This window comes from Variovorax sp. GW458-11-26-14-LB1 (assembly GCF_059423965.1).
Genome location: NZ_JBWKYW010000007.1, coordinates 1 through 115,343, shown reverse-complemented (window position 1 = coordinate 115,343; position 115,343 = coordinate 1). Strand labels below are relative to the sequence as shown.

Genomic DNA, 115,343 nt, shown 5'->3' with positions numbered 1-115,343 from the left:
CGCGAACTGCGCTTCGTCCTGAACGATTTGCTCGGCATTGACGGAGAACTGAAGGCGCTTCGTCCCGCCGACGTCCCGCTCCACCTCGCGAGGGCGAAGGGAGACCCGACGCGAGGCGTTCGCCCCGCGCCATGACCACCATCTACATCGACGAAAGCGGCCACAGTGGCGACATGGTCGACAGCGGCACGGGCTACGACTTCAAGCGGCAACCCTACTTTGCATTGGCGGGCGTCGGGCTTCAGGACGAAGAGGAGTGGGATGCGCGCCTCCAGGCGTTGCGCGATCGCCACCGCATTCCCTCGGGCGAACGCGATGCCCGATCGCTGGCATCCAGGCCGGAGTTCTCCGCTGCCGTGATCCACGCCTTGCTCGACCGGCGGGCCCCGCTTTTCGTCGAGCTGGTCGACAAGCGCTACTTCATCTGCAGCTGCATCACGTCGTTCCAGCTGCTGCCGTCCTGCCTGGGCTACCCCGAGTCGATGCGGCTCGACTTCCTCAGGAACGCCGTCGCGGATTTCCTGCACGCGCATGCCGATGCGCAGGTGCTGGACAGCTTCGTCGCGTCCTGCCTGACGCCGGAGGCCGAAACACTTCACGCATCGTTTGCCAGCCTGCGCGACCTGGCCGTGCAAACCGCCGAGGAGGAAGAGGCCGCGGCGCAGGTCGCCAAGGGGTTCGGCCGCATCGTCGAAGCGGCGAACACCGAGTACCACGCGCTGAGTGGGGCCCAGCACCAGCCCTGGCTGGAGTTTCTTCCGCCTCCCGAGCTCAACACGTCGTCGACGCAGGCCTGGACGCTGCCGAACCTGACGTCGTTCATGCGCATCTACGCCCGGATCCACCTCTACTACCGGCACTGCCTGGCCGATGTCCGGTTGGTGCATGACCAGAATTTCGAAGTGCAGCGCATCCTGGGTCAGGGAAAGTCCGCCGCCGAAGGACCGGACCGTGCGATGGAACTGCTGTGCACGCCTCCGTCCGACCACCGCTTCGAGGAAGTGGCCGCGCTCGATTTCAGGCAATCGCACGAAGCGGCGGGTGTGCAGATGGCCGAGGTGGTGGCGGGCGCCACGATGCGGTTCTTTCGTGACCTGCACGCAGGCACAGGCGTGTGCCCCGCGCTGCGCGAGGCCATGGTGCGGCTGATCTCCGAAGGCGACGAGCGCACGGGGTACGGCCTCAAGCAGGTGGTGCCGACCCGCCAGGTTCGCATCGGTGCCGAAGAGGCGTGGGCCTGACCGGACGATCGCGTTTCGTCGACCGCCGACGCGGAACCTTCGGGCGAGCAGGGCCTCTTATCTGGCTTCTCCGCTTCTTTCCCCACCCCGTTTCGCCCGATGAATGAAATCCGCAATGCCGCCGCCGAGCTCGCTCTTTTTCGCCGCCGCGTGGTGGTGGTCGGTTGCGCGGTGCTGTTCGGATTCGGACTGATCGGCGCGCGGCTGGTCTACCTGCAGGTGGTGCGCCATGAAACGCTGGCGGACCGGGCCGAGAGCAATCGCACGGCGATCGTTCCCGTGGTGCCCAACCGCGGCCAGATCCTGGACCGCAACGGCGTGGTGCTGGCGTCCAACTATGCCGCCTACACACTGGAGATCACGCCGTCGAAGGTGGGCGACATCGCCACCGTCATCGACGAGCTGGGCGAGCTGCTCGAAGTGACGCCCAGGGACCGCCGCCGCTTCCAGCGCCTGCGCGAGGATTCGCGCAGCTTCGACTCCCTGCCCATCCGCACCCGCCTGAGCGACGAAGAGGTGGCGCGCTTCGCGGCGCAGCGCTATCGCTTTCCCGGCGTGGAAATCAGGGCGCGGCTGTTTCGCACCTACCCGCACGGCGAGGTGGGCGCGCACGTGATCGGCTACATCGGTCGCATCAACCAGCGCGAGAAGACCGCGATGGACGACTGGGAAGAAGACGAGCGCGCCAACTACCGGGGCACCGACTACATCGGCAAGGTCGGCATCGAGCAGAGCTACGAAAAGGCGCTGCACGGCCAGACCGGCGTGGAACAGATGGAAACCTCGGCCGGCGGGCACGCGGTGCGCCGCCTGTCGCGCCACCCTGCCAAGCCGGGTCAGACGGTGATGCTGTCGCTCGACATCAAGCTGCAGAAGCTGGTGGAAGACATGTTCGGCGAGCGCCGGGGCGCGCTCGTGGCCATCGACCCGAAGACCGGCGAGGTGCTGGCCTTCGTGAGCAAGCCCACGTTCGATCCCAACCTGTTCGTCGAGGGCATCGACACCGAGAACTGGAAGGCGCTGACCGAGTCGCCCGACAACCCGCTGCTGAACCGCGCGCTGCGCGGCACCTACCCGCCGGGCTCCACCTACAAGCCCTTCATGGCGATGGCGGCGCTGCAGACCGGCAAGCGCAGCGCCGAGAAGGTGGAGAACGACCCGGGCTTCTACAACTTCGGCGGGCGCACCTTCCGCAGCCACCGGGGCGGGCTGGGCGGCGTCGACATGCACCGCGCCATCCAGTTCTCGAGCAACACGTATTTCTATTCGCTGGCCGCCGAGATGGGCGTGGACCTGATCCACGACTTCATGGCGCCCCTGGGCTTCGGGCAGTTCACCGGCATCGACCTGCAGGGCGAGTCGCGCGGCGTGCTGCCCAGCCGGGCGTGGAAGCGCGCGGCCTACCGGCGTGCCGACATGAAGACCTGGCACCCGGGCGAGACGATTTCGCTGGGCATCGGCCAGGGCTACAACAGCTTCACGATGCTGCAGCTGGCTTCGGCCAATGCCACGCTGGCCAACGGCGGCGTGCGCTACCAGCCGCACCTGGTGCGGGCCATCCGCGATACGGCGACCGGCGAGGTGGTACGGCAGGTCCAGCCGCCGGCCCAGGACCTGGGCTATGCGCGCAAGCACGTCGAGGTGGTGCGCGACGCGATGGTGGCGGTCACCAAGGGCGGCACCGGCACGCGCGTGTTTGCGGGCGCTGCATACACCTCGGCCGGCAAGACCGGCACCTCGCAGGCCGTGGGCCTGAGCCCGAAGGCGCGCGCGAGCGGCAAGGCACTTGATGCGCGCCAGCGCGACCACGCGCTGTACATGGCGTTCGCCCCGGCCGAAGACCCGACCATCGCAGTGGCCGCGATCGTCGAGAACGCGGGCTTCGGCGCAGCGCACGCGGCGCCGATCGTTCGGCGGGTGTTCGACTACTGGATTGCGGGGCAGTACCCCAACGACGCCGACATGGCGGCGGTGCAGGTGGGGAAAGCCGGCGCGCCCATCGGCAAGCCGCTGGTGGCCAGCGAGGTGCCGGTGCTGGACGATGGTGTGCAGGGGGATGAGGCTGGGGTGCTCTGAGGGGGCGGGGCGGATGCGCCCCCTTGCGGATGGCAAGCCACCACGCCGGCTGCAGCTCGCACGCGGCCGGGCGAGAATCTCCTGATCCCAAGTCCGCCTTCTCCCTCGACCCGATCTTCGAACGCCCGTGACCTCCACCGACCTCCAGGGCTTCATCCTCACGCGCCACTGGCGTGATGCACCGACCGGCACCGAGATCGAGTACTGGCTGGCCACCGAGGCAGGGCCGAGGAAAGTGGTGCTGACTTCCCGCAGCAGCGTCGCGTTCGTCGCCGCCCGGCACAGGGCGGCGGTGGAAGTCCACCTCGCGGCCATGCCGGGCGTGCAGCTGCGTGAGCTGGAACTCCAGAATTTCCAGCAGGAAGCCGTGCTCGGCGTCTATGCGACGCACTTTCGCCAGATCGGCCGGTTGGCGCGCGCCCTGCAGGCGCAGGGCATTCCCTTGCTCGAAGCCGACGTGCGCCCGCACGACCGCTACCTGATGGAGCGCTTCATCACCGCCGGTGTGCGGGTGGAAGGCGGGCGCGCTGAGCGCGCCACGCTCGTCGACTGCAAGCTCAGCCCCGCGCCTGAGTTCCGGCCGGTACTCAAGGTCGTGTCGCTGGACATCGAGACGAGCCAGCATGAAGGCCTCTACTCCATCGCGCTGGACGGCATGCCGGAGCGCGTCGTCTTCATGCTCGGCGAGCCGCCGCCCGAGCCGGGCGACCCCATGGACTTCTCGCTCGTCTACTGCCCGAGTCGCAAGGCGATGATCGAGCAGCTCAACGACTGGTTCGAGCGCAACGATCCCGACGTCCTCATCGGCTGGAACGTGGTCCAGTTCGACCTGCGCGTGCTGCAGAAGGCCGCCAACGACTGCGGCGTGCCGCTGCTGCTGGGGCGGGAGCGCCGGCCCATCGAGTGGCGCACGCACCCGGGCAAGCAGGGCTACCTGTTCGCGCCCACGCCGGGGCGGATCGTCCTCGATGGCATCGAGGCGCTCAGGGCCGCGGTGTGGAGCTTTCCGTCGTTCAGCCTCGAGAACGTCTCGCAGACGCTGCTGGGCGAAGGCAAGGCCATCGGCGACGAGTACGACAAGATGGTGGAGATCGAGCGGCGCTACCAGCACGATAAGCCCGCGCTCGCGCTGTACAACATCCGCGACTGCGAGCTGGTCCTGCGCATCTTCGAGAAGGCGAAGCTGCTGCAGTTCATGATGGAGCGTGCCCAGGTCACCGGCCTGCAGGCCGACCACTTCGGCGGCTCCATTGCCGCATTCAGCCACCACTACCTGCCGCGGATGCATCGCCTGGGCTACGTGGCGCCGAACGTGGGCGAGATCGCGAGCAAGGCCTATCCGGGCGGCTACGTGATGGACTCGAAGCCGGGCTTCTACGACTCCGTCGTGGTGCTGGACTACAAGAGCCTCTACCCCTCGATCATCCGCACCTTCCTGGTCGATCCGGTGGGCCTCGTCGAGGGCTCGAACGCCGCCGATCCGACCGGGCTCATCCACGGACCGCAGGAGACCGTCTTCTCGCGCGACAGGCACTGCCTGCCGCAGATCGTGACCACGCTGTGGCACGCGCGGGACGAGGCCAAGCGGGCGAGGAACGAGCCGCTGTCGCAGGCGCTGAAGCTGCTCATGAACTCATTCGCCGGCGTGCTGGGCGCGTCCGAGTGCCGGTTCTTCAACCCGAAGCTGGTGTCCGCCGTGACGCTGCGCGGGCACGAGATGATGAAGCTCACGCGCGAGTTCGTGGAGCAGCGGGGCTACGAGGCGATCTATGGCGACACAGACTCGATCTTCATCTGGCTCCGGCGCACCCACACCAACGAAGAGGCGCACGCCGTCGCGGCCCGCTTGGCGGGCGACATCAACGACTGGTGGGCGCGCACGCTGCGCGATGAGCAGGGCCTGCAGAGCTTTCTCGAGATCGAGGTCGACACGCACTACAAGAAGTTCTTCATGCCCACCATCCGCGGCTCGGAGGTGGGCAGCAAGAAGCGCTACGCGGGTCTCAGCGTGGATGCCGCGGGCAAGGAGGAGATGGTGTATCGCGGCCTCGAGATGGCGCGCAGCGACTGGACCCCGCTGGCGCGCCAGTTCCAGGAGGGCCTGCTGTCACGCATCTTCCAGGGCGAGCCGTACAAGGCCTTCGTGACCGACTATGCGAAGGCGACGCTGGCGGGCGCCAAGGACGACCTGCTCATCTACCGCAAGCGCCTGCGCCATCGGCTCGACGACTACCTGGTGAACGTGCCGCCGCAGGTGCGGGCCGCGCGCATCGCCGACGAGCACAACGCCCGGGTCGGCCGGACCCAGCAGTATCAGAAGGGCGGCTGGATCCAGTACGTCATGACCCGCAACGGGCCGGAGCCGCTGGAAACCCGCCACTCGCGCATCGACTACGAGCACTACCTCACCCGGCAGCTGCAGCCGATCGCCGACGCCATTCTTCAGCCCATGGGAGACAGCTTCGCGGCCTTGACGACGTCGCAGCGCGAGCTCTTCGAGCCAGGATCGCCGTGAAGCGACCGCAGGATCAGGTGCCGGGCCGCGGGTCCTTGTCCGTGATGGACAGGTCGACCGGCACCCGCGTCTCGTGCCGGAGGTTCCCGGGCATTTCGAACACCACCGTGAGGTGCCCCTTGACGCGCTCGAAGGGCTTGTCCAGCTTCACGTAGAAGCCCCGCTGGCTGCTCAGGGCGTTGTCGTAGGTCCAGAGCGAAAAGTCCTGCAGCGACGGCGCACCGCCGTCGTCCTTCAGGCGCAGCTTCTCGTTCTTCTCGTTCGTCAGCGCGTAGTCCTTGATCTGGTAGGTGGCGACGTCGGCGATGTCGTCGTTCGTGTTGACGATGTGGCCGCTGCGCTTGTATTCGTCGACCTTGGCCTTGGGCAGCGGGTAGTAGGTCAGCACGTCGAACGTGCTCGCCGGTTTTTTCCGGATCAGGGTCTGGTCGGAATTGATGACCATCACGTGGGCACCGAGCTGCGTGAGCAGCGCCCGCGCCTGGTCCGGGGTGTACGGCTGGCGCGGTGCGGCGTGGGCCTGGGAGGCGGGCAGGGCGAACAGGGTGGACAGGACCAGCGGCAGCAGTTTCTTCATCGGGGAGCCCGTGCGGGATGAATGGCGGATGCCGGCCATTAGGCCATGGCAGCGTCATGCCCCCGGTGCACTCCTAGTCGTCGTCGCGCACCCGGTACTGCCCCATCAGCGTGCGCTGCACGGTCGGCGGCACGGCCTCGTAGTGCGACAGCGCGATGGTGTAGCGCCCCTGGCCGCTGGTCATCGCGTTGAGGCGCGACTGGTAGTTGGCCAGCTCGACCTCGGGCACCTGTCCACCGATGGCCACCGTGCCGGCCCCCAGGCCCGACGTGCCGGTGACCAGGCCGCGCCGCGACGACAGGTCGCTCGTGACGTCGCCCACGGCATGCTCGGGCACGGCGATCTCGATCTGGACGATCGGCTCGAGCACGGCCGGTTGCGCCTCGCGGATCGCGGCCATGAAGGCCTTGCGGCCGGCGGTCGCGAAGGCGATGTCCTTGCTGTCCACGCTGTGGTGCTTGCCGTCGTACACCACCACGCGCACGTCGACCACGGGGTAGCCGGCGATCGCGCCGTAGGCCAGCACTTCGCGCACGCCTTTCTCGACCGCGGGGATGAACTGGTTCGGAATGGCGCCGCCCCGGACCTCGTCGGCGAACTCGAAACCCGCGCCGCGCGCCAGCGGTTCGATGCGCAGGAAGACTTCGGCGAACTGGCCGGCGCCGCCGGTCTGCTTCTTGTGGCGGTGATGGCCCTCGGCCGGCGCGGTCACGGTCTCGCGGTAGGCGATGCGCGGCGGCCGCGTCTGGACTTCGAAGCGGTACACCTCGCGCAGGCGTTCGAGCACGAGGCGCAGGTGCAGCTCGCCGAGGCCGTAGAGCACCGTCTCGTTGGTCGCGGCCACATGCTCGATGCGCAGGCACGGGTCTTCGGCCGCGAGCTTGCCCAGGATTTCCCAGGCGCGCTGCTCGTCGCCATGGCGCTTGGGCTCCACGGCCAGGCCGTACACCGGCACCGGGAACGGCAGCGGCGCGAGGTGCACATGGCTGTCTTCGGCCGCGTCGTGCAGCACGGCATCGAAATGGATCTCGTCGACCTTGGCCACCGCCACGATGTCGCCCGGCACCGCGTGCGACACCTCGACATGGTCCTTGCCCTGGAGCATGAACAGGTGCCCGACCTTGAACGGCTTGCGGCCGTCGCCGATGTAGAGAAGGCTGTCGCGCGTGACCGTGCCCTGGTGCACGCGGAAGATGCCCATCTTGCCGACATAGGGGTCGATCGTGACCTTGAAAACATGCGCCAGCACGTGCAGCGACGGGTCGGGCCGGGCCTGCATGGGCTGGGCCTGCGCGCCTTCGCCGACGAGGAACTCCGGCGGGTTGGCCTCGGTCGGGTCGGGCAGGAGCTTGACGATCACGTCCAGCAGCTCGGCCACGCCGGCGCCGCTGCGCGACGAGGTGAAGCACACCGGGATCAGGTGGCCTTCGCGCAGCGCCTGCTCGAGCGGCGCGTGTAGCTCGGACGGGTCCACGTCGCCTTCTTCGAGGTAGCGGTCGACGAAGGCCGCGTCGACCTCGACCACCTGTTCCACCAGCGCGCGGTGGGCCGCTTCGACGGGGCCGAAGTCGGAGCGCCCGAAGCGGTTGAAGAAGCAGTCGATCACCTGCCGGTTAACCCCGTCGGGCACGTTCAGCGGCAGGCATTCGCGGCCGAAGGTGGCCTGGATGTCGGCCAGCAGGCCCGCCAGCGAGATGCCCTGCGAATCGATCTTGTTGACGATGATCATGCGGGCCAGGTGGCGCGAGGCCGCGTACTCCATCATGCGCACTGCCATCGGCTCGATGCCGGTGGCGGCATTGATGACCACCGCCACCGTTTCGACCGCCTCCAGCGCCGGCAGGCTCTGGCCGAGAAAGTCGGGACCGCCAGGCGTGTCGATGAGGTGGATGCGCGTGGCGGCATGGGTGAGGTGCATCACCGAGGCGTTGAGCGAGTGCAGCATGCGGCGCTCGAGTGGGTCGTGGTCGCTGACGGTGCTGCCGCGCTCGACGCTGCCGCACGCGCCGACGGCGCCCGCCTTGAACAACAGGGCCTCGGCCAGGGAGGTTTTGCCGGCGGCCGCCGCGCCCACCAGCGCCAGTGTTCGCACTGCTTCCATTTCGGCCGCGAGGCCGTTCGATCGGCTTGGCATGGCGGGACTCCTTTGCGCGTCCGCAAGGCCGGCCCGGCGGCCCGCAAGGGCTCGGGTGCTGCGCATCGACGCCGGGCCAGCGTACGGGATTGACCGTGCCGATGCAAGCCGGGGAGGGTGCGCCGGTCGGCCGCTCAGGGCTCCTGCGGCGCGGTGCCTTCGGATGGCGGCCGGTCGGCGGGCAACCTGCCCAGCCGCGACGAGGTCGCGCGCTCCGTGCGGATCTTGCGCAACGTGTTCGTCAACGCCTGCGGGCTCGTGTTGAGCTGCCTCGCCGCCTTGGCCGGACGCATGCCCTCGACCAGCACCAGCCGCGCGGCGGCGAGGGAGGGGGTGGCCTGCAGGTGCAGCAGCTCGGCCACCTGCCAGAACTCGGCCGAGGTGAAGGTGCCGAGGTCCGGCGGCAACGAGCGCGAAGGGACGGCCTGGCGTTTCTCGAAAACGCAGTGGGGCGCCGGGTCCATCTGCCCGACCCGCGCGACCAAGGCCTCGAGGTAGGCCTGCGTGGCGGGGGTGTTGGAAACCCAGTTCGAATGGATGACCAGCTTCGTCCCGTCGTCGGGGAACGTGTGCTCCCAGCTGACCCTCAACTCCGTCATGGCTGGCTGCGGAACGAGCGCATCGTGGGGCGGCTCGTTTCCATGTGATTTTTTTGCATTCGTGCAGTATGTCGCGATAACTCGCGCATTCTTTTGTAGATGTCGCCAGTGTGACCGATGAAGGTGGGTTTTATCCCGGACTTTCGGTGTAGGCGAATGGAAAGACGGGCTGCCTCGCGGCGATGTGGCACGCGATGCCAGGCGGCCGCCGGAGGCGGGTCAAGAAGGGCGCACGACCACGCGCCGCGCGCGGCCGGCGCGGCGGGGGCTGTCTTCCTTGCGGTCTGTCCGCCCTAGGCCGATGCGGCCGATGGCTGGGCGGGTGCGGCCTGCGGTTGTTCCTGCGAGGTGCGAACCGGTGCGGGGGGACCGCAGTCGTCCGGCATCTTGCGCGAGGTGCCTCTCACGAGGTGGCGGGGCACGTGGTGTGTCTTGATGAAAAGCGCCAGCGCCTCGCTGCGCGCGGGCTCGGAGACCGGTAGAAACATGTGCAAAGCGCTCATGGTGTCGTTCCGTCGATGCCAGGCAGGAAGGCGGCGCACCCGCTTGTGCCGGGTGGATGGCGACCCCTGGCATGGCCGCCCGGCAGGCATTATGGGCGCTTGAATCAACCCCGTTAACACCGATGTTTTCGGGCGCCCGCGGTGCCGATGCCCAGACGCCCCGGCCTGCTAGAACGCGTGGCGGATGCCGAAGTCGTAGCCCGTGGAGGTCTTCGGCGTGAGCCCCGCGCTCTGCACGAAGGCCGGACCGCCCGTGGTGAGCGCCGCGCCGTTCTTGTTGCGCACGTGGCCCACGGTCGCGTACAGCGCGGTGCGCTTGGACAGGTTGTGCACGTAGCCCAGTGCCAGCTTGCCGGCCTTCGGGTTCTTTGCTGCGCCGAACGGTGCGCCGGTGTTGTCCTGGTCGTAGGTGACGTGCGAGTACGCCGCCCGGATCAGCCCGGCGCCGACCGGCACGGTGACGCCGACGACGTAGCCCTTGAGGTCCACCTCGCGCAGGCCGCCGCCGAGCGCGGGCTGCGCCAGGTCGCGCGCGTGCCGCGAGCGCGACCACTCGCCGAAGAGCTTGACGCTGCCGAAGCGGTACGAGGCGCCGAGGTTCATCGTCTTCACCGAATCGGTGCTGCCTGCGTAGTAGTTGTCGGCGACGGTGCTGTCACCGTAGGCCACGGCCAGCTGCAGCGGTCCGCTCGCGTAGCCCAGGCGCCCGCCGATGTAGCGGCCTGTACGAGAAGGCGCGACCGTACCGGGGTTGCGCGCGCCGGTGACGGGGTTCACGCCCGGTGGCGTCGCGGTGCCGGGAGCGTAGCTGTCGCGCTCGTGCAGCGCGTACTGCAGCTGCCCGTGAAAGCCACCGAGGTTCGGCGGCAGGAAGTAGCCGATGGAATTGCTCGCCCGCACGTAGTTCGCGTTGCCCGCGAAGGCGGTATTGGCCGCGAGGATCAGATTGCCGCCGGCACCGTTGGTGTTGATCGGGTCGAACAGCGTGTCGTTCCAGAAGGTCGGCGTGAAGTCGCGGCCCAGGCGGATCTCGCCGAAGCCGCCCGAGAGGCTCACGGTCGAGCGGCGCGAGAAGTTCGCGATGCCCATGGCACCGTCGTCGTTGGTGATCGGGGCTTCGAGCCAGAAGCTGGCGGCCAGGCCGCCGCCGAGGTCTTCGGTGCCGCGAAAGCCAAGGCGGCTGGTGCTGTAGCCGGAGTGGCCGAGGGCGGTGCGGCGCACGGTCACGGCAGGCGTGAGGCCGCGCGGGTCTTCGGAGCGGTTCGAATAGCTGCTGACCATCGCATCGATCACGCCGAAGACGGTGACCGAGGATTGGGCGGATGCGGCACCGGCCAGGGAGACGGTGGCCAGGGCGATCAGGGATTTGTTCATCGCATGAATTCCAGAAAGTGGGAAGGCGCAGGACGAGCGGCGCTACGACAGCCCGGGAGCGGGCTGCACGGAGGTGTTCAGTGAGCAGAGGTGAAGAGGGCGCGCGCGACGAGAACGTCACGCGGCGCCCGCAGGCCGGGGTGGCCTGCGCGGCGCGCTAGGTCGTGAAGGTGATGCTGGCCTGCTGCGGCCCGATGCGCTGCTGCGCGGCCACCTGCTGCGCCTTGAGCTTCGCCCAGTCGACGCCGAGCATCTTTCCGTGCCGCTTGCGCGCGGTGCCGGCGACCCACACGCTGTCGATGTCGGTCTGCGATGCGAAGTTCATCACCCGGTCGGCCAGGCTGCCCAGCATGGCGAAGCCGATGCGGTCGGTGCGCAGCAGCACCAGGTCGGCGCGCTTGCCGACCGTGAGGCTGCCCGTGACGTCGCCCAGCCGCACGGCCCTGGCGCCGAGCGCGGTGGCGAAGTCGAGCGTGTCTTCCGATTTGTAGTCGCGCACGATCTCGCGGCCTTCGGGCTCGAGGAAGAGGCTGAGGAACGCGCAGCGCACGTGCTCGAAGTAGTCCTGCTGCAGCACCGAGTTCACGTCGATGCCGATGCCGGTGGCCACGCCGGCATGGCGCGCGCGGCCGTGCGCGGAGGCCATGAGGTGCGGCGTCATCATGTAGGGGAACTCGCCGACCACCGTGGCGCAGAGCATGCCGCCGGTATCGCGCAGCATCTTGAGCTCTTCATCGGTGAGGCGGTTGCCGTGCGACGCGTGGTAGTCGGGCCCGAGCAGGCCGGCCTCGTGCAGGTCGACGATGCCGGAGCCGCGGTGCCCGATGGTGCCGGCCGGCTGGGGCTGCGCCGTCTTGTGCACGTGCGCGGCAAGCATCTTCACGCCGGTGGCGCGGGCGCGTTCCCATTCCCTGCGCACCTCGGCCAAGGGGCGGCCGGTGGCGTTCGAGGGCGCCAGGCCCAGCTGCAGCAGGCCGTTGCTGTCGGAGAACAGCTCCTTCTGCAGCCGCTCGACGGTCTTCCAGTTGGTTTCGGTTGTCGTGTTGAGGTCGGCATGCACGCGGGCCGTCGGGATCGTCGAGCCCGGCCCGAAGGCGGTTGCGCGCCCGAGTTGGAAGGTGAACCAGCCGGCCACGCCCGAGTCCTTGACGCCGCGTGCCGCGGCCAGCGCTTTTTCTTCGGTGGGCTGGCCGTGGGCGTAGTCGAGCACGGTCGTCACGCCCGCGTCGATGGCCTGCAGGCCGCCGATCAGTTCCGCAAGGTAGTTGTCCTCGGGCGTCATGCAGGCCATGGTGCGCCGCTGCCAGCCGATGTAGCCCTTGGCGTAGGCATTGGGTTCGGCCTTGACGATGCGCCCTGCATCCAGGCCATGCCACATGTGGCGGTGGCCGTCGATCATGCCGGGCATCAGGATCATGCCGCGCGCCTCGATCACCTCGGCATCGCCGGCGGGCAGGCGCTTGCCGATGGCGGCGATCTTGCCGTTCTCGACCAGCACGTCGGTCGCCTGCAGCTCCTTGTTCAGCGGGTCCATCGTGAGCAGGTCGGCGCCGCGGATCAGCGTACGTCGCGCGGGGCCGCGTGGCGACGCAGCGGGCTTCGGCGTTTGCGCCATCGCCTGCGGCGCAAAGGCCGCTGCGGCGGCAGCGCCGGCCGACAGTCCGAGGAAAGCCTTGCGGGTCAATCCGGCCGGTGGCGCCGAGCCCGGGGGCGGGGCGATCTTGGGTGGGGTCATGTCTCGTTCCGTGGTTGTAAGAGTCCGAGGATGTTGACATTTTCATTTTTGACAATAAACATCGCTCGAAGAAAAAACTGTTTTCCTGAGAGGAAAGAATATGGACCGCCTCACGGCCATGTGTGTGTTCCGCAAGGTGGTTGAGCGCGGCAGTTTCACGGTCGCCGCCGAGCAGATGCGCATGTCCAACGCGTCGGTGAGCAAGTACGTGGCGGCGCTCGAAAACCACATCGGCACGCCGCTCCTGGCGCGCACCACGCGGCGCATCAATCTCACCGATGCCGGGCGCAGCTACTACGACAAGTGCGTGCGCATCCTCGACGACGTGGAAGAGGCCGAGAAGTCCGCCGGCCAGCTGCAGACCACGCCGCGCGGGCTGCTGAAGGTGCGCGCGCCGGTGTCGCTCGGCACGGCGCACCTGGGCCGCACGGTGGCGGATTTCCTGGCCGGCTTTCCCGAGGTGACGATCGACATGACGCTCAACGACCGCTTCGTCGATCCGGCGGAAGAGGGCGTCGATGTGGCGCTGTTCATCGCCGACCACGTGAAGGACGCGACCGGTGCCACCCGCGCCATCGCGAAGATGCCGCGCATGCTGGTCGCTGCGCCGGCCTACCTGGAGGCACGCGGCGCGCCCGATACGTTGGCGGACCTCGTGCGTCACAACTGCCTGGTCTACACGCGCGGCCAGACGCCCGACGAGTGGCGCTTCACCGAGGCCGGCAGCGAACGCATGGTGCGCGTGGGCGGCAACTGCCGCTGCAACAACAGCCTGGTGCTGCGCGAGGCGCTGCTGGCCGGCGCGGGCATCGGCCTGTTGCCCGCGTTCCTCGTGACGGGCCACCTCGCCGACGGCAACCTGCACACCGTGCTGCCCGGCGTGGTGCCCGAACCGCGCACGCTGTTCGCTGTGTTCCCGCAGCCGCGCCGGCCCTCGCCGAAGGTGCGCGAGTTCGTGAACTTCGTGGCGCGCAGCTTTGCGGCCGACAGCCAGTGGCAGCTCGAAGCCGACGACGCGGCCGTGGCATAGATTTTTTCCTACCAAGAAATCATTTCTTTCTTTGGACGCCGTTTATTGATCGAAACGAAAACGTCAACATCCTCGGACCCTTTGAAACACCGAGTGAGACATGACGCATACCCTGATCAAGAACGCCAGCATCCTGACGCGAGACCCGAAGCTCGGAGACCTGCACGGCAGTGACCTGCTGATCGAAGGCGACCGCATCGCCGCCGTCGGCCCGAACCTGCAGGCGCCACCCGACGCCGAGGTCATCGATGCGAAAGGCATGGTGCTCATGCCGGGCCTGATCGACGGCCACCGCCACGTCTGGGAGATCATCGACATGGGCCGCCTGGTGAAAACGCGCCCGGCCGAGTACGCGCCCTACTACCAGCAGTGGAAGATGCGCACCATCGTCTCGATGACGCCCGAGGACAACTACCTCGCCGAACTGATCGGCGGCCTGCAGGCCATCGACTCCGGTGTGACCACCGTGCTCGACTACGCGCACGGCCAGCCCAGCGAAGACCGCGCCATGGCTGCCGCGCAGGGTCTGCGCGACTCCGGCATTGCCGGCTGGTTCGCGTTCCAGCTCGGCGTGTCGTCTTCGTACAAGCCGGGCGATACCGTGTCGCTGGCCAAGGCCGACGGCGAGCGCATCGCCATGACCAACGAGTCGCACTGGAAGACCGCCGAACGGCTGCAGAAGGAACTGTTCTCCGACAGCACGGCCCTGCTGCAGCTCGGCCTGGCCCCCAGCGGCAACAACGGCAGCCGCATCGACGACATCCGCAAGGAATGGACGCGTGCGCGCGGCATGGGCGTGAAGATGCTCGCGGCCCACATCCACAAGCCGGAGCAACCGCACGCACCGGGCGTGATGGGCCACCGCGACTCGGGCATGCCCGATCTGCACGAAGCCGGCCTGCTCGGCCCCGACTACCAGGCCACCCACGCCAACCGGCTCACGTCGGACGAGCTGAAGATGCTGCGCGACACCGGCGGCATGATCTGCGCGACCGCGATGGGCGAGTTCCCGTACGTGATGTCGCCGAGCAAGGGCCCGTCGGTGCACGGGCGTGCGCGCGCGGCCGGCGTGCCCACGGGCATGGGCATCGACATCTCGCTGGCGCTCACGGGCGATTACTTCGAGCACATCCGCGCCACGTTCTGGAGCCTGTACCTCGACCCCGAGTGCCGCGGGTACGTCGGCCGGTACACGTCGGAAGACATTCTGGACTTCGCCACCTCGATGGGCGCGCAGGCCGTGCGACTGGGCGGCGTGACGGGCACCATCACCGTCGGCAAGCGCGCCGACCTCGTGCTGCTGAGCACCGACCGCATCGGCTTCGGCATGGCCGGCAGCCTGGCGGACCGCGTCGTCACCTTCGCGGGCACGCCCGATGTCGACAGCGTGTGGATCGCCGGCAAGGCGCGCAAGCGGCACGGCAAGATGCTCGGTGTCGATTGGGCGAACCTCAAGGCCCGGCTGGTGGAAGCGCAAGAGCGCGTGGGGGCCCAGGCCGCCAGCATCAGGTTCGTCTGAGGCATTGCCGCACGCCCGCCTTCGAAGACCCCATCATGAAAAAAATACTGAGACTCTTCGCGTTCGCCGCGCTGCAACTTGGCGCCGTGGCTTCGCATGCGCAGGCCACCGACACCTGGCCAACCCGGCCGGTGCGCATCGTGCACGGCTTCGCACCCGGCGGCCCCATCGACCACCTGGCGCGCCTGCTGGCTGCGCAGTTCCACGAGCACTTCAAGCACTCGGCCATCGTCGAGGCGAAGCCGGGCGCGGGGGGCACCATGGCCGCGCGCTACGTGGCGCGCAGCGCACCCGACGGCTACACGCTCTTTCTCATGGCCTCCGGCCATGCGGCGGCGCCCAGCCTGTACGGCGCGTTGCCCTACGACGCGGTGAACGACTTCACCATGATCTCGATGGTGGCGCAGAGCCCGTTCGCGATCATCGCGAACCCCAACGCCAAGTTCGCGACGGTGCAGGAACTGATGAAGAAGGCCAAGGCCGCGCCCGGCACCATCGACTACGGCTCGGGTGGCAACGGCAGCGGCATGCACCTGGCCGCGGCGCTGCTGCAGTCGCGGGCTGGCGTTCGCTTCAACCACGTGCCCTACCGCGGCGGCAGCGCCACCGCGCTGGCGGTCGTGAGCGGCGAGGTGCCGATCATCGTCACGTCGATGGCCGGCATGAGCGCCTACATCGACAGCGGCAAGGTCAAGCCACTGGCCGTGACCTCGCGCCAGCGCTTCGCGCTGTACCCCGACGTGCCGACCATTGCAGAAACCGTGCTGCCCGACTTCGATGTGACCGCCTGGTACGCACTGGGCGCGCCGAAGAACCTGCCGCCAGCCATCGTCGCGAAGCTCGCCGAGATGGTGCGCGTCACGCTCAAGCGCCCCGAGGTCGCCGAAGGCCTGCGGCTGCAGGCGGCCGATGCGTGGTCCACCACGCCGGCCGAGGCGCAGGCTTTCGTCGCGAAGGAAGTGACGCGCTGGACCCAGGTGGTCCGCGACGAGAAGATCTCGGCGCAGAACTGAGACGCGGCCGGCCATGCGCTCCGAGGGCAACCGATCAATGGCGAGCTGGCACGCCTTCGGCTTCGTCGCCGTGGTCGTGCAGGTGGCCGATGGCCTTCAGCACGCGCGCATCGGTGTGCGGCGGCAAGGCGGCACCATGGCGCGGCGCCACGTGCACGGGCTTGCCGTCGACGAAGGTCAGCACGGAGCGGATCTTGTGGATGTCGTCGGGCGCCACGGTGAGGAAGGGCGCGTCGAGCACCGCGAAGTCCGCGAGCTTGCCGGCCGTCAGCGAACCGCGATGCGGCTCGCTGAAGGTGAGCCACGCGGCGTTGGCCGTGTACAGGCGCAAGGCTTCCTCGCGCGTGAGCAGGAGGTCGGCGCGGCGCTGCACGGCGCCTCCGACGGCGCGGCCCGTCACGTGGTACCCGATGGCGCGCCACACGTTGATCACACCGACGCGCGTGGAATCGGTGCCGCCGGCCACCCTCAGGCCCTTTTGCAGCGCCAGCCGGGTGGGCGGCGAGGCCTGCGCAGCCTCGGCGCCGTGCGCCTCCTGGATCGCCGGAGCCTCGAAGTACGGGCCCATCTGCACCGTGTACGCCATGCCCAGCTTGCGCATGCGTTCGAAGGTCTGTTCGGAGCCCGTGTTGATGTGCGTGATGGCCCAGCGCAAATCTTTGAAGGGACGCGTCTGCGCGACCTTCTCGAGCACATCGAGGATGGCCTTCGCGCCGTCTTCGGTGTAGGCGTGGATCTCCAGCGGATAGCGGCGCTCGGCCGCGAACAGCGCGGCCCGGGCCAGCTCGTCGCGCGCCGACTGCGGCGGGTTGAAGCCGGCGCTCATGCGCACGCCGTCGTTCATGCCGAAGGCCAGCACTTCGCCCACGCCGAGAAAGCGCAGCATGTCGTCGCCGAACAGCGGCGGCAGGTAGGCCAGGCTGGTCTGGAACCAGGCGGTCTCGTTGCCGGGCGCGAGGGCCGATGCGCGGTAGGCGACGCGCACAGTCAGCGCCTTGTCGCGCCACAGCGAGAACAGCGGGCTGTAGATCGCGTGGTCGCCCGCGGCCGGGTCGACGACGCCGGTCACGCCCAGGCGGTTGAGCTCGCGGAAGAAGGCCTGCAGGCTGGCGCGGTTTTCGGCTTCGGGGCGCGCACTGATGCGTGCGAACAGCGCAGAGAAAGGCCCGATGCCGCCGAACAGCTTGCCGGTGGCACGGCCTTGCGCGTCGCGTTCGACCGTGATGCCGGGAGGCAGCGCAGCGCCAGTGTTCAGCCCCAGCATGTCGATCGCCTGGTTGTTGACGACGGCGTAGTCGTACAGGTACTGCACGTAGGCCGGGTTGTGCGGCAGGGCGGTGCTCAGGTCCTGCGGCGTCGGCGCGCGCTGCTCGGCGAACTGCGCCGGATGCCAGGCGCCCATCACCGCGACCCATCGGCCGGGCCCGCGCTTTGCGGCGTCTTGGGTGAGCTGGTCGAGTGCGCCGGACAGCGTGGTCTGTTCGTACCAGTAGCTCTCGAAGGTGAACCCCTGGCCGCCGCGGATGGCATGGATGTGCGCATCGATGAGCCCAGGCACCACCGTCTTGCCACCCAGGTCGATGACGCGGGTGTGCGCGGTGCGCAGCTTGCGGATCGTGGCGTTCGAGCCCACCGCGACGATGCGGTTGCCGCGCACCGCGAGCGCTTGCGCGCGGGGCTTCGCCGGGTCCATCGTGAGGAGCTCGCCGTTGAGCAACAGCGTGTCGGCCGCCAGCGCCGTGGGCAGCCACAGCAGCGCGAGCGCCGCCGCGGCGGCCGCGACGAGCCGTGGTCGTATCGGTCGTTTCATGGGCTGCGTTCAGAAGGCGTGGTTCACGCCGAGCTGAATGCCCGACGAGCGCTGGCCCGGCACACCGGCCGGCGACGAATCGGCCACCACATAGGCAGCATTGCCGCGGTTGCTGATGCGCGAGTAGGCGCTGTACAGCGTGGTGCGCTTGCTCAGGTGGTGCGCGTAGCCGATGGCGAACTGGCGCGCGGTGCCGTCGGTCTCGAGGCCGGGGCCGGAGCGCTCGGAGCGCGCGAACGACACGCGGATCTGCCCCGCGCAGACGGGAACCGACGCGCCGATCAGCGCGTTCGTCTGCCGCTCGCGTCCCAGCCGATGGCGCAGGTAGTTGGCATAGGCCTTGACGACGCCGAAGTCGTAGCTGCCGCCGACGGTCGCCGTGCGGTAGTCGTCGACGCCGATGGCGGTCTGGCCGTAAGCGGCGGCCACGTTGAGCGGGCCCGACTCGTAGCCCAGCCGCCCGCCGCGGTAGCCGGCGCCCTGCGTGCCTTCAGCCGCTGCGAACATGAACTGCCCGTACAGGCCGCCGAGGCCGCGCGGCAGAAAGTAGCCGGCCGAGTTGCTGGCGCGAGCCTGCGTGCGGGCGCGGCCCAGGCCGAGCGGCCAGCCTTCGACGATGTTGCTGCTGCCGCCCACGCCGACCGTGCCGAAGGGCGAGAAGCTCGACACGTTCCAGAACGTGGGCGTGTAGTCGCGGCCCAGGCGCAGCTCGCCGAGGTCCTTGCTCATCAGGCTCACGGTGGAGCGCCGGCCGAATCCGCCTTGCGTCTCGCCGGTGTCGGGCAGCACGGCGGTCTCGAGCCAGAAGCCGGCCGCGAGCCCGCCGCCCAGGTCTTCCACGCCGCGAAAGCCCAGGCGGCTGGGCAGCAGGTAGCCGCCCTGGTCCATGGCCTTGGTCGAGGCGTTGCCTGCCTTCGAGTAGGTGAAGTTCAGGTCGATGCTGCCGAACACCGTGACGGACGATTGGCCGTGCGCGACGCCGAGCGCGCCCGTGGCCGCGAGGGCAAGCAGAAGTTTGTGTGGTCGTCTCATGTTTTTCTTTCGAAGCGCAGCGGTCGAGGGGTGATCAGCTGTCGATGCGGATGCCGGCGCGGCGGATGAGCGCGGTGGTCGCCACGATCTCTTCGCGCACCTGCTGCGCGAAGGCCTGCTGCGGCATCGGTGCGGCGTCGGCACCGAGCTTGTCCAGGCGCGCGCGCACCTCGCTGGTCTTCAGGGCGCGCACGGTCTCGGCATGCAGGTGCGCCACGGTGCGCTCCGGCGTCCTGGCGGCCACGAACATGCCGACCCAGAACAGGTGGTCCGCATCACCGAAGCCGCTTTCGGCGGTGGTCGGCACCTGCGGCAGCAGCGGTGAACGCTTCGGTGCGCCGATGGCCAGCGCGGCGAGCTTGCCGCCTTGCACCAACGGGGCGGCCAGCGCCAGCGGGGCCAGGAACCAGTCGAGCCGCCCGCCCATGAGATCGGTGAGCGCCTGCGGCGTGCCGCGGTACGGGATGTGCGCGACCTCGATGCCGGTCGCGATGCGGAACTTCTCGCCCGCGATGTGCGAGGCGCTGCCGCTGCCTGAAGAGCCGTACACGAACTTCTGCGGGCCGGCCTTCACCTTGCGCACGAGGTCCTGCAGCGAGGTGAAGCCGCGGTCGGGCGGCACCACCAGCACATTGGGCATCGACGCCAGCATGGTGACCGGCGTGAAGTCGTTCAGCGTGTCGTACTTGAGTCCGGGGTAGAGCGCGGCGTTCGCCACGTGGCCGGTCGAGTGGATGAGCACCGTGTGGCCGTCGGCCGCGGCATTGACCACCGCGCTGGCGCCGAGCGTGCCGCCCGCACCGGGGCGGTTGTCGACCACGCAAGGCTGGCCGAGGGACTGCTGCAGCCGTTCGCCGACGATGCGGCCCACCACGTCGGTGGTCGATCCGGCGGTGAAGGGAATGACCAGCTTCACGGGCTGGCTCGGGTAGGCGGGCTGCGCAAAGAGCGTGGCGGGAAGGGTGGCGATGCCGCCTGCGGCTGCCGTGAGGCGAAGCAATGTCCTGCGATGGGTGTCCATCGTTGTCTCCTTGTTGTTCGTGGGGAAGGGCCTGCCTGCGGGCAGGCCCCGAAGTGATGCGTGGGACGCTCAGGGCGCCAGCACCAGCCGCTCCATCGAGCCTTCGAGCACCTGCAGGTAGGCCTGGCGCGCGCGGTCCAGCGGCAGCACCGAGCCGTCGTTCACGTCGAAGCCCTGCAGGCTGCCGTCCTCGAAGCCGGGCAGCAGCGTGCGAAACACATCCGCGCACTGGCTGGCCGTGAGCTTCAGGCTGTCCACGCCGAGCATGTGCAGGTCGCGGCGGTAGAAGGCCATGATGTCGAAGGGCACATTGCGGTCGGGCGTGGAGATCAGGATCTGCGTGCCGCCCACCTTGAGTGCGCCGAGCGCCGCCGCGAAGTAGGGCGAGCCGACGGTGTTGTAGGCAATGTCCACGCCTTTGCCATCGGTCATCGACAGCACGGTCTGCGCGATGTCGTCGCGCGTGCCGTCGATCACCTCGACCTGCGCGCTCGCATGGCCTGTGTATTGGGTGGCGCCGCGTTCGACGCCGATCACGCGCGCGCCGGCCCGCGTGGCCAACTGCACGGTGGCCTGCCCGACCTTGCCGTTCGAGCCCAGCACCAGCACGGTCTGGCCGGGGCCTGCGAGGTGGGCCCGGCGCAGCCCTTCGTAGGCCGTCACGAAGGGCACGCCCACCGTGGCCGCCGAAGCCATGGCGATGCGCTCGGGCTTGGCGACGAGCGCGGCCACGGGCAGAGCGAGGTAGCGCGCATGCGTGCCGTCGCGCGTGATGCCGAGGTCGCCGCCGGTGCCCCAGACGGCGCGGCCGATCCACTCCGACGGGCCGGCGACCACGCGCCCGGCGTAGTCGCGGCCCGGCGTGCGGGGCCAGATGGCGTAGGGCATCAGGCCCAGCGCCGCCTTGACGTCGCTCGGGTTGATCGCCGCAGCGAGGACTTCGACGATGGCGCAGCCGGCCGGTGTCTCGGGCTGTGCGATGTCGACCAGGTCGGGATTCAGTGCTTCGGGGCTCGGGGCCTTGGCGCTGAGGCGAAGGGCGCGCGGTGGTGTGCTCATGGTGCGATGTCTCGTGGTGCGAAGTGAAGGGAAGGAAATGCGTGTGTGTGCGTTCAGGGCAGCGGGGGCGTGGGCAGGCGCGTTTCGCCGGGCTCCAGCCGCAGCTCGAAGTCGAGGTGGAAGTGGCCCGCGCTGTCGGGCTCGAAATCGCGCAGCAGCGAGCCCACCGCGCCGAAGGCCGCGTCGCTGTAGGCGTACGGATCGCGTGCATCGAAGATCTGCGTCGTCAGCACCTTGTGGCCCGGCGCGATGGCGATGAAGTGCAGGTGCGCCGGTCGCATGTGGCTGCGGTTCTGCAGTGCGAGCAGTTCGCCGCAGGGGCCGTCGGTGGGCACGCCGTAGCCCGAGGGCTGCACGCTCTCGAACCAGAAGCGGCCGTCGGCGTCGGTCTCGAAGACGGCGCGCAGGTTCATGTCTTCCTGCTCGGGGTCCTGGTTCTCATACAAGCCACTGGGCGCCGCCTGCCAGGTCTCGATGCGGGCGCCGGCAATGGGCGTGCCGTCCAGCGACAGCACGCGGCCTTTCACGTGCAGCGTCGCGCCGGCCGTGTCGTCGGTCGCAATGCGCACGCCGTTGGGCCGCACCGGCTGGTTTGCGCGCCAGAAGGGGCCGATGAGCGCCGGCTCGGTGCCGCCCGCGGCGAGCACGGCCTTGGCGTCCATCAGCAGCACCAGCGTGGCCATGCCGAGGATGTCGGCGAGCAGGATGCCTTCGTGCTTGCGCGGGCCCGTGGCCTGGCCGATGCGCACCATGAAGTCCAGGCCCTTGAAGAGCTCTTCATAGGTCAGCGTCACTTCCGAGGCGAAGGCGTGCAGGTGGCGGATCATCGCGTCGAGCACGGTGCGGGTGCGCGCGTCGCGCGTGCCCTGGTTGGCGTCCAGCACGGCCTGCAGCAGCGCCTGGGCATTGGCGGGGATTGAGCGGGGAGCGGGCGGTGCCTCGGTGTCCGTGGGGGTCTCGGCGACAGAAATCATGGAAGTCCTGGAGAGTGAAGAAAACGAAATCGGCACGGCGCGGCCCGGCACGCATCGGCGCACCGCTGTGGATGAAGGGGCGTGGCGCCGGTTAGTCGGCGCGGATGCGCGCGCGGGTGGCGACGGCGGTCCAGCGCGGCACGTCTTCGGCGACGCGCGCGGCGAGGTCGGCGGGCAGGCTCGCGACCGTCTCGAAGCCGAGGTCGCGCGTCTGGCGCTGCACCTCATCGAGCGCCAGGATGCGCCGCACCTCGGTGTGCAGCCGCTCGATGGCGGCCGTGGGTGTGCCCGCCGGCGCGAACAGCGCCTGCATGGTCTCGGAGCGGTAGCCGGCGAAGCCCGACTCCGCCACCGTCGGTACCTGCGGCAGCTCGGCCCAGCGCGCGCGACTGCCGACGGCCAGCACGCGCAGCGTGCCCGCCGCGATGTGGGCCTTGGCCGCCGGCAGTGCGGTCAATGCGCAATCGACCTGTCCGCCGAGCACGGCCTGCACGGCGGGGGCCGCGCCGTTGTAAGGCACGTGCAGCAGCTCGATGCCGGCGCGCTGCCACAGCAACTCACCGCCCAGGTGCACGCTGTTGCCCTTGCCGGGCGTCGAGTAGGTGAGCGCGCCCGGCCGGCGCTTGGCGGCGTCGATCAGGGCCGACAGGCTGGTGAGCGGGCTCGCGGCCGGCACCACGATCACGTCGGGTGAGCTGACGGCGAGCGACACCGGTGCGAACTGGCGCAGCGGGTCATACGGGGGCTTGTCGGCGAACAGGGCCGGGTTGGTCACGAAGGCGGACGACACCAGCAGCAGCGTCTGGCCGTCGGGCGCGGCGCGCGCCACCGAGGCGATGCCGATGTTGCCGCCGGCGCCCACGCGGTTGTCGACGAGCACGGGCTGGCCCAGCGCTTGTGCGAGCCGCACGCCCACGATGCGCGCGATGATGTCCGAGGTGCCGCCGGCGGCGAAGGGAACGACGATGCGCACGGGGCCCTTGGGGCTCCAGGCCGGCTGGGCGCGGACAAGGCCGGCGCCCAGCGCCGCGAGCGTCGCGGCGAGGGCGTGTCGCCGGTTCATGCCGTGCGCCACGCCGCATGTCGGTATGCGGCGTGACGCCTGGATGTCGTGGGGGATTGTCATTTTTTTGTCTCCTCGGGTGGTGCCTATGAGCCTTGCCCAGTTCGCGCGGTCGGCGCGGCGACTACTTGCTTTCTGGCGCCCTCTCCTTGATGTAGCCGTCGGTTCCGTAGACCAGGCCGGTGGCCTCTGCAGCCCTGACGACATCCTCGTGCCAGGCGATGCGCCCGCATTCTTCGTCGGTTCCACCGACGACCGAATACACCACCAGCGCGTGATCGTTCGGATTGCGGAAACCGCGCATCACGCCGATGGGGCACGAGATCACGTCCCACTGGTTGAGCATCACGGAGTACTGGCCCTTCTCGCCCCAGATGACCTCCATCTGCCCGTTCAGCGGACAGAAGACTTCCTCGGTCTTGTGTGCGTGAAGGCTGGCACCCTGGCCAACCGGGATTTCGATGAAGGTCACGCCGAAGCGGTGGTTGCCTGGAATTGCCGGCTGGACGCCTTTGTTCTCCAGGACGCCGCGGTTCATGATCTTGTAGATGTTTTTCTTCATCCCCGGCAGCCGGCTCTCGATGAAGGTCTCGCCGTAGGGCGCGACCTTGCCCCAGCGGGCGATGCGGGTGGATTCCATTTCCTGGAGGGTGGGGTCCATGTCTATTCCTTGATGCGATGAGGTTCGGATTCGTCGAAAAAGCAGCGGTTTACGTTCTGCGAGGCCCACTGTAGGCAACGGTCTTTCATGCGTCCATTACCATTTTTCGAGCGATTCGATAACATTTCGGTATGAGGTGTCCGGTGACCCTCGGCCGCTCTTGTGGCAACGACCTGGAATCCCCGCATGGACCTCAGACAGCTTCGGTATTTCGTGGTGCTCGCCACGCAGCAGCACTACGGCCGCGCCTCCGCCGTGCTGCATGTGGCGCAGCCGGCGCTGAGCCGGCAGATCCGCCTGCTCGAGGAAGAACTGGGCGTGCGCCTGTTCGAGCGCCACGCGCGCGGCGCGACGCCGACCGAGGAGGCCGTGTTCCTCATGGAGCGCGCGTCGTTCCTGCTGCGCTATGCCGAGCAGATGAAGCAGGACATGACGGCCCGCCAGCGCGACCCGCGCGGGCCAGTGGCCATCGGCCTGTCGCCCGCGCTCGCGCTGCTGCTTGCGGTGCCGCTGGCGCGCGCGGTGCGCGAGCAGTTCCCCGATGTGCGGCTGCGCATCGTCGAAGGCTTCTCGCAGTCGCTGCTGGGCATGCTGGAGCAGGGGGCGGTCGATGTCGCGATCCTCAACGGCCCGATGCAGCTGGCCAACGTGCTGGCCACGCCGCTCATGACCGAATCGCTGTGCCTCATCGGCCGCACCGACGACACGCGGCTGATGCGCATGACGAAGATCAAGCTGCCCCGGCTGGCCGGCCTGCCGCTGGTGATGACGGGCGTGTCCAAGTCGGGCGTGCGGCTCGAGCTCGAAGCGGCGGCGGCGCGCGCGGGGGTGGTGCTGAACCCGGTGGTCGAGGTCGAGACCTTGAGCGTGGCGGCCCGCCTGGTGGAAGAGGGCCTGGGCCTCACGGTCCACTTCGCGGCGGTGGTGCAGGACGAGATCGAGGCCGGCCGGCTGGTCGCGATTCCCATCGAGGGGCTGCGGCTGCGCCGCGTGCTGGCCCGCGCCTCCGACCGGCCGCCGTCGCGCGCGACGGAAGTGCTCATCGACATCCTGCGCGCCGTGGTGCAGGAGCGCGTGGATGCGGGGCGTTGGCCGCACGCGGTGCTCGATCGCTGAGCGCGCCAGAATGCTTCATCGCCAACAGGAGCACACCCATGGGCCACACCGCAACGATCGTCTCCACCGACGTCAATTTCAACCATCGCATCCAGGTCGGCAAGTTCCAGCTCGTGGCGGACGAGCCGGCATCGCTGGGCGGGCAGGGCGCGGGGCCGGCGCCCTATGACTACTACCTGGCCGCGCTGTCCGCCTGCACCGCGATCACGCTGCGGATGTACGCCCAACGCAAGGGCTGGGAGCTGGGCGAGTTCAAGGCCGAGCTGAGCTTTTCGAAAGACGCGGACGGCAAGGCGCACATCCACCGCGTGCTGCACGCCAGCGCACCGCTGACCGATGCGCAGTGGAGCCGGCTGCTCGAGGTGGTGGCCAACACGCCTGTCACGAAGACGATGCGCGAAGGCGCCGAGATCACGAGCGAGCGTGGGGTGGCGGCGGCCTGATTCGGGCCGCAGGCGCGGCGCCGCTCAGCGCCGAGAGATCACGCGAACCACCGGTTCGCTGTGCACGCGAAAACCCATGCGCTCGTAAATCCTCCGCGCGCTCGCGTTGCCCTGCATCACATGCAGCACCGGCACTTCGCCGCGCTGCATCTGCTGCGCCACCAGGCGCGTGACGAGGCGCTTCGCGTAGCCCTTGCCCTGCGCATCGGGGTGCGTGCAGACGCCGCTGATCTCGCGCAGCGTGCCGGCGGCCATGCGCTCGCCGGCCATTGCGACGAGACGGCCGTTGTCGTCGAAGCAGCCGAAGTACTCGCCGAGTTCGATGGTCCGCGTAGAGAAGGGCCCGGGGCGGGTGAGGGCGGCCAGAGCGAGCACCTGTTCGACATCGGCAGTGCCCAGTCGGACCACATCGGGAAGCGTGTCGGCCACGGGCACAGGCGCGTCCCAGATCATCTTCACGATGACCGATTCCATGTCGACCTGCCAGGTGGACGGCGCGGGGCCCGACCAGCCGATGGCATAGAAGTGTTCGTCCGGCGTGCAGAAGGGCAGCAGCGCGTCGAGGTCGGGGTGCAGTGCGTCGGCAAAGCCGACGATGGGGGAGAAGCCTGTGGCGTAGCGGCGTGCGGTCGATGTGCCGGCGGCAAAAGACGCATGCGGGCCCGAGAGGGCGTGCCAGGTGAGGTTGGTGAGGAGGTCTGTCATGGGAAGGATTCTTGCGGTCTGACAGGGACCGTTTTGCGCCGACCGTTGTTGTGGGGGCGGCGCCTCCTCGTCGAGGACGAGGAGGTGTGTGTCGCATTGCACGGCGAGGGCAACCTCGCCGGCGTCAGCGACTCAGTGCATCAGCACTTCATGGCCGTGGCTTGTGCGGCGAAGGCGTCGGAAGCGGCTTTGCAGGCGGCGCCGAGTTGGGCGGCGTTGGCGCCGTAGCTGGCCCAGGTGGCCTTGGTCTGCTCGAGGCTGCCCTTGAGCGCGTCGGCGGCTGCGCCGCTTTGCTTGCCCACGCAGGCGCTCACCTTGTCCAGGTACTCCTGGCATTCCTTGGGCACGTCGGCCGATGCCGTCGTGGTGGCTGCGGGCGCAGCAGCAGCCGGTGCGCTGGCGGCCGGTGCGGGTGCCGGCGTGGCCGGTGCGGTGGCAGCAGGTGCTGCGGGAGCGGCCGGCGCTGCGGGCGTGGACTCTTGCTTCGAGCAAGCGGTGATGGCGGCAGCCACGAAGATGAGTGCGAGCAGTTTGTTCATTTTTTCTTACATGAGCGAGTTGGATGATGTGCCACGCCTCGTGTCCTCCGGCGCGCAGTGCGCACACCAGGAACGCAAGATTCGGGGCCGGAACAGTATCACCGCGCCCTGTGCAACAGACCCCCGCGAAGGCAGGAATCGGGGGGCTGCAGATGCTCCAAAAACGTAACAATTATCTTTAATCGTTAAATATTGCCGGGTTAAGCATTCGAAGGTGCGCAGGCGTACGCAGGGGGCGCGATGGCCCGTCGAACCGGGTGCTTGACCGGTCTCGCATCTGCAAGCGGATGTTGTTGATTCTTTCGAATTACATCGAAGCTACGAGGCCGCGTGAAGTTTCCCGGGGGCGCGGCGCAGTCCATTTCCGGAGTCGACCGAGCGGCCTGCCGTGCCTCTTCGGCGGTCACGCACATGGTTACAACCCCGTGCCGCAGACCCGCTTGTCGCGGTGCGCGGCAGCCGGCAGGACATGGCCGGACGGGGCCCGGTTCCCGGTCGATCGAATTGCCGCCGGACCCTTGGGTTGTGCATTGCATCAATTAATTCTTATGGCAAAGGTTCTCATTGCCGGATGGCATGCACATCCTCTTTCAGTTGTGAATCGGCTGCGATGAATTGAGGCGTTGGCGCGCCATTCATGACGACCGAGTTCTTTGCCATCAAGGAATAGGGAATTCCCGCCCCGATTTTCTACGGAATCCCGTAGTTGAAAATTGGAAATAGATCGGGTAATTCAATCGGACGGAATTCATCAAAGGCTTCGATCGCCTGGCTGTCGAGGGAAGATCGCCTTGCACGGAGAGGAATACAGCGATGGATATGCCTTCCATATGAGCAAGTGAATGGATCGCGATGTGTTGGTAACAATTAATTTCAAATTGATGAGAAAAGCAAAGGAGGACGTTGTTTTTGCGATTTTTTGACGGTATTGGCTCGAAAAGATAGAACGTTAATAGTGGACACATTTGCATATTTGTCGTCACACTTTGAGCCATGCCAAGGTCTCAATCGCCCCAATTCCTTCGCCCACGCGCTCATCGATTTGCGCTGGAAAGCCGGCAGCTATTTGATGGCGCCGCTTTTGTGGAGGCCGCCGCGGCGGCACCGGCGGACGCGCCGCAGGGCCCGCACGGGGATGCGCCGCATGCCGCCGACGCGGCGGCGCCCGTTGCCGTGCCGCATGGGCGCGAAAGCACGCCCGAAGCGGACGCGCGAACCGCGCCTGGCCCGGCCCCGACCCCGGCCAGCGAGGTCTACGTCATCGACAAGAATGTTGCCAATTGGCAGCAGCTCGCCGCCTCGGTGCCGCAGGGCGCCGGCCTGATCCTGCTGGACACCGGCTCGTCCGGCGTCGAACAGCTGCGCCAGGCGCTCGAAGGGCGCAGCGGCCTCACGGCGCTGCACATCCTCAGCCACGGCAGCGCGGGCGAGATCACGCTGGGCAACGAAACCCTCGACGTCGCCGGCCTGGCGCGCTCGGCCGGCGCCTGGCAGGCGATCGGCGCGAGCCTGGGCGCGGACGGCGACATCCTGCTCTACGGGTGCGACGTGGGCGCCGACGGGCAACGCTTCGTGCAGGCCCTGGGCCGCGCCACGGGCGCCGACGTGGCGGCGTCGCTCGACGCGACCGGCGCCGCCTCGCGCCAGGGCGACTGGTCGCTCGAGGTCGCAACGGGATTCATCGAGTCGCGCGCCTTCGCCGCCGCCGACTACGACGGTCTGCTGGCCGCGCCCACCGTGTCGACGACCACGCCGCGCCTCACGGTCAGCGAACCCAGCTCGCTCAACGCGCCGGGCGCCGACCGCGCCACGCTCAGTGGCTGGACGCTCACCGACGACGGCGCGGGCAACGTCACGGTCGACGTGACCGTCGAGAACCCCGCGCTGGGCGCGCTGTCCAGCGCCAGCATGAGCGGCGTCACCACCGTGCCCGGTGGCTACCGCTTCGTCGGCAGCGTGGCCGACGCCAATGCCTGGATCAACCAGCTGGTGTTCACCGCCGCCGACACCGAGCTGGGCAACGCCACGGCCACCACGCGCATCCTGGTGTCGATCACCGATTCGGAAACGCCGGCGCTCACCGCCAACCGCGCGCTCGACGTGACGATCACGCCGTCGAACGACCCGACCACGGTGGCCGACGCGGCGCAGACGGTCTCCGAGGGTGGCACCACGCTGCTGACCGGCACCACGCTCGACGCCGTCGACCCCGAGGTCACGATCGGCTCGCAGAACACCGGCCAGATCGTCTACGGCATCGCGACCAACACCACGCACGGCTACCTCACGCTCAACGGCGAACGCATCGGCGTGGGCTCGGTCTTCACGCAGGCCGACGTGCTCGCGGGCCGCGTCGCCTACGTGCACACGGCCACCGGCGCGGACCAGAACCTGGCCGACAGCTTCGTCATCGTGGTCAACGACGGCGCCACGCCGCTGGCCGGCTCCGACCACGCCACCATCACGCTGAACGTCACGCCGCTGAACCAGCCGCCCGTGGTCTCGGGCGGGGGCAGCGTGTTCGAAGGGCAGCCGCCCAACGCCATCGACCCCGGCGGCAACCCGGCCTCGGTGGTGGGCAACTTCATCGTCGCCGACGGCGGCGGCGACGATGCCAGCGGCGACCTCACGGTGCGGCTGACCAGCCTGCCCACCGACGGCACGCTGTACTTCACCGGCACGGTGCTGATCGGCGGCGTGCCCCAGAACGTCACCAACCGCGCGATCACGCAGGCCGACATCGACGCCGGCTTCGTGTTCGGCTATGACGACCGCGGCGGCCTCACCTACGGCAACAACGGCCAGCGCGACAACAACGGGCAGAGCTACCCGTTCACCGACGGCTTCGGCGTCACGGTGAGCGATGCCGGCGGCGGCACGGGCACGCCGTCGTCCACCTCGGGCACCATCGCCATCAACGTGCGCCCGGCCAACGACGACCCGGTGCTCGACCCCGGCAGCACGCTCGAGGCGACCGTGGACCCGGCGGGCGGCGGCTACACCGTGACGCTCACGCCCGGCATGCTCGGCGCGACCGACGTCGATTCGAGCGACGACAACCTGACCTTTGCCGTCACCTCGATGAACGGCCTGAACCAGGGCTACCTGCTGCTCGACGGCAAGATCCTGCCGCCGGGCGGCACCTTCACCATGGAAGACGTGCGCTCGGGCCGCGTGCAGTACGTGCAGACGCAGGGCGCGGCGGCGGGCGACACCGACACCTTCAGCTTCCAGGTGGTCGACAACACGCTTGGGCCCACCTGGGACGCGAACGGCAACACCGTGATCCGCGAAGGCGCCGACCGCAACCCCGACGGCACGCTGAAGACCTACGAGTTCACGATCAACCTCGTCGAAACCCCGGCGGGCAACGGCGATCCGCTGCAGACCATCGACGGCACCGTCACCACCTCGGGCTCCAACCACGCGGGCACCGACCAGAACGGCGCCACGCGCGGCACGCTCAGCGAAGGCGGCTCGGTGGTGCTGGGCGGCACCGGCTCCGACTTCAACACCGTGCCGGGCCTGAGCTACGTGGTCGAAGGCGTGCCGCCGTCGCAGGTGATCTACACGGTCACCGACTACACCGGCACCACCGGGCCCGTGCGCAACGGCGTGCTGCAGCGCTTCGACGGTGCGGCCTGGGTCGACATCGACACCTACGAGACCTTCACGCAGGAAGACCTGAACGCCGGGCGCATCCGCTTCCAGCACGACGGCGACGTGGAAGACTTCGAGTCGGCCGTGTCGCTCTCGGTGACGGCCGGTGTCGCCGTCGGCGGCGTGCGCAACGTCTGGAACACCAGCTTCTCGTTCTTCATCACGCCGGTCAACGACGTGCCCGTGGCCACCGGTTCGTCGAACACGGTCATCCGCGAAGGCGAGACCGCCTACCTCACGACCGGCCAGATCCGCGTCGTCGATGCCGACGACGCCGCGAGCGAAAGCTACCTCGAAGGCTCGGCCACGCTGCTGAACGGCGACCCGAACTACGCCTTCAACAACGCCGGCAGCGGGCCGGGCGCGATGCAGTTCGAGTTCGACAGCCTGCCCACCGGCGGCCAGCTGCAGTACTGGAACGGCGCCGCCTGGGTGGCCGTGGCCGTGGGGCAGCGCATCGACGCCTCGCTCATCACCGGCAGCGCCGGCACCACGGGCCTGCGCTTCGTGAGCGACGGTTCCGAAGTGCGCACCACCCAGTTCAACGTGCATGCCGTGGACCGCTGGGGCGCCGCGTCGAACCCCGTCACCGTCGGCATCCAGATCACCAACGTCAACGACGCGCCGGTGATCGCGCCCGACCCGACGCAGCCCGACCCGCCCGGCACCGCCAACCAGCCGCTGACCGTGGCCGAGGGCGGGCGCGGCCAGATCACGCCGGGCATGCTCAGGGCCTTCGACCCCGACAGCACGCTCACGCAGCTGCAGTACACGATCACCTCCGTCACCACGCACGGGCGCATCATGTACTCGACCGACGGCGTCAACTTCGTGGCGCTGGGCGTGGGCTCCTCGTTCACGCAGGCCGACGTGAACGCCGGGCGCATCTACTATTTCAATTCGGGCGACGAATCCGACGGCCACACCGAAGCCAACGGCGATCCGCCGAGCGACCGCTTCACCTTCACGCTGAGCGACGGCGACAAGGAACAGACCGGCGGCCAGTTCTGGATCTACGTCACGCCGCTGAACGACGCGCCCACGGTGACCGCGCCGGCCGGCCCGATCGACATCGACAGCAGCAACCCGGCGCACAACCCCGTGCCCGGCTTCCATGTGGGCGACACCGACCTGGACGCGGTGATCCAGGGCGAGACCGACTTCGTCCAGGTGACGGTGCGGCTGCTGGACGCCAACGGCAACCCGCTGAATGCCGCGGCCTACGCGGGCGCCACCATCGGCTCGACCTCGATGGGCGGCGTGACCGTCGACGCCGACAAGAACGGCAGCGGCGACTTCCTCACGCTGCGCGGCACGCGCGCCCAGGTGAACGCCGCGCTCGCCGGCCTGACGCTCACCTTCGACACCGACCGCGACCAGGCCTACCGGCTGCAGGTGATCGTCGACGACCGCCTGCGCGACACCGCCACCGGCGTGCTGCAGCCCGGCGCCAACGGCGGTCCGCAGAACGAGCCGAGCGTGCCGGGCGGGCCGAACATCGCGATCCCGACCACCGAGTACGACTGGTACGCCGACACGGTGCCCACCACCGGCGACATCACGGGCAACCTCGCGGCCGCCTCGGTGCTGGTGCGCGCGTCGAGCGAGAACGACCCGGGCGTGCTGGTCGTGCCGCCCGTGCACACGGTCTATGAAGACCAGCCGACCTACATCGGCACGGGCTTCGTGGTGTCCGACCCCGAATCGGCCGCCTTCGGCACGCCCATCACGCTGCGGCTGACCGTGCCCAACGGCACGCTGGGCATCGGCGGCACCGGCGGGCAGACGAGCTTCACGCTGCCCAGCGGGCGCGTCGTGACCATCGCCGGCGACAACACCGGCGCGCTCACGCTCACCGGGCGCGCCAGCGACATCCAGGAGCTGATCACCAGCGGCGCCGCCACGGGCCTGACCTACCGCAGCGCCACCCACGTCAACCACGACCTCAACGGCGCCGACGCCGGCGACGTGACGCTCACCGTGTCCTTCGACGACACCGGCTCGCAGATCGGCGGCGACACCGGCGGCGGCAGCGTGTCGAACAACCCGCCCGACATGACGATGGCGCTGACCATCGTGGCGGTCAACGACGCGCCGACGGCCGGGCTCACACCGGGCACCAACCCGAACACGCCGCTGTACCTGACGGGCGGCAACGCGCCGTCGGCCGTGCCGGGCTTCGTCGTGCGCGACCTGGACATCGACGGCGACGGCGGCGGCATCGCGCCCGGCGAAGCCGATTTCCTGCAGGTCACCGTGCGCATCACCAACGGCACGGGCGCGCCGCTGGGCGCGGTGCAGTACACGGACGGCGGCAGCGACGCCATCACCATCACCTCGAGCAATGCAGCCGGCTCGGGCGTGACCATCGACAGCACCTACGACGGCACCGGCAGCGCGCTCGTCATCCGCGGCACGCGCGCGCAGGTGCAGGCCTACCTCGACGGCCTGCAGGTGGCGCTGGGCGGCAGCCTGGCCAACACCGACCAGACCTACCGCGTGCAGGTCATCGCGGACGACCGCCTGCGCGAGAACAGCAGCGGCGCGCTGGCGGGCGGCGCCAACGGCGGCGAGAACAACAACGCGAGCGGCGGCACGGTGGCGGTGCCCACCACCAACGTCAACCCCTACGCGCTGATCCCCGCGGGGCTGACGGCCAACGTGGCCTCGGCCTACCGCACGCTGTTCCCGTCGTCGATCAACGACCCGGCCCACATCGCGGCCGGCAACCCGACGGTGGACGAGGGCAACGGCAGCGTCATGCTGACCGGCCTCACGGTCACCGACCAGGACGCGGCCGCCACCGACGTGCTGACGGCCACGGTGTCGGTGCCCCCCGGCTTCGTCATCAACGGCGTGGGCGGCAGCGGCGGCACGGTCGGCCCGTTGGGCGGCGCCAGCATCACCATCACCGGCACGCTGGCGCAGATCAACAGCCGCATCAACGCCATCTCGATCGCGCTGCCCGACGCCCCCGGCGCCGCGCTGCCGGCCGACTGGAACGGCGCCTTCACCGTGACCGTGGTGGTCAACGACGAGGGCCACACCGGCGGGCGTCCGGGCAGCCTGGCGCCCGGCGACAACAGCACGACCGGCACCTTCGCCTACGCGGACGGGGTCAGCAACCACCTCGTCACCACGCGCACCTTCGTCTTCACGGTCGCGCCGGTCAACGATGCGCCGGTGGTGGTGGGCGGCACCACCCAGACGCTGCCGAACGTCACCGAAGACGTGGGCAACAACGCGGCCGGCACCCCCGTGGGCACCCTGTTCGGCTCGCACTTCGACGACGGCGCCGACCTGATCGACAACAGCGGCAACGGTGGCACCGGCGGCAGTTCGTCCGACACCTTCTTCGGCGTCGCGATCACGGGCCACGTCCCGGACCCCGCGCAGGGGGCCTGGCAGTACTCGCTGGACAACGGCACCACCTGGATTCCCGTCGGCGCACGCACCGACGGCACCGCCCTGGTGCTGGCCGCCGACGCGCAGCTGCGCTTCGTGCCGGCCGCCAACTTCCACGGCACGCCCACCACGCTGACCGTGCGGCTGGTCGAGACCGACACCAACAACGACAGCGCCACGGCCGATCCCATCTCGGGCTCGACGGTCAACGTGGCGGGTGCCAACAATGGCGGCACCACCGTCTACAGCGCCGGCACCATCGTGCTCAGCACCACGGTGATCAACGTGAACGACCGGCCGACGGCGACCGATGCGACCGTGCCCGCCGGCGTCGAGGACGTGACGGGTGCCGGCGTGCGCGTCGACACGCTGCTGGGCGGCGGCTACGGCGACGCGACCGACAACCAGACGGCCATCAGCGGCGGCGGCGATGCATCGACCTCGTTCGGCGGCATCGCCATCGTGGGCAACAACGCCAATGCCGTGCAGGGCGCGTGGGAGTACAGCCTGAACGGCACCGACTGGCTCGCCGTGCCGACGGGCGCCTCCGACACCAGCGCCTTGCTGCTGCCCACCAGCGCGCAGCTGCGCTTCGTGCCGGCGGCCGACTTCAACGGCACGCCCGGCGGGCTGGTCGTGCGCGTGTCCGATGCGCCGGTGGCGGCGGGCAGCGGCGACATCAGCGCCACCGTCAACGACGCCACCAGCCAGTGGTCGGTGCTGCGCGACGTGTCGACCACCATCGCGCCGCGCAACGACGCGCCCGTGATCGGCGGCACCACCGGCGCGACCGCGGTGGAGAACAACCAGACCGGCACCGGCGTCAGCATTCCGCCCGTGGCGCTGGTCAGCGGCGGCACGGTCGGCGACCTCGACCTGGCGACCACGCCCGGCCTGGCCGCGGGCGTGTTCGGCGCGGGCTCGCTCACCGTGAGCCTGGACGGCTACCAGCCGGGCGACCAGCTGTTCGTCAACGGCGCGCTGCCCGCGGGCGTCAGCGTCTCGGGCGGCAACGGCGCGCCGCTGGTGGTGCAGTTCGACGCCGACACCACCGTGGCCGAGGTGCAGGCGGTGCTCGACCAGCTGTCCTACCGCAGCAGCAGCGATAACCCGACGGCGTTCGGCACCGACAACGAGCGCGTCTACACCATCGTGCTCAACGACGGCAACAACGTGCAGCCTGGCGGCAACGCGGGCGGCCCGCAGCCGCTGAACAGCAACGTGCTCACCGGCACACTGAACATCACGGCCGTGAACGACCCGCCGAAGGCGGTCGACGACACGCACAGCATCGACGAAGACACGCCCTCGGTGGGCAGCAACGTCATCAGCGGCCGCATTCCCGGCGAGGCCGACCACGACCCCGACAGCACCACGCTCACGGTCACCAGCATCCGCACCGGCCCCGAGGCCGGCGCCGGCACGGCCGGCACGCTGGGCAGCGCGCTCACCGGCACCCACGGCAGCATCGTGCTGAACGCCGATGGCAGCTACACCTACACGCTGGACAACAGCGACCCGCGCGTGCAGGCGCTGATCGCCGGCGAGACGCTCACCGACCTGTTCACCTACGCCATCTCCGACGGCGCGGGCGGCACCGACATCGCGCAGATCACCATCACGATCCGCGGCGCCAGCAACGACGTGCCGGGCATCACGGTGACCGACGCCAACGGCAACGCGACCGGCCAGGTGACGGTGCACGAGTCGGGCCTGACGAGCGTGGGCGACACCAGCGAGACAGCGGGCGCCGGCTTCAACATCGCGGCGGCCGACGGCGTGGCGAGCATCAACGTCGGCGGCACGATGGTGACGCTGGCGCAGCTGCAGGCACTCACGCCGGGCGCACCGATCACGATCAACACGCCCGACGGCCAGATCCGCCTCACGGGCTTCAGCGGCACCACGCTGCCCAACGGCGTCGTGACCGGCGGTACGGTCAGCTACACCTACACGCTGACCTCGGCGCAGAACCACAGCGCGGGCGAAGTGACCGAGGCGGTGGCGCTGAGCGTGACCGACCGCGACGGCGACGTGGCCAGCGGCACGCTCACGGTGCTGATCGTGAACGACGTGCCCACCGCGAATCCCGACACGAACAGCGTCACCGAAGACGCCGCGCCGAACACCACGACCGGCAACGTGAAGACCAACGACCGCGAGGGCGCGGACACGGCCGTGCCGGTGACGGGCGTGAGCTTCGGCGGCACGGCAGGCACGGTCGGCAGCGCGCTGGACACGGAATACGGTGCCATCGTGCTGAACGCCGACGGCAGCTACAGCTACACGCTGGACAACAGCGACCCGCGCGTCAACGCGCTGAAGGACGGCGAGACGCTCACGGACACGGTGAGCTACACCCTCACCGACGCGGACGGCGACACCTCGACCACCACGCTGACGATCACCATCCACGGCCACTCCGACGCCAGCCCCGAGATCGTGCCGGTGGACGGCAACGGCGCGGCCACGGGCCAGACCGAGGTCTACGAGCGTGGGCTGGTCGACGGCCCGGCCGGCCCCGATGCACGCGAGAACGGCAGCGGCGTCGTCACGGTGTCGGCGGCCGACGGCCTGCAGACCGTCACCGTGGGCGGTCGCACGCTGACGCTGGCCGAGCTGGCCAACCTGGGCACCACGCCGGTCGTCATCACAACGCCGCTGGGCACGCTCACGCTGACGGGCTTCACGGCCACCACCTCGGTGGGTGGCGTGCCCACGGCGGGCAACCTGGCCTACACCTACACGCTGCGCGCGCAGGTGGCGCAGCCGGGCGCGACCGAGAGCACCGAAGCCATCGCCCTGCAGGTGACCGACGCCGGCGGCGCCACGGCCACGGGCACGCTCACCGTGCGCATCGTGGACGACGTGCCGCAGGCCACCGACGACGCGGCCGCCATCACCGAAGACGCCGCGCCGAACACGGTGTCGGGCAACGTGGCGACCAACGACACCATCGGCGCGGACGACCGCAACGTCGCGCCGGTGACGGGCGTGAGCTTCGGCGGCGCGGCCGGCACGGTGGGCGCGTCGATCACGACCACGTATGGCGCCATCGTGCTGAACGCCGACGGCAGCTACACCTACACGCTGAACAACGCCGACCCGCGCGTGCAGGCGCTGTCGGTGGGCGAGATGCTGACCGAGCAGGTGCGCTACACGATCACCGATGCCGACGGCGACACCAGCACCGCCACGCTCACGATCACCATCCGCGGCGCCAACGACCTGCCGGGCATCGCCGTCACCGACGCCAACGGCGCGGCGACCGGGCAGGTCACGGTGTTCGAGTCGGGCCTGGTGAGCATCACCGACACGGGCGAGCGCGCCGCCAGCAGCTTCAACATCACCGCGGCGGACGGCGTGGCGAGCATCAACGTCGGCGGCACGGTGGTGACGCTGGCGCAGCTGCAGGCGCTCACGCCGGGCGCACCGATCACGATCACCACGCCCGACGGCCAGATTCAGCTGACGGGCTTCAGCGGCACCACGCTGTCCAACGGCATCGTGACCGGCGGCGCGGTCAGCTACACCTACGTGCTGGGCGCGCCGCAGAGCCACCGCTCCGGCGGTGTGCTGACCGAAGTGACCGAGCAGATCGCGCTGTCGGTGACCGACCGCGACGGCGACGTGGCCAACGGCACGCTCACCGTGCTCATCGTCAACGACACGCCGCAGGCCACCGACGACGCGGCCGCCATCACCGAGGACGCGGTGCCCGACACGGTGAGCGGCAACGTGAAGGCCAACGACCGCGACGGCGCGGACAACGGCAACGGCGTGCCGGTGACGGGCGTGAGCTTCGGCGGCGCGGCCGGCACGGTGGGCGTGTCGCTCACGACCACGTACGGCGCCATCGTGCTGAACGCCGACGGCAGCTACACCTACACGCTGGACAACGACAACGCCGCCGTCAACGCGCTCAAGACCAACGAGCAGCTGACCGAGACGGTGCGCTACACGATCACCGATGCCGACGGCGACACCAGCACCGCCACGCTGACGATCACCATCCACGGCCGCCTGGACGGTGACCCGGCCATCGGCGCCGTGGACGGCAACGGCGCGGCCACGGGGCAGGCCGAGGTGCACGAGCGCGGGCTGGTCGACGGCATCGGCGGCCCCGACACCCGCGAGATCACCACCGGCACCATCGTGGTCTCGGCGAGCGACGGCATGCGCAGCGTCACCGTGGGCAACCGCACGCTGACGCTGGCCGAGCTGGCGAACCTGGGCACGACGCCGGTCACCATCGACACGCCGCGTGGCACGCTGGTGCTCACCGGCTTCACACCCACCAGTTCGGTGGGCGGCGTGCCGACGACGGGCGAGCTGGCCTACACCTACACGCTGGACGGGCAGGTGGCGCAGCCGAACGCCACCGAGAGCACGGAAGACATCGCGCTGCTCGTGACCGACGCCGGCGGCGACACGGCCACGGGCACGCTCACCGTGCGCATCGTGGACGACGTGCCCGAGGCCGTGAACGACACCAACGCCATCACCGAGGACGGCGCGCCGAACACGGTGGGCGGCGACGTGAAGGCCAACGACACCATCGGCGCCGACGACGCCAACGGCGTGCCGGTGACGGGCGTGAGCTTCGGCGGCGTGGCCGGCACGGTGGGCGTGCCGATCACCACCACCTACGGCCGCATCGTGCTGAACGCCGACGGCAGCTACACCTACACGCTGAACAACGCCGACCCGCGCGTGCAGGCGCTGGTCGTGGGCGACACGCTGACCGAGGTGGTGAGCTACACGCTCACCGACAACGACGGCGACACCAGCACCGCCACGCTGACCCTCACCATCCACGGCGCCAACGACGGCGTGACGCTGGTGATCGGCGACAACAACGGCCCCGACACGGCCGGGCAGGCCACCGTGTACGAGCGCGGCCTGGTCGAGCCGGGCGACGCGAGCGAGACCGTCTCGGGCAGCTTTTTCGTCACGGCGCCCGACGGCCTGGGCAGCATCGCGGTGCACGGCGTCACGCTCACGCCGGCGCAGCTGGCCGCGCTCGGCACGAGCCCGGTCACCGTCGCCACCGACCGCGGGCGCATCACGCTCACCGGCTTCGATGCGGCCACGGGCACCGTGCGCTACACCTACGTGCTGGGCGCCGCGCAGAGCCATGCGGGCGGGCAGGTCACCGACGACATCGCGCTGCAGGTGACCGACCGCGACGGCGACACCACGCAAGGCACGTTGCGTGTACTGGTGATCGACGACGTGCCCACGGCACGCAACGACGCCACCGCCATCGGCACCACGCGCCCCGGCGCCACGGCGACCGGCAACGTGTTCGGCGGCGACGGCATGGGCGCGAACGACGTGGCCGACCGCCTCGGCGCCGACCGCACGCCGACGCCGGTCACGGGTGTTTCTTTCGAGGGCGTGGCCGGCACCATCGGCGGATCGACGGCGGGTCGCTACGGCAACCTGCGCCTGAACGCCGACGGCAGCTACAGCTATTCGGTGAACGCCAGCAATGTGCGCGTGGCCTCGCTGGGCGACGGCCAGACGCTGACCGAGGTGTTCGACTACGTCATCACCGACGCCGACGGCAGCACCAGCACGGCGAAGCTGGTCGTCACCATCAACGGCACCTCGCAGCACCGGCCGCTCACGGGCGACCAGGTGTTCCCGGCGGACTTCGGCGACACCAGCCGCCGCATCGACCAGTCGATGACGCCGGCGCTGTTCGTGCAGATCGCGGTGCAGGAGTCGCAGCGCCTGAGCCAGACGCTGTCGGGCGCGATCGCCGCGCGCGCGCTGGGCGGCGACCGCATCTTCGGCGAGGACCGTCCCACCGACCTGTGGGGCGAGCCGCAAGGCGTGGACTATGCCGACCACGTGAGCCGCGACGGCGTGTCGTTCTCGCTGCGCATGATCCGCGACGTGGAGCAGACGCTGGCGCTGCGCGGTGTCACGGCCGGCAAGCTGGTCGACGGCGCGAGCCCGCTGTTCGGCGATTTCGACAGCTTCTCGGCGCCGCAACAGCCGCCGCCCCCCGAAGCGCCCGAAGCACCCGCGCGCGACGGCGGGCGCATCGTGGTGCCGCGCGCCGATGCGGCACCGGCAGCCGGTGCCGCCGCGCCGGTGGCCACCGACACGGCGCGCTCGTTCTCCAGCCGCGTGGCCGCGGCCGCCGCGGAGCGCGACGCGGTGCGCGACCTGCTGCGGCATCCGCAGCGCGCCACGCCCACCGTGCGCGTGCCCACGAGTTGATCGACGCAGAGAAAAACGCCGGAGCCATCGAACCATGTCCTATCCATCGAGCACCATGACCGACATTCACAAGCAACCCGCGTCGACCTTCCGTTTCCCCTTGTCGTGGACCGCTGCCGCGGCCGTGCTGATGCTGGCCGGCTGCAGCATGACGCCGGTGCAGCTCACGCGCGACGAGATCGTGGTGCGCGTGCGCCACGACCAGAAGCAGCTGTACAAGGACCAGGCCGCGGTCGCCACGCCCATGACGTATTCCGAGGTGCTGGCGCGCGCGCTCAAGTACAACGCCGACTACCGCCTCAAGCTCATGGAGTCGGCCCTGGCGCGCGGCCTGCTCGACGTGTCGGCCGCCGACATGCTGCCCAAGCTGGTGGCCGACGCCGGCTACAACGACCGCAGCAACGACTCGGGCGGCACCAGCATCGGCATCGAGGACCGCGTGGTGAGCCTGCGGCCCTCGACCTCGGAGCAGCGCTCGCACTACTACGGCCGTGCCACGCTGTCGTGGAACGCGCTCGACTTCGGCATCAGTTACTTCCGCGCCAAACAGGCGGCCGACGAGGTCAACATCGCCGAGGAGCGCCGCCGCAAGATCCTGCAGAACATCGCGCAGGACGTGCGCAGCGCCTACTGGCGCGCCATCGGCGCGCAGCAGCTCATCGGTGACGCCGACCGGCTGGCCGTGCGCATCGAGGACGCATTGAAGAAATCGCGCGAGGCCGAGCGCGCCGGCGTGCTGCCGCCCGCGCAAGGGCTGGCCTACCAGCGTGCGTTGCTCGATGCGATGTCGCTGGTCAACGCCAAGCGCCAGGAAATGCAGTTCGCCAAGCGCGAGCTGGCCGCGCTCATGAGCCTGCCGCCGGGCGTCGACTTCACGCTGGTCGAAGGGCCACAGGACGGGCGCGCACCGGTCACGCTGGACATCGACAAGCTCGAGGTCGCCGCGCTGGAAAACCGCGCCGAGCTGCGCGAGGAAGACTACAAGGCGCGCATCGGCATCGCCGAGACCAAGAAGCAGATCGCCTCGCTGTTTCCCAGCCTGAACCTGTACGCCGGGGCGCGCTACGACTCCAACTCTTTTCTCTACAACAGCAACTGGAGCGACGCGGGCGTGAGCCTGTCGATGGACCTGTTCCGGCTGGCGGCCATCCCGGCCATCAACCGCACCAACGACGCGCGCAAGAAGACCGACGAGGCCCGCCGCCTGGCGCTGACCATGGCAGTGGTCACGCAGGTGCGCGTGTCGGCCGAGCGCTACAAGCTGGCGGTGGTCGACCAGGAGTTGGCGGCCGAATCCAGCCGCGTCGACCAGCGCATGGCCAGCGTGGCACGCGCCGGTGCCAGCAACCAGCTCGAGAGCGAGCTCGAGGCGCTGCGCGTCGATGCGCGCGCGCTGGTGTCGCGCTTCCAGCTGGCCACGGCCTATGCGGCCACGCAGACCTCGTACGGCCGGGTGCTCAACTCGGTCGGCATCGACCTGATGCCGGCCACCGTGGCCAGCACCGACATCAAGACCGTCGCCAGGGCCATCGAGCAGAGCATGGCCGAAGGCGAGAAGGCGGTGTTCCTCGAAGCGGCGCTGATCCCGGTGCGCAACCGGCCGGTGACCGTGCGCGTGCGCGACCTGCCGTCGGGCGTGAGCGAAGCGGCGGTGCGCGGCGCGGTCGAGCGCATCGTCACGCGCAACGAGCTGGTGGCCTCGGGGTCGGCCGATGCGCTCGTGCTCACGCTGGCCTTCCAGCGCAACGTGCCGCAGCAGCGCGGCACCACGCGCGCCCAGTGGCGGCTCACGCTGGCCGAGCCGGGCGGGCGCGAGCTGCTGTCGCAGAACTACGCGAGCTACGTGCCGGCCGTGACGACCGAAAGCGCCGTGAGCGCTTTTGCCGAGGCGGCGACGCTGTCGGTGATCACGGACGTGCGGCGCCTCGCGCGCACGGGCGCCACGGTGACGCAGAAGTGAAAGCGAGCCCGCCCTTGAAACCGTCGTCCTTCTCCGCGCTTCGCATCGGCGTGCTCCTGGCCTGCGCCCTGGGTGGCGCCTTGCAGGCCGGCGCCCAGCCGGCACCCGCGCCGCGCGCCGCCCCGGCGGGTGCGCCGGGCAACCTGGCGCCGGTGCGTTTTCTCGTGGTGGCCGCGCAGGAAAGCGTACTCTCGGCTTCGGCGCCGGGCCGCTTCGCGAAGGTGCCGGTGAGCCTGGGCGACACGGTGCGCGCGGGCCAGGTGCTGGCCGCCTACGAATGCGACGAGATCCAGGCGCGCCGCGCCGCCGCGCGGGCCGAGCACGAGGCGGCCAAGGTGCAGTACGTGGGCAAGCTGAAGCTGCAGGGCCTGCAGTCGGCGGCCGAGATCGAGGTCGAGCTGGCGGCGGCCAACGTGAACAAGGCGCAGAGCCAGGTCCGCATCTTCGACGCGCAGATCGCGCAGTGCAATTTCGTGGCGCCCTTCGCCGGCAAGGTGGCGCGCGTGCATGTGAAGGTGGGGCAGGGCGTGAACCCCGGCGCGCCGGTGGTCGAGCTGGTCGGCAACGGCCCGCTGAAGGCGCGCATGAACGTGCCCTCGCAATGGCTCGCGTGGCTGAAGACCGGCCAGCGCCTGGACGCCACGGTCGACGAGACCGGCGCCGCCGTGGTGTTGAAGGTCACGCGCGTGTCGGGCCGCGTGGACGCGGTGAGCCAGACCATCGAGATCGAGGCCGAACTCGCGGGCGACGCGGCCGGCCAGGTGCTGCCGGGCATGAGCGGGCAGGTGCGCGCGCCGGTCGGCAGGGGATGAGCGCCGCGCGCGGCAAGGGCGGAGCGTCGTGACCGATCTCGCGTTCCATGCGCTGGCCGCCAAGGTGCGCGCGGCGCAGCGCCCGGCCGACCTGGCCTTCCTGATCTGCAACGAGACCCATGCGATCGCGCCGTACCGGCAGGCCGCGCTGGTCGGTTTTTTCGGCGCGCGCCGCACGCGGCTGGTGGCGCATTCGGGGCTGGCCGATGTCGAGTCCGATTCGCCCTATGCGCTGTGGCTGGCCTCGGTGGCCGACCACCTGAAGGCGCGGCTGGACGAACTGCCGGCCGCCGCGCGCGTGCTGGCGCTGTCGCCCGGCATGCTGCCGCCCGCGCTCGCCGCCTCCTGGGCCGACTGGCTGCCCGACCAGGTGTGGGTGCTGCCCATGGCTGACCCCGACGGGCGCGCGCGCGCCGCGCTGTTCCTGGCGCGCGAGGCGCCGTGGCCCACCGAGTTCGACGCCAAGGCGCCCGAGTTCCTGCTGCTGCAAGCGAGCGCGATGTACGGCCATGCGTGGTGGGCGCTGACCGGGCGCCGCCGCTCCATCGGCACGCTGCTGCAGGAAGCCTGGGCGCGCAAGCCGCTGCGCTGGGCGCTGGCGCTGCTGCCGCTCGCGCTGCTGGTGCCGGTGCGCGAGTACGCGCTGCTGCAGGCCGAGGTGATCTCCACGCGCAGCCAGGTGATCGCCTCGCCGCGCGACGGCGTGATCCGTCGCATGACCGTGCCGCCCAACACGCCGGTGGTGGCCGACCAGACCATCGCCGAGCTCGACGACACCACGCTGGACAACCGCCTGGCCGTGGCGCGCGCGGCGCTGTCGACCGCGCGGCTGGAGCTGCACCAGGCCTCGCAGCGGGCCATCGAGTCGCAATCGGCCAAGGCCGAGCTGAGCCTGGCCGAAGGCAAGCTGCGCGAACGCGAGGTGGAGGTGAGTGCGCTGCAGCGCGAAGTGGCGCAGCTGCAGATCAAGGCGCCGGCCGCGGGCGTGTTCGTGTACTCCGACCCCGACGACTGGGCCGGCCGTCCGGTGCAGACCGGCGAGCGCGTCGGTCTGCTGGCCGACCCGGCCGTGCTCGGCGTGCAGGCCTGGGCGCCGGTGAGCGAGGCGGTCAACCTGGCGCCGGGCGCGCCCATGACGCTGTTCCTGCGCGTGGCGCCGCTGGACCCGGTGTCGGCCCGGCTCGACCACGCCGGCTACCAGGCGGTCGAGGCGCCCAACGGCGTGGCGAGCTACCAGCTGCGCGGCCACCTGAGCGAGCCCTCGGGCGTGGCGCGCATCGGCCTGCGCGGCACGGCGCGCGTGTCGGGCGAGTGGACCGTGCTCGGCTACCTGCTGCTGCGCCGGCCGTTCGCGGCGGCGCGGGAGTGGTGCGGATGTTGAGCGGCACGGCGCCCGCAGGCCGTGGCGCCCCCGCGGGCGCTGCAGCGCCGCCGCCGTGGCCGGCGCTGCGCGAGGAACTGCAGATCCATCCGGCCGGCGCCAACGGCGACGGCTCGCCGGCCTGGCACGTGTGCGACCCGGTGCGCAACCTGTTCTTTCGCATCGGCTGGCTGGAGTTCGAGATCCTGCAGCGCTGGCCGATGGCCGACGCCGCGCGCATCGCGCAGGCGATCGAACGGGACACCCCGCTGGCGCCCGACGCCGACGACGTGGCGCGCTTCCAGGGCTTTCTCGAACAGCACCAGCTGCTGCGCACCGTGCGCCGCAAGCCGCCGATGCCGGCCTGGCGCTGGCTGCTCAACAACTACCTGTTCGTGCGCATTCCGCTGGTGCGGCCGGCGCGGCTGCTCGAGAAGATGCTGCCCTGGGTCGAGTGGCTCTACAGCCGCTGGTTCGTGGCGCTCAGCGTGCTCGCCGCCGGCGTCGGCGTGCTGCTGGCCGCGCGGCAGTGGGACACGGTGGCGGCCCAGCTGCGCGGCGCCATCAGCTGGGAGGGCGTGCTGGGTTTTGCCGGCGCGCTCGTGGTGTCGAAGCTGCTGCACGAGATGGGGCACGCGCTCATGTCCACGCGCCACGGCGTGCGCGTGGGGCACATGGGCGTCGCGCTGCTCGTGATGTGGCCGATGGCCTACACCGACACCGGCGAGAGCTGGAAGCTGGCGCGCTCGCGGCACCGCCTGGCCATCGCGTCGGCCGGCATCTGCGCCGAGCTGGTGCTGGCCGCGTGGTCGACGCTGCTGTGGGCCTTCATGCCCGACGGCGACCTGCGCAACGCGCTGTTCTTTCTGGCGACGACGGCCTGGGTGCTGACGCTCGCGGTGAACGCCAGCCCCTTCATGCGCTTCGACGGCTACTACATGCTGACCGACGCGCTGGATTTTCCCGGCCTGCACGAGCGCGCCGGGCAGCAGGCCAAGCGCGCGCTGCGGCGCTGGCTGCTGGGCTTCGACGACCCGTCGCCCGAGACGCTGACGCCGGGCTTTCGCCGCTTTCTCATCGCCTTCGCGTTCGCCACCTGGGTCTACCGGCTGGTGCTCTTCATCGGCATCGCGGTCGTCGTCTACCACGCGTTTTTCAAGGCGCTGGGCGTGTTCCTGTTCGTGGTCGAGATGGGCGTGTTCGTCGTGCGGCCGGTGATGGCCGAGCTGCGCGTGTGGCACGCGCGGCGCGGCGAGATCAAGCCGCGGCGGCGCATCGTGGCGGTGCTGCTGTTCGCACTCGTGGCGGCCGTGCTGCTGGTGCCGTGGCACGGCGGCATCTCGGCGCCGGGCGTGATCCGGGCCGGCGTCGAACAGCCTGTGTTCTCACCGTATGCGGCGCGGCTAGCGGCGATGGAAGCGAACGACGGCGCGACCGTGGCGGCGGGACAGTCGCTGGTCACGCTCGAGGCGCCCGGCCAGACCGAGGAGCGCGAGAAGGCGCGCGTGATGTCCAGCGCCTACGCGCGCGCGGCACGCGGCGCCATGGGCCTGGAAGAACGCCCGGCGGCGCAGCAGGTGCTGGCCGAGCAGCAGGCCAGCCGCTGGGACACCGAACGCCGCGCGCGCGACGCCGAGCTGCTGCGCCTGCGGCTCGTGGCGGCGCACGGCGGCACGCTGCGCGACGTCGATCCGCTGCTGCAGTCCGGCACGTGGGTGGCGCCGTCGCAACTGATGGCGATGGTGGTCGACGGCCGGCGCTGGCGCGTGGAAGCGCTGGTGCCCGAGCACGACCGCCAGCGCCTGGCGGCCGGCAGCCGCGCGGTGATCCTCGTGAAGGGCCGCACACGCAAGCTCGAAGGGCAGGTGCGCGCCATCGACAACAGCCCGGTGCGCCGGCTGCCGCACCTGCTGCTGGCGCAGGACCACGGTGGCCCGATCGCGCTCAACCCGACCGCGCAGAAGAAAGACCTGCGTCCGGCCGAGGCCTGGTTCCGCGTGACGGTGGAGGGAGAAGACGACGCGCCGGTCGACGGCGTGCGCGAGGTGCGCGCGCATTTCGAAGGCACCCGCGAGAGCCTGGCCCGCCGCTGGGTCCATGCGGCGACCTCGGTGCTGATCGAGCAGTCGGGGTTCTGAACAAGCGCGCCCGCTTGCGCCGGCCGGCCACGTGCCGGCAGGCGATGCCCGCGGTCTGCCTTACAGCCGGGTGTGCTCGGAGCGCGGCAGGCGGTCCTGGTCGGAACGCAGGACTGCCAGCATGCTCATGAGCGTCACGCCCGCGGCAAGACCGACCAGGAAAGCAAGCACAACGAGGGTAGGGTCGGTTGTCATGCGGTTCTAACGCCGACCCATCCCGCAAGGTTTACGAGTGTTTACACTTATTTGTCATGTCTGCAGGTCCGGGGTAAACAGGCGTCTGCAAAAGGGTCCCTGTGCTTCGGCACCCACCTGCCACACGGCGTGGCTATAGTCGTTCGACCATGCAGAAACGGATCGAGGTTGTCTTTGTCTCGCGGCGCAATTCGCTGCGCAGCGTGCTGGCCGAGGCCTGTCTTGCCCACCTCGATGCGAAGCGCTTTTCGGTGCGCTCGTGCGGGCAGCCGGGGCGGCTGGCGGCGGACGTGCACCCCGCGGCCGTCGAGGCACTGGGCAGCGCCGGCATGGCCTTGCCGACCTCGCCGCCGCGCAGCTGGGACCTGCTGGCGCGCGCGGGATCGCACAACGCCGATGTCGTCATCACGCTAGACCCCTCGCTCGAACCGCTGCAGCCGCGCTGGCCCGGCCAGCCCGATGCGGCGCTGTGGCCTTACCCCGACGTGGCCGGCGCCAACACCGGCCCGGACGACGCGGCGCATGGCGCGCTGCAGGTGCTGTATTCGCTGCGCCGCCGGCTCGAATTGCTGGTCAACCTGCCGCTCGTGGGCGCCGACCGCAGCGCGCTGCGCTCCGACATCCGGGACATGGCGCACATGCGCTGACGCGCGCTAGGGCGCGGCGAGCCGCAGCACGAAGGTCTTGGTGTGCGGGTCGGTGAGAAACACCTGCGCCACCTGCCAGGCCTGCGCATGCGCGTCGCGCCAGGCGGTGGCGTACTTGATGTCCAGGCGGGTCATGGGCGGTTCGTCGAGCCGCTCGAGCCGGCGCCAGAGCCGGTAGCAGTGCGCGACCTGCCGGGGCGAGCCGAGCAGTTCCTCGAGTTTGATGCGGTAGGTGAATGCCGCCACCATCACGTCGCGCACCGTGACGTTGCGCCCCTCGACTTCGATGGTGTAGAGGTGTTCGGCGGAGTGGATCTCGTCCTTCATGCGGCGGCGCGGAAATCGGGGCGGACGGTGTCGACCTGCGGGGCAGGCCGGTCGGGAGGATGCGCAGAAAGAGGGAGACGGATCACGGCCGCTCCATCCTAGATGGCACGCTGTTTCGGCGCGAGTGCCGAAAGTCATGCGGATGTTCACACATGGTGTCCCTTTGCGCGAAGCGCGTGAAATTGTTATTAAACGAAATTAAATGCTAATACCTAGGAACTATGTCCTAGGGCGGCGCCGGCAGTAGCCCTAAGCTCCTCACTGACATGAGCGCCACACAGCAACATCTTTTCGTCGAACTTTCCGACGGTTGGTCCAGCGAGATCGACATCCGCCAGACCACCGGCGGCCGCTATGCCGGCGTGGCCGAACTTCGCCTGCGCGGGCTCAAGCGCGGCGTGCTCGTCTTCATGCAGCAGCCCTCGCTGGACGCCGCGGTCGCGCGCGTGCGACTGCGGGCCAGCCAGTTCGCCCGCGAGCGCCTGTCGCTCGCCGAAGCCCGGACCGGCGCACGGGCGAGCTGACCGGGTTCATCCGCACCCCGCGGTTGAAGTTTTTCTATCCCGGCCATCGGGATTGCCAAACCCGCTGCGCCCGCAAGCGGCGCACCATCGAGGCTCACGGATCTCACCGATGGAGCACACGACATGTTGAAGACCTTCAGGAAAGCCATGGGCGTCGCCATTTCGCTGGCCGGGTTCGTGGTGCTGGTGACCCAGCAACTCTGAACGCCCGGCCTTTTTTCCCGCATGCCGCCGCTCAGGGCCGGGGCGGCAGCAGCGGCGAGGTGTACACCGCCGGCGGCGGACGCTGCGGATACACCGAGGTGCCGAAGGTGTTGCCCATGCGGTGCCCGGTCGCCGCACGGTTGAACAAGCCCAGCTGATTGCCCGGCCGCTGCGTGATCGCTTCCGAGGCCAGCCCGGGCGCCGCGTCGTCCGGCCCGCGCGCGGGCATCGTGGGCGCGAGCTTGCGGGTCAGGCAGTCGTAGGCGGGCGTGCGCTCGCCGTTCACCACCACTTCGACGCAGCTGCCGTCGGCCTCGCCGCCACCGGAAGGCGGTGTCTGCGCCGCCGCGCCAGTGCCGATCACCGAGAGCATCACGCCGAACAGCCACACACCGACGCGCATCGTTGCACCCCAGGAAAAAAAGAAGAAGGAACGCCGTGCCGCGATCACGGCCAACCGGGCAGTCTGGACCGCGTGCAAGTCAGGAAGAAGACGGAATCTCGCGAGGTCGGAAGTGTGAACGAAACGTCACATGTCGGTCATGCGCGGTCGCTAGTCTCGCCCGCACGCTCACCCGGGCCGCACGGCGGACGGCCACTTTCCAGACCCTTCGTTGCTGCTGTTGATCCTCCGTCACATGACACGTACTTCCGCATCGGGCGGTGGCCTGACACTGTCCTGGTGCCTCGTCATGGCGCTGGTGATGTGCGCCGCCCACGCCGCGGCAGCCGACGACATGGTGAGCGACGCGCCGGCGCTGCATTTCGACCTGCCGGCGCAGCCGCTGGCACGCTCCCTCGCCGTCTTCGGCCACCTCACCGGTCACTCGGTGCTCGTCACCAGCCGCCTCACCGACGGCCGCGAGGCGTCGCCGGTGCAGGGCGACTTCGCGCCGCGCGACGCGCTGCAGCGGATGCTCGTGGGCACCGGGCTGGTGGCGCGCTACACCGGCGCCAGCGCGTTCACGCTCGTGCCGACACAGCCGGCGACCGCCGTCCCGGACGAACGCGCGCCGGCGGGCGCCGCCCCGGCCGGCAATGCCCCGGCCTTGCAGGCTTACGCGGCCGTGCTGCAGGGCGCGGTCACGCGCGTGCTGTGCATCGCGCAGCCCGACGCCTTCGGCCGCTACCGGCTCGCGGTCCAGTTGTGGATCGACCCGGCGGGCGCCGTCACCGAGGCACGCCTGCTCGAGGGCAGCGGCGTGCCGGCGCGCGATGCCACGGTGCTCGCCAGCCTGCGCACGCTCGGCCTGGACACGCCGCCGCCGGCCGCGCTGCCGCAGCCCGTCACGCTGCTGCTGACCCCGCGCCCCGACCCGGCGCGCGACTGCCGGCCGTACCTGCGCGCGCGCGCAGGCTGAGGCACATGTCCGAATCGATCAAGGCCTCGCTGCGTGCGCTGTTCCTCGCGCGCTATGCGCAGTTCCGCAAGCACCTGCACCACCGTCTCGGTTCGGAAGACCTCGCCAACGACGCGCTGCAGGAGGCCTACCTGCGCGTGGAGAACTCGACCGTGCGCAGCGCCGTGCGCTACCCCTCGGCCTACCTGTTCCGCATTGCGCTCAACGTGGCGGAAGACCAGCGCAAGAGCAACGCGCGGCTGCTGAGCGTGGGCGAGGTCGAGGCGCTGTACGACATGGCCGACGAGGCCGCCGACCCCGCGCGCGGCGCCGAGGCGCGCAACGAACTCGAGGCCCTCGAGCGCGCGCTGGCCGAGCTGCCGCGCCGCCGCCGCGCCATCGTGCTGGCCGCGCGTGTCGACGAGATGCCGCACAAGGACATCGCGGCGCGCTACGGCGTGTCGGCGCGCACCGTCGAGAAGGAATTGCGCGCCGGCCTGGAACATTGCTGCGAGCGGCTCGGGCGGGATTTCATCCAGCGCTTCGGTCCTGGCGCCGGAAAACAGTCTCCCCATGATGACCGCTGAAGAATCCCAGGCGACCGAGGCCATGAAGCAGACCCTGCAACGCGAAGCGCAAGCCTGGGTGGTGCGGCTCGGCTCGCAACAGGCCACCGAAGACGACGCCCAGGCCTTCCGGCGCTGGTGCGCGCGCAGCCGTGACCACGCGCAGGCCTTCGTGCATGCACGCCAGGTGTGGCAGGCCATGGCGCCGGCCGCGCAGCGCGTGCGCCAGCAGGAAGCGCGCGAGGCGGCCCACCGCCGCCTGCCGGTGCCCGGACGCCGTGCCTTCCTGGGCGGCGCGGTTGCGGCGTCGGTCGCCTACCTCGCGGTGTCGCCGCCGCTGGCGCTGTGGCCCTCGGTCGCCGAATGGGGCGACGACTACCGCACCGCCACCGGCGAGCAGCGCGAGGTCGCCATGGGCGACGGCGTGGTGCTGCAGATGAACACGCAGACGCGCATCAACCTGCGGCGCGGCGCGACGCCGGAGCTTGCAGGCGAGGCCATCGAGCTGGTGTCCGGCGAGGCCGAGGTGCTGGCCGGCGGTCCGGCCTCGGCGCGCGTCACGGTCGCGGCGGGCGGCGGCACGGTGTCGGCGACGCGCGCGCGCTTCAACATCCGCCACCTGGACGGCGAGGTTTGCGTGACCTGCCTGGCGGGCCAGGTCGACGTGGCGCAAGGCACGCAGCAGGCGCGGCTCGACGAAGGCCGGCAGCTGCGCTACGGCCCCGCGGGGCTCGGCGTCGTCACGGGCGTGGACACCGGCCCGGTCGTCGCCTGGCGCCGCCGCCAGCTCGTGTTCGACCAGGTGCCGCTGTCGCAGGTGGTGGCCGAGGTCAACCGCTACCGCCACGGCCGGCTCATCCTCACGAACGAGGCGCTGGGCCGCAGCCGCGTGCAGGCCAGCTTCTCCATCGACCGGCTGGACGACGTGGCCTTCCTCGTGCGCGACGTGTACGGCGCCGAACTCACGCAGCTGCCCGGCGGCATCGTGCTGCTGGGCGCCGCGAGCGCCTGAAGTGCGTTCGTGAAGATTTCGTGACATGGTGCAGTCGCGCCGGACCTTCGCTGTCATAGCTCGGTAGTCCACGGGCCCTTGCGCTTCGTGGCCCCGATCGAGCAACGAAACACGAACCCATGGAAGTCCGCATGCAACGCAGCAGCCGCCGCACGGTGTCCCGGCGCAATCCGCCGAACGCGTCCTCTTCTTCTTATTCGTCTGCCGCATCCGCGCAGGTCCGGCTCACGCCGCTGGTGCGCGCCATCGCGCTGCTGCTGGCCGGCGGCGCCGCGTTCGACGGCGCGCAGGCGCAGCAGGCGTTCAGCGGCGCCTGGATGGCGCAGAAGAACATGGCGCAGAGCACCGCGCTCGCCACCGGCCGCCTGCCCAACGGCCTGCCCGCCGCGATGCTCGCGGGGCCGCAGGCGCAGCAGCAGCGTGCCAACGAACAGCTGCAGCAGTCCCTCGGCAACCTGAACCTGGCGGCGCGCGCCATCGCCGCGCAGCAGTCGGCGCAGGCCGCGGCGCGCGCCGCCGCGCAGCTCGACCCCTCGGTGCCCGATGGCCTGGCCGAAGGCGGCTTGAAGGTCGACACGAATTCGCTCACCGCCGGCTGGCACAACGCGCGCCCGCTCACCACTGATTCGCAGCGCCAGGCCGCGGGCCGCACCGTGGTCACGGTCGAGCAGACCGCCGACAAGGCGATCCTCAACTGGGAGACCTTCAACGTCGGGCGCAACACCACCGTGAAGTTCGACCAGCAGGCCAGCTGGTCGGTGCTCAACCGCGTGAACGACCCGAAGGCGCGGCCTTCGCAGATCCAGGGGCAGATCCAGGCCGACGGCACGGTGATGGTCGTGAACCGCAACGGCATCGTGTTCAGCGGCAGCAGCCAGGTCGACACGCGCAACCTCGTGGCCGCGGCCGTGGGCATGAGCGACGCGCAGTTCAAGCGCGGCCTGTACAGCGAAACGCGCGGCAGCACCCAGGTGCCGGTGCTGGCCAACGACCTGGTGCTCCACGCCACCGGCGCCACGCACGGCGCGGCCACCGCCGACGTGGTGGTGGAGCCCGGTGCGCGCATCGCCACGCGCCGGCCCACCAGCGTGACCGAGGGCGGCGGCTATGTGCTGCTGGCCGGGCGCGAGGCCCACAACCACGGCAGCATCACGACCGCCAACGGCCAGACCGTGCTGGCCGCCGGCGACGCCTTCGTGATCCGCAAGGGCATGGGCACCGACGGCAACAGCGACTCGAGCACGCGCGGCAACGAGGTCGATCCGCTGCGCCTGGCCGGCAGCGCCGCCGGCCGCGTGCGCAACACCGGCCTGATCGCCGCGCCGACCGGCGACGTGACCCTGGTCGGCAAGACCGTGGAGCAGCAGGGCGTGCTGCTGTCCAGCAGCTCGGTCAACACGCGCGGCACGCTGCACCTGCGGGCGGTGGGCGAGGCCGGCGAGGCGCGCGTCACGCTGGCGCCGCAGAGCACCAGCGCGATCGTGCTGGAGAACGACGGCGCCACCGCGCTCGACGTGCAGCGCGACACCCTGCTGAAGGACTCGATGCGCCTGAGCGACGGCGGCTACAACCGCCGCGACCAGTCGCTGGTGAAGATCGACTCGGCCGGCGACATCGACTTCGACGGCGGCTCGCTCACCCTGGCCACCGGCGGCCAGGTGCAGGCGCGCGCCGAGCGCCGCACGCGCGTGGCCAGCGGCGCCGCCATCGACGTGGCCGGCGCGGTCGGCGTCGGCGTGGCCATGGCGTCGAACAACGTGAAGATCAACGTGCAGGGCAACGAGCAGCGCGACGCGCCGCTCAACCGCGACGGCAAGCGCCTGAACAACCTGGACATGTGGATCGACCGCCGCGATCTCGTGCGCGTGGCGGCCGGCGTCAACGGCTACGCCGGAGAGCGCTGGTACACCGGCGGCGGCCTGCTGGAGGTCGGCGGCTACCTCAACACCGACGGCCACACGGTCGGCGAATGGGCCGCGTCGGGCGGCACGGTGGCCTTCGCCGGCGGCGAGCTGGTCACGCAGCGTGGCTCGCGCATCAACGTGGCCGGCGGCACGCTCGACGTGCAGACCGGCCGGCTGCAGCAGAGCTGGCTCAAGGGCCCCGACGGGCGCCTGTACAACCTGTCGACCGCGCCGGCCGACATCGTCTACACCGGCCTGTACCGCGGCTTCGAGGACGAACACGCGCGCTGGGGCAAGACCACCACCGGCTACTTCTACAACCCGCTGATCGCGCCGCGCGAACGGCTGGAAAACGGCTACACCGTGGGCCGCGACGCCGGCCAGGTGCAGGTCGGCACGCGCGCCGCGGTGCTCGAGGGCGACATCGACGCCACCGTGTTCCAGGGCGAGCGCCAGCAGCGCAAGCGCGATGCGGGGCTGGACAGCTACCGCCAGCTGCAGACCGCGGCCCCGCTGGCCGGGCGCCTGGTCATCGGCGGCGTGGCGCCGGTGTACGACGCCGCCACCGGCCTGCTGCGCGACAACCCGTCCGCGCGGGTCGACCGCGTCACCTTCGCCGAGGTGCCGATCTCGCCCGCCTCGCTGGCCGATGCGCTGGCCGATGCGCTGGCCGCCGGCGAGGCACTGCCGAAGGAGCTCGCGGGCCATGTGCGCATCGACAGCCAGTGGCTGCAGCGCCAGCGCCTGGGCGGCGTCGTCGCCTATGCGAACGACACGGTGGCGGTGACGTCCGCGCTCGCGGTCGCGCCCGGCGGCAGCATCGCGCTGCACGCACCCACGGTGGCGGTGGACGCCGACCTGGTCGCGCGCGGCGGCAGCATCGCGCTGGGCGACCTGGTCAGCCGCTTCGCCAGCGCCAACGGCGGCAGCTGGGTCGACATCTCCATCGCCGACGTGCTGCCGGTCGGCTACGCGCCGCGTGTGGCGGTGGGCGAGGGCGTGCGGCTGGATGCGCGCGGCCTGTGGAGCCACATCGCGCAGTCGCCCGACCGCATCGAGGGCCTGCCTTACGTGGACGGCGGGCAGGTCACGTTGCGCAGCACCGGCGACGTGGTGCTCGGCGCGCGCAGCCTGGTCGACGTGTCGGGCGGCGCGGCCCTGCTGGCCGGCAACGAACTGCGCGGCGGCCGTGGCGGTGACGTGACGCTGATGGCGGCCCAGCCCGGCAACGAAGGCGCGGGCCCGGGCACGCTGCGCATGGACGGCGAGGTGCGCGGCCACGGCGTGAAGGGCGGCGGCAAGCTGACGCTGGCCAACGGCGCGGCCATCGGCATCGGCGAGCTGCCCGCGGGCGGCGACGGACAGCTCGCGGCGGGGCGCAGCAGCACCGTGCACCTGCGGCTGGCCGGCGACTACGTCATCGCCGCCGGCAGCGAGATCCCGATGGACTTCGCCGTCACGGTGTCGCGCGCGCTGCCGGGCGAGGCGCTCAAGGAGAGCGTGCAACCCGGCGTCAGCAACGCGCGCACCGTCATCACCGGCGCCGACTGGGTGGTGCCGCCGGGCACGCAGGCGTTCCTGCTCGATGGCAAGGGCTACGAGCCGGGCCAGACGGTGCCGGCCGGCAGCGTGCTGGCGGCCATCACCCTGCTGGCCCAGGGCTACGTGCTGCCCAAGGACGTGTTCCCCTCGGGCCTGCCGATCCCGCCCAAGACCACGTCGTACAAGGCCGGCACGGTGGCCGCCGCCGACACCGTGATGCCCGCGGGCACGCCGATCGTCGCCGGCACCGCGCTGCCGCGCGCGGTCGCGGTGCAGCCGCTGCTGCGCCTGGACACCGACCTGTTCCGCAGCGGCTTCGCGCAATACACGGTGCGCGGCCAGGACGGCGTGGCCGTGGCCGACGGCGCGCGCGTGGACGTGCGCATGCCGGTGCAGCGCTTCGACCCCGTCGCCGGCGCGCTCGCGCCCACCGGCGCCGACCCGTCCACCGCGCTGCCGCTGTGGATGCCGCCGGTGTACCAGGACGATCCGGTGAAGCAGAAGCTCACCCAGCGCGCCGGCGCCGACCTGACGCTGGAGGCCGGCACGCTCTACCAGCGCGCGCCGCTGGTGGTGGGCGAGGGCGCCCACATCGCGCTCGATCCCGGCCGCACGCTCACGCTGCGCGGCAACGACCAGATCACGGTCGATGGCACGCTCTCGGCCTGGGGCGGGCGCGTCGCGCTGCTGCCGGGCGAGCACGGCATGAGCAACGCGCGCAACCTGGCCGACGGCATGCCCAACGCGCGCTCGTACTGGATCGGCGAGCACGCGCTGATCGACGTCGCCGCGCGCCCGGTGGTGGCCACCGACGCGCGCGGCCACCGCTACGGCCAGGTGGCCAACGGCGGCACCATCGAGATCGGCGGGCGCCACGTGCTCGATGCCACGCAGGTGGACGCGGCCGATGCCTTCGTGGTGCTGCGCCCCGGCGCGCGGCTGGAGGCCTCGGGCACCTCGGCAACGCTCGACCTGGCGGGCCGTGGCGCGACCGAGGTCGCCAGTCACGGCGGCACCATCGCGCTGAGTTCCTTCCGCGGCCTGTTCCTGGACGGCGACATGCGCGCCGCGGCGGGTGGCGCGGGCGCGGCCGGCGGCATGCTGGCGCTGAACCTGGACACGCCCATCTACGGCACGGTGGCGCGCTACAACCTGAAGGGCGAGAACGTCGACGACGCGGTGCGCGTGCCGCGCGAGATGCTGCTGGCGCAGGTGCAGGGCCGCAGCGCGGTGGCCGACGCCGCCGGCCTGCGTCCGGGCCAGGCGCACGGCGCGCTGGCCTACGGCACGGCGCGCATCGGCGTCGACCGCATCCACGACGGTGGCTTCGACAACCTGTCGCTGCTCAGCCACGGCATGCTGTCCTTCGACGGCAGCGTCGATCTCTCGCTGGGCCAGAGCCTGCGCCTGACCACCACCGCGCTGGCCCTGGCCGATGCGTCCGCGCCCGATGCGCGCGTGGCACTGGCGGCGCCCTACATCCGCCTGGCCGCCAGCGGGCGCACCCAGCCCGACGACTACATCCTGCCCAACCCGGTGCTCGGCTCGCGCAACGCCGGCGGAGGGGCCGGCACGCTGGGCGTGCCGCTGGTGTCGGCCGGCAGTTCGCTGCGGCTGGACGCGCAGCTCATCGACCTGGCGGGCATGGTGCAGCAGGGCGTGCGCGGCACCATCGTGCGCAACGTGCCCGAGGACCTGGTCGTGGAGCGCAACGCCTTCGACCGCACGCTGCTGCGCAGCAGCGGCGACCTGCGCTTCTCGAACAACGCCAGGTTCTACGTGCCGGGCGACCTCACGCTGGCGGCGGCGCAGATCTATCCGGCCACCGGCGACAGCGGGCTGGTGCAGGTCGGCCAGCGCAACGTCATCGACAAGTGGGGCACCCGCCAGGCCGAGATGGACATGAACCGCCGGCTGGTGATCGAGCGCGTGGGCGACACGCCGGCCATGCCGCAGTCGGCCTTCGGTTCGCTCACCTTCCACGCCGCCCACATCGAGCAGCGCGGCGTGCTGCGCGCGCCGCTGGGCGGCATCGCGCTGGGCAGCGTCTTCGGCGACACCGCCACCAGCACCGTGCAACTGCATGCGGGCAGCCTGACCTCGGTCAGCGCCGACGGGCTGCTGATGCCCTACGGCGGCACGCAGGACGGGCTGACCTATCTCTTCAACGGCAAGGACGTGGCCTACCGCGTGCCCGGCGTCGGCCCGGCCATCACGCTGTCCGGCCACGCGGTGGACGTGCGCGAGGGCGCGGTGCTCGACATGTCGGGCGGCGGCACGCTCACCGGCACCGCCTTCCTGGCCGGTCGCGGCGGCTCCACCGACGCGCGCATGCATCCGCTGGTGCAGGTGGGCGCGCAGCGCAAGGGCTTCGTGCTGCCCGGCCTGGCCACCAACCCGGTCTATGCCATCGTGCCGGGCGTGCAGCCGCTGCAGGCGCCGCTCGGCGCCGAGAAGGGCGCGAGCGATCCGGCGCTGGGCCGGCAGATCACCATTGGCGCCGGCGTGCCCGGCCTGCCGCCGGGCCGCTACACGCTGATGCCCTCTACCTACGCGCTGCTGCCCGGCGCCTTCCGCGTCGAGCTCAACGGGCTGGCCGCGCAGGTCGGCGCGCCGGGCAGCGCGACGGCGATGCGCAACGGCTCCTACACCGCGCCCGCGCAATTGGGCGTGGCCGGCACCGGCATCCACGACGCGCTGCCGCTGCAGGCGGTGTTCACGCCGGGCGACGTGCTGCGCACCTACGCGCAGTACAACGAGACCGGCTATGCCGACTTCGCCGTGGCGCAGGCGCTGCGCGACGGCGTGCCGCGTCCGCTGCTGGAGCGCGACGCCAAGGCGCTGCGCTTCCAGTTCGGCCTGAAGGGCTCGGCGGGCGAGATGCCCGGCGAACCCGCGCTGCGCTTCGCCGGCACCGCACGCTACGCCACGGTGGGCGACGGCATGGGCGGCACGGCGCTGGTGCTCGGCGGAACGGCGCGCTCCTTCGAGGTGCTGGGCGACGGCGCCGCGCCCACGCCGGACTTCAAGGGCACCTCGCTGCATGCGCGCGACCTCAACGCCATCGGCGCCGCGCAGCTGGCCATCGGCGGCGCGCCGGCGGGCACCTTCGTGCAGGACCCCACCGCGGCCGACCGGCTGAAGGACGCCAACCGCCTGGGCTTCAGCAGCGCCGCCGAGGGCATCGTGCTGCGCGAGGGCGCGGTGCTGCGCGCGGGCGAGGTGTTCCTGGTCACCGACCGCCGCGACTCGGGCATCACCGTCGAGTCCGGTGCCGGCATCGACACGCTGGGCCGCGGGCCGGCGGCGGGGGACTCGCGCCGCGGCTACATCTACGAGCCGGGCTTGCGCAGCGTGCTGGCGGTGTCCAACGGCTGGATCGACATCCAGCCGCCGTCTGCGTCGAGCGGCGGCCAAACGGGCCCAGGCCGCATCGACATCGGCGTGTGCGCCTCCAGCGGCAGCTGCAGCGCCGGCGCGCGGCTGTATTCCGAAGGCACCATCACCGCCGCCACCGATCAGGCCTTCACGCTGGGCGAAAGCACGCGCTACGGCACGCGCAACCTGGTGCTGGCACTGGGCGGCATCAACGTGGGCGGTGAACGCGCGCTGGGCGACGCCGCCGCGCGCGGCGCGCTGCCGCCGGGCCTGACGCTGAACCAGTCCGTGCTCGACCGCCTGCTGCGCGGCGACACCAGCACCGGCGCACCCGCGCTGGAGAACCTGGTGTTCACCGTGCGCGACGCGGTCAACTTCTTCGGTTCGACGCAGCTGTCGACCATCGACCCCGCCACCGGCCAGTCGACGATCGCGCGCCTGATGCTGACCACGCCCGCCATCTACGGCTGGGGCGATGCCGACAGCGTGGCGCGCATCCACACCGACGTGCTGGTGTGGAACGGCACCCGCACGCCGCCCGGCCTGGTGGCCACCGGCGGCGCGGGCACCGGCAGCGGCCGGCTGCAGATCGACGCGCGGCGCATCGAACTGGGCGCCGCGCGCGACATGCGCGTGGACACCGTGCACGACATGGACCGGCTGGTGCTGGGCTTCGGCGAGGTGCAACTCAACGCGAGCGAGCAGGTCACGGCGCGGCAGAAGGGTTCGCTCTCGGTCTACCAGTCACAGGGCGCGTGGGACGAGGCCGCCAAGGGCTACGTGCGCACGGGCGGCGCGCTGCGCATCGACACGCCGCTGTTGACCGGCGAGGCCGGCTCGGTGATGCGCTACACCGCCGGCGGCGACGTGCGCGTGGCCGCGCCGCAAGGCATGCAGCCGGCCACGATGACCGACGCTGAAGCGTCGCGCGCGCTCGGTGCCGAGATCGCCATCGACGGGCGCAGCGTGGCGCTCGACACCGCCGTGGTGCTGCCCAGCGGCAAGCTGGTGCTGCGCGCCGACGGCGACGTGCAGCTGCACGACGGCGCACGGCTGGACCTGGCCGGCCGGCGCCTGCGCTTCTTCGACGTCGACAAGTACAGCTGGGGCGGCGACGTGGAGATCGAGAGCCGCACGGGCAACGTGCGCCAGGCCGCGGGCGCGCAGATCGACCTGTCGGCGCAGAACAACCGCGCCGGCCGGCTGGCCGTCACCGCGCTCGGCGCGGGCGCCGGGCAGGTCGAGTTGCTGGGCCGTATCGTGGGCGGCAGCAGCGGCGAGTACGACGCGGGCGGCACGGCGGTGCCCTACGCGGCGGGGCGCATCGACGTGCGCGCACAGCGCCTGGCCGACTTCGCGGGCCTGAACCGCCGCCTGACCGACGGCGGCGTGGTCGGCGAGCGCAGCTTCCAGCTCAAGCAGGGCGACCTGGTGGTGGGCGACGAGCTGAGGGCGCGCGAGATCAACCTGTCGGTCGACGGCGGCCACCTCACCGTGGCCGGCACCGTGGACGCCGGCGGCGTGCAGGTCGGCAGCATCCGGCTGGCGGCGCGCGACGGCGTCACCATTGCCGGCAACGCGCTGCTCGACGCGCACGGCACGCGGCTGCGCGTGGACAGCTACGGCCAGGCCATCGAGGCGCCCAACCGCGCCACCATCGAGATCGACAGCGGCAAGGGCCGCCTCGTGCTGGAGAACGGCGCGCGCATGGACCTGCGCGCCGGCACCGACGGCACGCCGCGCGCCTTCGGCACGGTGGAGCTCAACGCGCCGCGCCTGGGCGGCGCGCGCGGCAACGACATCGACATCGACGCCGGCGGCACGCAGCGCATCGAGGGCGCGCGCACGATCACCGTCAACGGCTTCTTCCGCTACGACGACGCGCCCACGGGCACCGACCCGGACATCAGCGGGCGGCCCTACCAGCGCATCGACCAGGCCTACCTGCAGGCCAAGCACGAGGACAGCACCGCCTTCATGCGCAACGTGCTGGCCAACGGCGCGCTGGTCGACGGCCGGCTGGCCGGACTGCGCGCGTACGGCGATGCCTTCCACCTGCGCCCCGGCGTGCAGGTCGTGAGCCGGACGCCCGATGGCGACCTGCAGATCGACGGCGACCTCGACCTTTCGGCCTTCCGCTACGACAGCCTCAACGCGCGCACGCAGCGCACCGGCGTCTACGGCTCGGGCGAGGCCGGCGCGCTGGTGATCCGCGCGGGCGGCAACCTGAAGATCCACGGCAGCATCAACGACGGCTTCGACACCTCGGCGCTGCCGGCCACGCGCGACGACGACGGCTGGGTGCTGCTGAAAGGGCGCGTGCCCTTCGGCGGCGACGTGGTGGTGCCGCGCGGCGGCGTGGTCACGCTGGCCGAGAACACCTTCCTGCAGCCCGGGCGCGCGCTCAACTTCCAGGCGCCGCTCAAGGCCATGAGCCTGGCCGCCGGCACCGTGCTGCCGGTGCGCGCGGTGCTCACCGAGAGCTACACGCTGCCCGCGGGCACCGTGCTCGGCGGTGCGGTGCGCGATGCGTCCGGCCAGGTCCTTCATGCGGCCGGCACCGTGCTGGCGCAGCCGCTCGTGCTGGGCGCGAACATGCAGCTGGACCCCGGCGTGCGGCTGGCGGGCGCGGCCAAGGTCGGCCCGATGCTGTGGCCGGTCGGCGTGCCGCTGCCGTTCCCCGACGGCGCCGTGCTGGACGTCAACCAGCCGCCGTTCTACCGCTACAACGGCCCGGTGCTGGCGCGCGAGGTGCCGCTGCAGCGCGGCGCCGTCATCCCGGCCGAGACGGTGGTCGTGCTGCCCGGCGGCGCGGCGTCGGTCCGGCTGCGCCTGGCCGATGGCGACGGCAACCAGGGCCGCAACTTCGCCATCGCGCCGATGCTGGCCGAGGGCTCGCAGTCGTGGTCGATGCGCCTGGTGGCCGGCGCCGACACGCAGGCCGCCGACAGCCGCGCGCTGCAGCCGCGCGGGCCGCAGCGCGATCTGCTGCTGGCCGACACGCACTACGGCAACGCCTTCACGAAGCAGCTGGTCTCCGGCGGCAAGGTGTGGTCCTGGAACCAGCAAGCGGAGGACGAAGGCCTGGGCGGAAAGGGCGTGATCCTCACGCCGGAGGAGGTGTCCTGGGGCATGTGCGACATCGGCTATTGCGACCTGGTCTCCGAAACCCCCGAGGTCTGGGACTTCAAGTCCTACCCCGTGCGCCAGCCGCTGTTCAGCGTGGTGCGCACCGGCATCGGCGACCTGGACCTGCTGGCCGGCAACGACTTCACGCAGCGCTCGCCCTACGGCATCTACACCGCCGGCACCCGCGCCGCGGCGCGCGCGGACGACGCCGACTTCCACCTGCCGCGCGCCAAGGGCCCGCAAGGCACGGTGCTCAACGGCGGCTACGACATCTTCGAGCAGTTCGTCGACAGCCAGAGCCTGTACCGCGCCTGGTACCCCGACCACGGCGGCAACCTGCGCATGCGCGTGCAGGGCGATGCGCGCGGCGACACCATCGGCGTGCGCGGCAACATGCGCCGCACGACCGACGAACTGGGCGTCTTCCGCAAGCAGATGCCCAGCGCCATGCTCGGCAACTGGCTGTGGCGCCAGGGCACCGGCAGCGTGGTGCCGGGCGCCGAGGGCGTGCCCACCGCGTGGTGGATCAACTTCGGCAGCTACGTCGCGGGCCACGAAGGCACGACCTACGACCTCGGCGGCCTCTGGCCCTACCTGGTGGGCTTCACCGGCATCGGCACGCTGGGCGGCGGCAACCTGGTGTTCGAGACCGGCGGCAACGCCGGGATGATGGAGCAGATGGGCGACCACAGCGCCACCTACGTGGCACGCAGCCAGGGCCTGCATCTCGCCGTGGGCAGCACCGGCCGGGTGACGCGCGCGGGCGAGCTGCTGCTGACCGGCGGCGGCGACCTGGACGTGCGCATCGGCGGCACGCTGAACCCGGCGCCCGAGGTGCGCGCCGTGCCCGCCAGCACCACCTGGCAGGCCGGCAGCCTCCAGCGCTACGACCGCATGCGGCTGGACCTGAACGGGGTCTTCGCCAACCTGCGCGGCGCGCTGCGGCTGGAAAGCGGCGCGGTGGGCGGCATCGAGCTGGACTTCGGCACGCCCGGCCCGAAGGACTCGCGCGCGCTCAGCCCTTACGTCGCCGGCTCGTCGATCGCCTCGGGCGGCCCGGTGCTGATTCCCGGCGATGCCGGCGTGCGGCTCGAGGCGCGCGGCGACCTGGTGCTGGGCGGCGTGGCCGATCCGGGGCGCGTGCCCACGCTCACGCACGGCACGCCCTTCAGCGCCAACGGCACGCAGCACCCGGGCGAAGGCTGGACCTGGTTCTCGCTATGGACGCCGTCGACCGCGATCGACCTGTTCAGCGCCGGTGGCAACCTCACGCCGACGCTGGGCTGGACCGACCTGGGCGATCGCACCAACCACCAGGCGACCGACGGCCGCTTCGTCTACCCGGCGGTGCTGCGCGCGCTGGCGGCCAGCGGCAGCCTGTACTACGGCAGCGCGAGCTCGGGCGTGCGCGACGAATCGAGCAACGGGCCGGTGCTGTCGCCCTGGAGCCTCACGCTGGCGCCGTCGCCGGTCGGCCCGCAGTACGCGGTGAAGCGCACCGCGCAGCTGGAGCTGCTGGCGCGCGACTCCATTCACGCGGCGGGCTACACCGTCACGCCCTCGGGCGCCGATCCGTCGCGGCTGGTGGACCCGTTCCAGCCGGGCTTCGCCGCGCTGGGCGGCGAACTCTGGTACGGCCGCGAGCTGATCCACAACACGGCCGCCGACGCGCTGCTGCCCTCCATTGCACTGGACGGCCAGAATTCGTGGCTGCGCTTTCCGCTGTTCACGCTCACCTCGCCCAGCGTGGCCGACGTGGCGCCGGCGGGCCAGCCGCCGTCGCGCTTCTATGCGCTGGAGGGCGACATCGTGGGCCTGCGCACCGGCTCGATCGTCTACCGCGGCTCCAACACCGGCGTGGCGACGCCGAACGGGCTCTGGTACGAAGGGGCGGGCCCGGTGGCGATCCGCGCCGGGCGCGACATCGTCGGCGCCGGCACCGCGCTGGGCGAGGTCGATCTCGTGCCGTCGGAGGGCGCGGGCTGGCGCGGGCGCGACTTCCCCGGCCGGCCGGAACTGCCGCCGCAGCCGCAGACGCTGAACGCCGCCTCGGCGCGCGGCAACCTGATCGTGCACCGCCACGCCGACGACGTGTCGGTGGTGGAGGCCGGGCGCGACATCCGCAACAGCAGCTTCCACATCGCCGGCCCCGGCGAGCTGGTACTGAGCGCCGGGCGCGAGCTGTACATGGCCGACAAGGGCGAGCTCAAGAGCCTGGGCGCCATCGTCAACGTGAAGCCGGGCGACCGCAGCAGCGGCGCCGGCATCTCGGTGGCGGTGGGCGTGGGCCGCGACGGGCCGGACTGGGCCGGCTTCGCCGCGCGCTACCTCGATCCCAGGCGCCGCGCCGCGAGCGGCCAGCCCTTCGCCGACCAGCCCGGCACCGCGCTGTACAGCTACGGCGGCGAGCTCACGCTGGCCGGCTGGCTGTCGCAGCAGTTCGGCTACGGCGGCGACGAGGCCGGCGCCGACGCCTACCTGAAGCGAAAGCAGGCCGAGATCGACGACCAGCGCAGCGAAGGCGGCGGCAGCACGCGCCGCGACCTGGTGCGCGAGTTCGGCCTGGCCGAAGGCCTGCACCTGGTGAACTGGCTGCGCGATCGCTTCGGCGGGAACAACAGCCAGGGCCGCCACTTCGATGCCGCCAGCATGGACGCACAGGCCTTCTTCGCCGCGCTGCCGCCCGAGCAGCAGCAGGTGTACCTGCGCAACGTGTACTTCGCCGAGCTGCGCGCCGGCGGGCGCGAGTACAACGAGGAGGGCGGTCCGCGCCGGGGCAGCTACCTGCGCGGGCGCGAGGCCATCGCCACGCTGTTCCCCGCGCAGGGCGCCGACGGCGGCGCGCGCCGCTACCAGGGCGACCTGACCATGTTCAGCAGCGCCAACTACTACGCGAGCAGCTCGGACCCGTTCACCAAGCGCCCGCAGGCCGGCAAGAGCTACCTGCGGCGCGACGCCTGGACGGCCGCCGGCCGGCCCAGCGACATCGGCGTGTACGACGCGCTCGATGCCGGCATCCACACCAACTTCGGCGGCAACGTGAACATCCTCGTGCCAGGCGGGCGCACGCTGGTGGGGGTGGACGGCGGCTTCGTGCCGGGCGAGGGCTCGGGCGTGCTGACGCAGGGCGCGGGCGAGGTGCAGATCTACTCGCTGGACAGCATCCTGCTGGGCCAGAGCCGCATCTTCACCACCTTCGGCGGCGGCATCCTGGCCTGGTCGGCGCAGGGCGACATCAACGCCGGGCGCGGTTCGAAGTCGACCGTGGTCTACACGCCGCAGCGGCGCCTGTACGACGACGCCGGCAACGTCAGCCTGTCGCCGACCACGCCCAACACCGGCGCCGGCATCGCCACGCTGAACCCGATCCCCGAGGTGCCGCCGGGCGACATCGACCTGATCGCGCCGCTGGGCACCATCGACGCCGGCGAGGCGGGCATCCGCGTGTCGGGCAACGTGAACCTGGCGGCGCTGCGCGTGGCCAATGCCGAGAACATCCAGGTGCAGGGCAAGTCCACCGGCGTCCCGGTGGTGGCGGCGGTGAACGTGGGCGCGCTCACCAACGCCAGCGCCGCCGCCTCGCAGGCCGCCACCGCGGCGCAGGACGCCGTGCAGCGCGACCGCGCGGCCCAGCGCCAGGCGCTGCCCTCGGTGTTCACCGTGCGCGTGCTCGGCTTCGGCAACGAACCCGCGGGCGGCGAGGGCGGTGGCGGCGGTGCCGGCCGCGAGCGCAGCGGCGCGGCCTACGACCCCAAGGGCGTGGTGCAGGTGCTCGGCGCGGGCGCGCTCACGACCGCGCAGATGCAGTCGCTCACGCCGGGCGAGCAGCGGGGGCTGAAACGCTGAGGCGCTGAACCTTTGCGCTACCCGCGCAGGCGGAAAAAACAGAAGGGTCTCCCATGCGGAGGCCCTTCTTCTTATGTGCGCGAAACCCGCCGCGCCGGACCTCGTGCCGATTTCTTGATGAAGTTTTCGTGACAAACGACAGTCGCCGCGCACGCCGTGCGTCTAGGTATCGGTACGCAGCAGCGACATGAAGGCTCTCCACCATGAGCCGCTGCCACGCGAGCTTCATCCTTGAGAACCGAGCTGTAAATGCATGACATGAAGAAGAACGCCCCACCGACCTGCTGGAGAGCGGTGTGGCTGGCGGTGATGGCGATCGGTGCCCCGGCGGCAGCGTTCGCACAAGCACCTGCCGCTGTCTCCACGCCGGCCGCGACCTCGGCCACCCCACCGGCCGCGGGCGCGCCCGCAGCCACCGAACCGGCCCGCAAGGTCGACATCGCCGAGTACATCGTGCGCGGCAACACCGTGCTCGACGCCCGCGCCATCGAGAAGGCGGTCACGCCCTTTCTCGGTCCCGAGCGCACGCTCAAGGACGTGGAGGGCGCGCGCGACGCGCTGCTCGCGGCCTACCAGGCGGCGGGCTACCAGTCGGTGTACGTCGACCTGCCCGAACAGCAGGTCACGCAGGGCGTGGTGTTCCTGCAGGTCAACGAGACCCGCGTGGGCCGCGTGCGCGTGGTGGGCGCCGAGTACAACTCGCCGCTCGACGTGCGCGACCAGGTGCCGGCGCTGAAGGAGGGCGGCGTGCCCGACTTCAACAAGGCCCAGGCCGAGCTCACCGCGCTCAACCGCAGCCCCAAGCGCCAGGTGATGCCGCTGGTGCGCCCCGGCTCCATGCCGGGCACGATGGACGTCGACCTGAAGGTCGAGGACCAGAGCCCGTGGCGCGCCAGCGTGGGCCTGAACAACGACTACAGCGCCGACACGCGCAAGCTGCGCGCCAGCGCCTCGCTGGGCCACGACAACCTCTGGCAGATGGGCCACAGCGCCTCCATCAGCTTCTTCGGCGCGCCGCAGGACCTGAACCAGACGCAGGTGTTCTCGGCCTCGTACAACGCGCCGCTCAAGGGCACGAACTGGAGCCTCGAAGCCAACGCCTTCGTGTCCGACAGCAACGTGGCCACCGTGGGCGGCACCACCGTGCTGGGCAAGGGCCACTCGATCGGCCTGAAGGCCACCTACACCGTGCCCAACACCGGCAACTGGTGGCATGCCTTCAGCGTGGGCGTCGACTTCAAGAACAACAAGGAAGCGCTGACGCTCAAGGGCAGCGGCGACACCGTGCCGCTCAAGTACGCGCCGATCACGCTGTCGTACTCGGGCTTCCGCCAGACCGACAAGAGCCAGTACGGCGTGGGCGTGTCGCTGGTGGCGGGCACCAGCAGCTCGTTCAAGTACGGCAGCGACTGGGCGGCCTTCGACTACAAGCGCTACAAGGCCTCGCCCAGCTTCATGGTGCTGAAGACCGACCTCAACGGCGCGCACAGCTTCGAGGGCGGCACGCAGGTGGCCTTCCGCGTCAACGCGCAGATGACCGATTCGCCGCTCGTCTCGAGCGAGCAGATCGCCGCGGGCGGCATGAACTCGGTGCGCGGCTATCTCTCGGCCGAGGCCACCGGCGACTACGGCGTGGTCGGCTCGGTCGAGCTGCGCAGCAAGCCGCTCGCCTTCCTGGGCAGCACCGTCGAGAACTGGCGCGTGTACGCCTTTGCCGATGCCGCACGGCTGCGCCTGAAGAGCCCGCTGCCCGAGCAGGCCGAGCGCTTCTCGCTGTATTCGGTGGGCGTGGGCACGACCTTCAAGGTGGGCACGTATTTCTCGGGCCGCGTCGACATCGGCTATCCGCTGGTCGACGGGCCGCGCACCAAGAAGCACGACACGCAGGTGAATTTCAGCATCACCGCGAGCTACTGACCGAACGAACGACCGACGGCAACAGCCATTCCTCTTTTCGATTTTTTTCTCATTCCACGAGCTTTCCGGAGAACCCTGTCATGCGACGACTTCTTTTCATCGCGCTCACGCTGCTGAGCACGCTCCTGCCGGGCCTGGCCCATGCCTGGTGGCAGGCCGAATGGGCCTACCGCAAACCCGTCACCATCGACGGCGGCCCGCAGGCCGGCGCCATCGGCAGCGATGCCGGCCGCGTGCCGGTGCTGGTGCGCCTGCACACGGGCAACTTCAAGTTCGAGGGCGTGAGCGAGACCGGCGCCGACCTGCGCTTTGTCGCGGGCGACGACAAGACCGTGCTCAACCACCAGATCGAGCAGTTCGATCCGCTGCTGGGCATCGCGCTGATCTGGGTCGACGTGCCCAACGTCTCGGCCGGCACGCCGCAAAAGCTCTGGATGTACTACGGCAACCCCAAGGCCCCGGCCTCGGGCAACGGCCAGCGCAGCTTCGACCCCGACTACACGCTGGTCTACCACTTCGCCGAAGGCGCAGTGCCCCCGCGCGACACCACCGCCTACGGCAACAACGGCCAGACCGCGGCGGTGCCCGTCGAAGGCACGGTCATCGGCAAGGGCGCGCAGCTCGGCAACGGCGCGCTGATGCTGCCCGCCACGCCCTCGCTGGCCGTGACGGCCGGCGGCACGCTGACCTTCTCCGCCTGGATCAAGCCCGATTCGCTCGGTGCGCGCCAGGCGATCTATGCGCGCCGCGACGGCGCCGGCGAGCTCGTGGTCGGCATCGACCAGGGCGTGCCCTTCGTGCAGGTGAACGGTCAGCGCAGCACGCCCGGCCAGCCGGTGCAGGCCGGCCAGTGGTCGCACCTGGCGGTGAAGGCCGAGGGCGACAGCGTCGCGCTGTATGTGGGCGGCCGTCCGGCCGTGTCGCTGGCCGCGAAGCTGCCCGCGCTGAACACCGCCGCCGCGCTCGGCGCCGATGCGCCGGCTGCCGCACCCGCTGCACCCGCTGCACCGGGCGCTGCACCCGTGGCCGGCTTCGCCGCGTTCACCGGCGCGATCGACGAAGTGCGCCTGTCGAAGGTCGCACGCCCCGACGCGTTGCTGCTGGCTGATGCCGTGTCGCAAGGCGCCGAGTCGCGCCTGGCCGCTTTCGGTCCCGACGAGCAGCAGGCCGGCAAGAGCCACTTCGGCTTCATCCTGGCCGCGATGCCGCTGGACGCGTGGATCGTGGTCGGCCTGCTGGGCCTGATGATGGCGCTGTCGTGGGCCATCATGATCGGCAAGGGCCGCAACTTCGGCGCCACCTCGCGCGCCAACGCCACCTTCATCGAGCACTTCCGCGAAGCCGCCGGTGCGCCGCTGGACCGCCTGGCCACCAACAACACGGTGCCGCAGGAAGTGCGTGCCGATTCCTCGCTGTGGCGCCTGTACGAAGTGGCCATCGAGGAGATGCGCCGCCGCCATGACCGCGGCTACGACCTGAACGCCGTGTCGGCCTCCACCATCGGCGCCATCCGCGCCGCGATGGACGGCGTGATGGTGCGCGAGACCGAGCGCATGTCCAAGCGCATGAACTGGCTGTCGACCACCATCGAAGGCGCGCCGTACGTGGGCCTCTTTGGCACCGTGATCGGCATCATGCTGGTGTTCGTGGTGGCGGCCATGGCCGGCGCCGTGGACATCAACTCGGTGGCGCCCGGCATGGCCGCCGCGCTGCTGTGTACCGCCGCCGGCCTGGGCGTCGCGATCCCCGCGCTGTTCGGCTACAACTGGCTGGCCTCGCGCTCGGACGCCATCGGCGCCGACATGGCCGTGTTCGTCGACGAGTTCGTCACGCGCCTGGCCGAAGAGCAGGGCGAGGGCCGCTCGCTGCCGGTGGCCGTGCAGGCGCGCCGCGCCTGAGGACCGCGCACCATGGCAAACACAGCCGCGAAGTTCGCCGTGCGCAAGCGCACGGGCGGCATCAACATCACGCCCTTCGTCGACGTGCTGCTGGTGGTGCTGGTGATCTTCATCCTCACCAGCAACGCCAGCATCCCGGGCATCAAGGTCGACCTGCCCAAGGCCAGCGCCTCGGTGGCGTTGGAAAAGCCCAAGACCAAGGCCATCACGATCGACAACGCCGGCAACGTGTTCCTGGACGCCTACCCGGTCACGCTGCCCGAGCTCGAGGAGCGCCTGCGCACCGAGAAGGCGCTGTCGCCCGACTTTCCCGTGATCGTGCGCGGCGATGCCAGCGTGCAGTACGCGAAGGTGGTCGACGTGCTCGACCTGCTGCGCCGCATCGAGCTGAACCAGATCGGCCTCGTGACCGGCAAGCAGAAGTGAGGACCGGAGCGTGAACCCTCGCGACCCGATTTCTTCTGCCTCGCCCGCGCCTCGTACGAGTGGCACGGGTGGAACGGCCGCGCTGTGGCGCCGCTGGGGCGGGGTGGTCATCGGCCTGGCGATCGTCGTGGCGCTGGCGCTGCTCGTGTGGCGGCTGCTGTCCGACACCGCGAGCCAGAAGCGCGTGGTGGCAGACGCGCCCACGCTGATGCTGCCGCCGCCCCCGCCACCGCCGCCCGAGCCCGAGAAGCTGCCCGAGCCTGAGCCGGAAAAGATCAAACCCGAAGTGGTCGAGCCCGAGCCCAAGCCGGTCGAGCCGCTGGAAGCGCCGAAGGACGACGCGCCGCCCAGCCCCTCGAAGGACCTGGGCGACCCGGTGACCATGGACAGCGCCGGCCAGGCCGGCAACGACGCCTTCGGCATCCAGGCCGGCAGCGGCGGCGGCATGAGCGGCACCGGCGCCGGCGGCGGCCTGGGCAGCGGCTCGTATGCGCGCTACGTGTCGAGCATGTTGCAGCAGGCGCTGTCGCGCGACCCGCGCACGCGCCAGCTGGTGTTCGACGACATCCAGATCGACCTGTGGCTCGGCGCCGACGGCAAGACCACGCGCGCCCAGCTGGTGCGCGGCACCGGCACCGAGGACATCGACGAGGCCGTGCTGGCGCTGGTGCGCGGGCTCGATCGCGTCGACGAACGTCCGCCGGCCTCGATGCGCTTTCCGATGCGCGTGTCGATGAAAGGCCGCCGGCCATGACTTTCCACACCTGTACGGCCGAGGCCCGGCCCGACTCCTTTCCTCCAGTGAACGAAGCGATGAACACCCTGCACAACACCCTCCCGCGCCGGGGCGCGATGCCGGCCCTGCGCCAGTGCGCGCTCGCGGCGGCCGTGGCCTCCGCCTTCGTGCTGTCGGCCGGCACCGCCATGGCCCAGACCGCCGCCGCGCCCGCGGGCGAATCCGCCATGGTCAAGCTGATCCGCGGCCTCATTCAAAGCGGCACGCTCGCCAAGGACGTGGGCGAAGCGCTGCTGGCGCAGGCCCAGACCGAAGCCATCGCCGCGCAGCAGGCACAGCGCCAGGCGGCCGTGTCGGCCACCGCCGCATCGGCCACCGTCGCGGGCGGCATGCGCCTCGAAGCGGGCGACGTGCGCGTGCCCTACATCTCGCAGACTGTGCGCGACCAGATCCGCGACGAGGTCAAGGCGCAGGTCATGGCCCAGGCCAAGGACGAAGGCTGGGCCGCGCCCAACGAGACGCCCGAGTGGAGCAAGCGCATCCGCTTCGAAGGCGACGTGCGCGTGCGCAACGAATCGCGCAGCTATGCCGGCAACAACAGCGACATCGAGATCAACTGGCCCTCGCTCAACCAGGGCAGCGGCTACGACGTCAACCCGAACACCAACCTGTCGCTGCCGTCGATCCTGAACACGCGCCAGGACCGCCGCAACCTGTTCCGCGCCCGCGCACGCGTGGGCCTGCTGGCCGACCTGTCGGAGAACACCAAGGCCGGCGTGCGCCTGGCCTCGGGCAGCGACGAGAGCCCCGTCTCCACCACCACCACGCTGGGCGGCGGCCTGGGCAAGAAGAGCGTGTGGCTCGACCAGATGTGGATCTCGCACAAGCCGACCGACTGGCTCACCGTGACCGGCGGTCGGTTTGCCAACCCCTTCATGTCGACCGACCTGCTGTATTCGAGCGACCTGAACTTCGACGGCATTGCTGCGCAGTTCGACAAGAAGCTGGCTGCGAACCGCGACCTGTCGCTGTTCGGCACGCTGGGCCTCATTCCGCTCGAGTACTCGGCGGACGGTTCGCCCACGCGCAGCCAGCGCAAGATGAAGAGCGAGAACAAGTGGCTGCTCGGCGCGCAGGTGGGCGCCGACTGGAAGATCAACGAAGACAACCGCGTGCGCGGCGCGCTGGCGTACTACAACTTCCGCAACGTCAGCGGCCAGGTCTCCGAGCCCTGCGCGCTGTACGCGGGCGCCGACGGCTGCAGCACCGACTGGTCGCGCCCGGCCTTCATGCAGAAGGGCAACACGCTCATGCTGCTGCGCGACATCTCGCTCGACCCGCTCAATCCGGCCGGCACGCCGCAGCCGCAGTACGTGGGCCTGGCCTCGAAGTTCCGCCTGATCGACCTGAACCTGCGCTGGGACACCCAGGTGGCCGGCAACAACCTGCGCCTGGACGCCAACTTCGTGCGCAACACCGCCTACGACGCCAACGACATCTGGAAGCGCGGCGGCATCCGCGGCGCCATCGTCAACAACTTCGGCCCGACCGGCGGCACCACCCAGTCCGACTTCAAGAGCGGCGGCAACGCCTACATGCTGCAGGCCACCTACGGCAAGCCGGCACCGGCCGCACGCGGCGACTGGAACGTGCTCGCGGGCTACAAGCGCATCGAGCCCGACGCCATGCCCGACGGCTACAACGATTCGAGCTTCCACGGCGGCGGCACCAACGCGCGCGGCTACTTCCTGGGCGGCTCGTACGCGATCGACAAGAACATGTGGTTCACCGGCCGCTGGATCTCGACCAAGGAGGTCTACGGCCCGCCGCTGTCGATCGACACCCTGCAGCTCGAATTCAATGCGCGTTTCTAAGAAGGAGTCCGCCGTGTCCCGAACGATCTTCCCGGCGCTGGCCCTGGCCGCGCTGGCCGCCACGGCCGGCGTCGCGCAGGCCCAGCAGCCGCAGGGCCAGAGCATGGAGGAGCGGCTGCGTGCGCAGCTGCGCACCACCACCACCCAGCTGCAGCAGGCGCAGAACGAGCTGGCCGCGCTCAAGGCCGGGCAGCCCGCGGGCAAGGCGCCTGGCGTTGCAGCTCCCGCGTCCGAGCTCGAGGCGCTGAAAAAGGAACTGGCTGCCAGCCAGGCCCAGCTTGCGTCCGAGCGCCACGCGCGCGGCCAGGCCAGCGCCGGCAATGCGCAGCTGCGCGAGCAGGCCCAGGCCGCCAGCGAGAAGGCGGGCGCGCAGATCGCGCAGTTCCGCGGCGCGTACGACGAGCTGCTGAAGATGGCGCGCGCCTCCGAGGCCGAACGCCAGCGCCTGGCCGGCGAGGCCGCGCTGCAGCGCACCGCGCTCACGCAGTGCGAGGCCAAGAACACGCAGCTGTATGCCGTCGGGCAGGAAGTGCTGCGCGCCTACGAAACCATGGACGTGGGCAGCGTGCTCGCCTCGCGCCAGCCCTTCGCGGCGCAAAGCCGCGTCAAGTACGAACAGATCGCACAGCAGTACGGCGACAAGCTCTACGAGAGCCGCTTCGACGTGCGCGCCGTGAGCGCGCCGGCGCCTGCGGCCGCTGCATCCGCCACGGAAGGAAAGCCTCAATGAACCCCGCACAAGCCACTCCCGCAGCCGGCCTCGGCCGCCGCCTGCGCGCGGCAGCCGGCGTGCTGCTCGTCTCGTCGGTCGGCGTGGCCGCCGCGCAGCAACCCGCTGCACCCGGCCCCGCCGTGGTCGCGCGCATCGGCGAAGTGACCATCGGCCAGGACGAGATCGAGAAGCTGCTGCAGACCCTGCCCGAGACCGAACGCGCCGCCGTCAAGGCCGACCGCGCGAGCCTCGACGGCTGGCTGCGCCAGCGCCTCGTGAGCGAAGCGCTGCTGCGCGATGCCCGCGCCAAGGGCTGGGCCGACCGGCCCGACGTGAAGGCCAAGATCGACGCCGCCACGCGCGAGATCACCGCGCGCATCGTCGCCACCAGCTACCTCGAATCCGTGAGCCAGGTGCCCGCGGGCTTTCCGTCGGACGCCGAGGTGAAGGCCGCCTACGACCAGGGCAAGACCGGCTTCAACCTGCCGGCCGCCTACCGCGTGGCGCAGATCTACCTGGCCACGCCCGAGCGCGACCCGGCCGCCATCGCCAAGGTGCGCGACGAAGCCAACCGCCTCGCCAAGCAGGCACGCGGTGGCGATTTCGCCGCCGTGGCGCGCGCCAGCTCGCAGGACCGCCGCAGCGCCGAGCGCGGCGGCGAGGTCGACACGCTGCCGCTCGCGCGCATCCTGCCCGAGCTGCGCGACACCGTGGCCAGGCTCAAGCAGGGCCAGGTCAGCGAACCGGTGCAGGCCGAGGCCGGCTTCCACATCGTCAAGCTGCTCGACACCCAGCCCGCGCGCACCGCCACCCTCGAGGAGATGAAGCCGCAGCTGCAGGCCGCCCTGCGCCAGCAGCGGCAGCAGCAACTCGTGCAGGCCTACATGGCTCAGCTGGCACCGCCGGCGCAACTGAGCATCGACAGCGCCGCGCTCGACGCCGCGCTCAAGAAAACCAACTGAACTCGTTTTCCCCTTTTCCTGAAAGAAGAACCACACCATGAACACCACCGCCACGACCCCGGACACCGACGACCAGGCCGCCACGCCGGTGCCTTTCGACATGCTCGACGCCGTCACGCCCGACCAGGTGTCGGACGCCATCAAGGCCGCCGGCGGCGCCGTCACCGCCATCGAACAGGATGGCGTGGTGCGCCTGCACAGCGCCAGCCACGGCATCGGCTTCCAGGTGCTGTGGGGCAATGCCGTCACCACCACCCAGTACACCGACTTCACCCTGAGCTGCCCGCTGCGCGTGCAGGGCGGCACGCTGCCCGAGGCCGTGCTCGCCGCCTGGCACCGCAGCAAGCGCTTTGCGCGCGTGGCGCAGCACGGCGATTTCGTCGTGCTCGAGATGGACGTGGTGGTGGCCGGCGGCGTCAGCCCCGCCTACCTGGCCTTCGCCGTGCGCCTGTGGATGCAGATGATGGGCGAGTTCTTCCTGCACCTGCGCAACTACGGCCCCGCCGCCGAGACGCGCGGCGATGCGGCGAATGCCGACGCCGCTGCTGCCACCGCCGCCGTCCAGGGTGTGCCCGCCGCCGCGTGATGCCACTGCCCATGCGCGCCGCATCCGGCCTGTCCGTGGACGACCACCACCATCCCTCGCACGACTCGCCCACGGGCCGCGCCATCCAGGCCGCGGCGCGCCAGGCCCAACGCGCGCGCCGCGCCGAGACCGTGCGGCTGCGCCAGCGCGCCGCGCTGCTCGAGCTGCTGGTGCAGACCATGGCGGAGCTGCACATCTCGATGGCCGAGCTCAATGCGGCGCGCAAGGCGCTGGCGCCGGCGTGGCGGCAGGTGGGGGACGGGGGCGCCTTGCTCGATCGCGATCTGGAGCGTTGACGCCATGCGGGGAGGCTGCGGAGGGTAGGGCAGAATCGCCCGCCCCACGCTCCCGAAAGGCCGCACCCGTGACGACGCCCGCCCGCTCTGCCCAGATCGCCCAGACCACGCCCACGGGCGCCGCCATCGCAGAGAAGGTGGCGCAGGCCTACGACTTCGGCGAGGTCCGGTCGTGCGAGCTGCTGCGGCGCAGCTTCAACCATGTCTACGGCCTGCAGTTTGCCGACGGCCGCCACGCCGTCGCGCGCTTGAGCGCCGACCGCCCGCGCGGCGCCCCCAACATCGGCTACGAAACGGCACTGCTCGTGCACCTGAAGGGCAGGGGCGTTCCGGTGGCCGGCGCGCTGGCGGCACGCGACGGCGCACATGCCGTCGCGATGGACCTGCCCGAGGGCGAGCGTCCGCTGATCCTGTTCGAGCACCTCGACGGCGACGTGCCTGGCGACGTGCTGCCCGACGTCGAAGCCACTGGCCGCGGCCTGGCGCAACTGCACGACGCCGCGCAGGATTACCACGGCCCCGCCAGCCGCTACGCCCTGGAGCTGCCCGACCTGCTGCACGCGTCGCTGGAGCGCCTGCACGCCGCGCCCACCATGACCGACGCGCTGCGCCCGGAGTTCAGCGCCATCGCGCGCACGCTCGAAGCCCGCATCGCCGCGATGCCGGCCTTGACGCGCGTTCACGGGCACGGCGATTGCCACGGCATGAACAACTTCGTGACGACTGGTCTTGGCGGCGTGCGTGTCGCCTCGTTCTTCGACTTCGACGACGCAGGTCCCGGTTGGCTGGCCTACGACCTGTGCGTGTACCTGTGGGCGATGCACCCGCGCACCGTGGGCGGATCGCTCGACGCGACGTCGCTGGCGCGCTGGCGCAGCTACCTGGCGGGCTACCGCAGCGCGCGCCCGTTGCCCTCGGCGGATGTCGACGCCGTCGCCGCCTTCATGGCGGTGCGGCAGTTCTGGCTCATGGGCGAACACGCGGGCCGCATCGCGGTGTGGGGCACGCAGTCGATGCCGACGAGCTGGCTGCGCACGCAGGTGACGATGCTGACGGCGTGGGCGGAGTTGCAGACGCCGGAGTGAGGCGCGGGTTAGGATTCTTCGCATGTCGCACCGGTTGCAGCCCCTGCGTCGACTGGCCCTGGCATCCGTTTCTCCTTTCGACCCATCACCTGACAGTGGGCAACGCATGAAGATTTCAAATCTGGTTCGCGCTGTGCTTGCGACGCTCACGTGCGTGCTGCTCTCATCGCCGGGGCATGCCGAGATCTACAAGTGGGTCGACGCCAAAGGCCAGACGCACTACACCGAGCGCAAGGCCGATGCAGGCGACGCCAGGACCGAGGAACTGAAAGTCTCCCCGCCACCTGAGACGTCGAAGACCTTCACGCCGCCCATAAGTGACTGGCGTCCACGTGACCGGTCCGGCCTCCCCACGTCGACGCAGTCGCCTTGGCCCCCTGGCCCACCCGAACGCAAGGGACCCAAGGCGGTTTCAGACGGCATCGACCACGGCACGAATGCCTCGCGATGTGCGCTGGCGCGGGACATCCTCAGCGGTGCCCGAGCACGCCGCAACAAGCCCACCGACACCTACGATCGCGAGGTGGCTCAGAGCGACATCAAGGCGTTTTGCAACGCGCGCTGATGGAGATGTCGCTCAGGCGTTGGCGACCCAGCCTCTGAACGCCATGCCCGCATAGAACAAGCGGACGTTGGTGAAACCTGTCTCCTCCAGCAGAGCCTCTTCCTGCGCCGGGCTGAGCAGCGTCAGCGTGGAACCGATCGCAGAGGCCGCCTTGCGCGCGTTGTCCGGATCGACGCCGGAAGCAGCCGCGAAGGCGACGTAGCGCGAGAGCCACAAGTCTCGTTCGCCCTCCGTCTGGGGAAAACTGAGATGCGCCATGACGAACGGCGCACCGGGCTTCAGCCGGCGACGAATTTCCATCAAGGTCGACCTGCGTTCATCGAGTGTCAGGAAGTGCATCGTCAACAGGCAGGTCGCCGCGTCGAACGGGCCTTCGGGCGCGGTGTCGGTGTAGCCGTGGTGCAGCGTGACCCGTTCGGCGAGCGGGCCGAGCGTTTCCGCGGCGAGGTCGAGCATGGGCTGCGACGGATCGACGCCGACGAAATGCCATCGGGGATGCTCCTGCGCGAGCACCTTCAACTCCATGCCACCGCCAGCGCCGATGACCAGCACGTTCGCCGCATCCGGTGCGCGTTCGGCGACGAGCAGGGTCGTCATCGTCTGCAGGTCGTGCAGGCCTGGCACCAGGCGGGCGGCTTTCTCGGCGTAGTTGTGGGTGGTGGACGATGTGCTGAAGGCGGGCGCGGATTGGGACATGAGGACAGTCTATGTGGGCATTGCATGCCTCGCAGGCGCAAGGTATTCGGCAGAATCCGGCCGGAAGCGGGTGTCCACCCGGGGCACGCCTCATGGGGTTTCAGAACAATGACTGACAACGACACTTTCGACACCGAACTCTCACCCGCCGAGCGTGAGCAGGTAGCCAGGCTGCCTGAGTCGGACCTGGCGCTCATCGACGCGGCGCTTCTTTCGCAAGTGACCGGCCAATGGCGCAAGGTGGCGCGCGTGGTTGGCATGACGATGCTGTCGATGCCTGATCACACGGAGGACGTTCCCGATGCGTTCTTCGCGAGACGGGTTGCCCTGCTTGTCGAGTCCGGGCGATTGGAGTCGCAGGGCGACCTTCGACGCATGCGGTTCAGCGAGGTGCGGTGGAGATCGGCCTGACGACGGCAGAATGCCGCCAAGAGTGGTCCGGAACAACTTCCCCTTCATCACAACGGGAGCAGGAGCTGATGGTAAGTCGCATCATGTACATCGAAGCGAAGACAAGCGGCCTGACGGGGCCGGCCCGCATTGGGCGAGTCACGTGCTCCAAGTCCGGGGCCACGCTGTACTACGCAGGGAAGTCCTTCCGCAGCCTGAAGGGGGACGGTTTCAAGTCGAACTATTTCGACGTTGAAACCGGCGAGCACTATTGGATCTCGGGGCCTCGACGCGATGGGAGAGATGCCCTTTACGCGACGCATGTTCGGCCCATCGTAGACGCAGACGTTCAGGACGAGTACTGGACGAAGGTTCGCGGTGTGGCGAAGTTGCCCCATGGCGAACGATAGGGCCAGGAGCCAACCGTGGACATCATTTCTGCGCACGCTTTCAGCAGCAACCACAGAGAGCAGATCGAGACGAGCGAGGTCTGCGGCTGCTTCTATTGCTTCGCAAAGTTCTCGCCAGCGGAGATCGTTGAATGGACCGATCAAGGTTCGACCGCGCTGTGCCCGAGATGCACCATCGACTCGGTCATCGGCGCTGCGTCAGGGGTTCCCTTGTCCGATGAGTTCTTGCGGCAGATGCATGTCCATTGGTTCGACGCGTAGTCAATTTCGGTCAGAAGCGGACTTCTCCTGAAGCAGACTTCATTCATGAAGACAACTGGCATGCCCACCCCGTCCCTTCAGGTTCGGCGCGCGACATTTGAGGACGCCGCCCGCATCGATGCGCTCTACGGCCAACTGGTCGCAGACACGGCGCGCTGCGTGCTGCCCGAACGCCTGCAGGCGTTGTCCGAAGACCCGAGGACGGCGCTTCTTGTTGCGGAGGTCGACGGCCAAGTGTGCGCCACGGTGCTGGTTTCGCTGTGCGAAGACGTGATGTACAAGCGGCAGCCATTCGCGGTCGTGGAGAACGTCGTCGTCGACGCGGCCGCTCGCAACCGAGGGGTCGGGGCCGCGCTGATGCGGGAGGTCGAGGCGTTCTGCGCGGCGAGCGATTGCTCGAAGATCATGTTGCTGAGTTCGGTGGAGCGTGAGGACGCCCATCGGTTCTTCGAGCGCTGCGGCTTCGATGCCTCGATCAAGCGCGGGCTCGTGAAATATCGACGGTCCTTTGCTTGAAGTCTCGGCCCGAAGCAGACCTTCGATCGACCTGCCACAGCCTCAGGCCAGCGTCGAAGCCCGCCCTGCCTGCGACCCCCTCGCCAGCCGCCACGTCATCCCGATCCCCACAACCGTCGCGATCAACCCCACCAGGAACACACTGTCGTGACCGTAGTGGTCGGCAATCAGCCCTGCCATCGGGCCTGTGACGCCGTACGCCAGATCCTGGAACGCCGCGAAGCCGCCGATGGCCGTTCCGCGCAGGTGGGCGGGCACGCGCTTGACGGCCTCCAGTCCCATGGCGGGGAAGACCATCGAGCACCCCATGCCGGTCAGCAGTGCGCCCACCATCGCCACGGCGGGATGGGGCGCCAGCCACAGCAGCGCTTGACCCACGGCTTCGATCGCCAGGGAGACCAGCGCGACCTTGGTGCCGCCGATGCGGTCGGGCAAGCGACCCGCCAGCAGTCGCACGAGGACGAAGCCCAGGCCGAAGCACGTCAGTCCGTAGCCGGCACCCTGCCAGCCATGGGCCAGGAAGTACAAGGGAAAGAACGCGCCCAAGGCGGCAAAGCCGACGCCTTGCAGGCCCACGACCGCGCCTTGCTTCCAGATGAGTCCCAGCACATCGGAGAACGGCGCGCGGCGCCCCTGTGCCGACATGGCGGGCGCGATGGACCACAGCATTGCGCCGCTGACCAGCGGCAAGGCGATGCTGCCAGCCATCAGGCCGGCGAAGCCGAGCCTTTCAAGCAGCCAGAGGCCCAGGGGGCCGCCTACCGCGAAAGCGCCATACATGCCGGTGCCGACCAGTGCCATGACCTGCCCGGAACGCGCGGGGCCCATGGCCGCCATCGCCCAGCCCAGCATGCCGACGAGCGCGAAGCTTTCGCCGAGGCCGAGCACGAGACGCCCGGTCAGCAGGACCAGGTACGCGCCGACGCCATGGCCCAGCACGGGCAGCGAGGAGGCCCAGCACAGGAGCGAAGCCGCCGCATAGAGGACAAGGCCCCAGAACATGGCGAACTTGCCGCCGCGTTCGTCAGCCAGCCGGCCCGCCCAGCCGCGACTCAGGATGGTGGACAAAAAGGCAATGCCGACGCCCAAGCCGGACGCGACATTGCCCATGCCCAGCGTCTGCGACACATGGAGCGTCACGGCCGGCATCGACATCGCGACAGACAGGTAAGCGAGAAAAAGCGCGAGGGTCATCCAGACCAACGTGCGCAGGGAAGAAGAATTTGTTTGGACGTTCGTCATCGAGCGCCGCTCCTTGAGTTTTCAAAGGCGGCACCAGCCGGTCGAATGGGCGGGACGATGAGCACCGAAGCGACCCACGCGCACCGCCAGTCGGCATGCGGGTGCCACTGGTGATGCGTTGGTTGACGTAAACGCTTACGGCTGGATGGAGCTCTGAACAGATCAGAGTCGATTTTTGCAGCGGCGATTCTAGCAACGTGATCGAGAACGCATCACTCGCTCGCAGATGTCGGCCCGGTCTTCACGCGCCTGCCACTCGCCGGCGCTCCCTGTCCGGCTACAGTCGGATGGCTCCATGTCCCTGACCCTATGAACAGCATCACTCCCCGCGATCCCGCCCGAACGGCGCGGCGCTTCGCTGCACTCCCTCTCTTGTCGACGCCCACCCTGACGGTGGAGCGCACATAGCCATGCACGAAATCATCTGCCCCCATTGCAGCAAGGCATTCAAGATCGATGAAGCCGGCTACGCGGACATCCTGAAGCAGGTGCGCGACGGCGATTTCGAGAAGCAGCTGCACGAGCGGCTGGAACTGGCCGAGCGCGACAAGCGCGCCGCCGTCGAACTTGCCCAGACCCGGGCCGCCGGCGAACTGCAGAAGGCTGCCGCCGCCAAGGACGGCGAGATCCAGGAACTCAAGGCGAAGCTCGAGGCCGGCGATGTCGCGCGCAAGCTCGCCGTGAGCGAGGCCCTGGGCGCCGTGGAACGGGAGCGCGACGCACTCGCGAACGAGCTTGAAAAGGCCAAGCAGGACAAGCTGGCCGCCACGGCGCTCGCCGAGGCGCGGCACGTGGGCGAGCTGCAGAAGAGCGCCGCCGCGAAGGACGTGGAAATCCAGGAACTGAAGGCCCGGCTCGACGCCATCGAGGTGGCGAAGAAGCTCGCGATCAGCGAGGCCGTCAGCGTGGTCGAGAAGGAGCGGGACCAGTGGAAGAGCGGCCTCGAGCGGGCGGAGCTCGAGAAGCAGCTCGCCGAGAAGTCGCTCAAGGACAAGTACGAAACGCAGATCAAGGACCGCGACGACGCGATCGAGCGGCTGCGCGACATGAAGGCGCGCCTGTCGACCAAGATGGTGGGCGAGACCCTGGAGCAGCACTGCGAGACCGAGTTCAACCGCATCCGGTCGATGGCGTTTCCCCGCGCCTACTTCGAGAAGGACAACGACGCGCGCACGGGCAGCAAGGGCGACTACATCTTCCGCGACGCGGACGAGGCCGGCACCGAGATCGTCTCGATCATGTTCGAGATGAAGAACGAGAACGACCGCACCGCCACGAAGAACAGGAACGAAGACTTCCTGAAGGAACTCGACAAGGACCGCATCGAGAAGGGATGCGAGTACGCGGTGCTGGTGTCGCTGCTCGAGCCCGACAACGAGCTCTACAACACCGGGATCGTCGATGTGTTCCATCGCTACCCGAAGATGTACGTCGTGCGCCCGCAGTTCTTCCTGCCCATCATCACGCTGCTGCGCAATGCGGCGATGAACTCGCTCAAGTACAAGTCGGAGCTGGCGCTGGTCAAGGCGCAGAACATCGACATCACGAAGTTCGAGACCGAGCTGGAAACCTTCAAGGCCGCCTTCGGCAGGAACTACGACCTGGCCCACGGCCACTTCCAGAAAGCGATTGCGGAGATCGACAAGTCGATCGACCACCTGCAGAAGACGAAGGAAGCGCTGCTCGGCACCGACCGCAACCTTCGCCTTGCGAACGACAAGGCGCAGGACGTGACGATCAAGAAGCTGACGCGCGGCAATCCGACGATGGCGGCCAAGTTCGCCGAGCTCAAGAAGCTGGGGTCTTCCGAGACGGAATGACGCTGGCGCAGGCGCTACCCAGGAAATACATGAACCACATCACCATCGACTACCGCCAGGACGTGCCCCTGGACCCGGTCGACGTCGCCCGCGTCTTCGACCGGTCCGGCATCAAGCGCCCCACGAACGACCTCGCCCGCATTGCGCGGATGTTCGCCGCGCCCAGCCTCCTGCTGTCGGCCTGGGTCGACAACGAGCTGGTGGGGCTGTCGCGGTCGCTGACCGACCATGCGTACTGCTGCTACCTGTCGGACCTGGCGGTGGACAAGAAGTACCAGGGCCATGGCATCGGCCGGGAGCTCGTGCAGCGCACGCAGGCGATCATCGGCGACGAGGTGTCGCTGATCCTGCTGTCTGCACCTGACGCGATGTCTTACTACCGGGCGCTCGGCTTCGAGTTGGCGCAGAACGCGTACGTCATCCGGCGCAAGCGCTAGAGGCCACTGCGCCACGCCTCACGGCGACCGCCGTGACCCCGCCAGCCCGGCCTTCGCGTCCAGCAGGTGCCCGAGCGGCAGCGCCGTCTCCGACTTGATCTCGCGCAGCACGATGCTCGAGCGCACGTGCGTCACACCGGGCAGGCTGAACAGCACCTCGTGCAGGAAGCGCTCGTAGTGCTTCATGTCGGGCACGGTCACGTTGAGGATGTAGTCCGCGGGCCCGGTGGCCGACACGCAGCGGATGATCTGCGGGCTTGCCGCCACGGCTTCTTCGAAGCGCTGCACCATCGCTTCGCTGTGGCGGTCGAGGTTCACCTCGGCCACGGCCGACACGTGCAGGCCCACGTGTTCGGGATCGACGAGCGCGGTGTAGCCGCGGATGACGCCAGCCGCCTCCATGTCCTTGATGCGCTTCCAACAGGGCGTAGGCGACAGGCCCACGGCCTCGGAAATCTGCTGCACGGTCTGCCGCCCGTCATGCTGCAGTGCAGAAAGAATCTTGAGGCAATGCTCGTCAAGAGAAACAGAACCGACGTTCATCGTGGTTTTCGAGTGAATTCTTCTTCAAACAAGGGTCTGCGCCAGTGTATTGAAGAAACACTTACTTGGGGGGGCGCAGAACAATTCCGGGCATGAACGCCCCACTTGAAGCGACCGCACTCCGACGGCCCGACTACCAACTTTCCGACAACCTCTGGGCCGATGCCGGCTCGGTCTTCCTCACCGGCACGCAGGCGTTGATCCGCATCCTGGCGATGCAGGGCCAACGCGACGCGGCGCGCGGCCTGCACACGCAGGGCTTCGTCAGCGGCTACCGCGGCTCGCCGTTGGGCATGGTCGACCAGGCCATCTGGAAGGCCGGCGAGCGCTTCAAGAAAACGGGCATCCGCTTCGTGCCCGCCGTGAACGAGGAACTGGCCGCCACGCAGGTGCTGGGCACGCAGCGTGTCGAATCCGACCCCGAGCGCACGGTCGATGGCGTGTATGCCATGTGGTACGGCAAGGGCCCGGGCGTGGACCGCGCAGGCGACGCGCTCAAGCACGGCAACGCCTACGGCTCGTCGCCGCACGGCGGCGTGCTGGTGGTGGCGGGCGACGACCACGGCTGCGTGTCGTCGTCGATGCCGCACCAGAGCGACCACGCCTTCATGGCCTGGCGCATGCCGGTGATGCAGCCCGCCAGCGTGGCCGAGTACCTGGAATTCGGCCTCTACGGCTACGAGCTGTCGCGCTACTCGGGCGCGTGGGTCGGCATGGCGGCGCTGTCCGAGATCGTCGAGAGCGCGGGCACGGTGGACCTCGACGCGGTGAACGCGCGCGTGGCCGCCTGGGAAGACGCCGACGCCGTGCGCGCCGCCACCGGCCACGCGGCACCGCCCGGCGGCCTGCACTACCGCTGGCCCGACCTGCCGTCGCTGCGCATCGAATCGCGGCTGGAGGACAAGCTCGCCGCCGTGGCTGCGTTCACCCAACGCAACAGCATCGACCGCCACGTCATCGTGAGCCCGCATGCCAAGGTGGGCATCGTCACCTGCGGCAAGGCGCACCACGACCTGATGGAGGTGCTGCGACGGCTCGAGCTTTCGCCCGATCAGCTCGCGCGCGTCGGTGTGCGGCTGTACAAGGTGGGCCTGAGCTTTCCGGTCGAGCAGACGCGCCTCAAGGAATTCGCGCGCGGGCTCGGCGAGATCCTCATCGTGGAAGAGAAGGGCGCGGTGGTCGAGACGCAGCTGCGCGACATCTTCTACAACGCGCCGCCCGAGGCGCGCCCGGTGCTCGTGGGCAAGCACGACCACGCGGGCCAGCCGCTGGTGTCGGCGCTCGGCGAGCTGCGGCCTTCGCGCCTTATCGAGTTGGTCGCGCACTGGCTGGCCGCGCACTTTCCCGAGAACCACGACCTGGGCGATCACCTGCAGCATGTGCGCGACTTCACGCCGCCCGAGCTGCTGGCCAACGCGAGCGATGCGGTCAAGCGCCTGCCGTACTTCTGCGCCGGCTGCCCGCACAACACCAGCACCAAGGTGCCCGAAGGCTCGACGGCGCGCGCGGGCATCGGCTGCCACTTCATGGCCAACTGGATGGACCGCAGCACGGCGGGCCTGATCCAGATGGGCGGCGAGGGCGTCGACTGGATCTCGCACGCGATGTTCACCAGGACGCCGCACGTGTTCCAGAACCTGGGCGACGGCACCTACTACCACTCGGGCTACCTCGCGATCCGCCAGGCCGTCGCGGCCAAGGCCACGCTCACCTACAAGATCCTGTTCAACGACGCGGTCGCGATGACGGGCGGGCAGCCGGTCGACGGCGTCATCAGCGTGGACGCCATTGCGCGGCAGGTGGAGTCCGAAGGCGTCACCAAGGTGGTGGTCGTGAGCGATGCCATCCACCACTACGACGCCATCAAGAACAAGTTTCCGGCGGGCACCGAGTTTCACGACCGCGCCGCGCTCGACGAGGTGCAGCGCCGCCTGCGCGAGATGCCCGGCGTGACCGTGCTCATCTACGAGCAGACCTGCGCCGCCGAGAAGCGCCGCCGCCGCAAGAAGGGCGAGCTGGCCGATCCGCCCAAGCGCCTGTTCATCAACGAGGCCGTGTGCGAAGGCTGCGGCGACTGCACCGTGCAGAGCAACTGCGTGGCCGTGCTGCCGCACGAAACACCGATGGGCCGCAAGCGCAAGATCGACCAGACCAGCTGCAACAAGGACTACTCCTGCGCCAAGGGCTTCTGCCCGAGCTTCGTGGGCGTCACCGGCGGCAAGCTGCGCCGCAAGAGCGGGGCGCTGGCGGCCGGGCGCGATGCCTTCCTGCACCGCGTGGGCGCGCTCGCGCATCCCGCGCCGCACGCATGGACCGGCCCTTACGACCTGCTCGTGACCGGCGTGGGCGGCACCGGCGTGGTGACGGTGGGCGCGGTCATCGCGATGGCCGCGCACCTCGAAGCCAAGTCGGCCAGCGTGCTCGACTTCATGGGCTTCGCGCAGAAGGGCGGATCGGTGCTGAGCTTCGTGCGGCTGGCCGACACGCCCGAGCGGCTGAACCAGGTGCGCATCGACACGCAGCAGGCCGATGCCATCCTCGCGTGCGACGTGGTGGTGGGCGCTTCGGCCGATGCGCTGCAGACCGTGCGGCACGGGCGCACGCGCGTGCTCGCGAACATCCACGAGATTCCGGTGGCCGAGTCGCTGCGCAATCCCGATGCCGACCTGCATGTCGACCTGCTGCTGGAGAAGATGCGCTTCGTCGCGGGCGAGGAACAGGTCGAGACCTTCGATGCGCAGAGCCTGGCCGAGGAGTTCCTGGGCGACACGCTGGCCGCGAACATCGTCGCGACCGGCTATGCGTGGCAGCGCGGCCTCGTGCCTCTGAGCCTCGAAGCGCTCATGCACGCGATCGAACTCAACGGCGTGGCCGTGGCGGCGAACCAGTCGGCGTTCTCGCTGGGGCGGCTCGCGGCCGGCGACCCGGCGGCGCTCGATCAGTTGCGCGCGGCACCGGTCGAGGCGGCGGCGCACCAGGTCGACGACCGCCCGCTGGAAACGCTGCTCGCCGATGCGCGCCGCCATCTCACCGGCTACCAGAACGCCGCGTGGGCCGCGCGCTTCGAGCAGCGCATTCGCGCACTGCAGGCGGTCGAGTCCGCACTGCCGGGCGGCGACGCGAGCCTGCCTTTCACGCGCAACGCCGCGCGCAGCCTCTTGAAGCTCATGAGCTACAAGGACGAGTACGAGGTCGCGCGCCTGTACACCGACGGCGCGTTCCTGCAGAAGCTGAAGGACCAGTTCGAGGGCGACCTGAAGCTCGAGTTCCACATGGCGCCGCCACTGCTCTCGCGCCCCGCGCACGGACAGGCACCCGCCAAGGTGCGCCTCGGTGCATGGATGCTGCCGGCCATGAAGTGGCTGGCCCACGGCAAGCGCCTGCGCGGCACGCCCTTCGACCTGTTCGGCCACACGGCGGAGCGCCGCACCGAACGCGCACTGATCGATCACTTCGACCGCCTGCTGCAGGAGATGGCCACCGCGCTGACCCCCGACAACCAGCCGACCGCCGCACGCATCGCGGCACTCCCGCTGTCGGTGCGCGGCTTCGGCCATGTGAAGCTGGCGAACCTGGACGCGGCGCGTCTGCGCGAGGCCGAGTTGCTGCACCGCTTTGCGCCGTCGCGCTACGCGAAGCCGGTGGACGCACCCAGCGCCGGGCAGATTCGGGGTATCGCTATCGTGGCAAGCGCGCGGTAGTGGGCGCGGGCGGCGAGCGTAAGTTGCTCGGCTACGATCCTTGCCGAAGCACTCACCCCCGCCACACCCCGACGATCACAGGACCCATGCGCGCCTTCCTCTACTACGCCCTGATGCTCCTGCTCGGATACGCCTGGTACAGGTACGGACAGAAGCTGCTGCGCAAGGGCTATCGCGATGAGAAGGGCGAACTCACCCAGGGGCTCGTAGGGCCCGTCGGATTCCTGCTGACCGCTGGCGTGACCTGCTACCTCTTCTTCGCCATGCTGCGCGCCCTGGTGCGGGGCGAGGTGCCCTGCGTCGGAAAGGGTTGCGTGGGGCAGGTCTACACGCTGGCGGCGCATGCGGGCGACTACTGGGCCAACATGTTCTTCCTGGCGTGGTGCGTGCTGGGCTTGGGCTATGCGATGTACGTGACGCTCAGGATCTGGTTCCGGGCTTAGCCCGCGCAGTGCGCGCAGCCGGCTCCCGCGCCAGCATCTCGACGACCAAAGCAATGAACCACTGGTGCAGCGCCGAGGTCTCGTGCCGCTCGTGCCAGACCAGTTCGACCGTGCGCGCCGGCGCCGCCAGCGGTGGTGCCACGCGCTTCAGGCCCGTCATGCGCATCGTCTCCAAGCCCTCGGACCAGGGCAGCACGGCGATCAGGTCCGAGCGGCGCACGGCCTCGTAGGCCGCGGAATAGTGGCTCACCGTGCTGACCAGGTTGCGCTGCAGGCCGCGGCCTTGCAGCACGCGGTCGTAGATGCCGCCGACACGGCCCGCCAGGCTCACGTCGAGGTGGCGTGCGGCCAGGAATTTCTTCAGCGGGATCTTGTCCAGCTTCGCCAGCGGGTGGTCGTTGCGCATGAAGCAGGCGAAGTCCACCGACCACAGCCGGCGTGAGCGCATGAAGCCGGGGCGCTGCACGTCGTCGTTGTAGGCGCCGATGGCGAAGTCGGCCCGGTTGTCGTCCAACGACTGTCCGAAGTCCACGACCGTGCCAGGGTGGGTGTGCAGCCGCATGCCCGGCGCAAGTTCGCCGAGCCGCTCGAGCAGCCGCGGCGCGACGATGCACGCCACGTAGTCGGTCATCGAGACTGTCAGGCGTGCGTCGCTTTGCGAGGCATCGAAGCTCTCGCCTTCGAGTGTGCCCCGGATGGTGCGCAGCGACCGCGCCAGCGGCGCCCACAACTCCGTGGCGCGCCGCGTCGGGCGGATGCCCGCGCCGTTGCGCACGAACAGAGGGTCGCCGTAGGTTTCGCGCAGCCGGCGCAACGCGTTGCTGACCGTGGGCTGCGTGAGCGACAGCTTGGACGCGGCGCGCGTCACATTGCCTTCGTTCATGAGGGCTTCGAAGACCTTCAGCAGGTTGAGATCGGCGTTGCGGTAGTTCATGGGCAGGGGAGGCTGAAACCATTCACATAGTCAATGGAGTGGATTCAGCATATAAATTTTTCGGAATTGTGACGCGATCCTACGATCCCGTCATTCCTCACCGCTCATGCCCTCGGAACCCGGCAAACAGACCCATGACTCAGATCCTCGTCAAGAACGCCCGCATGCTCGATCCGCTGAAGCCCGAGCTGCAGGACCGCCACGACATCCTGATCGAGGGCGACACCATCCGCGAGGTGTCCGACCGGCCGATCGTGGCGCGCGATGCACGCGTCATCGACGCCGCCGGCAAGACCGTGATGCCCGGCCTGATCGACCTGCATGTGCACGTGGTGGCCGTCGACCTGAATCTGCAGCGCCAGGCGCTGATGCCCAATGTGTTGGCGACGCTGCGCAGTCTGCCGATCTTGCGCGGCATGCTGCGCCGCGGTTTCACGACCGTTCGCGACGCCGCCGGCGCGGGCGATGCCTTCAAGCAGGCAGTGCAGTCGGGGCTGGCGCAGGGGCCGCGCCTGTTCGTCTCGGGCCGCGCGCTGAGCCAGACCGGCGGCCATGGCGACGGCCGCGCGCGCTCCGACTATCTGGTGGCCAACGCCGTGTGCCCCAACTGCGCCCGCGTGGGCATGCTGGCCCGTGTGGCCGATGGCGTGGACGCCGTGCGCAAGGCTGCGCGCGAAGAACTGCAGATGGGCGCGGACCAGATCAAGATCATGGCCGGCGGCGGCGTGGCGTCGCCCACCGACCCAGTCGATGCCCTGGGCTACAGCGAGGACGAGATCCGTGCCATCGTCGGGGAAGCGGCGGCCCGCAACACCTACGTGCTGGCCCACGCCTACACCCCGGCCGCAATCCAGCGCGTGGTGCGCTGCGGCGTGCGCACGATCGAGCACGGCAACCTGGTCGATGCGCCGACCGCAGCGCTGATGGCTGCGCACGGCGCCTATGCGGTGCCCACGCTGGTGACCTACGACGCGCTCGCCAACGAAGGCGCGGTCCTGGGGCTGCCGCCCGCCAGCGTGGCCAAGGTGGAAGACGTGCGCGGCGCCGGGCTGCGCTCGCTCGAGATCTACAAAGCGGCCGGCGTGAAGATGGGCTTCGGCACCGACCTGCTGGGCGAGTCGCATCGGCTGCAAAGCGACGAGTTCCGCCTGCGCGCGCAGGTGCTGTCGCCGGCCGAGATCATCGCCAGCGCCACGCTGATCGGCGCCGAGGTGTTGGGCATGAGCGACCGGCTCGGCCGGCTGATCCCGGGCGCGCTGGCCGACCTGTTGCTGGTCGATGGCGACCCGATGCGCAACCTCGATTGCCTGGGGGGGCAGGGCGAGCGCATTCCCCTGGTGATGAAAGCCGGCGTGGTCGAGTTCGACGCGCTGTAGCCCGCACCCCCGAGCTGTTCAGACAACCCGCCGGATGCCTCCGGCCCCTTCAAGGAAACGACACATGCCCAAGCTGACGCAAGCCGTCTGGCGGTACCGCCACGACCAGATGGTCCGGTTGATGGACGAACTCGCCGTCGATGCGCTGGTGTTCACCACCGCGGATTTCTTTCAGTTCGCCACCAACTTCCACACCGACGTGCAGCCCTGGGAGCGGCCGATCTTCGCGGTCGTGCCGCGCCAGGGCGAGGGCTTCCTGGTCATGAACGAGCTGTCGACGAACCACATGCGCTTCTCGATGGAAGCGCACAAGGTGTGGATCACGGACGTGACGTTCTATGCCGAGCATCCGATGGTGAGCAACCGCCTGCCGCTCGTGTCGCAGCTCCCCGAGATCCTCGCCGAGCGCCTGAGCCGCGCCGGCCTGCGCCGCTCGCGCATCGCGCTGGATGCCGGCAGCGGCGTGATGGCGGCCGTGCAGCGCCTGCTGCCCGACCTGGACGTGCGCGTCGCCACCGCGGAAGTGCGCAGCCTGCGCTGGCAGAAGCACGCCGAGGAGCTGGCCGTCATGCAGGCCATGGCCGGGCTGACGGACTGGCTGCAGGACCGCTACCGCGAAGCGATCAAGCCCGGGCGCCTGGTGCAGGAGATGGACTGCGCCATGGCCAGCCTGTTCGTGCAGGAGGCCGCCGAGCGTTTTCCCGGCGAGCAGTTCGAGGTCGTGCGCTGCTGGACGCTCAGCGGCCCGGCGTCGGCCTCGCCGCACGGCGACGGTGCCTCCTGCGGCGCGCGCATCCGCGAAGGCGACGTGCTGGTCAACATCGTGATTCCCCGGCTCAACGGCCTGACGATCGAGAACGAGCGCACCTGGTTCTGCGGGCGCCCCGACGACCAGAAGAAGGCGCTGTGGACGGCCGCGCGCGACGCGACCGATGCGGCCATCGGCGCGGCCGTGACAGGCCGGCCCGTGTGCGCGATCGACGCCGCGGCGCAGGCCGTGATCGAGCGCGCCGGCTTTGCCGACTGCATCCGCCACCGCACGGGCCACGCCATCGGCATCGTGCACCACGAGTACCCGGAGGACATGGCCTTCAGCCAGCGCCCGCTGCGCGACAACGAGGTCTATTCGGCCGAGCCCGGCCTGTACGTCTACGGCGTGGGGGGCTTTCGCATCGACGACACGGTCGTGGTGGGCGCGACGCCGCGTGTGCTCACCGCCACGCCCAAGTCGCTCGACTACGCCACCGTCGGTTGATACCGCTCACACCTTTCGCAACCACCGACCTTGACTTCATCATGACCACCCGTCGCACCATGCTTTCCGCGTTGGCCGTTGCAGCTTCGCTGCTCGCCGCACCCGCCTTCGCGCAGGGCTTTCCTTCGAAGCCGATCAAGGTCGTGGTCCCGCAGCCGGCTGGCTCGGGGCCGGACACGCTGGCGCGCACGCTGGCCGACGTGCTCGCCAAGAGCATCGGGCAGAGCGTCGTGGTGGAGAACCGCCCCGGCGCCAACGGCACGCTGGCCGCGGCCTATGTGCTCTCGCAGCCTGCGGACGGCTACACACTGTTCCTGGCCGGCGTCTCGAACATGTCGTGGAACCCGCACCTGTACAAGTCGCTGGGGCACCAGCCGGCCCGCGACTTCACCGGTGTCGCCGTCATTGCCAACACGCCGTTCGTGACCGTCGTGGCGCCGAGCCTGGGCGTGAAAACACTGCCCGACCTCATCAAGATGGCCAAGGCAGAGCCGCAGCGGCTCAGCTTTGCATCCGCCGGCATCGGTAACTCCACCCATCTTGCGAGCGAGCTGCTGAAGTCGCGCACCGGCATCCAGATGCAGCACGTGCCCATCAGCGGCGCAGGTGGCCCCAACGCGCTGACCAGCGTGATGGCGGGCGACACGCCGGTGATGACGACCGTCCCCGTCGGCGTCGTGCCGCTGGTCAAGAGCGGCAAGCTGGTGCCGCTGGCGGTGACCGGCGAGCGGCGACTGCCGCAACTGCCCGACGTGCCCACGTTCAAGGAGCTGGGCATCGACATGGAAGTGCCCGGCTGGTACTCCCTGGTGGCGCGCGCAGGCGCACCCGGCGACGCGGTCGCGCGGCTCAACGCCGAGATCAACAAGGCCCTGGACACGCCCGAGATGAAGGAACGCCTGGCCGGCCAGATGCTGATCGGCGTCAAGTCGACCCCGGCCGATGTCTTGAAGTTCACGCAGCGCGAGTCGGCCGCCTGGGGGCCCATCATCGATCGGCTGGGCATTGCGCAGTGAGTGCCATCGAGCCGGCCTCCTTCGAGGCCCTGGACCACGCGCTGCAACGGTTTCCGGGGCACCGGCTGTTCACCGTGCTGGCGATCGACCCCGGCCTTGCCGCGTCCCGGCGCCTGTACACGAGTGACCCGGTGGCCTATCCGTGCGGCGGCACCAAGCCACTGCACCACGACAACGATTTCTTTCGCGAGGTGGTGCAGGGCGGTCGGGCGCGCATCTGCGTTGATCAGGAAGACTGCCGCCGCGCGTTCCCGGACCATGCGCTGATCGACGCGCTGGGCTGCCGGTCTGCCATCAATGTGCCGATCCGGCACGACGGCCGCACGATCGGTTCCCTGAACCTCCTGCATCAGGAACACTGGTATCAGCCCGACATGGTGCCCGCGTTGATGCGCGTCGCCGAACAGGCTGCATCCTTGCTTCTTCCGCTCAGATACGTTGAGATGCCTGCATGACGATCCATCGCCGAACCTTCGTGCTGAATGCTGCCGTGTCCCTGTGTGCGGCATCGCTCGCCACCGCGGCGCGTGCAGCCGGCTCAGGCTACCCCAGCAAGCCGATCACCATCGTCTTTCCTTACGCGGCTGGCGGCGCCACCGACGCCATGACGCGCCAGATCGCCGACCTCATGGCCAAGGCGCTCGGCCAGCCGGTCATCGTCGACGCGAAGCCGGGCGCCGGTGGATCGATGGCGCTGCAGCAGGCCGTGCGCGCCAACCCGGACGGGCACACGCTGGTGCTCGTGGCCAGCGGAACGATGGCCGTCAATCCCTACCTGTACGACCTGAAGTACAAGCCGGTGGAAGACCTGGCGCCCATCACGATCCTGGTCGACATTCCCTTCGTGGTCGTGACAAGGCCGGACTTTCCCGCACGCACCCTCAAGGAATTCATCGCCCATGCCAAGGCGAATCCGGGAAAGATCTCGTTCGCGAATGCAGGCGTGGGCACGCAGGCCCACCTGACGCAGATGATGTTCATGAAGGCGGCCGGCATCTCGGCCAACGTCGTTCCCTACAAGGGCGGCACCGGCGCCATCGCCGACCTGCTCGGCGGCCACATCGACGCCATGATCGACAACGCCGCCGCGCAGGTTGCGAACGTGCAGGCCGGCAAGGTGCGCGCGCTGTTCGTCACCACGCGCGAGCGCAGCGAATCGCTGCCCGGCGTGCCCACGGCGCAGGAGGCGGGGTTGCCGGGCTTCGTGACCTCGGGATGGTTTGGGCTGGCGGCACCGAAGGGCACGCCGCAGGCGATCGTCGACAAGCTCAACGCGGTGATCGTCCAGGGCATGGCTCGGCCCGAGACGCGCAAGAGGTTGATCGATGCGGGGTGGATGCCCATCGGTAGCTCGCCCAGCGAGGCGACGGAGCGGGCGCGGTCGGACCTGGTGCGGTTCGGGCAGGTGGCGCGGCAGATGGAACTGAAGAAAGAGTGAGGGGCGCCATGGCCTCGTGAGCGGGCGCGGCAAGGACGGATGGCCGGCACTCGAGAGAGCCGTGCGACTGGGTACCATCGGCGACGACCGGCCGTTCGCCGGGGGACGGTTGAACCGACGATGTTGAAGACGCTCGCAGCAGCTGAGGGACGTTTGCTTGGGTAGCACGCGAATCCGTTTCCACACCACCACGATCCGCGCGCCCGCAGTGGCGGTTCGCGCGGCAGCCGCAGCGGTCGTCCTGCTGGGGCTGGCCGCCGCGCCCGCCGCTGCGCAGTCGCCACCGGCCACGGCCGGACCGACCACAGTGAAGGTACCGCCCACCGGCGCGCGCACGTGCCTGGGCTTGCAGCAAAACGGCAGATCCGCCCCTCAGTCGTGCACGGACGCGGGACCGCTGGCCTTGATCCCCAAGCAGGACGGCATGTTGCGCGCGGGCCCTCCCGACTACGAGGCGGTGGCCGGCCAACCCTTGACCTCGTGCGTGCGCGACCGGGTGTCTGGACTGGTCTGGGAGGGCAAGCCCGACAGCGGCAAGCTGGCGTGGATGAGGACACAGGCCGGTCCGCCGGGCACCGGCAAGCTGATCGACACCTACGGTCCGCACAATGAGCCAGCGCCCGGCAGCCGGGCCAACACCGACGCCTATTCCTACTACGGCGACGGGCGGCCGGGCGATGCCATGGCCTATGTGGCGCAGGTGAACGCGATGCGCCTGTGCGGCTTCACCGATTGGCGTCTGCCCACGGTGGCCGAGCTGTACGGCCTGATCGATCTGGGGGAGCTGATCAACGAACGGACGGGGCGATGGCCCGCCGAGCAGGCCGCCGTCGATGCGCGATGGCTGCCCAACACCATGCCGGGCAACTACCTGAGCTCCGAGCCGGACGACCAGACCCGCATCTGGTGCGTGAGCTTCAAGCTCGGGTTCGTCTACAGCTGCAACCGCAGGATGGAGAGAAAGCCGCAGCCGTTGTTCATTCGCCTGGTGCGCGGCCCCGAAGTGCCCGAGACCGGACGCTGGCGCGAAGTGCCTGACGAGCGCGGCGTGCCCGGCGGCGTGGTCGAAGACCGCCACACCGGCCTGGCGTGGCGCCGCTGCGACGAGCCGCAGGTATGGAACGGCCAGCGCTGCACCGGGACGGCCCAGCGCTACCGCTATGTGCAAGCCCTGCAGCACGCCAGCACACAACCGGGTTGGCGCCTGCCCACCATCAAGGAGGTGAACAGCCTCGCCGAGCGCTGGTTCAAGAAGCTGGACATCCCCGCCGCCGATTTCCCGGCGTCCGGCACGCAGCCGCTGCGCGAGGGGTATCGGTCCTCCACCGTCTGCACCGCTGGCCCCGCGACGCGGGAGGCCCGCGCATGGATCGGCGGATGGGTGCTGGGAGGTGGGGGAGATATCTCTTGCGAGGCGCAGCCCATGCCCCTCGGGGTCCGGCTCGTGCGCGAGTGATGTGCGATGCGCATCTGTCTCGACGCCATGCCGTGAAGGTGTGGCGCCGGGTCAAGGACGGCAAGCCCGAGCCTCGCTGCCCGTCGTCACTTGCGTTTCTGTGCTTCCTCTTTGGCGAGGCATCGGCTACCGTCTGGCGCGGCCTGCATGCGGCCACGAACGGTCATTCACGGTGCCGCCCCGCGCTCCGAAAGCAGCAGGCCGCCCAACCCGGAGGAGACTCGCATGGGACTTCTGACCTTCAGCCTCAACGTCACCCTGGACGGCTGCGTCGACCACCAGGAGGGCATCGCCGACGACGAGACGCACGCCTTCTTCACCCGCCTCATGGACGAGGGTGGGGCGATGCTGTGGGGCCGCACCACCTACGAGATGATGGAGAGCTACTGGCCGGCGGTCGCCCGCGGCGATGTGCAGGCGCCGCCAGCGGTGCGCGAATGGGCGGCCAAGCTGGAGATCAAGCCGAAGTACGTCGTGTCGTCGACGCGAACGGACTTTCCGTGGAGCCACAGCCACCACCTCGCCGGCGACTTGCGCTCGGGCGTGCAAGAGCTCAAGGACGCGACCCCGGCCGGCGTGCTCCTCGGTAGCGGCAAGCTCGCGACCGCGCTGGACCGGCTGGATCTGATCGACGAGTACAGGTTCCTCGTTCACCCCAGGATCGCCGGCCACGGCCCGACCCTGTACCAGGGCGGGCTGCCTCACACGCGACGGCTGGAGCTGGTCTCGGCGAAGCCGCTCGGCAACGGCGCGGTCGCCATGCATTACCGGCGCGCGCGTGGCTGACAGCCAGCCACGCCCCCGGGCCAACGGAAACAGCACGGTCGTCACCGAGCAGTGCTCCAGCGCGAGGATCACCCACACACTACGGACCGCGCCCAGCGCAAAGAAGGTGGTCTGCTCGCGAAATGGCTGGGTGTAGGCCGCGCAAAAGGTCAGGGCGAAGCGAGGGTGGGGAAGAAGTTCTCGGGTACTTTCACACGGTCCCGCAATCCACGCCCCCTCACCGCAACCCCGACTGCCGATCCGCCGCCTCCACCAGCTGCATCAACCCCGGCCCGATGGTGTCCAGCAGCTGCGCCTTCTTCCAGCGAAACCCTGGCACCGCGCAGTTGAACAGCAGCCGGCGCGGCCCGTAGCGGATGCGTGCGGCGGCGCCCGCGGCGAGCACGCCGAAGCCTGAATCGCCTAGGTTGATGGCGAAGCCGCGCTTGCCGTAGTGCGCCACGCTCTCGCGCACGCCTTCGAGGCAACGCGCGTGCTCGTCGGGCCGCTCGTGCTTCACGCGGGCGAGGAACTCCTGGCGCTCGCCCGCAGGCAACTGCGCCAGCCACGCACGGCCCATCGCGGTTTCGACGATGCCGCGCACGGCGCCCACGCCGGGGCGCTTCAAGGTGCCGCCCTCGTGGGCACACGTTTCCAGGTAGACCACGTCGAGGTCGCTGGTCACGCCGACCGACACCGCGCCCTCGATGCGGTCGGCCAGCTGCTGCATGGCCGGGCGCAGCAGGGCCAGCATGGGCGTGTTGATGACGTAGGGGTAGCACAGCGCCACGGCGGCGGGGCCGATGAAGTAGCGGTCCAGGCGTTCGTCGTGGTCCAGGAAACCCATGGTCAGCAGGGTGCGGCACAGGCGCGAGACGGTGGGGCGCGACAGGCCCAGCTTGGCGGCGAACTCGCTGTTGGCGTGCGCGCGCGGGTCGCCCACGAAGGTCTGCAGGATGAGCAGGCCCTTGGCCAGGGTGCCGGCGATGTACGGGTCTTCGTCCCGCACCCGGCGCAGGTCGTCGGAATGCTTCATGGGCTGGCGGCGATTCTGGACAGGGCGGGGCATGGGAGTGAATCGCAGTTTCAATGATTGAAATTCAGTGCCGGCAATTGTGGACCTGCTTCCTACAGTCGCGGCCACCATGATCCGAGACATCCCCCACTTCGAGGCCCTGCGGGCCGACATCCGCGCCTTCGTTCGCGAACGCTGGCATCCGCTGGAAGACCAGGTCAGCCGCGACAACGACATCCCGCCCGACGTGGTCGACGAACTGCGGCGCAAGGGCTACTTCGGCTGGAGCATTCCCGAGGCGTACGGCGGCCTGGGCCTGACGACCGAGGAGCTGGTGCTGTGCGCGATGGAGCTGTCGCAGTCGTCGGTGGCGCTGCGCGCCCGCGTGGGCACCAACACGGGCATCGGCTCCGAAGCGCTGGTGGCCGACGGCACCGAGGCGCAGAAGCAGCGCTGGCTGCCGCGCATGGCGACGGGCGAACTCACCGGCTGCCTGGCGCTCACGGAGCCCGAGGCGGGCTCGGAGGCGAGCAACGTGCAGACCACGGCGCGCCGCGAGGGCGACCACTACGTGCTCAACGGCAGCAAGCGCTTCATCACCAACGCACCGGTGGCCGATGTGTTCACGGTCATCGCCCGCACCGAAGACGGCTCGAAGGGCAGCAAGGGCGTGTCGGCGTTCCTGGTCGAGCGCGGGCCGGGCCTGACCACAGGCGCGCCCTACCGCATGATGGGCCAGGCCGGCTCGTTCGTGTCGGACGTGCATTTCGACGAATGCCGCGTGCACGCCGACCAGCTCATCGGCGGGCGCGAGGGCATGGGCTTCCAGACGGTGATGAAGGTGCTCAACAAGCAGCGCCTGCACCTGGCGGCGCTGTGCACGGGCCCGGCCATCCGCATGCTGGACCTGGCCATGGCCCACACGAGTGGTCGCCATCAGTTCGGCCAGGCCGTGGCCGACTTCCAGCTGGTGCAGGCCATGATCGCCGACAGCCGTACCGAGATCTACGCGGCGCGCGCGATGATCCTCGAGGCGGCACGGGCGCGCGATCGCGGCGAGGACGTGGCCCTGTCGGCCTCGATGTGCAAGTACTTCGCGTCGGAGATGTGCGGCCGCGTGGCCGATCGCGCGGTGCAGATGTTCGGCGGCTCGGGCTACGTGGCCGACTTCAGTCCCATCGAGCGCTACTACCGCGACGTGCGCCTGTTCCGCCTGTACGAGGGCACGAGCCAGATCCACCAGCTCAACATCGCCAAGCTGGCGCTGCGCGAGGCGGGCGCGCGATGAACGTGCGCACGGACCTCGTGGCACGGGTGCGCGACTTCGTCGAGCGGCATTGCATCCCGCTCGAATCGAACGCCCACGTGCACGACCCGCGGGCGATGGACGCGGCGCTGTCGCAGCTGCGCCCGGTCGCGCGCGAGCGGGGCCTGTACCTGCCGCAGATGCCGGTGGAGGAGGGCGGGCTGGGCCTGTCGTGGGTCGAATGCGCGGCGGTGTTCGAGGAGGCCGGCCGCAGCTACCTGGGCCCGGCCGCGCTGAACTGCGCGGCGCCCGACCAGCCCAACATGATCAGCCTGCTGCGCCAGGGCACGCCCGCGCAGCAGCAGCGCTACCTGCGGCCCTTGGCCGAGGGCCGCATCCGCTCGTGCTTCGCGATGACCGAGCCGGCGCCTGGCGCGGGCTCCGATCCGTCGATGCTGCGCACCACCGCGCGGCGCGAAGGTGACGGGTGGGTCATCGACGGCCACAAGTGGTTCATCACCGGCGCGGTGGGCGCGGCCTTCTGCATCGTGCTGGCGCAGACGGACGAGGGGCCCACGCAGTTCATCGTGGACATGGACCACCCGGGCCTTTCGCTGGTGCGCGCCATCCGTGCCATCGACCCCTTCGCCGTCGGCGGCCATGGCGAGCTGCGCTTCACGGCCTGCCGCGTGGGCGCCGGCGCGGTGCTGGGCGAAGTGGGCTCGGGCTTCGTGGCGGCGCAGCAGCGGCTGGAGCCTGCGCGGGTGTCGCACTGCCTGCGGCTCATGGGCCGCGCGCGGCGTGCGCTCGAGATCGCGCAGGCCTACGTGGGCGAGCGCACGTCCTTCGGCGATCGGCTGGCCGACCTGCAGCAGGTCCAGGCGATGGTGGCCGACTGCCACATCGACCTGCATGCCAGCCGGCTCATGAGCCTGGACTGCGCGCGCCGCATGGACGAAGGCTTGTCGGTGAAGACCGAGTCGGCGATGACGAAGGTCTTTGTGTCCGAGGCCCTGAATCGCGTGGCCGGCCGCGCGGCGCAGATGTGCGGTGCGCTGGGCATGTCGGAAGACGCGCCCATCGCCCTCATCGTGCGCGAGCTGCGGCCGTTTCGCATCTACGACGGCGCCTCCGAGCTGCACCGCGCCACGCTCGGGCGCCGCTTCCTCACGCACTGACACGTTGAACACACAGAGAAACTGGAGACTGACGATGACGTCCTTGATCAAGAAAATTTCGCACCTGGCTGCCGGCCTTGCATTCGGCCTGGCCGGCTCGCTGGCGATGGCAGCCTTCCCCGACCGCCCCGTGAAGCTGGTCGTGCCTTTCCCCGCCGGCGGCAGCACCGACCTGGTGGCGCGCGAGGTGGCGCTGGAGCTGGGCCATGCGCTGGGCCAGCCGGTCATCGTGGAGAACAAGCCCGGCGCCGGCAGCCTCATCGGTTCCGAGCTCGTGGCCAAGTCCGCGCCCGACGGCTACACGCTGCTCATGGCGGGCCTGACCAACATCTTCCTGCCCTACGTGCACAAGGGCCTCGCCTGGAACCCGGTGGACGACTTCGTGCCCGTGGGCCTGGTGGCCGACCTGCCCAACGTGATCGCGGTCAACGCGAAGACGCCGTACCAGAAGCTGCCCGAGCTCATCGCCGCCGACAAGGCCAAGCCGGGGCAACTCGCCTTCGGCTCCGCCGGCCCGAGCACGCCGTCGCACCTGGTGTGCGAAATGATCAACCACCAGGCCGCCATCAAGATGCAGCACGTGCCCTACAAGGGGAACGCGCCGGCGGTGAACGACCTGATCGCCGGCCACATCCCGGTGATGTGCAACAACCTCGGCGGCACGCTGCCCTACATGAGCAGCGGGCAGATCCGCATCCTGGCGCAGACCGGCCGCACGCGCTCGCCCTCGGCGCCCGACGTGCCCACCTTCGCCGAGTTGGGCCTGCAGGGCTTCGACAGCGGCCTGTGGGTGGGCATCGTCGCGCCCAAGGGCACGCCCGATGCCGTCATGCGTCCGCTGCGGGCGGCATTGGCCAAGGCCTTGCCCGCGGTGAAGGACAAGCTGGCCAAGCTGGGCGCGGCCGCGCTCGACCCGTCGTTGCCCGCCTACGGCCAACGCATTGCCGCCGACCGCAAGCTGTGGGACCCGGTGCTCAAGCGCGTCGACCTGAAGGGCAACTGATGGGCCAGCCTGCCGACCACGCACCCCTGCACGGGGTGCGCATCCTCGACATGGCGACCGTGCTCGCGGCGCCGTTCTCGGCCACGCTGTGCGGTGACATGGGCGCCGACGTCGTCAAGCTCGAGCTGCCGGGCGGCGGCGATCCGCTGCGCGGGCTCACGCCGGTGCACGAGGGCCATCCGCTGTTCTGGAAGACCGCGAACCGCGGCAAGAAGGGCATCTCGCTGGACGTGCGCAAGCCCGAGGGCCGTGCGCTGTTCCTGCGGCTCATCGCCGGCTTCGACGTGCTGGTGGAAAACTTCCGCACCGGCACGCTCGATGCGTGGGGCCTGGACATCGCCACGCTGCACGCGGCCAACCCGCGCCTCATCGTGCTGCGCCTCACGGGCTTCGGCCAGACCGGCCCGTATGCGCGCCGGCCGGGTTTTGCCCGCATCTTCGAAGCGATGAGCGGGTTCACGCACCTGACCGGCGAGCCCGATGGTCCGCCGCAGCACATGAACTATCCGCTGGGCGACGTGGTGGCCGGGTTGTTCGGCGCCTTCGCCATCAGCACCGCGTTGGCCGAGCGCAATGCATTGCCGCGCGCGCAGCAGCGGGGCGCCGAGATCGACCTGTCGGCCACCGAGGCGATGTCGCGCCTGCTCGATCCGCTGGCGGCCGAGCACCGCATCGGCGGCGTGGTGCGCGAGCGCACCGGCTCGCGCGCCACCTACACCGCGCCGTCCAACGTGTTTCGCGCGGCCGACGGCGTGTGGTTCACGCTGGTGGGCACGGGCGGGCCGATCTTCGCGCGCATCTGCCGCGCGATCGACCGAGAAGACCTGCTCACCGACGTGCGCTTTGCCGACAACGCCGCGCGCATCCGTCACCTCGAGGCGCTGGACCGCATCATTGCCGACTGGTGCGGCAGTCTTCCATTCGCGGAACTGGCCGTGCGGCTGGACCGCGAAGACGTGCCCTACAGCAAGGTGTATTCGATCGCCGACCTGCTGGCCGATCCGCACATGCAGGCACGCGGTGCCTTCATCGACGTGCCCGACGAACAGTTCGGCACCGTGCCCGCGCCGGCGGCCGTGCCGCGCTTCGTGGGGCGCGAAGGCGTGCGCCCGGCCGCCACGGGGCCGCGCACGGGGCAGCACAACGCCCAGGTGTATGGCGCGCTGGGCCTGGGCGAGGCACAGCTCGCGGCGCTGCGCGACGCGCAGGTGATCTGAAGCGCGCCTGCGCTTTCGCCTGCCCTGCGGGGTAGGCGTTTTGTCATGCCCGCCCCCGTGCCGTCGCGGGACACCTGACTCCCCCAGAAAAGGGCGCTCCGCTCATGTGCGAAAGCGGTGCGATTCCTACAGTCATCCCCATGCCGAACGCTTCTTCCCACGCCGGGAAGGCCAGCGGTTTCGGCCGGCCACGATCACCGGGGAAACCGCATGGAACCGCTCGAAGTTCTGCCGAGAACCGCCCTGAGTCTGCTGCGCGAAGACGCCGGCATGTCGTTCATGGAGTTCGCGCTGATCGGTGCGCTGGTGATGGTCGTCGTCCTTCTGCTGGTGCTCGCCCTGCGGCGCAGTGCCTGAACACGGGGAGCCCGCCATGCAGGAATTCAACGCTGTTCTCGAACTGCTCGCGATGCTGGCGACCGACATCCGCATGCTGGCGCTCTTCGCGCTGCTCGGCGTGGCGGCTGTGAGCGACTGGCGCTTCTATCGCATTCCCAACTGGCTGACCTTCGGCGGCGCGTGCTTCGCCCTCATCTACGGAACGATGGCGGCACGCACGCCGTCGTCGGGCGCGCTGAGCGCATTCGGTGGTCTGGGCGTGGGCTTCGTCGTGATGCTGCCGTTCTATGCGCTCGGGATCATGGGCGCGGGCGACGTCAAGCTGATGGCCATGACCGGGGCCTTCCTGGGGCCCCAGCAGACGCTGATGGCCTTGCTCTTCACTTTCATCGCGGGCGGCGTCGCGGCGCTGGCTTTCGCGATCCATCGCCGCCGCCTCGCTCACATGCTCGGCAACGTCAAGACCGCGGCGCAGGGGATGCTCATTTCCGGCATCGCAGGCGTGCGGCCCGACGGGCGCCTGCAGGCAGGCCAGTCCGTGGGCAAGTTGCCCTACGGCGTCTGCATCGCGGCGGGCACGGTGGTCCAAGTGCTGGCGCACCAGCTGGGCTTTGTCTAGCTCCTACATGTTTCACCCCTGGCGGAGGTTCGTATGAAGAACATCAAGGCGATCGGGCTGATCTTTCTGGCCCTGCTGTTCGGGCTGGCGGCCGCGGTCTACGCGACCGGCTGGATCTCGCGACAAAGCGGCATCGCGTCCAACAAGGTCGTGGTGGCCGCCGTCGACATCGACCTGGGCAGCCGCGTCAATGCGCAGATGCTGTCCACGGTCGACTGGCCCAGCGGCTCGGTGCCCAACGGCTCCTTCAGCGACATCAAGGCGCTGAACGACCGCGTGGTGAAGGTCGGCGTGCTGCGCGGCGAAGCGCTCATGGAGGGCAAGCTGGCGCCGGTGGGCACGCAGGGCGGGCTGTCGGCGGTGATCGCCAGCGGCAAGCGGGCCATGACGGTGCGCGTCAACGACGTGGTCGGCGTGGCGGGCTTCGCGCTGCCGGGCAACTACGTCGACGTGATGGTCAACGCCCAGCAGGACAAAGGGCGCGGCGAAGACGCGCTGCAGATCAGCAAGACCGTGCTCGAGAAAGTGCTGGTGCTGGCGGTGGCCCAGGAGGCCAACCGCGACGACACCAAGCCGAAGGTCGTGAGCGCGGTGACGCTCGAGCTCTCACTCGAAGACTCCGAGAAGCTCGACCTGGCGCGCAGCGTGGGCACCCTGTCGCTCGTGCTGCGCAACCAGATGGACAAGACCACGGTCGCCACCCTGGGCATCACCAAGGGGCAGCTGTTCGGCGAGAAGAAGGACATCGTGCCGGTCTCCACCGCGGCAGCCCCGGCCCGCCCGCGGGTGCGGCAGGCAGGCCCCGCCACGCCGCGAGCCTCCGAGTGCGTGGAAGTGATCCAGCACGCAGGCCGCTCGCTCACCTGTTTCTGATCGTCGTCAGGAGGAACACCAAGTGCGCCCACTCACAACAACCATCGCCCGTCTGCTGGCGACCCTCGCGACAGTGGCGACCCCCGCCATGGCCGCGGAGGTTGTGGCAGCCGCCCCCACCACGGCCGCCGCCATGCCTGCGCCTGCTGCAGCTGCTGCAACGGTTGCGGCAGCACCCGCGGCCCCGGCCAGCCGGCGCTGCACCGCCATCATTCCGGACTCCGACCCGACCTACGCCGTGCTCGGCAAGTCGGTGGTCATTCCGTTGAAGGCGCGCGTGGTGCGCATCGTGGTCAGCGGCCAGCCTCAGAACCAGGCGGCCGCGCCGGTGGCGGCTCCGCAGGGTGCGGCAGCCATGGCGGCGCCCCCCCAGCCCCGCAGCGATGGCGTCGGTGACATCGAGGTCACGCTGCTGAGCCCGACCGACCTGTTCTTCCGCGGCCGCCAGGCCGGCTCGATGAACGTGGTGCTGCAAAGCGCCGACGGCACCTGCTACATCAAGGACGTGATCGTCACCATCGATCCCGGGGCGCTGCAGGCCAAGCTGGCCGAGCTGATGCCGGAAGAGCGCCGCATCCGCGTGCGCAGCGCCGAGCGCTCCATCGTGCTCACCGGCGAGATCAGCGACGCGCTGAAGCTGGACGATGTGATGAACCTGGCCGCGGCCTACGGCGCCGACGGCAAGAAGGTGGTGAACCTGCTGCGCGTGGGGACGCCCCAGCAGGTGATGCTCGAGGTGAAGATCGCCGAGGTGAGCAAGACGCTGCTCGACCGGCTGGGTTCGCGCGTGGGCTACTCGCGCACGAGCGGCGGCGGCCTGCACAACTACTCGCTGATCTCCAATTTCCTGAGCACGGGCGGCGGCCTGGTCGAGGCGCTGCGCATCGGCCGCGGCGTGGTGACCATCGACGGCCAGAAGGACGACGGTCTGGTGCGCATCCTGGCCGAGCCCAACATCATGGCCATCAGCGGCCAGCAGGCCAGCTTCCTGTCGGGCGGCAAGATCTTCATTCCGGTGGCGCAAACCGGTGGCAACGGCACCGGGAGCACCATCACGCTGGAAGAAAAGGAGTTCGGCATCGGCGTCAAGTTCATGCCGACGGTGCTCAACGGCGACCGCATCAATCTCAAGATGGTGTCGGAGGTGTCGGACCTGTCGCAGACCGGCTCGCCCTTCACCACGGTCGGGGGCGTGACGTCCGTCGTGCCTTCGCTCACGGTGCGGCGCGCCGACACCACGGTGCAGCTCAACGACGGACAGAGCTTCGTCATCGCCGGGCTCATCAAGAGCAACGCGACGGAGGCGATCAAGCGCTATCCGGGCCTGGGCGAAGTACCGGTGATGGGGGCGCTGTTCCGCAGCACCGAGTTCCAGAACGAGCAGACCGAGCTGATGTTCGTCATCACGCCGCGCCTGGTGCGCCCGCTGGCCCAGTCGCCGCGCGTGCCGACCGACAACCACGTGCTTCCCAGCCGCGCCGAGGTCTACCTCAACGGCGCCCTCGAAAGCAGCACCCCGGCCCCGGCCGCCCCGGCCAGCGAAACCCCGTGAGGAGCCCCGCCATGTTCATCCGATCGACACCCCTTTTGCTCGCATGCCTCCTGGCTGCAGGCTGCTCGAGCGTCACGCCCCACTACGACGCGCGCTTCGGCGAAGCCGTGCGCGATGCCAGAAAGAAGATGACGCTGAACCCGAACGCCGGCAAGAACGGCGACCCGGTCACAGGCATGGACGGCCGTGCGTCGCGCGAGGCGATGGTGCAGTACCAGGAGTCCTACAAGACGCCGCCGCCAGCGGTCAACGTCATCAACATCGGCGGGCAGATCGGTGGACAGGGCGCCGGCTCGGGGAAATGAAAGACCGCGATCTTGCGGACCCGTTTTGCAACAGCTTCCTCATGGAAAGGAGAACGCCACGACACGCATGACATTCGACTCCCTTGTTTTTTCAACCTGATTTTCTGTAGTCCACACCTTGAAAGGAAATAGCCATGAACAAGTTTTTCCAGACCATCGGTCAATCTGCGAGCGGCTTGCTGCGCGACGAAGAAGGCGCTCAGGTCGTCGAGTACGCACTGATCATCGCGGTCGTTTCGATCGCACTGGTTGTCGCGTTGAAGGGACTCACGTCCAACGGTGGCAGCTTCGGGACCTTCATCAGTCGGGTCGCACTTTGCCTGACCTCGACGAACGGCGGCTGCGTCTGAAGCGTGTTGGGAGGGCGGAAGAAGGCGGGCTTTTCCTCGAGGCACGCTTTCTTCCGCAATTCCCGATGCCTTGCGCGACTTCCCAGCACAACGAAACGAGGTCATCACCATGTTCAAGTCATTGCTGACAGACGAGGACGGCGCCCAGGTGGTCGAGTACGCCTTGATCATTGCCGTCATTTCCATCGCGCTGGTGATCGCGCTGCAACCGGGGACGCTCACGGCGAGCATCGACGCCGTGCTCACCCGCGTGGCCGATTGCTTCGCCGGAAACAATTGCGTGTGACGCGCCCGTTGTCCTCTTTTTCATCGTCCAGACCGAGGTCCGATCATGAAAGCCCGCCGCTCCCCCCGCCGCCAGCGTGGCGCGATGATCATCACGGCCGCGCTGTTCCTGCTGTTCCTGCTCGGCTTCATGGGCATCGCACTCGACTTCGGCCGCCTCTTCGTCGCTCGCACCGAACTGCAGACAGCGGTGGACAGCTGTGCGCTGGCCGCCGCGGCTGAGCTCAACGGAGAGAGCACGGCCATCAACCGGGCGCGCAGCTCGGGACAGACCGCCGGCAACGCCAACAACGTGAACCTGCAGTCGGCCACCTGGAGCGGTCAAGGCAAGCTCACCACGGCCGATATCACGTTCCGAGACGCGTCCTACGCGGCCACCACCGCGTCCGCCAATGCACGCTATGCGCAGTGCACCCACACCCAACCCAACATCAAGATGTGGCTGATGCAGGCCGTGGGCGCCTTCTCGGGCGATACCGTCGGCAACCCCGCGACGCGCAGTGTGGCGGCGAGCGCAGTCGCCACCCGCGCGAGCGCACAGACCGCATGCCCCATTCCGGTCGCAGCGAAGCCGAAGCCGGGCGGCACGGCGCCGAACTACGGTTTTGCCGTCGGCGAATGGGTGACGCTCATCATGGCGCAGAACGCGGCCACGGGCGGCCAGATCGGCTGGGCCAACCTCGACGGCAGCAACAGCGCCTCGGAAACCGAAGCCGAGCTCAACGGCCGCTGTGGCGCCAAGGTGGGCGACACGGTCGGCACCCCCGGCGTGCAGACCTCGGTGGCCGACACCTGGAACTACCGCTTCGGCATCTACAAGAACAGCGGCGATCCGAGTGTGAATCGGCCCGACTACACCGGCTATGCCTACACCTCGCTCAACTGGCCCGCGCAGTTCAATGCCTATGCCGGCGCGCCGGGCGGTGGCGCAGACCCGACCGCCCAGAACTTCGTGACCAAGCGAGCCGCTTTCGCGTCCTGCGCCGACACCGGCACCAAGGTGAAGGGCGCGGACAGCTGCGAGTCGATCACCGGGCTGTCGCTCAACAGTTTCCAGAAGCTGGCCACGCCAGGCAACGTGGCCGGAGGCCACATGCAGTACGGCATGGACCGTCGCTTCGTCACGGTGCCGGTCATCGACGGCGGCAACCACGTGATCGACTACCTCTGCATGCTGATGCTGCAGCCGCTGAGCATTCCGATGACCGACACGCAACTGGAATTCCTCGGCAATGCGGGAGCCGCCGGCAGCCCTTGCACCACGAGCGGGCTGGCCGGTGGATCGGCAGGCCCGTTGGTTCCGGTCCTGGTGAGGTGAACATCATGAAAAAGTCCCATCGCACCCAGCATGGCGCCGCGCTGATCGAGCTGGCGCTCATCACGCCGCTGCTGCTGCTGCTGACCTTCATCACCACAGAGTTCGGGCGTGCCATGTACGAATACAACACGGTCACCAAGTCGGCCCGTGACGCGGTGCGCTATCTCTCGGTCCAGACGCCCGGCACGAACATCACCCAGGCGCGCAACCTAGTCGTGTACGGCAACACCGCCGGCACCGGCGCGCCGTTGGCGCGCGGCCTGAGCCTGGCGAACGTGCCGGCCGCCAACTGCTGCACCTGGCAATCGGCGGGGGCGGACCCGATCATCAACACGGTCACGGTGCGCATCACCGGCTACACCTTCCACTCGCTGTTTCCATCGGTGTTCGGCGTGAATTTCGCCGACGCCAACGGCAACATCGTCTTCAGCGACATCGCCGCCACCATGAGGGCGCCATCATGAAACACCACGCCAAGGGCGCGACCACTCTCGAGTTCGCGCTGGGTCTGCTGATCTTCCTGATGCTGGTGTTGGGCATCGTGGACTTCTCCCGAATGCTGTTCACCTGGAACGCTGCCAACGAGGCGACGCGCGCCGGCGCGCGCTATGCGGTGGTGTGCGACGACACCACGCAGCAGGCCCTCGTGCTCGCCAGGATGCGGGCCTTGTTGCCGCAGGTGCAGACAGTGAGCGTGGCCTGGGTTCCCTCGGGTTGCACGGCGAGCACCTGCCAGGGTGTCACCGTGAGCATCACCGGCCTCAACTACCAATGGATCTCCCCGATCGTGGGGGCCGCCGCGCCGCTCATCCCGATGCCGGGGTTCTCCACCTTCCTGCCCCGCGAGGTCATGCGGCAAGACCCGCACAGCGCGGCCATTTGTTCCTAGCAGCACACCGGACACGACCATGAAGATCGCCATCGTTTCCCCCAATCCGAACCACCTGCAGGACATGCGCAAGGTGCTGGAGCCGCGCGGCCATGCCGTGTCGCTCTTCGAAGGCGGCAAGAGCCGGATGCAGGCGGTCGTCGACAAGGTCGCACCCGACCTGCTGCTGGTCGACGGCATGTGCTGCGACCCGCAGGAGCTCTCGCTGGTGGAGGCCCTGACCTTGCGGCATCCGGCGGTGGCGGTGGTGCTGCTGTGCGCGATGCAGACGCCCGAGTTCCTGATCCACGCGATGCGCGCGGGCGTGCGCGAGGTGCTGCCGTCGCCCGCCGACACCGTCGCACTCGAGGCCGCCGTCGATCGCATCGCGCTCAAAATGGCCGGTTCGCAGGCGCGCAGCCCTGGGCGGGTGGTGGCGTTCATGCCCTGCAAGGGCGGCAGCGGCGCGACCTTTCTCGCGACCAACATCGCGCACCAGCTGTCGCGCGAGCGCTCGGTGCTGCTGATCGACCTGAACCTGCAGTTCGGCGATGCGCTGTCGTATGTGAGCGACCTGCGCCCGACCGCGACGATGGCCGACGTGGCGCGCGACATCGGGCGCCTCGACGCCTCGCTGCTCGCAGCGAGCGTGGTGCGCGTGTCGCCGACCTACAGCATCCTGCCCGCGCCGGAGGATCTGGCGCGCGCAATGGACGTCAAGGCCGAGCACATCGACGCCATCCTGCAGGTGGCACTTGCACAGTACGACTTCGTGATCTTCGACCTCGGCCCGCGCATCGACACGCTCACGCTGCGCGTGCTCGACCGCGCGGAGCGCATCTTTCCCGTGATGCAGACCAGCCTGCCGCACATCCGCAACGTGACGCGCCTGATGCAGGTGTTCAAGTCGCTCGGCTACGCGGCCGGCAAGGTCGAACTGCTGGTGAACCGCAGCACCGGCGGCGGCGAGATCGGCCTGTCGGACATGCGCCGGTCGCTGCCCGGCGCGACATTCACGACGGTGCCGGACGGCGGCAAGGATGTCGATGCGTCCATCAACCGCGGCGTGCCGCTGGCGGAGATGTCGCGCGGCAGCGCACTCGCCAAGCGCCTCGACGAGATCGCCCACACGCTCAGCCCGCGGCCGGAGGCGACGCCCGGCTTCATGGGGCGGCTGTTCCGCCGTGCCTGAGACAGGGCGGATTCCCATCAATACCCAGGCGGAGGTGCCAACATGTCATTCAGGGACCAACTCAATGCGATCGACAGCGATGCGGGCGCGCGGCCGGCGGGGCCAGCAGGGCCGGTCCTCGAGCTGACCACGTCGCCTTTCGCCTCGGACACCTACAAGCTGCTGAAGGAGCGCATGCACCTGAAGCTGCTGGATCGCTTCGACCTGGCGGCGCTCGAAACCCTCCAGCCAGACGCCCTGCGGCAGGAAATTTCGACCATGGTCGGGCGGCTGCTGCAGGAAGAGCCCGAGGCGCTCAACGACATCGAGCGGCGCACGCTGATCCGCGACATCCAGCACGAGATGCTGGGCTTCGGCCCCATTGAGCTGCTGATGGCCGACCCGACTGTGTCGGACATCCTGGTCAACTCGCCCACCAGCATCTACGTGGAGCGGCGGGGCCGGCTGGAGCTGACCAACGTGAGCTTCACCGACGAGAAGCACCTGCTGCGGATCATCGACAAGATCGTCTCGCTGGTCGGGCGCCGCATCGACGAGTCCAGCCCGATGGTCGATGCGCGGCTGCCCGACGGTTCACGGGTCAACGCCGTCATTGCGCCGGTGGCGCTGGACGGGCCGATGATGTCGATCCGCCGTTTCGCGAAGATCCCGCTGCGCATGAACAACCTCGTGAACGATCTCAAGTCGCTCACGCCGCCGATGGCGCAGATGCTCGAAGGCCTGGCCCAGGCCAAGGTCAACATGCTGATCTCGGGCGGCACCGGGGCAGGGAAGACCACGCTGCTGAACATTCTCTCGGGCTTCATTCCGGAGTCCGAACGCATCATCACCATCGAGGATGCGGCCGAACTCCAGCTGCAGCAGCCGCACGTTGCGCGCATGGAGACGCGGCCGACGAACATCGAAGGCAAGGGCGAGATCACGCAGCGTGCGCTGGTGCGCAATGCGCTGCGCATGCGGCCCGACCGCATCGTGATTGGCGAGGTGCGCGGCGCCGAGGCGGTCGACATGCTGCAGGCCATGAACACCGGCCACGAAGGCTCGCTCACCACCATCCACGCCAACTCGCCGCGCGATGCGCTGGCCCGGCTGGAAAACATGATCGGCATGGCCAACCTGAACCTGCCCCACCGCACCGTGCGCCAGCAGATCGCCTCGGCGATCACGGTGGTGGTCCAGGTGCTGCGGCTGATCGACGGGCGGCGCAAGGTCACCAGCATCCAGGAGATCACCGGCATGGAGGGCGAGATCGTCACCATGCAGGAGATCTTCACCTTCCACCAGACGGGCATGGGTCCCGACGGTCAGGTGCGCGGCCATTTCCACGCGACCGGTGTCCGGCCGAAGTTCATGGAGCGGCTGCATGCGTACGGCGTGCTGCTGCCCGACACCATCTTCGATCCCGAAAAGCACTACGAATAGGAGCGCGCCATGTTCGACAACCTGGGTGGTGACACGCTGATCACGGTCGCGGTGCTGGTCTTCGTGACCGCGCTGCTCATGATCGAGGGGTTCTACCTGCTGTGGCGGTCCTACAAGGGGCCCGACGCACGCAAGATCGAGAAGCGACTGCAGGCGATGTCCGCCGCGGTCGACCGCACGCCGCAGGCCCATCTCGCGAAGGAGCGCATGCTCAGCGACGTACCCTGGATGCAGCGCCAGTTGCTGGCGCTGCCGCGCGCGCACCGGCTGGACCGTTTCATCTTGCAGGCGGGGCTGGACTGGACGGTGTCGAGCTTCCTGCTGGCCTGCGGTGTGCTTGGTGTGTTCGCGTTCTGCGCCGTGTGGTTGGCGCACCAGCCCGTGTGGCTGGCGCTGCTGGCCGGGGCCGTGGCGGCAGTGCTTCCGGTCCTGTACCTGCAGCATCAGCGCAGCCAGCGGCTGGAGCGCCTCGAAAAGCAGCTGCCGGACGCGCTGGACCTGGTGACGCGCGCCCTGCGCGCGGGCCATTCCTTTGCCAGCGGCGTGCAGATGATCGGCGAGGAAATGCCTGAGCCGATCGCCAGCGAGTTCCGCCTGGTGGCCGACGAGGTGAATTTCGGCGTCTCGCTGCAGCAGGCGCTGACCAACCTCAGCGAGCGCGTGCCGCTCACCGACCTGCGCTACTTCGTGGTGTCGGTGCTGATCCAGCGCGACTCGGGCGGCAACCTGACCGAGGTGCTGGGCAACCTGAGCCGGCTCATCCGGGAGCGCTTCAAGCTGCTCGCGCGGGTGCGGGTGCTGTCGTCCGAGGGGCGGCTGTCGGCCTGGATCCTGGGCGTCATGCCGTTCGCCCTGGCGGCGCTCATGAACATCTTCAATCCCGAATTCATGGCGCCACTGTGGACCGACCCGATCGGCCAGACGGTGCTGCAATACATGCTGGTGCTGATGCTGGTGGGCATCGTGCTCCTGCGCAAGATCGTGAAGATCCACGTCTGAAGGAGAAGCGCCATGGCCATGCTGTTTCCCATCCTGGTGTTCCTGTCCGTGTCGCTGGCCGTTATCGGCCTGGCGGTGTGGTTGTCCCCGACGCGCGCCGCGCAGCGGCTGCAGGCGGTGGCGCAGCCGGCCGGCAAGTCGTCCTGGACCGAGACCGCCGTCAAGCTGGTCGGTCCGTTCGCGCAGCTGTCGTCGCCGACCGGCGACGCCGATCTGTCGCCGCTGCGCGTGCGTTTCCTGAACGCCGGCATCCGCCACCCGGATGCGTACCTCCTCTATTTCGGCCTGAAGACGCTGCTGCCGCTGGGCTTCGCGGCGCTCGCGTTCCTCGTGCTGCGCGCGGCAGGGTCGGAGGGTGGCATGACGATGCTGCTGTGGCTCGCGCTGGCGGCGCTGGCGGGCTGCTACCTGCCCAACCTGGTGCTGCGCCTGCGTATCCGCGCGCGGCGTCGCGAGATCTTCGAGAACTTTCCCGATGCCGCCGACCTCATGCTGGTGTGCGTGGAGGCGGGGCTCGGGCTGGACGCCGGGCTGGCGAAGGTCACCGAGGAAATCCAGATCAAGAGCCAGGCGCTCGCGCAGGAGCTGCACTGGACCAACCTGGAAATGCGCGCCGGCGGCACGCGCGAGAAGTCGCTGCGCAACCTGGCGCTGCGCACCGGCGTGGAAGAGATAGGCACCTTCGCCACCATGCTGACCCAGGCGGACCGCTTCGGCACCAGCATCGGGGAGTCGCTGCGCGTGTTCTCGGACGACCTGCGCCACAAGCGCCAGGTGCGCGCCGAGGAGCTGGCGGCGAAGGTGCCGACCAAGATGCTGCTGCCGCTGGTGCTGTGCATCTTCCCGTGCATCTCGCTCGTGATCCTCACGCCGGCGGCGATCCGCGTGATCCGGATGATCGGGCCGATGCTGGCCGGGCAGCTGTGAGAGGGCGCGCAAGCGGCGCGCCGCTGCAGCGGACGGATCAGGACGCCAGCGCGTCGAGCTGGTGCTTGATCGCGTAGATGTACAGCTCGAGCCGGTTCGTGACGCCCAGCTTCTGGTAGATCGCGCACAGGTGGTTGCGCAGCGTGTGCTCGGTGACGAAGGCACGCTCGGCGAGCGCCTTGTTGGAAGCGCCGCAGCCCGTCGCGACGATGCGGATGATCTCGCGCTCCTTGTGCGTCAGCGTGGCCTGGCGCGCCGTGTCGGGGTCGGCCTTCGGCGGCTTCCTGGCCGACGTGAGTTCGGAGAAGACGCGGCCCATGGTCTGCGCGTCGACGCACAGCTCGCCACGGAACACGCGCTCGATGGCGTCGAGCAGCTGCTGCGCCGAGGCGTCCTTGCCCACCACGCCGCGCGCGCCGCGCAGTATGGCCAGGTCGAGCGTGCGCTGCTCTTTCTCGGCCGTCAGCACCATCACGCGCGACACCTCGTTGGTCAGCAGCCGGGGCAGGATGTCCAGCGCGCTGTGGCCGTCCAGGTCGAGGTCGAGCACGATGACGTCGGGGGCGAGGCTTTGCGCCGTGGCCACCGCCTCGTCGCAACAGCTGGCCGTGCCGACCACCTTCATGCGCGGCTGCTCGCCGTCGATCAGCTTCGACAGGCCCCACAGCATGGTCTTGTGGTCGTCCACGAGCAGCACGGCAATGGGATGGTCGGGATGGTCGAGGGTTTGCATGACGGACTCCTTCCTGTGTCTGCGGCGGGTGGTCAGATCGGGATTTCGATCCGTACCGCCGTGCCGCCGTTTGCGCATCGGTCGACATGCGCCTGGCCGCCCAGGGCCGCGGCGCGCTCGGTGAGAGAGCGGGGGTGGAAGGCGGTGAAGCTTTCCTGGCAGGCGTCGTTCTCGATGCACAACGCCAGCTGGCCGTTCTTGCAATCGATGCGCACGCTGCCGTGGCGCGCATGGGTGTGCTTGCAGATGTTGTTCAGCCCTTCGCTGACCATCTGCAGCAGCTCCGCGGTCACGCGGTCGTCCAGGTGCAGCGGGCCGTCGACGGCCATCACGATGTCGATGTCGATGCCGTACAGGCCCTTGATCCGCGCGGCCTGGCGCTCCAGGTGGGGCCGCACCAGCCCGCCGGGGTCGTCGTTCGCACCGTGCCTGACTTCGCCGGCGTAGCGGCGCAGGTCGGCGATCACGCCGTCGGCCACGTCCGCGAGCTTGTCCAGGTCTTCGCGCAGCGGGTTGTCGGCAGCGGCCCGCTTGCGCAGCGCGCACAGGCCCATGCGCAGGCCGATGTAGGGCTGGATGGCGGTGTCGTGCAGGTCGAGCGCGATCTTCAGGCGCTCCGTCGACGCGGCTTCGGAGGCCATGCGATCGAGCACCTCGATGGTCTCGATGACCGGGAAGATCTGTTCCATGAGGTGGGCAAGAAACAGCGCGTCGGACTTGCCCAGCCGTCCGTCGCGCGACGAGATGAACACCCGGCCTTCGCCCAGGCGCATCGGCAGCGGCGCGCTGATGAAGGCCCGCGCCTCCAGCAGGGCGGCGATGGTGGTGCAGTGCGCAGCGCCTGCTTCGTCGGCGCTGCGCCAGGCGGTGGCGCCCGCTTCGAAGACACGGTGCTGCGCGCGCAGGTGGTTCAGCGGCCAGGGCAGGCGGTTGCTGAGCACGACGCTGTCGGCCGTCAGGGCCATGAGCGGCGATTCCGCGAGGCGGCCGATGGTTTCGATGCTCACCTGCTCGCAGGTGTCGTCCTCGCGCAGCGTGCGCAGCAGCCAGGTGCCGGTGGCGCGGTCGCGCGTCAGCAGGATGCAATGGCTGGCCCTGAAGAAGGCCAGCGTGCGCTCCATCGTGCGGGCGATGGTGCGTCCGGCGCCGAAGCGCGGGTTCGACAGCTGGCTCACTTCGCCCAGGAGGGCAAGGCGCCGTTGCAGCGCCAGCTTGGAGCCGCCCCAGTACACGATCATGTGCCCGAGCGCCAGCAGGAAGGCGGTGCGCATCAGCAGCTGCGGCGTGTCGTCCGTGCCCGTGGCCAGGCCGCAGGCGGCGAACGAGGCGACCGATGCGATCGTCACGCGGGCACCTTCCTCGAAGCCCCAGCGGAACGACGAGGTGAGGATGGCGAAGAAGTAGAAAAGGAAGAACAGGCTGTGGGTGCCGTCGGTCACCGCCATGATCAGCGTGAACCACAGCACGTCGGACCAGTGGATGGTTCGGCCCTGGAAGTAGGGCCGCCCCATCGCCGTGCAGACGTGGATCAGCAGGCTGTGAAGGATGTAACCGAAGAAGGCCAGCCAGACCGCTGCGGGGACCTGCTGCCGGCTATCGGCGGCGTCGACCGTGATCGCCAGCAGGGCCGAGATCGACAGCACGAGCCGCATGCGTCCCACCATGAGCGCATCCGCCGCCAGGCTGGCGTCGAGGCTGGGGGCGGAGCCGTGCGCTCGCATGGGGATGCATCCGGTGCATGGACCATGTCAGGCACCGCGGGAGATCGCGGTACGGACGGGAGCGCTCGGCAGTGACAGTTTGGAATACATTTTTCTTGCCAGAGACCACAACGTGTGACGAGTTCACATTACTACTTTGGTGTTCAGATGCAATTGAAATCTCGTTCCATTAACCTTTGGTAACTATATTTGCATTGGATTGCATGCGGATAAATGAGGCCGCTGCACAGGGCGGCGAGAGGGCGCGGCGCCGGTTGGGGAGGCCCCGGAGAGGGTGAGGTACCTCAACGGGGCGTCCGCCTGCCTTTGCGAAGGCGCAGGCCGCGGGGTAACCCGGTTGCGCGGCCTCAGGGCAGGAACAGCAGCATCCCGTACACCGCAAACAGCATCAGGTGCATGAGCCCCTGGATCGGCGAGGTGCGCTGCCCGTTGAAGCTCAGCAGGCTCAGCACCGCCGTCACCGCGAACAGCAGGGTTTCGGCGCCCGAGATGCCCATGAGCACCTGCTTGCCCGTGACCAGCCCGATGACCAGCACGGCAGGCACCGTGAGCCCGACGGTGGAGACGAAGGCGCCCAGGCACAGGTTGATGGCGCGCTGCATCTCGTTGTTCATCGCGGCGCGCACGGCGGTGATCGACTCGGGCGTGAACACGATGATGGCGATGAGCACGCCGCCCACCGCCGCGGGCGCGCCAGCCGCGGCAATGCCGTAGTCGGTGACCACCGCGAGGTAGTGCGCGAGCAGCACGATGGGCAGGATCATCGCGAGCAACAGCAGCGAGCGAACGACCACGGCGCGCTTGTCCAGGGCGCCGTGACTGGCCTGTACCGCAGGCGAGGGCGCGGTCACCCGCACCGACATCCGCCCCGGCGCCGGCTGGATGAAGAAGCGCTGGTGGCTGCGCATCTGCATCCAGAGAAAGGCGCCGTACAGCACGGCGGTGAGCACCGACATGCCGATCGCCTGCACCGGCGTGAACTCGCCCGTGCCCGAGGTGTGGTTGGGCAGCACCAGCGCCGTGCCGGTCAGCAGCACGATCATCGACAGGTAGGCGCCGGCGCCCTGCGCGTTGTATTCCTGGTCGCCGTGGCGGGCCGCGCCCGCGATCAGGCAGATGCCGATGACGAGGTTCAGGATGATCATCATCACGGCGAAGATCGAGTCGCGCCCGATGGTCGGAAACTCGCCCGGGCCCAGCAGCACCGAGGCGATGAGGATCACCTCGATCGACACGATCGAGAGCGTCAGGATCAGCGTGCCGTACGGCTCGCCCAGCTGGTGCGCCAGGTGGTCCGCCTCGTGCACCACGCCGAACGAGGCGGCCAGGATGGTGACGAACAGCGCCAGGAAGACGCAGCCGGCTACCACGGGGCTGATCGGCGCGGCCAGCCAGCGGTCGCCGAAGGCGACGAAGAGCCCGACCACGAGCCAGGCGGCGGCGATCAGGGCCCAGGTGGCGGGCGGCACGAGGCGGGCGGGGGAGGGTGTGGTTGTCAAGGGC

88 protein-coding genes are annotated in these 115,343 nt (G+C 69.6%); 62 read left to right on the top strand and 26 right to left on the bottom strand.

Translation table 11 applies throughout. From position 1 onward, the window contains the following. Positions 1-131 precede the first annotated feature (131 nt). The 3 genes from AC07YS_RS07455 (at position 132) to AC07YS_RS07445 (ending at position 5,832) form a co-directional block, all read left to right on the top strand. Positions 132-1,241: a DUF3800 domain-containing protein gene (locus AC07YS_RS07455; RefSeq protein ID WP_495268407.1), complete on the top strand. Its 1,110-nt coding sequence runs from the start codon at positions 132-134 to the stop codon at positions 1,239-1,241. A gap of 99 nt (positions 1,242-1,340) precedes the next feature. Continuing rightward, a complete protein-coding gene (gene mrdA / locus AC07YS_RS07450; protein WP_495268406.1) occupies positions 1,341-3,317 on the top strand; it encodes a penicillin-binding protein 2 in 1,977 nt (658 codons plus the stop codon). A gap of 127 nt (positions 3,318-3,444) precedes the next feature. Then, complete coding sequence (locus AC07YS_RS07445; RefSeq protein WP_495268405.1) at positions 3,445-5,832, top strand: DNA polymerase II; 2,388 nt, start codon at positions 3,445-3,447, stop codon at positions 5,830-5,832. 13 nt (positions 5,833-5,845) lie between these two features. Here AC07YS_RS07445 and AC07YS_RS07440 read toward each other — a convergent pair whose 3' ends face one another. From AC07YS_RS07440 to AC07YS_RS07415, 6 genes are all read right to left on the bottom strand, one after another. Next, the gene (locus AC07YS_RS07440; protein ID WP_495268404.1) at positions 5,846-6,409 is read right to left on the bottom strand and encodes a hypothetical protein; all 564 of its coding nucleotides are present in this window, start codon (positions 6,407-6,409) and stop codon (positions 5,846-5,848) included. A gap of 73 nt (positions 6,410-6,482) precedes the next feature. Continuing rightward, complete coding sequence (gene fusA / locus AC07YS_RS07435; protein ID WP_495268403.1) at positions 6,483-8,543, bottom strand: elongation factor G; 2,061 nt, start codon at positions 8,541-8,543, stop codon at positions 6,483-6,485. A 134-nt stretch (positions 8,544-8,677) separates the two neighbouring features. Further along, entirely contained in the window at positions 8,678-9,142 is a 465-nt protein-coding gene (locus AC07YS_RS07430; protein WP_062471967.1) for a hypothetical protein, read from the bottom strand. A gap of 293 nt (positions 9,143-9,435) precedes the next feature. Continuing rightward, positions 9,436-9,645, bottom strand: a complete 210-nt coding sequence (locus tag AC07YS_RS07425; RefSeq protein ID WP_487848509.1) for a hypothetical protein — start codon at positions 9,643-9,645, stop codon at positions 9,436-9,438. Positions 9,646-9,813: 168 nt separating this feature from the next. Continuing rightward, complete coding sequence (locus AC07YS_RS07420; RefSeq protein WP_495268402.1) at positions 9,814-11,019, bottom strand: porin; 1,206 nt, start codon at positions 11,017-11,019, stop codon at positions 9,814-9,816. Between the two features lie 157 nt (positions 11,020-11,176). Beyond that, entirely contained in the window at positions 11,177-12,754 is a 1,578-nt protein-coding gene (locus AC07YS_RS07415; protein WP_495273879.1) for an amidohydrolase family protein, read from the bottom strand. A gap of 100 nt (positions 12,755-12,854) precedes the next feature. On the opposite strand from AC07YS_RS07415, the gene AC07YS_RS07410 reads away from it, so the two are divergent. The 3 genes from AC07YS_RS07410 (at position 12,855) to AC07YS_RS07400 (ending at position 16,316) form a co-directional block, all read left to right on the top strand. Continuing rightward, positions 12,855-13,784, top strand: a complete 930-nt coding sequence (locus tag AC07YS_RS07410) for a LysR family transcriptional regulator (protein ID WP_495267792.1) — start codon at positions 12,855-12,857, stop codon at positions 13,782-13,784. Between the two features lie 100 nt (positions 13,785-13,884). Beyond that, entirely contained in the window at positions 13,885-15,303 is a 1,419-nt protein-coding gene (locus tag AC07YS_RS07405; RefSeq protein ID WP_495267791.1) for an amidohydrolase family protein, read from the top strand. Between the two features lie 35 nt (positions 15,304-15,338). Further along, positions 15,339-16,316: a Bug family tripartite tricarboxylate transporter substrate binding protein gene (locus AC07YS_RS07400; protein ID WP_495267790.1), complete on the top strand. Its 978-nt coding sequence runs from the start codon at positions 15,339-15,341 to the stop codon at positions 16,314-16,316. Positions 16,317-16,350: 34 nt separating this feature from the next. Here AC07YS_RS07400 and AC07YS_RS07395 read toward each other — a convergent pair whose 3' ends face one another. The 7 genes from AC07YS_RS07395 to AC07YS_RS07365 form a co-directional block, all read right to left on the bottom strand. Further along, complete coding sequence (locus AC07YS_RS07395) at positions 16,351-18,126, bottom strand: amidohydrolase (RefSeq protein ID WP_495267789.1); 1,776 nt, start codon at positions 18,124-18,126, stop codon at positions 16,351-16,353. Between the two features lie 9 nt (positions 18,127-18,135). Then, positions 18,136-19,158, bottom strand: a complete 1,023-nt coding sequence (locus AC07YS_RS07390) for a porin (RefSeq protein ID WP_495267788.1) — start codon at positions 19,156-19,158, stop codon at positions 18,136-18,138. A 34-nt stretch (positions 19,159-19,192) separates the two neighbouring features. Next, on the bottom strand, positions 19,193-20,179 hold the full coding sequence (locus AC07YS_RS07385) for a Bug family tripartite tricarboxylate transporter substrate binding protein (protein WP_492696727.1): 987 nt from the start codon (positions 20,177-20,179) through the stop codon (positions 19,193-19,195). 69 nt (positions 20,180-20,248) lie between these two features. Next, positions 20,249-21,238: a quinone oxidoreductase family protein gene (locus AC07YS_RS07380; protein ID WP_495267787.1), complete on the bottom strand. Its 990-nt coding sequence runs from the start codon at positions 21,236-21,238 to the stop codon at positions 20,249-20,251. 53 nt (positions 21,239-21,291) lie between these two features. Next, positions 21,292-22,212 carry a dioxygenase family protein gene (locus tag AC07YS_RS07375; RefSeq protein ID WP_495267786.1) on the bottom strand — a complete coding sequence of 307 codons (921 nt, stop codon included), beginning with the start codon at positions 22,210-22,212 and terminating at the stop codon, positions 21,292-21,294. Positions 22,213-22,303: 91 nt separating this feature from the next. Then, complete coding sequence (locus AC07YS_RS07370) at positions 22,304-23,338, bottom strand: tripartite tricarboxylate transporter substrate binding protein (RefSeq protein ID WP_495267785.1); 1,035 nt, start codon at positions 23,336-23,338, stop codon at positions 22,304-22,306. A 61-nt stretch (positions 23,339-23,399) separates the two neighbouring features. Further along, the gene (locus AC07YS_RS07365) at positions 23,400-23,936 is read right to left on the bottom strand and encodes a cupin domain-containing protein (protein ID WP_495267784.1); all 537 of its coding nucleotides are present in this window, start codon (positions 23,934-23,936) and stop codon (positions 23,400-23,402) included. 186 nt (positions 23,937-24,122) lie between these two features. Between AC07YS_RS07365 and AC07YS_RS07360 the strand changes: the two genes are divergently transcribed. Further along, complete coding sequence (locus AC07YS_RS07360; RefSeq protein WP_062472012.1) at positions 24,123-25,052, top strand: LysR family transcriptional regulator; 930 nt, start codon at positions 24,123-24,125, stop codon at positions 25,050-25,052. A 38-nt stretch (positions 25,053-25,090) separates the two neighbouring features. After that, positions 25,091-25,495 (top strand): OsmC family protein, encoded by a 405-nt coding sequence (locus AC07YS_RS07355; protein WP_492696731.1) that lies wholly within the window; start codon positions 25,091-25,093, stop codon positions 25,493-25,495. A gap of 24 nt (positions 25,496-25,519) precedes the next feature. On the opposite strand, the gene AC07YS_RS07350 is transcribed toward AC07YS_RS07355, so the two are convergent. Next, complete coding sequence (locus tag AC07YS_RS07350) at positions 25,520-26,200, bottom strand: GNAT family N-acetyltransferase (protein WP_495267783.1); 681 nt, start codon at positions 26,198-26,200, stop codon at positions 25,520-25,522. A gap of 140 nt (positions 26,201-26,340) precedes the next feature. Then, positions 26,341-26,739, bottom strand: coding sequence for a hypothetical protein (locus AC07YS_RS07345; RefSeq protein ID WP_062472018.1), 399 nt, complete (start codon positions 26,737-26,739; stop codon positions 26,341-26,343). A 1,083-nt stretch (positions 26,740-27,822) separates the two neighbouring features. Between AC07YS_RS07345 and AC07YS_RS07340 the strand changes: the two genes are divergently transcribed. The 5 genes from AC07YS_RS07340 to AC07YS_RS07320 are packed head-to-tail and all read left to right on the top strand — an operon-like array spanning position 27,823 to position 46,308. Next, complete coding sequence (locus AC07YS_RS07340) at positions 27,823-40,038, top strand: cadherin-like domain-containing protein (RefSeq protein WP_495267782.1); 12,216 nt, start codon at positions 27,823-27,825, stop codon at positions 40,036-40,038. 55 nt (positions 40,039-40,093) lie between these two features. Then, a complete protein-coding gene (locus tag AC07YS_RS07335) occupies positions 40,094-41,998 on the top strand; it encodes a TolC family protein (protein WP_495267781.1) in 1,905 nt (634 codons plus the stop codon). A 14-nt stretch (positions 41,999-42,012) separates the two neighbouring features. Beyond that, positions 42,013-42,810 (top strand): efflux RND transporter periplasmic adaptor subunit, encoded by a 798-nt coding sequence (locus tag AC07YS_RS07330; protein ID WP_495267780.1) that lies wholly within the window; start codon positions 42,013-42,015, stop codon positions 42,808-42,810. A 28-nt stretch (positions 42,811-42,838) separates the two neighbouring features. Beyond that, complete coding sequence (locus AC07YS_RS07325; protein ID WP_495267779.1) at positions 42,839-44,191, top strand: efflux RND transporter periplasmic adaptor subunit; 1,353 nt, start codon at positions 42,839-42,841, stop codon at positions 44,189-44,191. Next, positions 44,185-46,308 (top strand): site-2 protease family protein, encoded by a 2,124-nt coding sequence (locus AC07YS_RS07320; RefSeq protein ID WP_495267778.1) that lies wholly within the window; start codon positions 44,185-44,187, stop codon positions 46,306-46,308. Before AC07YS_RS07325 ends, AC07YS_RS07320 begins: the two co-directional genes overlap by 7 nt. Before the next feature lie 60 nt (positions 46,309-46,368). On the opposite strand, the gene AC07YS_RS07315 is transcribed toward AC07YS_RS07320, so the two are convergent. Beyond that, a complete protein-coding gene (locus AC07YS_RS07315) occupies positions 46,369-46,503 on the bottom strand; it encodes a hypothetical protein (RefSeq protein WP_495267777.1) in 135 nt (44 codons plus the stop codon). A gap of 149 nt (positions 46,504-46,652) precedes the next feature. Here AC07YS_RS07315 and AC07YS_RS07310 point away from each other — a divergent pair, with 149 nt between their 5' ends. Further along, a complete protein-coding gene (locus AC07YS_RS07310; RefSeq protein WP_070061203.1) occupies positions 46,653-47,150 on the top strand; it encodes an arsenate-mycothiol transferase ArsC in 498 nt (165 codons plus the stop codon). Between the two features lie 6 nt (positions 47,151-47,156). Here the strand turns inward: AC07YS_RS07310 and AC07YS_RS07305 are convergent, their stop codons facing one another. Then, positions 47,157-47,477 carry a hypothetical protein gene (locus AC07YS_RS07305; RefSeq protein ID WP_062482657.1) on the bottom strand — a complete coding sequence of 107 codons (321 nt, stop codon included), beginning with the start codon at positions 47,475-47,477 and terminating at the stop codon, positions 47,157-47,159. Between the two features lie 266 nt (positions 47,478-47,743). On the opposite strand from AC07YS_RS07305, the gene AC07YS_RS07300 reads away from it, so the two are divergent. Beyond that, complete coding sequence (locus AC07YS_RS07300) at positions 47,744-48,001, top strand: hypothetical protein (protein ID WP_062482654.1); 258 nt, start codon at positions 47,744-47,746, stop codon at positions 47,999-48,001. Between the two features lie 235 nt (positions 48,002-48,236). On the opposite strand, the gene AC07YS_RS07295 is transcribed toward AC07YS_RS07300, so the two are convergent. After that, complete coding sequence (locus tag AC07YS_RS07295) at positions 48,237-48,608, bottom strand: hypothetical protein (RefSeq protein ID WP_095745878.1); 372 nt, start codon at positions 48,606-48,608, stop codon at positions 48,237-48,239. Positions 48,609-48,843: 235 nt separating this feature from the next. On the opposite strand from AC07YS_RS07295, the gene AC07YS_RS07290 reads away from it, so the two are divergent. The 15 genes from AC07YS_RS07290 to AC07YS_RS07220 all read left to right on the top strand — a co-directional run bounded on the left by AC07YS_RS07290 (position 48,844) and on the right by AC07YS_RS07220 (position 75,979). Then, on the top strand, positions 48,844-49,566 hold the full coding sequence (locus AC07YS_RS07290) for a secretin and TonB N-terminal domain-containing protein (RefSeq protein ID WP_495267776.1): 723 nt from the start codon (positions 48,844-48,846) through the stop codon (positions 49,564-49,566). Positions 49,567-49,571: 5 nt separating this feature from the next. Further along, positions 49,572-50,132, top strand: a complete 561-nt coding sequence (locus tag AC07YS_RS07285; RefSeq protein ID WP_070061200.1) for an RNA polymerase sigma factor — start codon at positions 49,572-49,574, stop codon at positions 50,130-50,132. Then, entirely contained in the window at positions 50,122-51,123 is a 1,002-nt protein-coding gene (locus AC07YS_RS07280; protein WP_495273705.1) for a FecR family protein, read from the top strand. Before AC07YS_RS07285 ends, AC07YS_RS07280 begins: the two co-directional genes overlap by 11 nt. 131 nt (positions 51,124-51,254) lie before the next feature. Further along, entirely contained in the window at positions 51,255-64,922 is a 13,668-nt protein-coding gene (locus AC07YS_RS07275) for a filamentous hemagglutinin family protein (protein WP_495267774.1), read from the top strand. 258 nt (positions 64,923-65,180) lie between these two features. Further along, on the top strand, positions 65,181-66,839 hold the full coding sequence (locus tag AC07YS_RS07270; protein WP_495267773.1) for a ShlB/FhaC/HecB family hemolysin secretion/activation protein: 1,659 nt from the start codon (positions 65,181-65,183) through the stop codon (positions 66,837-66,839). A gap of 80 nt (positions 66,840-66,919) precedes the next feature. Beyond that, positions 66,920-68,737 carry a DUF2341 domain-containing protein gene (locus AC07YS_RS07265; RefSeq protein WP_495267772.1) on the top strand — a complete coding sequence of 606 codons (1,818 nt, stop codon included), beginning with the start codon at positions 66,920-66,922 and terminating at the stop codon, positions 68,735-68,737. Positions 68,738-68,749: 12 nt separating this feature from the next. Next, positions 68,750-69,163, top strand: coding sequence for an ExbD/TolR family protein (locus AC07YS_RS07260; protein WP_062474100.1), 414 nt, complete (start codon positions 68,750-68,752; stop codon positions 69,161-69,163). A gap of 10 nt (positions 69,164-69,173) precedes the next feature. Continuing rightward, entirely contained in the window at positions 69,174-69,917 is a 744-nt protein-coding gene (locus AC07YS_RS07255; protein ID WP_447745381.1) for an energy transducer TonB, read from the top strand. Further along, a complete protein-coding gene (locus AC07YS_RS07250; protein WP_495267771.1) occupies positions 69,914-71,773 on the top strand; it encodes a putative porin in 1,860 nt (619 codons plus the stop codon). Before AC07YS_RS07255 ends, AC07YS_RS07250 begins: the two co-directional genes overlap by 4 nt. Before the next feature lie 13 nt (positions 71,774-71,786). Next, a complete protein-coding gene (locus AC07YS_RS07245; RefSeq protein WP_495267770.1) occupies positions 71,787-72,503 on the top strand; it encodes a hypothetical protein in 717 nt (238 codons plus the stop codon). Continuing rightward, on the top strand, positions 72,500-73,447 hold the full coding sequence (locus tag AC07YS_RS07240) for a peptidylprolyl isomerase (protein ID WP_495267769.1): 948 nt from the start codon (positions 72,500-72,502) through the stop codon (positions 73,445-73,447). Before AC07YS_RS07245 ends, AC07YS_RS07240 begins: the two co-directional genes overlap by 4 nt. Before the next feature lie 37 nt (positions 73,448-73,484). Then, entirely contained in the window at positions 73,485-74,033 is a 549-nt protein-coding gene (locus AC07YS_RS07235) for a YbjN domain-containing protein (RefSeq protein WP_495259973.1), read from the top strand. A gap of 11 nt (positions 74,034-74,044) precedes the next feature. Beyond that, positions 74,045-74,329 (top strand): hypothetical protein, encoded by a 285-nt coding sequence (locus tag AC07YS_RS07230; protein ID WP_235944056.1) that lies wholly within the window; start codon positions 74,045-74,047, stop codon positions 74,327-74,329. Between the two features lie 68 nt (positions 74,330-74,397). Further along, positions 74,398-75,414, top strand: a complete 1,017-nt coding sequence (locus tag AC07YS_RS07225; protein WP_495267768.1) for a phosphotransferase enzyme family protein — start codon at positions 74,398-74,400, stop codon at positions 75,412-75,414. Between the two features lie 106 nt (positions 75,415-75,520). Next, positions 75,521-75,979, top strand: coding sequence for a DUF4124 domain-containing protein (locus AC07YS_RS07220; protein ID WP_495267767.1), 459 nt, complete (start codon positions 75,521-75,523; stop codon positions 75,977-75,979). Positions 75,980-75,991: 12 nt separating this feature from the next. On the opposite strand, the gene AC07YS_RS07215 is transcribed toward AC07YS_RS07220, so the two are convergent. Continuing rightward, positions 75,992-76,675: a class I SAM-dependent methyltransferase gene (locus tag AC07YS_RS07215; RefSeq protein ID WP_495267766.1), complete on the bottom strand. Its 684-nt coding sequence runs from the start codon at positions 76,673-76,675 to the stop codon at positions 75,992-75,994. A 108-nt stretch (positions 76,676-76,783) separates the two neighbouring features. On the opposite strand from AC07YS_RS07215, the gene AC07YS_RS07210 reads away from it, so the two are divergent. The 3 genes from AC07YS_RS07210 (at position 76,784) to AC07YS_RS07200 (ending at position 78,252) form a co-directional block, all read left to right on the top strand. Continuing rightward, positions 76,784-77,086: a DUF3658 domain-containing protein gene (locus AC07YS_RS07210; RefSeq protein WP_495267765.1), complete on the top strand. Its 303-nt coding sequence runs from the start codon at positions 76,784-76,786 to the stop codon at positions 77,084-77,086. A 404-nt stretch (positions 77,087-77,490) separates the two neighbouring features. Next, the gene (locus AC07YS_RS07205; RefSeq protein ID WP_495267764.1) at positions 77,491-77,736 is read left to right on the top strand and encodes a cytoplasmic protein; all 246 of its coding nucleotides are present in this window, start codon (positions 77,491-77,493) and stop codon (positions 77,734-77,736) included. Positions 77,737-77,796: 60 nt separating this feature from the next. After that, a complete protein-coding gene (locus tag AC07YS_RS07200; protein ID WP_495267763.1) occupies positions 77,797-78,252 on the top strand; it encodes a GNAT family N-acetyltransferase in 456 nt (151 codons plus the stop codon). Between the two features lie 42 nt (positions 78,253-78,294). On the opposite strand, the gene AC07YS_RS07195 is transcribed toward AC07YS_RS07200, so the two are convergent. Continuing rightward, on the bottom strand, positions 78,295-79,494 hold the full coding sequence (locus AC07YS_RS07195; RefSeq protein WP_495267762.1) for an MFS transporter: 1,200 nt from the start codon (positions 79,492-79,494) through the stop codon (positions 78,295-78,297). 410 nt (positions 79,495-79,904) lie between these two features. Here AC07YS_RS07195 and AC07YS_RS07190 point away from each other — a divergent pair, with 410 nt between their 5' ends. Together AC07YS_RS07190 and AC07YS_RS07185 are read left to right on the top strand one after the other, a co-directional pair. Continuing rightward, on the top strand, positions 79,905-81,314 hold the full coding sequence (locus AC07YS_RS07190; RefSeq protein WP_495267761.1) for a DUF2130 domain-containing protein: 1,410 nt from the start codon (positions 79,905-79,907) through the stop codon (positions 81,312-81,314). A gap of 29 nt (positions 81,315-81,343) precedes the next feature. Then, positions 81,344-81,751 carry a GNAT family N-acetyltransferase gene (locus AC07YS_RS07185; protein ID WP_495267760.1) on the top strand — a complete coding sequence of 136 codons (408 nt, stop codon included), beginning with the start codon at positions 81,344-81,346 and terminating at the stop codon, positions 81,749-81,751. An 18-nt stretch (positions 81,752-81,769) separates the two neighbouring features. Here AC07YS_RS07185 and AC07YS_RS07180 read toward each other — a convergent pair whose 3' ends face one another. Continuing rightward, the gene (locus AC07YS_RS07180; protein WP_062474115.1) at positions 81,770-82,294 is read right to left on the bottom strand and encodes an Lrp/AsnC family transcriptional regulator; all 525 of its coding nucleotides are present in this window, start codon (positions 82,292-82,294) and stop codon (positions 81,770-81,772) included. A 92-nt stretch (positions 82,295-82,386) separates the two neighbouring features. Between AC07YS_RS07180 and AC07YS_RS07175 the strand changes: the two genes are divergently transcribed. Both AC07YS_RS07175 and AC07YS_RS07170 read left to right on the top strand, forming a co-directional pair. Further along, positions 82,387-85,995 carry an indolepyruvate ferredoxin oxidoreductase family protein gene (locus tag AC07YS_RS07175; RefSeq protein ID WP_495267759.1) on the top strand — a complete coding sequence of 1,203 codons (3,609 nt, stop codon included), beginning with the start codon at positions 82,387-82,389 and terminating at the stop codon, positions 85,993-85,995. 113 nt (positions 85,996-86,108) lie between these two features. Beyond that, a complete protein-coding gene (locus AC07YS_RS07170; RefSeq protein ID WP_495267758.1) occupies positions 86,109-86,438 on the top strand; it encodes a hypothetical protein in 330 nt (109 codons plus the stop codon). Here AC07YS_RS07170 and AC07YS_RS07165 read toward each other — a convergent pair. Next, the gene (locus AC07YS_RS07165) at positions 86,416-87,372 is read right to left on the bottom strand and encodes a LysR family transcriptional regulator (RefSeq protein WP_495259966.1); all 957 of its coding nucleotides are present in this window, start codon (positions 87,370-87,372) and stop codon (positions 86,416-86,418) included. The genes AC07YS_RS07170 and AC07YS_RS07165 overlap by 23 nt on opposite strands. 134 nt (positions 87,373-87,506) lie before the next feature. On the opposite strand from AC07YS_RS07165, the gene AC07YS_RS07160 reads away from it, so the two are divergent. From AC07YS_RS07160 to AC07YS_RS07130, 7 genes are all read left to right on the top strand, one after another. After that, entirely contained in the window at positions 87,507-88,748 is a 1,242-nt protein-coding gene (locus tag AC07YS_RS07160) for a metal-dependent hydrolase family protein (protein WP_495267757.1), read from the top strand. A 64-nt stretch (positions 88,749-88,812) separates the two neighbouring features. Continuing rightward, the gene (locus AC07YS_RS07155; protein ID WP_495267756.1) at positions 88,813-90,003 is read left to right on the top strand and encodes a M24 family metallopeptidase; all 1,191 of its coding nucleotides are present in this window, start codon (positions 88,813-88,815) and stop codon (positions 90,001-90,003) included. Positions 90,004-90,044: 41 nt separating this feature from the next. Beyond that, positions 90,045-91,019: a Bug family tripartite tricarboxylate transporter substrate binding protein gene (locus AC07YS_RS07150; protein WP_495267755.1), complete on the top strand. Its 975-nt coding sequence runs from the start codon at positions 90,045-90,047 to the stop codon at positions 91,017-91,019. Further along, the gene (locus tag AC07YS_RS07145; protein ID WP_495267754.1) at positions 91,016-91,474 is read left to right on the top strand and encodes a GAF domain-containing protein; all 459 of its coding nucleotides are present in this window, start codon (positions 91,016-91,018) and stop codon (positions 91,472-91,474) included. Before AC07YS_RS07150 ends, AC07YS_RS07145 begins: the two co-directional genes overlap by 4 nt. Then, positions 91,471-92,457 carry a Bug family tripartite tricarboxylate transporter substrate binding protein gene (locus AC07YS_RS07140; protein ID WP_495267753.1) on the top strand — a complete coding sequence of 329 codons (987 nt, stop codon included), beginning with the start codon at positions 91,471-91,473 and terminating at the stop codon, positions 92,455-92,457. Before AC07YS_RS07145 ends, AC07YS_RS07140 begins: the two co-directional genes overlap by 4 nt. A 157-nt stretch (positions 92,458-92,614) precedes the next feature. Further along, a complete protein-coding gene (locus AC07YS_RS07135; protein WP_495267752.1) occupies positions 92,615-93,913 on the top strand; it encodes an Lcl C-terminal domain-containing protein in 1,299 nt (432 codons plus the stop codon). Positions 93,914-94,138: 225 nt separating this feature from the next. Further along, on the top strand, positions 94,139-94,699 hold the full coding sequence (locus AC07YS_RS07130) for a dihydrofolate reductase family protein (RefSeq protein ID WP_495267751.1): 561 nt from the start codon (positions 94,139-94,141) through the stop codon (positions 94,697-94,699). 217 nt (positions 94,700-94,916) lie between these two features. Here AC07YS_RS07130 and AC07YS_RS07125 read toward each other — a convergent pair whose 3' ends face one another. After that, positions 94,917-95,714, bottom strand: a complete 798-nt coding sequence (locus AC07YS_RS07125; RefSeq protein WP_235944061.1) for an IclR family transcriptional regulator — start codon at positions 95,712-95,714, stop codon at positions 94,917-94,919. Positions 95,715-95,823: 109 nt separating this feature from the next. On the opposite strand from AC07YS_RS07125, the gene AC07YS_RS07120 reads away from it, so the two are divergent. The 18 genes from AC07YS_RS07120 (at position 95,824) to AC07YS_RS07035 (ending at position 111,386) form a co-directional block, all read left to right on the top strand. Further along, a complete protein-coding gene (locus tag AC07YS_RS07120) occupies positions 95,824-96,981 on the top strand; it encodes an acyl-CoA dehydrogenase family protein (protein ID WP_495267750.1) in 1,158 nt (385 codons plus the stop codon). Further along, the gene (locus tag AC07YS_RS07115; protein WP_495267749.1) at positions 96,978-98,117 is read left to right on the top strand and encodes an acyl-CoA dehydrogenase family protein; all 1,140 of its coding nucleotides are present in this window, start codon (positions 96,978-96,980) and stop codon (positions 98,115-98,117) included. The genes AC07YS_RS07120 and AC07YS_RS07115 overlap by 4 nt, the downstream gene beginning before the upstream one ends. A 34-nt stretch (positions 98,118-98,151) precedes the next feature. Then, entirely contained in the window at positions 98,152-99,120 is a 969-nt protein-coding gene (locus AC07YS_RS07110) for a Bug family tripartite tricarboxylate transporter substrate binding protein (protein WP_495267748.1), read from the top strand. After that, positions 99,120-100,337 carry a CaiB/BaiF CoA transferase family protein gene (locus tag AC07YS_RS07105; RefSeq protein WP_495267747.1) on the top strand — a complete coding sequence of 406 codons (1,218 nt, stop codon included), beginning with the start codon at positions 99,120-99,122 and terminating at the stop codon, positions 100,335-100,337. The genes AC07YS_RS07110 and AC07YS_RS07105 overlap by 1 nt, the downstream gene beginning before the upstream one ends. Before the next feature lie 210 nt (positions 100,338-100,547). Beyond that, a complete protein-coding gene (locus AC07YS_RS07100; protein WP_174254357.1) occupies positions 100,548-100,694 on the top strand; it encodes a hypothetical protein in 147 nt (48 codons plus the stop codon). A gap of 16 nt (positions 100,695-100,710) precedes the next feature. After that, positions 100,711-101,295, top strand: coding sequence for an A24 family peptidase (locus AC07YS_RS07095; RefSeq protein WP_159271400.1), 585 nt, complete (start codon positions 100,711-100,713; stop codon positions 101,293-101,295). 33 nt (positions 101,296-101,328) lie between these two features. After that, on the top strand, positions 101,329-102,168 hold the full coding sequence (gene cpaB, locus AC07YS_RS07090) for a Flp pilus assembly protein CpaB (RefSeq protein ID WP_492735040.1): 840 nt from the start codon (positions 101,329-101,331) through the stop codon (positions 102,166-102,168). 88 nt (positions 102,169-102,256) lie between these two features. Beyond that, positions 102,257-103,720: a type II and III secretion system protein family protein gene (locus tag AC07YS_RS07085; protein WP_370869523.1), complete on the top strand. Its 1,464-nt coding sequence runs from the start codon at positions 102,257-102,259 to the stop codon at positions 103,718-103,720. Between the two features lie 11 nt (positions 103,721-103,731). Beyond that, complete coding sequence (locus AC07YS_RS07080; protein WP_307585245.1) at positions 103,732-104,025, top strand: hypothetical protein; 294 nt, start codon at positions 103,732-103,734, stop codon at positions 104,023-104,025. A gap of 134 nt (positions 104,026-104,159) precedes the next feature. Further along, entirely contained in the window at positions 104,160-104,375 is a 216-nt protein-coding gene (locus AC07YS_RS07075) for a Flp family type IVb pilin (RefSeq protein WP_159271403.1), read from the top strand. A gap of 109 nt (positions 104,376-104,484) precedes the next feature. Beyond that, entirely contained in the window at positions 104,485-104,661 is a 177-nt protein-coding gene (locus AC07YS_RS07070; protein ID WP_159271404.1) for a Flp family type IVb pilin, read from the top strand. 45 nt (positions 104,662-104,706) lie between these two features. Next, positions 104,707-105,978, top strand: a complete 1,272-nt coding sequence (locus tag AC07YS_RS07065; protein WP_492735038.1) for a pilus assembly protein TadG-related protein — start codon at positions 104,707-104,709, stop codon at positions 105,976-105,978. Between the two features lie 5 nt (positions 105,979-105,983). Continuing rightward, the gene (locus tag AC07YS_RS07060) at positions 105,984-106,442 is read left to right on the top strand and encodes a TadE/TadG family type IV pilus assembly protein (RefSeq protein ID WP_492684166.1); all 459 of its coding nucleotides are present in this window, start codon (positions 105,984-105,986) and stop codon (positions 106,440-106,442) included. Further along, the gene (locus AC07YS_RS07055; protein ID WP_159271407.1) at positions 106,439-106,867 is read left to right on the top strand and encodes a TadE/TadG family type IV pilus assembly protein; all 429 of its coding nucleotides are present in this window, start codon (positions 106,439-106,441) and stop codon (positions 106,865-106,867) included. The genes AC07YS_RS07060 and AC07YS_RS07055 overlap by 4 nt, the downstream gene beginning before the upstream one ends. Positions 106,868-106,886: 19 nt before the next feature. Next, positions 106,887-108,038: a CpaE/TadZ family protein gene (locus tag AC07YS_RS07050; RefSeq protein WP_495267746.1), complete on the top strand. Its 1,152-nt coding sequence runs from the start codon at positions 106,887-106,889 to the stop codon at positions 108,036-108,038. Positions 108,039-108,080: 42 nt separating this feature from the next. Continuing rightward, a complete protein-coding gene (locus AC07YS_RS07045; RefSeq protein ID WP_495267745.1) occupies positions 108,081-109,460 on the top strand; it encodes a TadA family conjugal transfer-associated ATPase in 1,380 nt (459 codons plus the stop codon). 9 nt (positions 109,461-109,469) lie between these two features. Next, complete coding sequence (locus AC07YS_RS07040; protein ID WP_307585236.1) at positions 109,470-110,459, top strand: type II secretion system F family protein; 990 nt, start codon at positions 109,470-109,472, stop codon at positions 110,457-110,459. A 12-nt stretch (positions 110,460-110,471) separates the two neighbouring features. After that, positions 110,472-111,386 (top strand): type II secretion system F family protein, encoded by a 915-nt coding sequence (locus AC07YS_RS07035; protein WP_159271410.1) that lies wholly within the window; start codon positions 110,472-110,474, stop codon positions 111,384-111,386. A gap of 37 nt (positions 111,387-111,423) precedes the next feature. Here AC07YS_RS07035 and AC07YS_RS07030 read toward each other — a convergent pair whose 3' ends face one another. The 3 genes from AC07YS_RS07030 to AC07YS_RS07020 form a co-directional block, all read right to left on the bottom strand. Further along, the gene (locus tag AC07YS_RS07030) at positions 111,424-112,119 is read right to left on the bottom strand and encodes a response regulator (protein ID WP_070061157.1); all 696 of its coding nucleotides are present in this window, start codon (positions 112,117-112,119) and stop codon (positions 111,424-111,426) included. Positions 112,120-112,151: 32 nt separating this feature from the next. Continuing rightward, entirely contained in the window at positions 112,152-113,840 is a 1,689-nt protein-coding gene (locus tag AC07YS_RS07025) for a sensor histidine kinase (protein ID WP_495267744.1), read from the bottom strand. A gap of 347 nt (positions 113,841-114,187) precedes the next feature. Further along, complete coding sequence (locus AC07YS_RS07020; protein WP_495267743.1) at positions 114,188-115,339, bottom strand: calcium:cation antiporter; 1,152 nt, start codon at positions 115,337-115,339, stop codon at positions 114,188-114,190. Positions 115,340-115,343: the final 4 nt, after the last annotated feature.

Coding starts and splice junctions, on each gene's coding strand:
- AC07YS_RS07455 (WP_495268407.1), top strand. CDS start 132: ATGACCACCATCTACATCGACGAAAGCGGCCACAGTGGCGACATGGTC.
- mrdA (WP_495268406.1), top strand. CDS start 1,341: ATGAATGAAATCCGCAATGCCGCCGCCGAGCTCGCTCTTTTTCGCCGC.
- AC07YS_RS07440 (WP_495268404.1), bottom strand. CDS start 6,409: ATGAAGAAACTGCTGCCGCTGGTCCTGTCCACCCTGTTCGCCCTGCCC.
- fusA (WP_495268403.1), bottom strand. CDS start 8,543: ATGCCAAGCCGATCGAACGGCCTCGCGGCCGAAATGGAAGCAGTGCGA.
- AC07YS_RS07430 (WP_062471967.1), bottom strand. CDS start 9,142: ATGACGGAGTTGAGGGTCAGCTGGGAGCACACGTTCCCCGACGACGGG.
- AC07YS_RS07425 (WP_487848509.1), bottom strand. CDS start 9,645: ATGAGCGCTTTGCACATGTTTCTACCGGTCTCCGAGCCCGCGCGCAGC.
- AC07YS_RS07420 (WP_495268402.1), bottom strand. CDS start 11,019: ATGAACAAATCCCTGATCGCCCTGGCCACCGTCTCCCTGGCCGGTGCC.
- AC07YS_RS07415 (WP_495273879.1), bottom strand. CDS start 12,754: ATGACCCCACCCAAGATCGCCCCGCCCCCGGGCTCGGCGCCACCGGCC.
- AC07YS_RS07410 (WP_495267792.1), top strand. CDS start 12,855: ATGGACCGCCTCACGGCCATGTGTGTGTTCCGCAAGGTGGTTGAGCGC.
- AC07YS_RS07405 (WP_495267791.1), top strand. CDS start 13,885: ATGACGCATACCCTGATCAAGAACGCCAGCATCCTGACGCGAGACCCG.
- AC07YS_RS07400 (WP_495267790.1), top strand. CDS start 15,339: ATGAAAAAAATACTGAGACTCTTCGCGTTCGCCGCGCTGCAACTTGGC.
- AC07YS_RS07395 (WP_495267789.1), bottom strand. CDS start 18,126: ATGAAACGACCGATACGACCACGGCTCGTCGCGGCCGCCGCGGCGGCG.
- AC07YS_RS07390 (WP_495267788.1), bottom strand. CDS start 19,158: ATGAGACGACCACACAAACTTCTGCTTGCCCTCGCGGCCACGGGCGCG.
- AC07YS_RS07385 (WP_492696727.1), bottom strand. CDS start 20,179: ATGGACACCCATCGCAGGACATTGCTTCGCCTCACGGCAGCCGCAGGC.
- AC07YS_RS07380 (WP_495267787.1), bottom strand. CDS start 21,238: ATGAGCACACCACCGCGCGCCCTTCGCCTCAGCGCCAAGGCCCCGAGC.
- AC07YS_RS07375 (WP_495267786.1), bottom strand. CDS start 22,212: ATGATTTCTGTCGCCGAGACCCCCACGGACACCGAGGCACCGCCCGCT.
- AC07YS_RS07370 (WP_495267785.1), bottom strand. CDS start 23,338: ATGACAATCCCCCACGACATCCAGGCGTCACGCCGCATACCGACATGC.
- AC07YS_RS07365 (WP_495267784.1), bottom strand. CDS start 23,936: ATGGACCCCACCCTCCAGGAAATGGAATCCACCCGCATCGCCCGCTGG.
- AC07YS_RS07360 (WP_062472012.1), top strand. CDS start 24,123: ATGGACCTCAGACAGCTTCGGTATTTCGTGGTGCTCGCCACGCAGCAG.
- AC07YS_RS07355 (WP_492696731.1), top strand. CDS start 25,091: ATGGGCCACACCGCAACGATCGTCTCCACCGACGTCAATTTCAACCAT.
- AC07YS_RS07350 (WP_495267783.1), bottom strand. CDS start 26,200: ATGACAGACCTCCTCACCAACCTCACCTGGCACGCCCTCTCGGGCCCG.
- AC07YS_RS07345 (WP_062472018.1), bottom strand. CDS start 26,739: ATGAACAAACTGCTCGCACTCATCTTCGTGGCTGCCGCCATCACCGCT.
- AC07YS_RS07335 (WP_495267781.1), top strand. CDS start 40,094: ATGACCGACATTCACAAGCAACCCGCGTCGACCTTCCGTTTCCCCTTG.
- AC07YS_RS07320 (WP_495267778.1), top strand. CDS start 44,185: ATGTTGAGCGGCACGGCGCCCGCAGGCCGTGGCGCCCCCGCGGGCGCT.
- AC07YS_RS07315 (WP_495267777.1), bottom strand. CDS start 46,503: ATGACAACCGACCCTACCCTCGTTGTGCTTGCTTTCCTGGTCGGTCTT.
- AC07YS_RS07310 (WP_070061203.1), top strand. CDS start 46,653: ATGCAGAAACGGATCGAGGTTGTCTTTGTCTCGCGGCGCAATTCGCTG.
- AC07YS_RS07305 (WP_062482657.1), bottom strand. CDS start 47,477: ATGAAGGACGAGATCCACTCCGCCGAACACCTCTACACCATCGAAGTC.
- AC07YS_RS07300 (WP_062482654.1), top strand. CDS start 47,744: ATGAGCGCCACACAGCAACATCTTTTCGTCGAACTTTCCGACGGTTGG.
- AC07YS_RS07295 (WP_095745878.1), bottom strand. CDS start 48,608: ATGCGCGTCGGTGTGTGGCTGTTCGGCGTGATGCTCTCGGTGATCGGC.
- AC07YS_RS07290 (WP_495267776.1), top strand. CDS start 48,844: ATGACACGTACTTCCGCATCGGGCGGTGGCCTGACACTGTCCTGGTGC.
- AC07YS_RS07285 (WP_070061200.1), top strand. CDS start 49,572: ATGTCCGAATCGATCAAGGCCTCGCTGCGTGCGCTGTTCCTCGCGCGC.
- AC07YS_RS07280 (WP_495273705.1), top strand. CDS start 50,122: ATGACCGCTGAAGAATCCCAGGCGACCGAGGCCATGAAGCAGACCCTG.
- AC07YS_RS07275 (WP_495267774.1), top strand. CDS start 51,255: ATGCAACGCAGCAGCCGCCGCACGGTGTCCCGGCGCAATCCGCCGAAC.
- AC07YS_RS07270 (WP_495267773.1), top strand. CDS start 65,181: ATGAAGAAGAACGCCCCACCGACCTGCTGGAGAGCGGTGTGGCTGGCG.
- AC07YS_RS07265 (WP_495267772.1), top strand. CDS start 66,920: ATGCGACGACTTCTTTTCATCGCGCTCACGCTGCTGAGCACGCTCCTG.
- AC07YS_RS07260 (WP_062474100.1), top strand. CDS start 68,750: ATGGCAAACACAGCCGCGAAGTTCGCCGTGCGCAAGCGCACGGGCGGC.
- AC07YS_RS07250 (WP_495267771.1), top strand. CDS start 69,914: ATGACTTTCCACACCTGTACGGCCGAGGCCCGGCCCGACTCCTTTCCT.
- AC07YS_RS07240 (WP_495267769.1), top strand. CDS start 72,500: ATGAACCCCGCACAAGCCACTCCCGCAGCCGGCCTCGGCCGCCGCCTG.
- AC07YS_RS07235 (WP_495259973.1), top strand. CDS start 73,485: ATGAACACCACCGCCACGACCCCGGACACCGACGACCAGGCCGCCACG.
- AC07YS_RS07230 (WP_235944056.1), top strand. CDS start 74,045: ATGCGCGCCGCATCCGGCCTGTCCGTGGACGACCACCACCATCCCTCG.
- AC07YS_RS07220 (WP_495267767.1), top strand. CDS start 75,521: ATGAAGATTTCAAATCTGGTTCGCGCTGTGCTTGCGACGCTCACGTGC.
- AC07YS_RS07215 (WP_495267766.1), bottom strand. CDS start 76,675: ATGTCCCAATCCGCGCCCGCCTTCAGCACATCGTCCACCACCCACAAC.
- AC07YS_RS07210 (WP_495267765.1), top strand. CDS start 76,784: ATGACTGACAACGACACTTTCGACACCGAACTCTCACCCGCCGAGCGT.
- AC07YS_RS07200 (WP_495267763.1), top strand. CDS start 77,797: ATGCCCACCCCGTCCCTTCAGGTTCGGCGCGCGACATTTGAGGACGCC.
- AC07YS_RS07195 (WP_495267762.1), bottom strand. CDS start 79,494: ATGACGAACGTCCAAACAAATTCTTCTTCCCTGCGCACGTTGGTCTGG.
- AC07YS_RS07190 (WP_495267761.1), top strand. CDS start 79,905: ATGCACGAAATCATCTGCCCCCATTGCAGCAAGGCATTCAAGATCGAT.
- AC07YS_RS07185 (WP_495267760.1), top strand. CDS start 81,344: ATGAACCACATCACCATCGACTACCGCCAGGACGTGCCCCTGGACCCG.
- AC07YS_RS07180 (WP_062474115.1), bottom strand. CDS start 82,294: ATGAACGTCGGTTCTGTTTCTCTTGACGAGCATTGCCTCAAGATTCTT.
- AC07YS_RS07175 (WP_495267759.1), top strand. CDS start 82,387: ATGAACGCCCCACTTGAAGCGACCGCACTCCGACGGCCCGACTACCAA.
- AC07YS_RS07170 (WP_495267758.1), top strand. CDS start 86,109: ATGCTCCTGCTCGGATACGCCTGGTACAGGTACGGACAGAAGCTGCTG.
- AC07YS_RS07165 (WP_495259966.1), bottom strand. CDS start 87,372: ATGAACTACCGCAACGCCGATCTCAACCTGCTGAAGGTCTTCGAAGCC.
- AC07YS_RS07160 (WP_495267757.1), top strand. CDS start 87,507: ATGACTCAGATCCTCGTCAAGAACGCCCGCATGCTCGATCCGCTGAAG.
- AC07YS_RS07155 (WP_495267756.1), top strand. CDS start 88,813: ATGCCCAAGCTGACGCAAGCCGTCTGGCGGTACCGCCACGACCAGATG.
- AC07YS_RS07150 (WP_495267755.1), top strand. CDS start 90,045: ATGACCACCCGTCGCACCATGCTTTCCGCGTTGGCCGTTGCAGCTTCG.
- AC07YS_RS07140 (WP_495267753.1), top strand. CDS start 91,471: ATGACGATCCATCGCCGAACCTTCGTGCTGAATGCTGCCGTGTCCCTG.
- AC07YS_RS07130 (WP_495267751.1), top strand. CDS start 94,139: ATGGGACTTCTGACCTTCAGCCTCAACGTCACCCTGGACGGCTGCGTC.
- AC07YS_RS07125 (WP_235944061.1), bottom strand. CDS start 95,714: ATGAAGCATTCCGACGACCTGCGCCGGGTGCGGGACGAAGACCCGTAC.
- AC07YS_RS07120 (WP_495267750.1), top strand. CDS start 95,824: ATGATCCGAGACATCCCCCACTTCGAGGCCCTGCGGGCCGACATCCGC.
- AC07YS_RS07115 (WP_495267749.1), top strand. CDS start 96,978: ATGAACGTGCGCACGGACCTCGTGGCACGGGTGCGCGACTTCGTCGAG.
- AC07YS_RS07110 (WP_495267748.1), top strand. CDS start 98,152: ATGACGTCCTTGATCAAGAAAATTTCGCACCTGGCTGCCGGCCTTGCA.
- AC07YS_RS07105 (WP_495267747.1), top strand. CDS start 99,120: ATGGGCCAGCCTGCCGACCACGCACCCCTGCACGGGGTGCGCATCCTC.
- AC07YS_RS07100 (WP_174254357.1), top strand. CDS start 100,548: ATGGAACCGCTCGAAGTTCTGCCGAGAACCGCCCTGAGTCTGCTGCGC.
- AC07YS_RS07095 (WP_159271400.1), top strand. CDS start 100,711: ATGCAGGAATTCAACGCTGTTCTCGAACTGCTCGCGATGCTGGCGACC.
- cpaB (WP_492735040.1), top strand. CDS start 101,329: ATGAAGAACATCAAGGCGATCGGGCTGATCTTTCTGGCCCTGCTGTTC.
- AC07YS_RS07085 (WP_370869523.1), top strand. CDS start 102,257: ATGGCCGCGGAGGTTGTGGCAGCCGCCCCCACCACGGCCGCCGCCATG.
- AC07YS_RS07080 (WP_307585245.1), top strand. CDS start 103,732: ATGTTCATCCGATCGACACCCCTTTTGCTCGCATGCCTCCTGGCTGCA.
- AC07YS_RS07075 (WP_159271403.1), top strand. CDS start 104,160: ATGAACAAGTTTTTCCAGACCATCGGTCAATCTGCGAGCGGCTTGCTG.
- AC07YS_RS07070 (WP_159271404.1), top strand. CDS start 104,485: ATGTTCAAGTCATTGCTGACAGACGAGGACGGCGCCCAGGTGGTCGAG.
- AC07YS_RS07065 (WP_492735038.1), top strand. CDS start 104,707: ATGAAAGCCCGCCGCTCCCCCCGCCGCCAGCGTGGCGCGATGATCATC.
- AC07YS_RS07060 (WP_492684166.1), top strand. CDS start 105,984: ATGAAAAAGTCCCATCGCACCCAGCATGGCGCCGCGCTGATCGAGCTG.
- AC07YS_RS07055 (WP_159271407.1), top strand. CDS start 106,439: ATGAAACACCACGCCAAGGGCGCGACCACTCTCGAGTTCGCGCTGGGT.
- AC07YS_RS07050 (WP_495267746.1), top strand. CDS start 106,887: ATGAAGATCGCCATCGTTTCCCCCAATCCGAACCACCTGCAGGACATG.
- AC07YS_RS07045 (WP_495267745.1), top strand. CDS start 108,081: ATGTCATTCAGGGACCAACTCAATGCGATCGACAGCGATGCGGGCGCG.
- AC07YS_RS07040 (WP_307585236.1), top strand. CDS start 109,470: ATGTTCGACAACCTGGGTGGTGACACGCTGATCACGGTCGCGGTGCTG.
- AC07YS_RS07035 (WP_159271410.1), top strand. CDS start 110,472: ATGGCCATGCTGTTTCCCATCCTGGTGTTCCTGTCCGTGTCGCTGGCC.
- AC07YS_RS07030 (WP_070061157.1), bottom strand. CDS start 112,119: ATGCAAACCCTCGACCATCCCGACCATCCCATTGCCGTGCTGCTCGTG.
- AC07YS_RS07025 (WP_495267744.1), bottom strand. CDS start 113,840: ATGCGAGCGCACGGCTCCGCCCCCAGCCTCGACGCCAGCCTGGCGGCG.